We start from the raw sequence: 86,343 nt of genomic DNA, 5'->3' as shown, positions 1-86,343 counted from the left end.
AACTTCTTCGCCAAGCTCAAGCAGTTCCGTGCCATTGCCACCCGCTACGACAAGACCGCACGTAACTTCCTCGGCGCGATCCACCTCGCCGCAGCCTATGTCTGGCTCATCTGAGGACAGGCCCTAGCCGGGCACGGCCGGGGGGTCCATGGCGGAGAGTGGTGCGCGGCGGGTGCCGCGCGCCACGCCCAGGCGCCTCAGCCGCTCAGCGGGTGAAGTTGAACTCCATGATTCCGCAGGTGTTGACGTTCCGCCGCTCCTTGTCCGAGCCGTCCTCGAAGACCACGCGGATGTCGTTGCGGCACTGACCGGCCGGCAGGACGACGTTCAGGCCGCGGCCGGAGGGCAGGGTGTTGTCGCCGAGCCGGTCGCGGCCCCAGTTGTTCACCGCCGAGGAGGAGACATAGACCTCGCTGATGGTCACCCCGGTGTGGTTGTTGAGCCGGAAATCGGGGTTGTTGCTCTGGGCGAGTGCAGTGCCGGAGAGAAGGGTCGCTGCGAGGAGCATCAGCGGCAGGCGGACGCGGGAACGGAGCATTGTTGGTTCTCTGTCGAATCGCAGCCCGGAATGGGCGGCGGCGCGCTTATCCACCGCATTGATGAAAAAAGGACCCGCCCCGGGATCCTTCTTTCTTCGTTATTTCAGGCCGCTTTCAGGAGCAGGGCGGCATGCTCGGCCGGCTTCACCTTGCGCCAGATCGCCTCGACGCTGCCATCGGCACCGACGAGGAAGGTGCTGCGCTCCATGCCCATGTACTTGCGCCCATACATCGACTTCTCGACCCACGCGTCATAGGCGCGGGCGAGGGACTGGTCGGCATCCGAGGCGAGCGGGAAGGTCAGGCCGAACTTCGCGGCAAAGGCGTCCAACTTCTTTACCGGGTCGGGCGAGACGCCGATCACGGTAATACCGGCCTTCTGCAGCGCGGACAGGTTCTCCTGCACGCCCTGGGCCTGGACGGTGCAGCCTGAGGTATCGGCCTTGGGGTAGAAATAGAGGGCGTAGCGCTTTCCCCGCAGCAGGGCTGCGCTGATGCGCTTGCCGCCGGCGCCCGGAAGGTCGAATTCCGGCGCCCTGTCCCCGACAGCGATCATGCGGCCCCCTTCTGCGGCAGCGGACCAAGATGGCGCTCGAAGGATTCGCGCACCCCGGCCGCGATGCCGCGCATCTGCCCGCGGAGGGCAGGAAGGTCAACGGGCGGCTCCTCGCAGGCGGGGGCGAGGCCGCGCAGCAGCGCATGGGCAGAGGCGGGGGGCAGCGCCTCGGTCGTGACGCGGCCGACGGTGAGGCGGAGCAGGGATTGCAGGCTCCGCCAGAAGCGCTCCGCCCGGATCAGCGAATCGGCCTCCGCCTTCCCCAGCAGCCCGGCGCGGGCGAGGTTGGCGAGGGCGTCGCGGGTGGTCGGGGCGACGATCCGCGGATGGCTGGCGGCATGGGCGCATTGCAGGGCTTGGGCGATGAATTCCACCTCCACCAGCCCGCCGGGAATGGCCTTCACGTCCCAGGGCCCGTCGGGGGGAAGGTCCCGCAGCATCCGGACGCGCATCGCCAGGGCGTCGGTGATGGCCTCGGGGCCGGCATGGAGCGCCAGGGCCCGGTGGCAGCATTCCATGATGCGTCGGCGCAGCGCCGCCGGGCCGGCAACGGCGCGGGCGCGAGTGAGCGCCATGCGCTCCCAGGTCCAGGCCTGGCCGCCCTCGCCCGTGCTGGGGCCGTAATAGCGTTCGAAGGCGGCGATGCTGGCGGCGACCGGTCCTTTGTTGCCTGAGGGGCGGAGGCGCATGTCAACCTCATAGGGCTTTCCCTCGGCCCCCCGCGCCGTCAGCGCCGCTACGAACTGTGCGGCCAGCCGGGCGAAATAGGTGGAGACGGCCAGAGGCTTCGGTCCGTCGCTCTCGCTGGCGTCTTCCGCATGATCGTAGATGAGGACGAGGTCGAGGTCGGAGCCGGGCAGCATCTCTCGTCCGCCGAGCTTGCCCATCGCCACCACCGCCATGGCGCCCCCGGCCACCTTGCCGTGGCGGGTGGCGAAGTCCTTCGCGACCTGGGGAAGCAGGCAGGTGATGGCGGCATCGGCCAGCTCGCTGCGGGCGATACCGGCGGCATCCACGTCCAGCGCGCCTTCCAGCGCGGCCACATCCACCTCGAACTTGCCCTCGGTGATCAGGCGGCGGGCGGATTCCAGCGCCTCCTCGTAATGGCGGGCAGCGCCGATCAGGGCGGGGAGGGCCGCGGCGGCCTGGCCGGTGCCGCCGGACAGCAGCCCTTCCAGCGCCGCCGGGTCGCGCGCCAGGTGGTCCGCCAGGGCGGGGGCGGCGCCGAGAACCCCCGCCACCCGGTCCAGCAGGGCCGGGTTGCGCTGGAACAGGCTGAGCACCTGCACCCCTGCCTGCATGCTGTCGAGCAGGCGGTCGAAGCGCGCCAGGGCGGCATCGGGCTCGCGCTGGCGGGCGAAGGCGGTGAGCAGGGTGGGCATCAGCGTGGTGAGCAGCTCCCGCGCCCGCTCGCTGCGGGTGGCGCGGCGGTGGCCGTGATGCCAGGCCCGCACCATGGCCGAGACACCAGCGGCATTGGCGAAGCCCATGCTGGCGAGGGTCTCGAGCGTGGCGGGATCGTTCTCGGGCCCGGTGAAGACGAGATTGCCGCCTTCGAACCCCTCCCCGCCGGGCAGAGAGAGGGAGGGAGCGGCCTCGAACTGGCGCGAATACTGGCTGGCCACCCGGCGGAGATGGGCTGTGAGCGCCGTGGAGAAGGATTCGCTGTCGGGGAAGCCCATGAAGGAGGCGATGCGGGCGAGGCCGTCCGGGTCTTCGGGGAGCCGGTGAGTCTGGCGGTCGGCGATCATCTGGAGGCGGTGCTCGACGTCGCGAAGAAAGACATAGGCATCGGCAAGGTCGGCGGCCGCGCGCCGGTCCATCCGGCCTGCGGAGGCGAGGGCGGCAAGGGCGCCAAGCGTGGTCGGGTCGCGCAGCGCCGGGTCGCGGCCGCCCCAGATCAGCTGCGCGACCTGGGCGGTGAACTCGATTTCGCGAATTCCTCCCCGGCCCAGCTTCACGTCATGCCCGGCCACCGCGATCTCGGCACCGGCGCCGCGACGGGTGCCGTGCACGACGTGGATCTGGCGCTTGATGGAATGGATGTCCGCGATCATCGCGAAATCCAGATGCCGCCGCCAAACGAAGGGGCGGATCTCAGCGAGCAGATGCTCGCCCAGTCCCCGGTCTCCGGCCAGCGGGCGCGCCTTGAGCATGGCCGCACGCTCCCAGTTCTGGCCGAAGCCCTCATAATAGGCGATGGCGGCGGGAATGGAGACGGCCAGCGGAGTCGCGGCCGGGTCGGGGCGGAGGCGAAGATCGGTCCGGAAGACGTAGCCCTCTGCCGTGCGTTCCTCCAGAAGCCGGACGAGATCGCGCGCGAGGCGCACGAAGGTGGATTGCGCGCGGTCGGGATGGGTCGCGGCGGCCGGATCGAAGAGGACCATCAGATCCACATCGGAGGAATAGTTCAGCTCGCGCCCGCCGAGCTTGCCCATGCCGAGGACGACCAGGCCGGAGCCCTTGCTCGCGGCCTTCGGGTCGCGCTTCGCGGCATTGGGCAGGTTGATCTCCCCGCGCGCCGCCGCCTCCCGCAGGAGATGCGCGCAGCCGAGGTCGATGCAGGTTTCGGCCAGGGTCGAGAGGGCGCCGGTCACCTGGTCCAGGCCCCATTCGCCGGTCAGGTCGGCGGCCGCGACGATGAGGGCGGCCTGGCGCCGGGCCTGGCGCAGCGCGGCGCCGAGTTGAGAGAAGCTGGCGCCGGGATCGGCACGGCCAAGCGGGTCCAGCGCCTGGGCGAAGGCGGCGTCGGCGCCGCGTTCGCCCAGGCGGAGCAGGGTGGTCGCCTCGCGCAGGGCGAGATCCGCCAGGAACGGCGAATGGCCACCCAGCGCGGCGAGCAGGGCGCCGCCGGCCGGCGAGGCGGCATAGGCGGCCTCAGCGGCGCCGCGGGCGGCGAAATCCTCGGTCAGCCGTCCGGCCGCGCCCGTGTCGAACGGGGCGGGTGGGCGGCGGCGGTCGGGCTGGGTTTCGGACATGCGGGGGAAGGCAAGGCGTGACGCGGCTTCCCGGTCAAGTGGGTCGGCTCGCGGCGAAGGGGGTTTCGTTCCTCCTGCGGGTAACGATGCTGCTCCTGATCACGGTCGGCGTCGGGCTGGCGGCGCTCGGTTGGCGTCTCGCGCAGGGGCCGATGCCCATCCCTTCCATCCGGGTCGTGAACGAGGAGGTGGCGAAGCGGCTGACTGGCATGACGCCCGGGCTGCGCATCGCGTTCGGCCAGGCCTGGGTGGCCTGGGACGGGTGGAAGGACGGCAGGCCAGAGCCGCTTTTCCTACGGCTGGACGGTTTGCGCGCGGTGGATGGGGCGGGGGCGACCCGCGCCTCGCTCACCTCGGTAGAGGTGTCGCTGGCCTTGCCGTCGTTGCTGCGCGGGGTGGTGGCGCCGGTGCATGTGCTTCTGCGCGATCCGGTGGCGCTGCTGCGGCGGGACCAGCAGGGAGAGCTCTCGATCGATCTCGGCATCTCGCCCGGGCCCGGGGTCGCGCCCAGCGCGGATGGCGCCACGGAACCGGCGCTGGGCGACGCCGGCCCCGAGGCGGAGAAGGAGACGCTGGCGCGGTTGCTTGGGCCACCCCATCCCGATTCGCCCCTGGCCGCGCTGCGCGAGGCGCGGATCGAAGGCGGGATGGTGCAGGTGCGGGACGAGCCGCTGCAACTCGCCTGGGCGATGCATCGCGTCGCGCTTTCCATCAACCGGGCGGAGGATGGCCCGCTGGTGACGGCGGGCTCGGGCAACCTGCATCTGGCGGGTCAGGCGATCCCGGTGCGGATCGCCGGCCGTGCGGCCGGAGAGCCGCCGGTGGCGGAGATGTCAGTCGAGATCGATGACGTCAGCCCGCCGGCCCTTGCCACGGCACTGCCCTTGCTGCGGCCCCTCGCGGCGCTCGACGCCCGGCTCGGGGCGCGGTTCAGCGCTCATTACGACTTCGGGAACGGGGACTTCGGCGGGCGGGCGGAGCTGCGCTCCTCCTCCGGGCAGATCGCGGCCGCGGACCGGCGCACGCCGTTCGAGGCGGCGAATATCGTTGTGACCGGGGATGGGCGGCGGATCGAGGTGGAGCGCTTCGAGTTGAACCTGGCGCCGGGCCGCCCGGGCGAGCCGGGGCCGAGGGTCACGGCATCGGCCCGGGCCGACCGGCAGGAGGACATGTGGCGCGGTCGGCTGGAGCTTGGAATCGACGCGATAGCCGTGGCGGATTTCGGCCTCTACTGGCCTCCCAATGTCGCCCGGGGTGGGAGGGAATGGGTGATGCAGAACCTGACCGCCGGCGTCGCGCGCGATGGGCGCTGGTTCGTGGAAGGGGAGGCGTCGGCGGATTTATCCACCGGGCGGGTGACGGATGCGGGCGGCAGCGTCCGGGCCGAGGGGGTGATGGTGCATTGGCTGCGGCCCATCCCGCCGCTGGAGGGGGCGGACGGGCTGGTCACCTTTTCCAGGCAGGACATCGTGATCCAGGCCACTGCAAGACGGCAGTCGGGCGGGGCGCTGACGGTGCCGGAGGCGCGGGTGCGGCTCTACGACCTTGCCGGGCCGGGGGTGGAGAAGGCGGAGATTGATGCCCGCGTGACCGGGCCGCTCAACGACGTGCTGGCCATCGTGCGGCATCCGCGGCTGCACCTGTTCGACAAGCGGCCGCTGGAGCTGGGCCAGGCTGGGGGCAGCGTGGATGCGAGGCTTTCCATCGGCCTGCCGCTGCTGAACGACCTCCCGATCGAGGAGCTGCGGGTCTCGGCGGAGGGGAAGGTCGCCAATGGGCGGATCGCCAATGTGGCGGCCGGCCAGGCGGTGGAGCGGGCGCAGCTCGATGTCTCGCTGACTACGGCGGGAATGCGGATCGGGGGAACGGCACGGCTTGGCCCGATCCCGGCGCAGCTGCAGGTGGAGCTGGATTTCCAGAGTGGCCCGCCGAGCCAGGTGACGGAGCGGGTCCGGCTGGAAGGTCGTGCCGAGGCGGCAGACCTGCGGCGATTCGGAGCGAATGTGGCGCCCTATCTCAGCGGGGCGCTGGGCTATTCGGTGCAGGCGGAGCGGCGGCGCTCGCGGGAGTCACGGGTGGCGGTGAAGACGGACCTGCGGGAGGCGCGGATCACCCTGGCGCCCTTCGGCTACACCAAGCCGGCCGGCGCTGCCGCCTCGGCCGAGGCGGTGGTGCGGCTGCGGGGCGAGGAGTTGACGGCCGTGGAGGGGCTGCGCGTCCAGGGGCCGAACCTGCAGGTGCAGGGCGGTATTTCCTTTGGGCGCGGCAACAACCTCGCGGGGGCAGAGGTGCTGGAGGCGCGGATCGGGACCAGCCGCTTCAACGGCAGCGTGGTTTCGCCTCAGTCGCCCGGCGCGCCCTGGCAGGTGCGGGCGCGCGGGACCGTGCTGGATGCGCGCGGGCTGCTGCAGGATTTTGGCAAGGGCCGCGATGGCGAGCGGTCCGGCGGCTCCACCCCGCTGCGTCTGGATGCCGCCTTCGACCGGGTGCTGCTGGCGGAGGGGCGGGCGCTGGCGCCGGTGCAGGCCGCGCTGTTCGTCGATGCGGCGGGCGTGCTGCGGGAGCTGCGCGCTTCGGGCCGCGGCATGGGCGGCGGCGGCTTCGAGGCCGTGGTGGTGCCGCGCGGCGCCGGGCGGGCGATGGAGGCCAAGGCGGATGCCTTCGGCACGCTGATGCGCGACCTCGGCCTGTTCGATGCGGTGGATGGCGGGGCGCTCCACATGTCCGGGGAATGGTCCGGCAATGCGCCGGACTCTCCTCTGACTGGCATCGCGCAGCTTCGGGACTTCGGGGTGCGGCCGGCGGCGGCGATCGGAAAGTTCCTGCAGGCGCTTTCGATCTATGGCATTCCCGAGGCCGCACGGGGGCCTGGGCTGCGCTTCACCCTTCTGAATGCGCCTTTCACACTGACCCCGCAGGTGCTGTCGCTGAGCCAGGCCCGGGCTGTCTCGGCCTCGCTTGGCATCACGGCCGAGGGGCGGATCCTGCGGCAGGCGGAGCGGATCGACATGCGTGGGACGGTGGTGCCGTCCTATGCGGTGAACAGCGCGCTGGGACGCATCCCCGGGATCGGCCGGCTGTTCACCTCCGAACATGGCGGCGGGCTGTTCGCTGCCAGTTTCCGGGCCACAGGGAAGCTGGACGATCCGGACTTCCAGCTGAACCCGCTCTCCATTCTGGCGCCGGGGGCGCTGCGGGGGCTGCTGACGCAGCCCGAAGGAGATGGCGCGGGCCGCTGAACCGCGCTTGACCGTCGCGGGGCGTCGCCGCAAACCCGCGGGCAACATCTCCGGAGGGACGCCCGATGAACCTGCCTATCAGCCGACGCCATGTCCTGGCTGCGCCGCTCGCGGCCGCTCTGCCGCTGCCAGCGATGCGCGCCGCCCGGGCGCAGGGCGCCACGGTGATGCGGCTGTCGCACCAGTATCCGCCATCCCACCACATCGCGCAGGTGCTGAACGGCTTCGCGCAGGATGTGAAGACGCGGTCCAACGGAGCGGTGGACGTGCAGGTCTTCCCCGCGGAGCAGCTGGCCCGGGTGGCGGAGAACTTCCCCGGCGTGGCGCGCGGCGCCTTCGAGGCGGCGGTGGCGACGAACTTCACCTGGGGCAACACCATCCCCGAGATGTCCGCCCAGACCATCCCCTATTTCTTCGCCGATCTGGAGAAGAACCGGCGCTTCCCCGCCTCCGAGGCGCGGAAGTTCCTGGACCAGCTGACCTCGCGCCGTGCGGTGCGCTCGGTCGCCTGGCTGTTCACGACCAACCGGGCGATCTTCACCTCCCAGCGCAAGCCGCTGCTGGCGCCGGAGGATTTCCGCGGCGTGAAGATCCGCGGCATCAACAGCCTGATCGACCAGGCGCTGACCGCGGTGGGCGCCGCCCCGGCCGCGACGCCGGCGCCGGAGGTGGTAGGGGCGCTGCAGTCCGGCGTGCTGGATGCGGGGCTGACCGACGTGTCCGCCGCCGTGTCGCGCCGCTTCTACGAGGTGCAGAAGTTCGGCACCGTCTCGCCCTTCTTCAGCGTCTCCACCCAGGTCTATGTGAACCCGCGCTGGTGGGACGGGCTGCGGCCCGAGGCGCGGCAGGCGATCGAGGCGGCGCTGGCCAAGGCCGAAACGGATGCGGTGGAGGCGACCGTCCGCACCGCCGATGCCGCCGTGGGCGAGCTGCGGGCCAAGGGCATGACTGTGCATGAGCAGACGCCGGAGCAGGTGGCGCAGTGGCGGGATGCCATGCAGAAGCCGGTGATGGACGCCTTCCTGAAGCTGACGCCGGAGAACGGGCCGCGGCTTCTGGACCTGTTGCGGGCGGTTTGACGATGCAGCGCGCCGTCGCCCTTCTTTCGCGGATCGCCTGCGGGCTCGCCTCGGTCTCGACCGTGGTCTGCCTTCTGCTGATCGGGGCGTCGGTGGTGGCGCGCTACCTGTTCCATACGCCGCAGCCCTGGATCGACAAGGTGGCCGGCTGGCTGGTGGTGGCGCTGGTGCTGCTCGCCGCGCCGGAGGCACAGCGACGCTTCGAGCATATCGGGGTGGATATCGCGGTGAGCCGGCTGGGGCCGCGGCTGACGCGGGCGGCGCATGTCGTCGGCGCCGCCTCGGTCGCGGTGGTGGCGGCGATCCTGCTCTGGGCAGGCTGGGAGGCGGTGGAGTTCTCCCGGATGGTCGGGCTGATGACCGACATCGAGGGAGTGCCGGAATGGTGGATCCAGGCCTTGCTGCCCATCGGGTCCGCCGTGCTGCTGCTGGTGGCGCTGGCGCAATGCGTGGTGCTGCTGACCGGCGGCACGCCCGAATACCTGCCGACCGGCGACGAGGAGCTGCCGCGCGACACGCTGGCGCGCGGCGAGTAGGAACGCATGTCCTTTCTGATTCTGATGGCCGCGCTGATCGGCCTGCTCTACCTCGGCCTGCCGATGTTCGTGGCGCTGTTCCTGCTGCCGCTCGGCGTGCTGCTCTGGGTCGAGGGCGGCATTCCGGCACTCGGCGAGATCGTCATCGGCAATCTGAATGGCTACCTTCTGGTGGCCATCCCGCTCTTCATGATGATGGCGCATGTGATGGTGCGCGGGCGGGTGGTGGACGACCTGTATGGTGCCGCCTTCGCGCTGCTTCGGAAGGTGCGCGGTGGCGTCGGCATCGCGACGGTGCTCGCCTGCACGGTCTTCGCGGCCATCTCCGGCTCCTCGGTTGCGACTGCGCTCACCATCGGCAAGATCGCGATCCCGCAGATGCTGCGTTATGGCATGTCCCGCAAGGGCGCCTTCGGGGTGGTGGCGGGAGGCGGCACGCTGGGCATCCTCATCCCGCCCTCGGCGCCGATGGTGCTCTATGCCTTCGTGACCGAGACGAGCGTCGGCGCGCTGTTCCTGGCCGGGCTGGTGCCTGGGCTGATGATGGCGCTGGTCTTCGCCCTCTATGTCTATCTCACCGAGGGCCGCGCCGTGGCGCCGGCGGATGATCCGCCGCCCGAGCGGATCGGCACCTTGATGCGCCGCGCCGGCTGGTCGATGACGCTGCCGATCTTCGTGCTCGGCGGGATCTACATGGGCGTGTTCACCGCCACCGAGGCGGCGGGAGCGGGGACGCTTTATGCCGTCCTCATAGCGGGGGCGATCTATCGCACCCTGACCTGGCGGGACCTGTGGGACGGGGTGCAGGACGCGACGCGGACCAGCGCGATGCTGCTGATGATTATCGCGGGCGCCGCCGTCTACGGCTACATGCTGACAAAGATGCACATCCCGCAGGAGCTGGCGGCGCTGGTGACCGAAATGGGCCTGTCGCGCACCGGCTTCCTGGTGGCGATGATGGTGCTGCTCTTCATCCTCGGGCTGGTGCTGGAGAGTTTCAGCATCATCCTGCTGACCATGCCGGCCGTGCTGCCGAGCCTGGCGATGCTGGGCATCGACAAGGTGTGGTACGGGGTGCTGCTGACGCTGTCGCTGGAGATGGCGCTGATCAGCCCGCCAGTGGCGATGAACCTGGTGGTCATCAAGGCGATCACCGGGGCGCCGCTTGCCGAGGTGAACCGCTCGATCATCCCCTACATGCTTATGCTCGCCGGCGGCACCGCGCTGCTGATCGCCTTTCCGGAGATCGTGCTCTGGCTGCCGCGCCAGGCGGGGTACGGCGGCTAGGGACCGACGCTCCCTCCCTGAAACGGCATGGGGCCGCCAGCCTCACGGTGGCGGCCCCACACGGGCGCAGTCCAGGGAGGCGATGACCGCCCTGGGATAGGTCAGGCGGCCTTGGCCAGCGCGTCCTCGCCATCGAGCACGGATGCCACGGCATGCACGACCGCCGCGATGCGGACGGCGGCCTGCACCTGCTCCGCCGTCACGCCATGCTCGCGCACGACCTTCTCATGGCTCTCCATGCACATGCCGCAGCCATTCACCGCGGAGACGGCCAGCGACCACAGCTCGAAATCCACCTTTTCCACGCCCGGCTTGGCCATGACGTTCATCCGGAGCTTGGCGGGCATCTTGGCGTAGTCGCCATGCACCATGTGCGTGAACCGGTAGTAGATGTTGTTCATGCCCATGATGGCGGCGGCGGCCTTGGCGGCGTTCAGCGCCTCGGGCGAGAGCTTCGGGCCGAACTCGGCGATGATCGCGTTCGAAACCTCGGCATTGCGGGAGGCCAGGGCGCTGACGACGAAACAGCCGGCGCGCTGCTGCTCGGACAGGACCGGCTCGGTCGAGAGGCTGCCGAGGTTCAGGCGCAGGTCGCGGGCATATTCGGGCAGCCGATCGCGCAGGGCGTCGAGGGACATCATCGTCTCCGGATTATGGGGGAAAGCGGTGGGCGGGATCGGCCCGCGAGGCCCCGGGGGCCGGTCCGGCTCACCGCTCCCGCGTGGTCAGGCCACGCGGGAGGGCAGGCGGGACCATCCCCGGGGGGAGGGCGGTCCCGGAGTCGGGCCGCATCTCCGGGGGAGGAGAGCGCGGCCCGTTAGACGCGCTTCAGGCGGCCTTGAGGACGTCCTCGCCCTTCTGCCAGTTGCACGGGCAGAGCTCGTCGGTCTGCAGCGCGTCGAGGATGCGCAGCACCTCCTGCGGGTTGCGGCCGACGGAGAGGTCGTTCACGCCGACATAGCGGATGATGCCCTCGGGATCGACGAGGAAGGTGGCGCGCAGGGCAACACCCTCGTTCTTGTCGAGGACGCCGCACTGGGAGGCTAGCTCGCGCTTGATGTCGGCGAGCATGGCGAAGGGCAGGTCCTTCAGGTCGGCATGGTTGAGGCGCCAGTTCATGTGCACGAACTCGCTGTCGATCGAGACGCCGTACACGACGGTGTCACGGTCCTCAAACTCGCGGTTCAGCTTGCCGAACGCCACGATCTCCGTCGGGCAGACGAAGGTGAAGTCCTTCGGCCAGAAGAAGACGAGCTTCCACTTCCCGGCCTCATCGGCCTCGGTGACGGTGGTGAAGGCGGTGTTCAGGTCCAGGCCCTTGGCGCCGCCCTGGACGCCGGTCAGCTTGAAGGAGGGGAAGCGATCGCCGACTGTCAGCATGCTGGTAGTTCTCCTGGAGTGGGTGCGCGCCGGCCCGTGCACAGGCCGGGGGACGGGGCGCCGCGAGGCGCCTCGCTGCACTGCACTATCCTACGGGGCGGCTGGGGTTCCAATGAATTGTTTTCGAGTGGATGATCGGCCACATCGATGACAGCCCTCCCCAGCCCCCAACAACTCCGCTACCTCGTTGCCCTGGCCGAGCAGGGGCATTTCGGCCGCGCGGCCGCGGCCTGCGCGGTGACGCAGAGCACCCTTTCGGCCGGTGTGATCGCGCTGGAGCGGCAGCTGAACGCCGCGATCCTGGAGCGCGGGCCCTCCAAGCGCCCGGCTTTCACCCCCGTGGGGCTGGAACTGGTGACGCGGGCGCGGGAGGCGCTTTCGGCCCTTGCCGCGGTTTCCGAGGCGGCGCAGGCGGCACGGGAGCCGCTGACCGGGCCTTTGCGCATGGGGGTGATCCCGACCATCGGGCCCTTCCTGCTGCCCCGTCTCATGCCGGCGCTGCGGAAGACGCATCCGCGGCTGCAACTCTGGCTGCGGGAGGACCTGACCGGACGGCTGGGCGACGAGTTGGAGGCGGGGCGGCTGGACCTGTTGCTTCTGGCGCTGCCGGCCGGACTGTCCGGGGTCGAGAGCATGGTGGTGGCGGAGGACCCGTTCCTCGTCGCCATGCCCGAGTCGCACCGGCTGGCGGAGCGTTCCGCCGTGCCCATGGCGGCGCTTGCCACCGAGCGGCTGCTGCTGCTGGAGGACGGGCATTGCCTGCGCGAGCATGCGCTGGCCGCCTGCCGCCTTCCTGCGGCGCGGGCAGGGGAGGGATTCTCGGCGACCTCCCTGCACACGCTGGTGCAGATGGTGGCCGGAGGGCTGGGCGTGACGCTGCTGCCGCGGCTGGCTGTGGAGGGCGGGGTGCTGACTGGGGCGAACCTGGCGCTGCGGCCATTGCAGGAGTCGGCCGCGCGCAGCCTCGGCTTGGCCTGGCGCAGCCGGTCGCCGCGGGCGGCGGAGTTCCGGGGGCTGGCGGAGGTGGTGCGGGGGGCGATCGCGGGCGACGGATAGCGCCCGTTCAGGCGCGAAAGCGCTCCACGCCGCCCACATGAGTGGAAAGGACCCTCGTGGTGGCGATGGCGGCGGGGTCGCCCTCGAGGATGTCGGTGTCGAGGATAGCGAAATCGGCAAGGAGGCCGGGGGCGATGCGGCCTTTCTCATGCTCTTCGCGCTGCGCCCAGGCGGCGAGGGTGGTGTAGGCGGCCAGGGCCTCGCGAGGGGTGACGGCTTGGCGGGCGTCGAGGTCGGCGCCGGTGGTGGTGCGACGGGTAACCATTGCGGCGAGGGCGGTGAAGGGATTCACGCGGCAGACGGCGAAGTCGGAATGGCCCGGGGCCGGGACGCCCGCATCGATGAGGGCGCGGTGCGGCCACATGTGGCGCATCTCCTCCTGGCCGCGATTGGCGACATAGGCCTCGCCCAGCTCGTCCATGAAGCCGGTGGCAGAACTGTCGACGAAGCCTCCGCGCTTCAGGCGGGCAAGGATCTCCGGCGTGACGTTGCAGCAGTGCTCGACGCGCATGCGGTGGTCCTCCACCGGATGAGCGGCGAGGGCGGCCTCCATCACGTCGAGGGCGAAGTCGATGCCACGGTCGCCGACGCCTTCGATCATGACCTGCAGCCCGGCCTTGTGGGCGGCGGTGGCGCGGCGGGTGAGGTCGTCCTTCTCATAGAGGAGCATGCCGGTATTCGGCACCGGTTCGCCGGGAATGGGGGTGCCGCGATAGGGTGCATGATAGGCGGCGGTGCGGCCGGAGGTGGAGCAGTCCGGGCACCATTCCACGCCGATCAGGCGCAGGGTGTCATCGCCGAAGCCGGATTGGATGCCGGCGGCGATGAGCGCCTCGATCAGCCCGTCCTCGCGGCCAGAGGCGATGATGCCCAGGCGGAGGCGCCAGCGGTTCTCCCGCTTCATCTGCTGGTAGGCGCGGATGGCCTTGGAGGGGCAGAGGGAATTCGCGATGGAGGTGATGCCATGGGAGAGACACTGGTCCTGGACCAACTCCATGCCCTCGGCGATGTCCTCCTCCGTGTCCTGCCCATGGACGGCGTTGAGGAAAACATGGGCGGCGGTTTCGCGCACCAGCCCGGTGAAGCGGCCCTCGGTGCGGTCGAAGCGGCCGAAGGGCGGATCGGGCGTCTCCTGGGTGATGCCGCAGGCGGCGAAAGCCGCTGTGTTGGCGAGGCCGAGATGGCCATCCGTGCGGAGGATGAAGAGCGGGCGGCCGCCTGTGGCATCGTCGAGTTCCGCCAGGCTCGGATAACCGCCGCTGGCGCGCTCGTTGAGGCGGTAGCCGGCGAACCAGCGGCCCGGCGGCAGGGTGGCGCAGCGGGCGCGGATGATGTCCAGCAACTCGGCGCGCGTGCGGACGCGGTCGGGCGATAGGAGTGTCCAGCTACGCAGGCGGACGGCATAGGCGTCAGGATGGTTGTGCCCGTCGACGATGCCGGGAATGACCCGGCGCCCTCCGGCATCGAGCAGGCGCGTGCCCGGTCCCGCCAGGGAGCGGATGGCGGCGTCGCCGCCGGTGGCGAGAAACCTGCCGCCGAGCACGGCGAAGGCGGTGCAGTCGCCGCCCTCATCCATGGTGGCGACGCGGCCATTGGTCAGGATCAGGTCGGGTGCTGGCATCAGGCGGCAATCCGCTCGAGGCGGTCGCGCAGCCGGTACCAGCCGCCGACCAGCGGCAGGAACCAGGGGCGGCCGCGATAGGTCGGGGCGGTGGGGAAGGGCAGGTCGGCGAGGGCGAAGGTCTCGTTCTCGGCTCCTGCGATGCGCAGCCCGGCGCGGTGGCCGAGGAAGCTGGCCATGGCTACGCCGGAGCCCTGGCAGCCGGCGGCATAGTGGATGCCGTCCTGTGTGCCGAGATGCGGCAGGAAATCGAAGGTGAAGGCGACGTTGCCGGTCCAGGCATGGGTGATGCGGAGCGACTTTAGCTCCGGAAAGACTGCGGTCATGAAGCCGTGCAGCACCGGCGCCGCCGCCTCGGGCGTGGTCGGGCCGAAAGAGGCGCGGCCACCCCAGAGGATGCGCGTGCCGTCCGGCGAAGGGCGGAAGTAGTTCAGCACGCGCTTCGTGTCGCTGATCATGCGACGGCCGGGAAAGAGGCGGTCGATCGTCCCGGTCGGCAGTGTTTCCGTGGCGATGATGTAGGAGCCGACGGGGATCAGGCGGCGCGCGAGCCAAGGCATGGGTGTCCCGCCCCGGGCGCCGAGGGTGTAGCCGTTGGTGGTGACGAGGACGGCATCGGCGTGCAGCCTGCCGCGCTGAGTTTGCAGCAGAAAGCCGCTGCCGTTCCGCGCGATGCCTCCAACCTGCGTGGAATCCACCAAGGTGGCACCGGCGGATGCGGCGGCTTCGGCGAGGCCGCGTGCATATTTGCCGGGATGCAGGCTGCCGGTGGCCGCGGCCAGCAGGCCGCCATGGTAGTGGTCGCTGCCCAGCGCCTCGCGCTGGCGATCGCGCGGCAGCATGGAGGCGGGAAGGCCGGTGGCCTGCTCGATCGAGGCCGCCCTCTGCGCCTGGGCGCGGTAATGCGCGGGCGTCCAGGCGGCGGCAAAGCGGCCGCAGCGGGTGTAGTCGCAATCGATGCGCTCGCGCGCGATCAGCTCCTCAATGAAGGGGAAGGAGGCGGCGGCATCCCGCGCGATAGCGGCGGCGCGTTCCGCGCCATGCGCCTTCGCCAACTCGGCCGAGGCGAGCTTCAGCCCGCCGGAAACCATGCCGCCGTTGCGCGAGGAGGCGCCCCAGCCGATGCGCCCTGCATCCAGCACCACAGGCCGGTGGCCGAGGCGGGCGAGGGTGAGCGCGGCGGAGAGGCCCGCATACCCGCCGCCGATGACCGCGACCTGGACATGGTCGGGCAGCTCGGCAGGGCGCGCGGCGGGCTCCGCGGCCTCCCACCACCAGGGCCTGGTTCTGAAGCCTTCGGCGAAGAGAGGGTGGCTCATTGCGTCCGGGACCCGGCTGGTATCAAACTTGCTGAGCTCATGCTCACGGGCGGTCAGGGTTGCGCCGCGGCGCGACCGGCACAAGGGGGACGACAGCGATGTCGCAGAGCTTCCATGAGGATTGCATCGATCTGGCCAGGCGGGCGCTGCAGCGCGGCACGGTCGATCGGCGAGGTGCGCTGCGGGCTCTGGGCGCGTTGGGATTGCTGCCACTCGCGGCACCAGGGAAGGCCTCCGCGCAGGGTGCGCGGGAGCTGGTGATCGTCAACTGGGGCGGCATCGCCAATGAAGGCTTCGGGCGCTTCTACGGTGCGCCCTTCGAGGCTGCCAATCCGGGCTTCAAGGTGGCGATGAACAGCACCGGGCCGTCGGCCGGGCGCATCAAGGGTATGGTCGAAAGTGGTTCTGTCACCTGGGATCTCTGCGACAGCTCGGCTTCCTCGGCGCGCGTGCTGGGCAAGCAGAACCTCGTCGCGAAGATCGACTATAGCATCGTGAAGAAGAGCGACGCGATCTCCGAGGCCTTCACGCTGGAATACGGGGCCGCGCCCTACTCCTTCTCCTCCGTACTTGCCTATGACAGCGCCAAGTTCCCCAATGGGCCGCCGCAGAACTGGGCGGATTTCTGGAACCTGCAGAAGTTCCCCGGCACGCGGCTGCTGCGGCGCGATGCTCTGGCGGTGCTGGATGCGGCGCAGATGGCACTGGGGAAGGATCCGGCCAATCTGTATCCGCTGGACACGCGCGCCTGCCTCGCGAAGCTGCGGGAAATCCGGCGCAACGCGGTGTTCTGGGCGAATGGCTCCGAGAGCGAGCAGTTCCTGCGCACGGGGGAGGCGGTGATGGGCCAGATCTGGCACACCCGCGCGAAGGTGCTGGAGCAGGAGACGAACGGGCGCATCAAGTTCATCTGGAACCAGGGGCTGCTACAGGCGGGTATTTTCGTGATCCCACGCGGGTCGCCGGGCGGGGTGAACACGCAGCGCCTGCTGGCGAGCATGCTGGCCAATCCGGAGCCGCAGGTGGAATTGCTGAAGTTCCTCGGCAACGGCCCGACCAACCCGCGCGCCGCCCCGCTGGTGCCCGCGGATTTTCGCCGCTTCAACCCGACAGATCCCGAGAATGCAAAGCTGCAGGTCACGTTGAATGGCGATTGGTGGGGTGACAACTACACCCAGCTGAACCAAGACGTGGTCGACATCATCACGGGCTGAACCATGCTTGTCGTAAAGGCCGATGGCGCGAAGACGCGCCAGAAATGGTGCGAGTTGCTTTCCGAGATGCGGCCCGGCCTGGTGGCGAAGCCCTTCGACGCGCCGGACCTCCGGGCGGAGGAGGCCACCTATGTGCTGACCTGGGAGCCGGATCCGGGCTGGCTCGCCAGCCTGCCGAATCTGCGGGCGATCTTCTCGCTCGGTGCGGGGGTGGACCACATCACGCGTGATCCGAGCTGGCCGCGCGCGGTGCCTCTCGTGCGGATGGGCGGGGAGGAAGTCGGGCAGCGCATGGGCGAATACATTGCCTGGGCCTGCCTGACGCTGCTGCGAAACGGCCGGGACTTCGCTGTCGCCCAGTCGGAGAAGCGCTGGACCTACAAGGTGGGCGATGACACGGCGCGGGACCTCACCGTGGGGATCATGGGGCTCGGCGCGCTCGGTGCGGCCGCCGTGCCGATGCTGCGCGGGTTAGGCTACCGCGTGGCTGGATGGTCGCGCTCCCGCAAGGAGGTGGAGGAGGCCGAGAGCTTCGCGGGCGAGGCGGAGTTGGACGCCTTCCTGGCGCGCAGCAACGTGCTGGTCTGCCTGCTGCCCGCCACCGTCGAAACGGCCGGGATCGTGAATGCCGGGCTGCTGGCGAAGCTGCCGCCCGGCGCCGGCTTCGTGAATGCAGCGCGCGGGGCACATGTGGTGATGCCGGACCTGGTTGCGGCGATCGAATCCGGGCAGGTCTCGGGCGCGGTGCTGGATGTGTTCGATCCGGAGCCCCTGCCCGTGGACAGCCCGCTCTGGTCGCATCCGAAAATCACCATCACGCCGCATGTCGCCAGTGTCGCGCGGCGGCGGGCGCGGGCACGTTATGTGGCCGACGCCATCGAGGCCTTCGAGGCCGGCGGAACCTTGCCGAACCTCTATGATCCCGTGCGGGGTTACTGACATGCCGCTTCCCCCGCCGCCCGTCCGGCCCGACCCGGCGCATGTGCCGACCGAAATGGAGCTTCGGCGCGACCTGGCGGCCGCCTACCGGCTGATCGCGCATTTCGGGATGACGGACCTGGTGTTCACTCATCTCTCGGTGCGCGTGCCGGGTGAGGGGCATCGCTTCCTGGTCAACCCCTGTGGGCTGCTGTTCGAGGAGATTACCGCCTCCTCGCTTGTGCTGGTGGATGCGGAGGGAGAGCCGGCGCAGGAGACGAACTGGCCGGTGAACCCGGCGGGCTTCGTCATTCATTCCGCGCTGCATCTCGGCGCACCGAACGCACAGTGCGTGATGCATACGCATACGCTTGCAGGCATGGCGGTGGCCGCGCAGCAGGGCGGGCTGCTGCCGCTGAACCAGATCAGCACGGAGTTCCACGACCGGGTGGCGCTGCACGACTACGAGGGGATCGCCGCCGACGACAACCTGGGTGAGCGCGAGCGGCTGGTGCGGGACATGGGCGACAAGCCCTGCATGATCCTGCGTCATCACGGGCTGCTGACGGTGGGCCGCACCGTCGCCGAGGCCTTCTACTGGATGTATTATCTGGAGCAGTCCTGCCGCATCCAGATCGCGGCGCAGTCCAGCGGCGTGCCACTTTCCATTCCTCCGGAGGATGTGGTGCGGCGCGCGCGCGACCAGATGGGGAACAGCCCGGTGAAGGGCTGGCTGCCCTGGCAGGCGCTGCGCCGGAAGATGGATCGCGAGCAGCCGGACTACGCGACGTGAGTGCAGTGGCGGGGCATGCGCTGTCGCTGCAGCGCGTCTCCAAGCGTTATGGCGACTTCGTCGCGGTGCAGGACGCTTCGCTGGAGGTGGCGAGCGGGCAGTTCCTCACGCTGCTCGGCCCCTCGGGATCGGGAAAGACCACGATCCTGATGATGATCGCGGGCTTTGTGGAGCCAACCGAGGGCCGCGTGCTGCTGGATGGGCGCGACATCACCGCCCTGCCGCCGGAGCGGCGGGACTTCGGCATGGTGTTCCAGGGCTATGCGCTCTTCCCGCATATGACCGTGGCGGAGAATGTCGCCTTCCCATTGCGCGTTCGGAAGCTGGGACGAGCGGAGCGGGATGCCAAGGTGCGCGCGGCGCTCGACCTGGTGCAGCTGGATCGCTTCGCGGAACGCAAGCCGTCTCAGCTTTCGGGCGGGCAGCAGCAGCGCGTGGCGCTGGCGCGCGCCCTGGTGTTCGATCCGGCGCTGCTGTTGCTGGACGAGCCGCTTTCCGCGCTGGACAAGAAGCTGCGCGCCGAGTTGCAGGAGGAGCTGAAGGCGCTTCACCGGCGCGTGGGGCGCACCTTTATCAACGTGACGCATGACCAGGAGGAGGCGCTGAGCCTCTCCGACGAGATCGCCATCCTCAACCATGGGCATCTGATCCAGGTGGGCGCGCCCGAGACGCTGTATGAGCGGCCGGCAACGCGCTTCGTGGCCGATTTCCTCGGCAAGTCGAACTTCATCGAGGGCGAGGCGGAGGCGGATGCTGGTGGCTTTGTCTTGCGGCGCGGTGCGGCGCGGGTGGTGGCGAGCGGCGCGCCACGGGCTGGCCGCACGCTGCTGTCGCTGCGGCCGGAGAAGATCGCGCTGCTGCCGGAAGGCGCCACCGAGGACAATGTGGTGGAGGGACGGATCGCATCCTGGTCCTATGTGGGCACCGGCTATGCGTTGACGGTGATGACGCCGGATCTGGGCAATATCCGCGTGCATCTCCCGGCCTGGCGAATTCCCGTATCTCCGGCGGAGGGGCTGCCGGTGCGGCTGGGTTGGGCGCGGGACGCGGCGGTGGCCGTGGCGGAGGATCCGGGCTCGCCCGTTCCAGGCGGCGTCGCGTGACGCCGAAGGGCCGGCATGCGGCGGGATGGTGGGCGCTGATCATACCCGCCCTGCTGCTGATGACAGCCTTTTATATCGCGCCAATCCTGCAGGTGCTGGCGATCAGCGTCACGGAGCCGCAGCCGGGTCTCGGAAATTACGAGCGGCTGTTTACCAGCGAGAGTGTACAGCGGGTGATCGGGACCACGCTGCGCATCGGTGTCATCACCACGGCGATCGCGCTGCTGCTCGGCTATGTGCTCGCCTATCGCATCGCCATGTCGGGCCCGAAGGCGCAGCGCTGGTGGCTGCTGGCGGTGCTGGTGCCGCTCTGGATCAGCGTGCTGGTGCGGGCCTTTGCCTGGGTCACGCTGCTGCGGCGGCAGGGGCTGGTGAACCAGGGACTGCTTGCCACCGGCGTGATCGACCAGCCGCTGGCGCTGGTGTGGAACGAGTTGGGGATCGTCATCGGCATGGTGCACTACATGGTGCCCTATGCGGTACTGCCGATGCTCTCCTCCATGCGGGAGATCGACCCACGCGTGTTGACGGCGGCGCGTGGGCTGGGAGCCGGGCGGATCCGGACCTTCCTGCGGGTCTTCCTGCCGCTGTCGCTGCCAGGGTTGATCGCGGCAGGCGTGCTGGTCTTCATCTTCTCTCTCGGCTTCTACATCACGCCTGCGCTGCTCGGCGGCGGCAAGACGCTGATGGTGGCGGAATGGATCAAGCTGCAGATCCTTGATCTCATCCGCTGGGGGCTTGGGGCGATGATGGCGACCGTGCTGGTGGTCGCGATCCTGGCGACGCTTGCGGTCCTCTCGCGTCTGGTGAATCTGCGGCGACTGTTCGGGGCGGGGAGCTAGGCGCATGGGCGGGCACCGGCCGGGATGGCTGAACGGAACGCTCGCCTGGGCGACGGTGATCTACCTGATCCTCCCGATCACCATCATCCTGCCGGTCTCGCTGACCGACCAGCGCTTCCTCTCGCTGCCCTATGAGCGCCTTTCGGCGCAGCACTACGTCACCCTGCTGACGACGCCGGCCTGGACCAACGCCATCCTGCAATCGGCCTGGATTGCCACCGCCTCCACCCTGCTGGCAGTGGTGCTGGGCACGCTTTGCGCCATCGGATGCTGGCGGCTCTCCCGGCGCAGCACAGATCTCGTGCGCGCGCTGATGCTGCTGCCGATCATCATCCCCACCATCACCTATGCGGTCGGGCTTTACCGGTACTTCGCGCGGCTCGGGCTGCTGGACAGCTTCACGGGGGTGGTGATCGCGCATGGGGTCACCGGCATTCCCTATGTGGTGATCACCGTCTCCACCGCGCTTGCTGCCTTCGATCCGCGGCTGGAGAGCGCGGCGCGGGGGATGGGCGCTTCGCTCGGCCAGACGCTCCGCTGGGTGATCCTGCCGCGGATCATGCCGGGCATTGTCTCGGGTGCCATCTTCGCCTTCATCCATTCTTGGGACGAGCTGGTGGTGGTGCTGTTCATCGCCTCCCGCCGTGTCTTCACCCTGCCGCGCAAGATCTGGGACGGGATCAACGAGAACCTGGACCCGGCTATGGCGGCGGTGGCGGTGCTGCTGGTGGGAATGACAGTGCTGCTGCTGTTGATGGACTTGGCGCTCCGGCGCCGGCGCACTGGATAATGCAACCTGCCGGATCCTGATTTCCTTCCGCCATAGCACACCACTCCGGCTGCCCCTTGACGGAGCAGTAACGGCGGCGGCCACTTCGGCGAGCGCGCCTTTCCGGGCGCGGGTCCTTGGAGGGGGTCTTGCGGCATGACGGAGAAGCGCAGCGCCACGGGCGACAAGGGCATGGTGGTGACGAACCACCCGCTCGCCTCCGCCGCCGGGGCGGAGATGCTGCTGGCGGGTGGCAATGCCGTCGATGCCGCGATTGCCGCGCTGTTCACCTTAACGGTGGTGGAGCCGATGATGGTGGGCATCCTCGGCGGCGGCCTCGCGCATCTGCGCCTGCCGGATGGGCGCCATGTGGTCGTGGATGGCTTGTCCACCGCTCCCGCGGCGGCGCGGCCGGACATGTACCGCACGGTTTCCGACAGCTTGCCGGATTATCTGGACACCGAGGGTGCCGAGAACCGCGTGGGGCCGCTCGCGATGGCGGTGCCGGGCGCGCTGCGCGCCTGGTGCCAGACGCTGGAGCGATACGGCACGCTGCCGCTCGCCGATGTGCTGGAGCCGGCGATCCGCCATGCCGCGCGCGGCTGGCGTGCCACGCCCTATCTTTCCGACTGCATCGGCGATTGTGCGGCGGAGATGATCAGCGATCCCGAGCTGTCCGCAATCTTTCTTCCGGGCGGCGCAGCCCTGCGGCCGGGCGACCGGGTGGTGCGCGGGGATTATGCCGAAGCGTTGCGGCTGATTGCCCGTGCAGGGCCGAAGGCGCTGCATGGAGGCGAGCTGGGTTCGGCGGTCGCGGAGCATATGCGGCGCAGCGGCGGGCTGGTCTCGCTGGAGGACCTGCGCGCCGCGGCGCCGTTCGAGCGCGAACCGGTGCGCAGCCCCTATCGGGGTTACGAGATCGTCGGTCCGCCGCCGCCCTCCTCCTCCGGAGTGCATATCGCGCAGATGCTGAACGTGCTGGAAGGCTTCGACCTCCGCGCCGCCGGCTTCGGCACGCCGGACGGGCTGCATCTACTGGCCGAGGTGTTGAAGCTGGCCTTCGCCGACCGCTCTGTCGCCACCGCCGATCCCGCCTTCGTCGATGTGCCGGTCGCGCGGCTGATCTCGAAGGACTATGCGGCGGCGCGGCGCGCGGAACTGCGGATGGACCGGGCGCAAAGCTGGCGTGCCGGGGCGATGCTGCGGGAATCCGCGAACACCACCCATGTGACGGTGGCGGATGCGGGCGGCACCGTCATCTCCTCCACCCAGACCATCAACAACTTGTTCGGCGCGCGCTTCGCCATTCCCGGCACGGGGATGATCGCGAACAACTACATGTACAACTTCGATCCGCATCCGGGCCAGGCGCTGTCCATCGCGCCGGGCAAGCGCGTCTTCACCTCCATGGCGCCGATGATGGTGCTGCGGGACGGGGTACCGCTCTACGCGCTGGGCCTGCCGGGCGGGCTGAAAATCTTCGGCTCGGCCATGCAGGCCATTGTGAACCTGCTGGACCATGGCATGGGACTGCAGGAGGCGGTGGAGGCGCCGCGGATCTGGACCCAGGGGCATACGCTGCATCTGGAGCCGGGGATCGTTGCCGCGGCGGCCGACGCGCTGGAGGTGCGCGGCCATGTGCTGGAGCGGGTGAGCACCGTCGGCGGCGGCATGAACGCTATCGCCTTCGCGCCAGACGGAATGATGACCGGTGCCGCCTGTTGGCGGGCGGATGGCACGCCGGTCGGCGTAGCGGGCGGGCTGGCGCGGCCGGGGGTGCGCTTCATCCTGGAAACGGGGCGGCGTTAGGCGCGGGCGCGGCGGGAAAAGAGCGGCCCCGCCGCGGGGGATGTGCCGGGCCAGCGTGGCCCGGCACTCCTCCTAGGCTGCGTCGGCCGGCAACTCGAAGGCCTCCGGATAGCCGAAGAGGCCGACGGCGCCACCGGTATGGATGAAGACGACGTTTTCTTCCGGCTTGAACTGCCCCTTGCCGATCAGGTCGATCAGCCCGGCCATGCCCTTTCCGGAATAGACGGGGTCGAGGAGGATGCCCTCCTTCTCCGCCACCATCTTCACGGCCTCCACCATGCTCTGAGTGGGGATGCCGTAGCCCTGGCCGACATAGTCGCAATTCGCACGCACATGCTCGGCCTGCACCGTGCCGGCGGGCAGGCCGAGATGGTCCGCCGTGCGCTGGGCCAGCGCCAGGACATTGGCCTCCTGCTTCTCGCGCGGCGCGCGGACGCCGATGCCGAGCACGGGGATTCCGCTGTTCAGGCCCACGAGGCCCGCGACCAGCCCGGCCTGGGTCCCGGCGCTGCCCGTGGCATGCACGACATGGTCGATCCGCAGGTCCATGGCGGCGGCCTGGGCCACCAGCTCCAGCGCCGCGCCGACATAGCCGAGAGCGCCCACCGGATTGGAGCCGCCGCCCGGAATGACATAGGGGCGCTTGCCGGATTTCCGCAGCTCCGCGGCAAGTGCCTCCATCTCCGCCTGCATGTCCGCGCCGCCCGGGCGGCGGAAGACAATGGCGCCGTGCAGCTTGTCCATCATCACATTGGCGGATTGCGTATAGGCGGGGTCGGTGTAGCCCGTCCGGTCCTCGAGCAGGATGTGGCAGGCGAAGCCCAGCTTCGCGGCGGCGGCCGCGGTCTGGCGGGCATGGTTGGACTGGGTGGCGCCCTGGGTGATGATCGTGTCAGCCCCTTGCGCGCGGGCCTCGGCCATCAGGTATTCCAGCTTACGGGTCTTGTTGCCCCCTGTGGAAAGCCCGGTGCAGTCGTCCCGCTTGATCCAGAGTTTTGGTCCGCCGAGGTGCTTCGACAGGTTCTCCATCGGCTCCAGCGGCGTTGGGAGATGACCCAGGCGGATGCGCGGAAAGCGGGCGAGATTCATCGTATTGGCCTTGCTTGGACGTCGAGCGGCGGAGGCTAGAGCATTTTGGCGATACGCATAGCGGGCTTGCGCGGTCCGATGGCAGATGGGCACCGGCCCTAGCCGGTCAGCAGCGGGGCCACTGCCTCCCGCAGTGCCCGGGGCAGAGGGGTGGGGCGGGTCTGCGTATCGCGGTCCACATAGACATGGATGAAGTGGCCCTCGGCGCTCGCCTGCTCCTCCCTGTTTCGAAAGATGCCAATTTCGTAGCGAATGGAGGTGTTGCCGATCCGGGTCACCCTTAGCCCAGCGGTCACCAGATCGGGGTAGGAGACCGGGGCGAAGTAGCGGCAGCCCGTCTCGACCACCACACCGATCACCTCTGAGGTCCGGAGGTCAATGGCGCCGGATTCAAGTAGGAAACGGGACACCACCGTGTCGAAGAAGGAATAATACACGGTGTTGTTGATATGGACGTAGGCGTCGTTGTCGCCCCACCGGGTGGGAATCTCCAGGAAGTGGCGGTAATCGGCCCGGCCGGGGCGTTTCCTTTCGCTCATCGGTACTCCTCTGCTCTCGCGCCCCGTGAGGCTGCCCCGTGAGGCTGGCTCTGTGGCCCCTGGCTCTGTGGCCCTGGAGCGGCACTGGAGGGTTCCCGCACGCCGCTGAACGCGCAAGGCTTCGCCTCCGAGGCAGTTCCCTGTAATGAGGGGGGAACCCCCGCCAACAGGACCCTGCACGCCCGAATGTCATCTCCCGCGTCTGAAGCCCGATTGGAGCCGTTCCGGCTGCGCGGGGCCAATTTCAACCTGCTGGTGCTGCGCCTGCTGGATCCCCGGGTGGAGGTGATTGTCCCCGCCCTGGCGGATCAGTTCCGCCGCGCCCCGGGCTTCCTTCGGAATGCGCCCATCGTGCTGGGGCTGGATGACCTCGATCCGGCGGCGGCACCCGATTTCGCCCATCTGACGGCCCAGCTGCGCCAGGTGCAGATCGCGCCCATCGGTACCACTGGCGGTGCGCCGGAGCTGCGTTCGGCCGCCCAGGCCGCCGGCCTGCCGCCGTTGCGGGCCGCCGGCGGGGACGCATCGCAGCCGGAGGCGATGCCCATGCCCGCCCCGGCCGCCGTCTCCGCCCCGCCGCCCATTCCCGAGCCACCACCGCCCTCCGGCTGGCAGCCGACCATGGTGGTGGACCAGGCGGTGCGCGCCGGGCAGCGGATCTGGGCCCAGGGCTGCGACCTGATCGTGAGGGGCACGGTGAATCCGGGCGCCGAGGTGATCGCGGATGGCAATGTTCACGTCTATGGCACTCTGAAGGGCCGGGCGATTGCGGGCGGGGCTGACAACCTGTCCGCCCGCATCTTTGCCCTGAACTTCGAGCCCGAGTTGGTTTCGATCGCTGGCTACTATGCCGTGCGGGACGGGTTGGGGGATGCGCCGCTGGGCCGGACCGTGCAGGTCTGCCTGATCGGCGAGAGCATGCGGTTCGACAAGCTGGGTTAGCGCAGCGCCGACCCCGGAATACCCCTTTGCGGGACCGGTGCCGGGCATGCGATGGAGTGGAATGTTTCGCCCCGCCGCCCAATGAGGGGCGGGCGGCGGGATGAGGGGGCTGGAGGTCTGCGCATGGCGCAAGTGATCGTGGTAACTTCGGGCAAGGGGGGCGTGGGCAAGACCACTTCTTCTGCAGCCTTTGCGACCGGGCTGGCACAGTCCGGCAAGAAGACCGTGGTGATCGACTTCGACGTCGGGCTGCGGAACCTGGACCTGATCATGGGGGTCGAGCGCCGGGTTGTCTTCGACATCGTCAACGTGATCAGCGGCGAGGCGAAGCTCAACCAGGCGTTGATCCGGGACAAGCGGGTGGAGACGCTCTCCATCCTCCCTGCCAGCCAGACGCGGGACAAGGACGCTCTGACCAAGGAGGGCGTGCAGACCATCATTGAGGAGCTGTCGAAGGACTTCGACTACATCCTCTGCGACAGCCCGGCCGGCATCGAGAAGGGCGCGATGCTCGCCCTCTACTTCGCCGACCAGGCGATCGTGGTGACCAATCCCGAGGTCTCCTCCGTCCGCGACAGCGACCGCATCCTGGGCGTGCTCCAGTCCAAGTCGAAGCGGGCCGAGGAGAAGCGGGACCCAGTCAAGGAGCACCTGCTGGTCACCCGCTACGATCCGGTGCGCGTCGAGCGGGGCGAGATGCTGAAGCTGGAGGACATCCAGGAAATCCTGCGCATCCCCCTGCTGGGCGTGGTGCCCGAAAGCGAGAGCGTCCTGAAGGCGTCCAACACCGGCAACCCGGTGATCCTGGACGGTGAATCCCAGGCGGGCCATGCCTACAAGGACGCGGTGGCCCGCTTTCTGGGCGAGGACCGGCCGATGCGCTTCGTCGAAGCCGAGAAGAAGGGCTTCCTTTCGCGCCTGTTCGGCGGGAGGGCTGCATGAGCTGGCTGAAATTCTTCCGGGGTAAGCAGGAAGAAGCGCCACAGACCGCATCCCAGGCGAAGGAGCGGCTGCAGATCGTGCTTGCCCATGAGCGCATCTCCCGCAAGGGTGAGGACTTCCTGCCCAAGCTACAGAAGGAAATCGTGGAGCTGGTGGCGCGCCATGTCGCCATCGATGCGGGCCGGGTGAATGTCTCGCTCGAGCGCGGCGGGGATCTTTCGACCCTGGCCATCGCCGTCGAACTTCCGGGGCCGGAGCCGGCGCGCCGCGCCTCCTGAGGAGGAGGCGCTTCTTTCTCGTCATGCGGCGCGCCCTGGGCGGCGCGCCGTGCCGGCCTCCAGGACGCTTAACCCGGCTTGCTTAACCCTCGGTCAAGGCCGGCGCCTCCATAATCCCACCCCTGACGGCGGGGGGACGGGTGGATGGCGCGGCAATTCTCACCCCGGCAGGCTCTGCGGTCGCGGCTGATCCTTCTTTCGGCTGCGCCATCGCTCGTCTGCCTGCTGGTGACGGCGCTCACGATCACCTGGCTCGTCGGTGACCTGCAGCGGGATCTCGCGGAGCGCGTGCTGCGGAATACGGGCACCGGGCTGGAGCAACGGATCGCCGAGCTTGGCGGGAGGATGCAGGGGCTGGCGGGGCTTCTCGGCCGCGATCCCCGACTGGTCCAAGCGCTGGATGCCGATGCCCCTCCGGACCAGGAGGTGCTGAAGCGCATGGTGAGGAAACTGCGGCGCGCCGAACCCTCGATCTGGGCGATTCACCTTGAGATTCGGCGGCCGGAACAACCTGTCCGGCGCTGGGGCTATGTGGAAGGCTGCGATGCCCCGCCGGATGCTCCCTGTGACCTGCCAGAACTGCCGGCGGTAAAGGGGGAGGCCGTGCTCGAACTCCCTGGACAGGCACGGGCGGTGATCCAGCTCAGCGCCTTCCTTGACCAGACCGCGGCGGAGCGGCTGGCGGCCGCCTATGCCGGGGCGGTGGTGGTGATCGCGGCTGGGGAGGTCCGGATCAGCACGATCGAGGTACCAGGAGGGGAGCTCGGCGACTGGGCGCCGCCCTGGTTGCGTGAAGCGCTGGCGGCAGAGCGGCTCGCAACCGGGCGGCTGAGGATCGAGGACCGGGACTGGCTGGCCCGCAGCACCCCGGTCGCCGGCCATGGCGGCGGGCCAAGGTCGGCGGTGCTGCTGCTTCTGCCGATGAAGGCCGGCACCGTTCCGGTCGATGAGACCTTGGCGATGATCGTGCCGGTGGTCACGGTCATCCTGGCTCTGGCCATGCTCTGCGCTGCCTGGGCCGCGCGCCGGCTGGCGGGCATGCTCGCGGATCTGGCTGAGGCCTTGCGGGGGCTTGGCCGGGGGGACCTGTCGGTTCCCATTCCAGCGGCGCCGCGGGATGCGCCGCGCGAGGTGGTCGAGCTGACGGATGCCTGCATCCTGTTTTGGGATGCCTCGGCGGAACGCAGCCGTCTGTTGGAGCGCCTGCGCTGCCTGGCAAATTTCTACGGGCTGACCGGCCTGCCCAACCGGGCCCTGCTAGGGGACCGGCTGGAGCTGGCGGTCGCCGCGGCCCAGCGGGACAGGACCGGGCTGGCCGTGCTCGCGATGGATCTCGACCACTTCAAGGAGGTGAACGACACCCTCGGCCATGCCGCGGGGGACGAGGTGCTGCGCATCGTGGCCGGGCGGCTCCGGGGCTGCCTGCGCGGAACGGATACGCTGGCCCGGATCGGCGGGGACGAGTTCGTGCTGGTGGCGCCGGGGCTGGAGGGGCCGGAGCAGCTCTCGGCCTTTGCCGCGCGACTGCTCGCCGCCATGAAGGAGTCGGTCGAAGTGGCGGCCGACCACCGCTTCATTGGCCTGTCCATCGGCGCCGCCGTCTTGACGCCCGGCCAGCCCGATGCCCGGCCTGAGGCGTTGATGCAGGATGCCGACCTGGCCCTTTACCAGGCGAAGGCAGAGGGCGGGTCCTGTCTGCGTGTCTTCGAGCCGAAGATGGATGAGCGCCTGCGCACACGGCGGGCGCTGGTCGCGGATCTGCGCAATGCCATGGCGCGGCAGGAGCTGACCATCCTGTTCCAGCCGCAGGTCTCGACGGCGACGCGGCGGATCAAGGGGGCCGAGGCCCTGCTGCGCTGGTACCACCCGCAGCGTGGCATGATCGGGCCCGATACCTTCATCCCGCTGGCGGAGGAGACCGGGCTGATCGTGCCGATTGGCGCCTGGGTGCTGGCGGAGGCCTGCCATGTCGCCTTCGGCTGGGGCGGCCTCAACTTGGCGGTGAATGTCTCGGCCATGCAGGTGCGGCAGGCGAGCTTCGTGGCAACGCTGGAGGGCGCGCTCGCGCGGTCCGGCCTGCCGCCCGAATGCCTGGAGCTGGAGATCACCGAGGCGGCGATGCTGGCCAATACGGCGGATACGCTCGGCATCCTCTCGCGGCTCCGCAGCCTTGGCGTGCGTCTGGCAATGGATGACTTCGGGACCGGCTATTCGTCGCTCGCGACGCTCCAGCGCTTCCGCTTCGACAAGATCAAGGTGGATCGCTCCTTCGTCCGCCATCTGGCGAGCGATGCGAGGGCGGTCGCGCTGCTGCGTGCCGTGATCGCGCTCGGCAGCGCGCTGGATGTCACGACCAATGCCGAGGGGGTGGAGGACGAGGGGCAGCTCTCGCTGCTGCGCGCCGAAGGCTGCGAGGAGGCGCAGGGTTACCTGTTCGGTCGCCCGATGTCGGCGGCGGACTTCCGGGGACAGGTGATGATGCAGGACGTGCACGCCGCCTGAGCGGCGGTACCCGCGGGCGGCTCCGGCCGTACGTGATCAGTCAGCGGCGGAAGCGCAGGTCCATGCCGGAGGCTTTCCAGGCAGCCTCGACAGCCTCCATGTCCACTTGGCCGGAAGGGTTCGCCTTGCTCGGCTGCCGGTCCAGGAAGGGGGCGCGGTCGCGCCGCCAGATGGCGAGCAGGCGCGTCAGCTCCTCGAGAGGGGCGGTGTGGTCGTCCACACGGATGTCGAGATCCGGAAAGTCCTCGCTCGTCACGATCTTCATCGCGGCGGATTGCCGGCCGCGCCGGTCGCCGCCGGCGGCTTCCCCGGCGTCCAGGGCCAGGGCCAGGCGCTCGGGCAGGGGGCGGTCGCCATGGGCTGCGAAGGCGGCGACCGTGTCATGCAGCACGGCAGGGCCCGCAAGCATGTTGCCGGCGACGGAGAAGCCGCATGAGGCGCGGTCCCCCGCCCATTCCACACAGTTCTCGCCGGTGAAGGCAGCGCTACGGCTGAAGCGATCGACCGCATGGATCTGTCGGAGGTGCCGGTTCTCGTCTCCGGCCAGCGCGCCCTCGATGGCGGCGGCGGGGGCGAGGCCGCGTGCGAGCCCGTCCAGCACGGCCGGGCCCAGATAGCGGTTGGTGAAGGATTGGGTGGAGACCGCGCCAACCCCCGCCCTGACATGGGGGCAAGAGGCGCCCACCGCGAAATTGCAGGTCGTCACGGCCACGGCGAAGGCGCCGCTCGCGGGGTCATGGGCCACGATGGACCAGGTCATGCGCCTGACGGCTCCTTCGATTCCGCCCCCAGATTATACGCAGCCGGCCGCGCCGCCAGCCGGGGTGGAGGGTTCAGGGCCTCCGGGCGAGGCAGAGGAGCCATGCGGCGTGGCGGGGACCGGCGGCCTCTCCCGCTTCCTCGAGCAGGGCGGAGGCGGCGTCATCCGCGGCGAGGCCGGCAGGCGGGGCGTCGGCCGTCGCGCGCCATGTGTCCAGCGAATGGCCTTCCAGCCGCAGGGGCAGGAGCTCCGCCGCGTGCAGCGCGCCGCGAAGGGCGGCGGCGGAGATGCCGGTGCGCGGTGCGGGACGCCCAAAGGGCGGCGGCGAGGCGGCGGCCCAGGGAGTCAGCATTCTCCACCACTGCCAGGACTTGGGCGCCAGGCCGGAGCAGGCGCGCGGCGCGGGCGGCGTCGGCCGCGAGACTGCCGTCAGCGGTGAGGATCGCGACGTCGAAGCAGGCCTCCGGAAGATCCTGGGCGGCGTCCGAGACGAGGGCGGATGCAGCCAGGGAGGCAGCGGCCAGGCCGGTTCCGCCGAAGGCCGCGACCCGCCGGCCGGCACAATCGCCCAGCAGTTCCGCGATGCGTGCGGGCAGGCCGCCCCAGGCGGTTGCGGCCGTGGGGCGCGGTGCCGCCGGAAGCGGGGGCGTTGCAATGCCGGGCTCCGACGCGGCGGACGGGCGGGGTGTCGAGACGGCGATCCAGGGCGGGAGACTGGAGGGAAGCGCTGGGCGTTGCACTGGCGATGCCGCAGGCGCGGCCGGCGGGATGCGAAGTCCCAATCCCTCCGGTGGACGGCTGGAGGGCGGCGCGGGGGGCTGGTCGGGCATGGCTGCCGGCGCGACCGGTGGGACGCGGAGGGCGAGGGCCTCCGGCGGCAGGCTGGCTGGCGAGGCGGGGCGGTCCTCGGCCGGCAGGACGCGGAGCGCCAGTGGCTCCGGCGGCAGGCCGGCGGGAAGCGTCGGCGCTTGGCCGGGTGCGGGCGGGATGCGGAGCGACAGCGCTTCGGGCGGCATGCTGGCGCGCGGGATGTCGGGCGCGGCAGGCGGTGCGAGAGGCCCCATGGTGGCCTCGGGTGTCTGCGTGGCCTTCGGGATGCTCGCTTACGATCAGCGTGGGGGCCGGGGGCTGCTCCAGCCCGGTGGCGCGTTCGGCAAGGGCGCGCACGGGCGCGGAGCTACGCATATCGGCGAGGCCGAAGGTTGGCCGGCGGGAGAAGACCACGAAGCCGTCATTGGCGAAGACGGGCGTGGTGCGGGCGAGCAGCAGGCGCAGCAGGGCGGGTGGCGTCTCCGCAACGCGCAGCGCCACCACCGCCCAGTCCGGCACGGTGGCGGGGTCGGGCTCGGCGAGCGGGCCGAGCACCGGGGCGAAGCTGGCTGGGGCGATGACGCGCAGACCGGGTGGCACGCGCCCTTCCAGGAAGTGGGCGGCGGCGGCCCAGGACGGGTCGGAAGCGTCTTCGGCAGGGGCGGTTTGCGACATGGCGCCAAGGTCGCGGCCTTCGGCGCCGGGATCAAGCGGGTGGGGTAGGCGGAATTCTCTGGCACGCCGCGGCCGAAGCTGCCACTGGCGCGTCGCCCTCGCTCCGACGGCGTATTCGCCTTTGCAGCGGGGCACCGGCGGCGCTATGCCTCCGGCATGCGAAGACGTGACGCCTTCTCCGGCCTCCTCGCGGGGCTGCTTCCGGCGCTTGGCCATGGCCAGTCCCCAGCTTCGTCCCTGGATCCGACCGCGGATGCGGTGCCGATCCAGCCAGCAGGGCCCGGCCCGCGGAGTTGGGACTCTGTCTTCCGCCTCGCGGCTCGGCTGCGGAAGCTCAACCATGACGGGCTGGACATCGCCGCTTATGCGATCCCGCCGGACGCCATGGGCTCCAGCGAGCCGGCGGCCTTCCATGCGGCGGTCTATCACGCGGCGAATGCGGCGCTCGGCGATCTGGTGCTCGGTCGGCTTCGCCAGCCGAGCGGGCGTGGTGACATCCTGCGCGATCCGGCTGCGGCCGACTTCCCGCGTTGGCAGGCGGAGCTGGTCGGCGCGCCCGAGCCGGCGCAGCTGTTCGACCGTGCCGTGGACCTGCCCGAAGGCGCGGCGGTGCTTCGCACGGAGCTGGCCAAGGCGGGCGGCATGGTGGCCAGCGGTGGCTGGCAGCCCATTCCGCCCGGCGTCGCGACGTTGGAGCCCGGCACGGTGGATGCCGCGCGCATCCCGGCGCTGCGGGCGCGGCTGAAGGCAGAGGATCCGGTGCTGGCGGCGGCGCGGGACGGCGGGGCCACCTATGACGCGCCGCTGGAGGCGGCCGTGCGGCGCTGGCAGGCGGCGAACGGGCTCGAAGTCGATGGGCGCGTCGGCGCGATCAGCCAGGCCGTGCTGAATCGCCCCGCCTCCGCCCGCGTGGCGCAGATCCGCGCGGCGCTGGACATGCGGCGCAACGCCCTGCGGCCGGGCGATGAGCGCCGGATCGAGGTGAACATCCCCGAATACCTGCTGACGGTGCAGGAGGGGTCGCGTGTGCTGCTGCAGATGAACGTGATCGTCGGCAAGCCCGCCCGCGCCACGCCGACCATGCGCGCCCGCATGACCACCGTGCAGTTCAACCCGGCCTGGGGCGTGCCCGAGCGCAATGCGCGCGAGGACCTGCTGCCCCGCTTCCGCCGCGACGCGGCGGGAATGACCGCGAAGGGCTTCCGCCTCTACAGCGTGGTGGGCGGCGAGCGCGTGCAGGTCGATCCCACCACCGTGGACTGGTCCGCCGTGCGGACGGACCGTTTTCCCTATCTCATCCGACAGGACGCCGGCGACGACAACGCGCTCGGACGAATCAAGTTCATCATGCCCAATTCCGAAGACATCTATCTGCATGACACACCGGACCGCGCCTTGTTCCGGCGGCCGGACCGCGCCTTCTCCTCCGGTTGCATCCGGTTGGAGCGGCCGAACGATCTGCTGAACCTCGTATTCGAAGGCATGGGCTGGGACGCGGCACGGGTGCAGCGCGCCTATGACAGCCGCCAGACCCAGTCGGTCGGGCTGCGGCGCAGCCTGCCGGTGCGGCTGCATTACAGCACCGTCGTCGTGGAGGGGTCGCGCGTGCGGATCCGGCCCGACATCTACGGGCTGGACACCGCCTATGTCCGCGAGATGGACCGCGGCGGGGTGCGCGTCGCGGCAGCCGGGGGGAATGCACGGTGATCCGCGTGCTGCAGGGTAATCGCCCCCATGAGCCGGAATGCCCCTGCTGCGCCGATGCGCGGCTGGGGCGGCGGTCGCTGATCGGCGCCGGGCTGGGGCTGCTCGCCTGCACCGTACCCGGCGGGGCCGAGGCGCAGGTGGCGCGCGGCACGCGGCGCGTTTCCGTCCAGCGCGCCTATACGAGCGATTCCTTTTCGGGCGTCTATTTTGCCGATGGGCGCTATGTCACCGAGGCGCTGCGGAAGCTGGACTGGGTGTTCCGCGACCTCTCGCGGGAGGAGGTGACGCCGATGGATCCGCGCCTTTTCGACGTGATGAATGCCGTGGCGGCACGGATGGAGGCGAACGAGGCCTTCCAGGTGATCAGCGGCTACCGCTCGCCCGAGACGAATGCCGCGACTGCGCGCCGCTCCGGCCGTGTCTCGACCGTGTCGCTGCACATGTCGGGCATGGCCGGCGACATGCGGATACCGGGGCGGGATTCCTATGCCATGGCGCGGCTGGCGGCGACCATGGGGCTGGGGGGTGTCGGCCTCTACCGGCGCGACGGCTTCGTGCATCTCGATTGCGGCCAGTCGCGCCGCTGGTGATCGCGGAGGCGGCGGGCTGGGCCCGCCGCACTCCTTTCCTGAGCTTTCCCGTGATCCGGCGCCCGCGCGACTTTAGGACGTCGCGCGGAGGGGATTGGCCATGAGCAGCCCGGCACGGCGCATCATCAGGGCGACCGTCAGGGCAGGGCCGATCGCCGCATAGGCCGGGGCCGGCGGCGCGAGCTGCAGGAAGGCGGCGAGCGCCTCGCGCCGGGTGGCGCGCTGGGCGAGGCCAAGCCCGATCAGCAGCGTCCCCTCCGCCGGGGTGACACGCGGGCAGAGGCGGCATCCCATCGAACCCGGGCAGGCCAGGGCGCGCAGCACCGCGTCCAGTGGACCGGCGGCCTCGGCGATTCCCTCCGTGACCAGGGGCAGGCGCAGCGCGACGAGCGGGGCACTGCCGGTCCGCGTCGCCTCGACCCAGGCGCGGCAGGCATCCAGCAGCACGGCCTCGGCGGGCGGAAGCTCTTCGGGTGCGGTGCCGCTCCAGGGCCAGGTGGGAATGCCGCGAGTGGCCATGGCTTGAATCTCCGTACTGGGCGTGCCGGAGGTTGCCTGGAATGATAATCGTTCGCAAGTTCAATGTGGCTGCTGACGCGATGCATGGCGCCCCGGCGATGAAGGGGGCTTCTCAGATGCCTCGCTGCGGCGCAGCAAGAGACCGCCCCGCCCCCGAGGATCCCCATGCCGTCCTGGCTTCCGCTGCTGCTCGGTTTCCTGACAGCTATCGGCCCCGTCTCGACGGACATGTACCTGCCGGCGTTTCCCAACATGGAGGCGGAGTTCGGCACCGGCCCCGGCAGCGCCCAGCTGACCCTGGCCTCCTGGTTTATCGGCCTGGCGGTGGGGCAGGTGACCCAGGGCACGCTGTCCGACCGCTTCGGCCGGCGCGGGCCGCTGATGGTGGGAACAGTGGTCTACACCCTTGCCTCGGTGGGCTGCGCACTCGCGCCGGACATAGGCTGGCTTGCCGCCTTCCGTTGCCTAGCGGCCTTCGGTGGCTCGGCGAGTTCCGTGATCCCGCGCGCCGTGGTGCGCGATATCGCGACGGGGCTTGAGGCGGCGCGGCTGATGTCGCGGCTGATCCTGGTAATGGGGGCTGCGCCGATCCTGGCGCCTTCGCTGGGCGGGCTGCTGCTCGGCCTGGCGGGGTGGCGCTCTATCTTCTGGGTGATGGCCGCCTATGGCGCCCTGTCCTGCCTGCTGGTCTGGCGGTTCCTGCCGGACACGCTGCCGGTGGAGAAGCGGCAGCGGCTCGGCCCGGCGGCGATGCTGCGCGGCTACTGGCGGGTGGTGTCCGAGCCGGTCTTCCTGACCCACGCGCTGCTGGGCTCGGCGGTGATGTTCGGGATGTTTGCGTATATCAGCGGGGCGCCAGCCATATTCATCGAGCATTTCGGGATCACGCCCGGGCAGTTCGCGGTGATCTTCGGCTGCTCGGCCTTCGGCTTTGTCGGGGGGGCACAGCTTAACCCCGGGCTGGTGGGGCGCCTTGGCTCGGGCCGGGTGCTGACCATCGCCTCATCGGCCATGCTGGGGGCCTCGCTGCTGCTCGCGGTACTGAGCTGGACCGGATGGGGCGGTCTCTGGGGATTTTTCCCGCCGATCGTGCTTCTGATGGCGGCGAGCAGCATGGTGCTGCCGAATTCAGCCGTGGGAGCGCTCGGGCGGCACGGACAGCGGGCGGGGACGGCATCCGCCCTGCTGGGGACCATGCAATTCGCCGTCGCCGCGATTGGCAGCACGGCAGTCGGCATTTTCGCCGATGGCACCCCTGGCCCGGTGGCGGCGGTGATCCTGTTCGGGGCGGTGATGACGGTGCTGCTGAATCAGCTTCGGCGCCGTTACGGGTGACGCGCGTGTTGCACCGCGCGCGTAACCTCGCCAGATAACGCCCATGGATCAGATCACCCCAGTTGAGGCCCTGTCGGAGGTGCCGGCGGGTGCCACCGTCGTGGCACGGGAAGCCGCGCGGCGCCGTGCCTTCGCCATCATCGCCCACCCAGATGCCGGCAAGACCACCCTGACGGAGAAGCTGCTGCTGCGCGGCGGCGCCATCCAGCTGGCCGGCCAGGTGCGCGCCAAGGGCGACCGGCGTCGCACCCGCTCCGACTGGATGAAGATCGAGCAGGACCGCGGCATTTCGGTCGCGACCTCGGTGATGACCTTCGAGCGGGACGGGGTGGTGTTCAACCTGCTCGACACACCGGGCCACGAGGACTTCTCGGAAGACACCTACCGGACGCTGACCGCGGTGGACGCGGCGGTGATGGTGATCGATGCCGCCAAGGGCATCGAGGCGCAGACCCGCAAGCTGTTCGAGGTTTGCCGGTTGCGCGACATCCCGATCATCACCTTCATCAACAAGATGGACCGCGAGAGCCGGGACGTCTTCGAGCTGTTGGACGAGATCGAGAAGACCCTGGCGCTGGACGTGACCCCGGCCGCATGGCCGGTGGGTTCCGGCCGCGGCTTCCTCGGCACCTACGACATGTTGGAGCCGGCGCTGCACCTGATGGCCGATGGGGCCGGCCCTGTTAAGCTCTCCGGGCTGGACGACCCGAAGCTGGATGAGCTGGTGCCGGCGGCGGAGGCCGAGGTGCTGCGCGAGGGGGCGGAGCTGGCGGGGGCCTTCCCGGCCTTCGACCTGGAGGCCTTTCGCCAGGGGACGATGACGCCGGTCTATTTCGGCTCGGCCCTGCGCGACTTCGGGATCGGGCATCTGCTGGAGGGGCTGTCGCGCTTCGCGCCGCAGCCGGGTGCGCGGCCGGCGGATACCCGCCGCGTGCAGCCGGAGGAGCCGGCGCTCACCGGCTTCGTCTTCAAAATCCAGGCGAATATGGATCCGAACCACCGGGACCGCGTGGCCTTCCTCCGCATCTGCTCCGGCCGGCTGGAGAAGGGGATGCGGCTGCGCCAGACCCGCACGGGCAAGCAGGTGCCGGTGAACGCGCCGCTGTTCTTCTTCGCCCAGGACCGGCAGGTGGCCCAGGAGGCCTGGCCGGGCGATGTGGTGGGCATCGCCAACCACGGCATCCTGCGGATCGGCGACACGCTGACCGAGGGCGAGGCGCTGAACTTCCGCGGCGTGCCGAGCTTCGCGCCCGAGATCCTGCGCCGGGTGATGATCGAGGATGCGATGGTGGGGAAGAAGCTCCGCACCGCTCTCGAGCAGCTGGCCGAGGAAGGGGTGGTGCAGCTGTTCCGCCCGCTGGACGGCACGCCGCCGGTGGTGGGCGTGGTCGGCGCGCTGCAGCTGGACGTGCTGGCCGAGCGGTTGAAGGCCGAATACTCCGTGCCGAGCCGCTATGAGGCGACGCCTTGGGCGATGATGCGCTGGGTCGTCTCGGACGACAAAGTGGCAATGGAGAAGTTCCGGCAGTCCGCGCCGCATGACACGGCGGAGGACCATGACGGGGCGCTGGTGGCCTTCTTCACCAGCGACTGGCGCCGCAACCGGGCGGAGGAGGAGTGGCCGACCCTGAAGTTCCTGAAGCTTCGGGAACAGCACGCGGCAACGTGAAGCTCTTCCTCGACCTGGACGGCGTGCTGGCGGATTTCGACCGCGGGGTCACGACTGTCACCGGCAGGCGGCCGGAGCAGCTGAAGCTGAAGACCATGTGGGGGGCGCTGGCCAAGGCGCCCGCCTTCTTCGACACGCTGGAGTTCATGCATGACGCGGAGGTGCTGTGGCGCTTCTGCGAGCCGCACCACCCCAACATTCTCACCGGCCTGCCGCTGGGAAGCTGGGCGCCCGAGCAGAAGAAGCGCTGGGTGGCCCGGATGCTGGGTGCGCATGTGCCGGTGATTACCTGCATGAGCCGCGAGAAGCCGCGTTGGTCCGGACCGGGCCATGTGCTGGTGGATGACCGCGCCTCTGCCCGCGAAGGCTGGGAGGCGAAGGGCGGCACCTTCATCCACCATGTTTCCGCGGAACGCTCCATCGCCGCGCTCCGGAAGCTGGGCTTCGAGGGCGCCGCCGAAGGCTGACCGGCCGCTTCAGCGCTGGGAGCCGAAGACGGCAGGGCGGAGGGCGATATGTTGCGGTTCGGGCAGGGGGGACCAGCCCCGCTCCCGGATCACGTCGTTGCTCTCGACTGGATCGCGGCCCGGTCCGAGCGACCAGGTGATATGGTAGGTGGAGCCGTCGGGGCGGTCCGTTGTGCCGCCGATCTCCACCACCAGGGCCTGCACACCCTTTTCATCATCGGCGAGGCCGACCACGCGGCCCTCGGTCTGGCGGGGCAGGGCGTGGTCCCGCTGGACCCCGGGTTTAAGCGTGACGTGATGCGCCATCACCCGAGGGTAGCGGGGTGGAATGAGGGCGAGAAGCGGATCGCGCTCCGCCACGGGCAGCAGCCAACCGAGGACCAGCTTGGACATTCCGTTCTCCCGTTGCTCCGGCTTCGGCGAGGGCCGGGCAGGAAGAACGCGCCGGATCAGCCTGGGGCGGCGACGGGGGTGACGGTGATGACCGAGCCCGGGATCAGATCGCGGAGATCGGCGGCGATGGCATCGGCCACGCGCTGGATGTCACCGATCTGCCGCTCCGGCGCGAAGCCGAGGGCGATGTCGACCTGGGCCTGCTTCCCGGCAATGCGCGACTTCACGCCGAGCAGCGCATCGTATTCCGTGAAATGGCTGGCCAGGGCCCGGTTGATCGAGGCTTGGCGGGCCTCGTCCAGGCTGCGGTCCAGCAGATGCGGCACGGATTCCCGCCAGAGGTTGACGGCGAGCTGGACCATCACCAGCCCGACGAATCCGGTGCCGAGGGCCTCGGCCAGGGGGCTGAGCCAGGGCGGGGCATCGCCCATCACCTCGCCGGCCGCGTTCACGCCGATGGCGACGGCGACGAGCGCCGAGGAGATGAGCTTCACCACCCGGCCGCGGATCTGCACCGTCATGATGGCCGAGGTGCCGTCCTTCCCCGCCAGCCAGAGGCCGCGCAGGGCAGCGGCGTTGAGCCCCAGATTGGCGACGGACAGCAGGGCGGCGAAGACCAGCCCCAGCCCCGCCTGTTCAGGTGGTGACCACCAGCGGGTGACGGCCGAGAAGAGCAGCCAGATGCCGCAGGCCCCCGTGGTCACGCCGATGGCGAGATTGGCGAATTGCTCCAGCTTGCCGACGCCGTAGTCATATTCGGTTGTGCGCCCGCGATGGATACGGCGCAGCACGGCGAGCAGCACCAGCTCGAGCGCGGCCATCAGAACGCCGCGTATCGTCTCCGCCACCATGGTGAGGGAGTTCGCGAGCAGGCCCACCACGGCATAGGGCACGAGGATCGAGCAATCGAGGAGGCAGGCGACGAGGATGGATCGCTCTCGCCGGCGCGCGGCATCGTCGAGCACGGGACGGGTGGGAAGGGACGTTGTCACGCGCCACAGAATGCCCGGCCATCTCCCCCGTGGCGAGGGTGAACGGCGCCCCTAATCCTGGGTGTTGAGCGCCGCCTGGACGGCGGAGCGGAACTCCCGCCGGTGCAGCTCGGAGACCACCCAGAGGGAAGCAAGGACGAAGGCGACCGGATGGACCATCCAGGCCAGCACCGCTAGGCCGAAGTAATAGGCGCGCAGCCCGGTGTTGAAGTGGCGGGCTGCGCGGTTGACGACCTCGGCCGCGATCTCGGCGGCGGGGACCGCGGCTGGTGTGCGGCCGAGGCCGCCGATGAGGATGGAGCCGTAGTTGAACTGGCGCAGCGCCCAGGTCAGCTCGAAGAAGGCCCGGACGAAGATGAGCAGGAGCAGGAGGACCCGCGCCTCCCAGCCGCCATCGGTGAGCGACGCCTCGGCGAAAGGCATGGCGCTCAGCACGTGGCGGCCGATCTCGGGTGAGGCGAGAAGAGCCATGGCGCCGCCGATGATGAAGATGCAGGTGTTGGCGAGGAAGGAGGTGGAGGACATCAGGTTCCCCACAATCCCCACATCCGCGATGCGGTTCTCCCTCGGGATCGCGGCGAGCAGCCAGCGGCGGCGGTGCTGGTCCATGGCGTGGATGACGCTGCGGCGGCGGATGGAGGGCACCCGGTCCACCAGCCAGGCATAGCCGAACCAGCAGGCGGCGAAGACCGCGAGGGCGAGGAGGTCGAGCGGGGTGAGAAAGCTGGGCATGTTGGTTCCGGAACGGCGAAGGGGCGGGGCCTTCCGGCGCCCGCCCCCTCACGATGCTAGCAACCCGCCTGCCACAAGGCAGGCGGCGCGGCTCAGGCGCGCGCCTTCTGCAGGTTCTCGTCCAACTTGTTGAGGAAGGCCTGGGTGTTGAGCCAGGGCTGGTCCTTGCCGATCAGGATGGCGAGGTCCTTGGTCATATGGCCGGCCTCCACCGTCTCGACGCAGACCTTCTCCAGCGCATTGGCGAAGTCCACCACATCCGGCGTGTTGTCGAACTTGCCGCGATAGGCGAGGCCGCGCGTCCAGGCGAAGATCGAGGCGATCGGGTTGGTGCTGGTCTCGCGGCCCTTCTGGTGCTCGCGGTAGTGGCGCGTCACCGTACCGTGCGCGGCCTCGGATTCCACCGTGTTGCCATCCGGGGAGAGCAGCACGGAGGTCATCAGGCCGAGGCTGCCGAAGCCCTGCGCCACGATGTCGGACTGCACGTCGCCATCGTAGTTCTTGCAGGCCCAGATATAGCCGCCTTCCCACTTCAGGGCGGACGCCACCATGTCGTCGATCAGCCGGTCCTCATAGGTCAGGCCGCGCTTCTCGAACTCCGCCTTGAACTCGGCGTCGTAGATGCCGCGGAAGATGTCTTTGAAGTTGCCGTCATAGGCCTTGAGGATCGTGTTCTTGTGGCTGAAGTAGACCGAGAAGTTGCGGGCCAGGCCGTAGTTGAAGCTGGCACGCGCGAAGCCCTCGATCGAGGCGTTCAGGTTGTGCTGCATCATGGCGGCGCCGCCCGCCTTGAAGGCGAACTCGCCGATCTCCTGCGGCTGCCCGCCCTCGGGAATGTAGGTCATCTTCACCGTGCCGGCGCCGGGGACCTTCATCTCAACCGCGCGGTAGATGTCGCCATACGCATGGCGGCCAACGACGATCGGCTTGGACCAATGCGGCACCAGGCGAGGAACGTTCTGGCAGATGATCGGCTCGCGGAAGATCGTGCCGTCGAGGATGTTGCGGATGGTCCCGTTGGGGGAGCGCCACATCTTCTTGAGGTTGAACTCCTTCACCCGCGCCTCGTCCGGGGTAATGGTCGCGCACTTGATGCCGACGCCATACTGCTTGGTGGCATTGGCGGCATCGATCGTGACCTGGTCGTCGGTCTGGTCGCGGTACTCGATGCCGAGGTCGTAATACTTCAGGTCGATGTCGAGATAGGGAAGGATCAGCTTCTCCTTGATGAAGCCCCAGATGATCCGGGTCATCTCATCCCCGTCCATCTCGACGACTGGGGTCTTCACCTTGATCTTGGCCATTCCGATCCTCGTGCGCTGCTCAAACGGGTGATGGGGCGGGTTGGTCCCCCGCCGGCATATCCAGGCCGGGCGGACCCCGGCGCGGCCGGACATTCGCACCGGGGCCCGGACCGTTCAAGGCGGGGGCATGCCGTTTCGGCTTCCCCTGCGCATCCATCCGCCCCTTTCCCTGCGCATCCATCCGCCCCTTTCCCTGCCGGGAAGCAGTCCCAGCTATGGCCTGCCAGGGGAGCGCCCGCGATGGAGACAGTCCGTGAATGCCCGCATTGCGGGGAGCCGACGGTGCCGAACCGGCTGGCCGATGGTAGCGTGGTCTGCTCCTGTGCTGCCGCGCGGCCGTTGCCGGGACCGGTTCAGTCGGGGATGATGGCGGTGGCCTCGATCTCCAGCCGCGCCTCGGGCTCCGCCAGTGCGACGACGCCGACAAGGGCCATGGCCGGGAAGTTGCGGCCCATCACGGCGCGGTAGGCGCGGCCCAGCTCGGGCAGGCAGGCGCGGTATTCGTCCATGTCCACGACGTACCAGGTGAGGCGGCCGATATGCTCCGGGCCGCCGCCAGCCTCCGCCAGCACGGCGAGGATGTTGCGCAGCGCCTGCTCGGTCTGCGCGACGAAGCCCTGGGCGATGCGCCCCGTCTCGTCCCAGCCGATCTGGCCCCCCACCAGCACCGTGCGGCCCCGTCCGGCCATGCCATTGGAATAGCCCCGCGGGGCGGGCCAGCCTGGAGGCTGGAGAATATCGAGGGGGCCGCTCATGCGGGGGTCTCCTGGAGGCCCGGGGCGCCGCATTCCGACTGGTAGCGCAGCAGGGCGGCGCGGAGGTCGGGGGGCACCGGAATGCTGCCCCGGCTGGCGAGGCTGGTGGTGGCGGTGACGAGGTCGAGCCTGGCCAGCTCCTCCTCGCCGCGATGGATGTGCAGGTCGTAGTCGTAGGAGGCGCTGCCGACGCGGCGAATCAGCGGGGTGAGGGTGACGTCATCCCCCATCATCCCTGGACGCATGAAGGTGGCGCCGGCATGGACGAAGCCGGTGCCGATACCGCGTTCGGCATGCATCGCGTGATAGTCGATGCCCAGGCGCTGGCGGAACAGGTCCTCAATGGCGGCATTGGCGAGAACGAACCAATTGGGGAAGAAGACGATCCCGGCCGGATCACAATCGCCGAAGCGGACCCGTGCCGCCGCGCGAAAGGCGGCGGCGGGCAGGGCGGAGGCGGCGATTGGGCTCGGGCGCGTCACTGGCACGCCATCTTGCGCAGGGCGAAGCGCTGCAGCTTGCCGGATTCGGTGCGGGGCAGGGCTTCGAGAAATTCGATCTCGCGTGGGGCCTTATAGGGCGCAATTTCGGCCTTCACATGATCCTGCAGCGCCTTCACCAATACGTCGCTCGCCAGGTAATCGCCCTTGAGCGCGACATAGGCTTTCACCAGCATGCCGCCCTTGCCGTCGGGTGCGCCGACCACGCCGCATTCGCGCACGGCGGGGTGGGTGAGCAGCGCGCCCTCCACCTCTGGGCCTGCGATGTTGTAGCCGGCAGCCACGATCATGTCGTCGCCGCGGCCCTGATAGCGGAAGAAGCCGTCCTCATCCTGGATGTAGACATCGCCTGGGATGTTCCAGCCGTGGCGGACATAGCTGGCCTGGCGCGGATCGGCGAGGTAGCGGCAGCCGATAGGGCCGCGGATGGCCAGCCAGCCGGGCGTGCCACGCGGGACCTCCTGGCCGTCGTCGTCAACGACCTTGGCCTGGTAGCCGGGCACGGCGAGGCCGGTGCAGCCGGGGCGGAGCGTTTCCTCCGGTGCCGCAACGAAGATGTGCAGCATCTCCGTGCCGCCGATGCCGTCCATCAGCCGCAGGCCGGTGGCCTTCTCCCAGGCATCGAAGATGGCCTTGGGCAGGGTTTCGCCCGCCGAGACGCATTTGCGGAGGGAGGAGATGTCGAACTGCCCCACCTTCTGCGCCATCACGCGATAGGCGGTGGGGGCGGTGAAGCAAATGGTGGCGCGGTGCTTCTCGATGGCGGGAAGGAGCTCGTCCGGCCCGGCCTTCTCCAGCAGGATGCCGGTGGCCCCGATGCGGAAGGGAAAGAGCACGAGGCCGCCCAGGCCGAAGGTGAAGGCGAGCGGAGCGGAGCCGATGAACCGGTCCTCCGGCGCCGGTCGAAGGACGTGGCGGGAATAGCCGTCGCAGATAGCAAGCATGTCCCGGTGGAAATGCATGGTGCCCTTGGGCAGGCCCGTGGTGCCGGAGGTGAAGCCGATGAGGCACACATCGTCAGCGGCGGTGTCGCAGGCGGCGAAGCCTTCCGGCTGCGCGGCGCAGCGGGCTTCGAGATCGCCGTTGCCCCAGTAGACGAGGTGCTTCAGCAGCGGTGCCTTGGCGGCGGCCAGCTCCATCTCCTCGCGCAGCTTCACGTCGCAGAGGGCGTGGCTGATGCGGGCCTTCTCCAGCATCTGCCCCAGCTCCTTCGCTCGGAGCAGCGGCATGGTGGCGACGACGACGCCGCCTGCCTTCAGCACGGCCAGATAAGTGGCGGTCATCCAGGCGTTGTTGGCACTGCGCAGCATGACGCGGTTGCCGGGCACCATGCCGAGATCGCGCGTCAGCACGTTGCAGATGCGGTCCACCCGGTTCTGCAGCTGGCGGTAGGTGAGGGTTTCCTCAGGCGTGATGAGGGCAGGGTGGTCGCCGCGACCCGTCTCGACATTGCGGTCGAGAAATTCGACGGCGCAGTTCAGGCGGGTGGGATAGTGGTAATCCTCGAGGTCGAAGAGGAGTTCGGGCCACTGGTCGCGCGGCGGCAGGTTGTCGCGCGGGAAGGTGTCGACATGCGCGCTGGGCGCGAAATCCGGCGTGGCGCCGGACCATTCGGCCGTCATGGTGTCGGTCTGCATTGTGCCGCCTCCTCGGCCCGCGCGCGCTCGGCGCGGGCGATGATGATCCGCTGCACTTCGCTGGCGCCCTCATAGACGCGCAGCGCGCGAACCTCCCGGTAGAGTTTTTCTGCAGGGTGGTCGCGGACGACGCCGTGCCCCCCGTGGATCTGCACGCAGCGATCCACCACGCGCTGCGCGGCTTCCGTCGCGTGGAGCTTGGCCATGGACGCCTCACGCGAAACGCGGGGCGCGCCGGAATCCTTGAGCCAGGCGGCGCGGTAGACGAGCAGCGCCGAGGTCTCCACCTCCACAGCGCTTTCAGCGATGGCGGCCTGGGTCATCTGCTGGTCGAAAAGCGGGCCGCCGAAAAGGTGGCGGTTGGAGGCGCGTTCCACCGTCAGATCGAGTGCGTGGCGGGCAAAGCCGAGGGCGGCCGCGCCGACGGTGGCGCGGAAAACATCCAGCGTCGCCATGGCCACCTTGAACCCATCGCCGGGCTTGCCGAGGCGGTAGGCATCCGGGATGCGTAGCCCGTCAAAGCGGAGCATCGCGAGGGGATGCGGGGCCGATACCTCGATCCGCTCCTCAATGGTCAGGCCAGGCGTGTCGGCGGGGACAAGGAAGGCGGAGAGGCCCCTGGCACCCAGCGCCTCGCCGCTGCGGGCAAAGACGACATAGGTGCCGGCGATGCCGCCATTGCTGATCCAGGTCTTGCTGCCGTCCAGCCGCCAATGCGCGTTGCCGTCACGTGTGGCGATGGTGGAGAGGGCGGCAACGTCCGAGCCGGCTTCGGGCTCGCTGAGGGCGAAGGCGGCCAGGGCAGTGCCGGCGCGGGCGGTGGGGAGGAAGGCGTCCTTCAGCCCGGCGTCACCGAAGAGAGTGATCGCGCCGGTGCCAAGGCCGGCCATGGCGAAGGCGAAATCCGCCAGCCCGGAATGGCGGGCCAGGACCTCGCGCGCGATGCAGAGGGAGCGGACGTCGAGCCTGCCATCCGCGGGCACAGCGGCGCGCAGGAGTCCGGCCTCGCCCATGGCGCGGGTAAGATTGCGGACGGCGTCATCCGTGTCGCCCTGCGACAGGCGCCCTGCATGAGCGGAAGCCCAGGCTTCCACCTCATCCGCCCAGTCCCGGTGCCGGGGTTCGAGGAAAGGCCAGGAGAGGAAGTCGCGATCGGGCATCAATCGCCCTCGAAGACAGGACGGCGCTTGGCGGCGAATGCCTCGTAGGCGCGGCGGAAGTCCTTCGTCGTCATGCAGAGGGCCTGGGCGACGGCCTCGGCCTCGATGGCCTGCTCCACGGACATGGACCATTCCATGGCGAGCATCCGCTTCGTCATGGCATTGGCGAAGCCCGGCCCCTCGGTGATCTGGCGGGCGAGGTCCGTGGCGGTCTGCATCAGCGCCTCGGGCTCGACGGAGCGGGAGAAGAAGCCCCAGTCCAGCCCTTCCTGCACCGACATGGAGCGGCCGGTGTAGAGAAGTTCCGAGGCGCGGCCCTGGCCGATGATGCGCGGCAGGATGGCGCAGGCACCCATGTCGCAGCCGGCGAGGCCGACCCGGTTGAAGAGGAAGGCGACCTTGGCGCGCGGCGTGGCGATTCGGATGTCCGAGGCCATGGCGATGATGGCGCCGGCGCCGGCCGCAATGCCGTCCACCGCCGAGAGGATGGGCTGCGGGCATGCGCGCATGGCCTTCACCAGGTCACCGGTCATGGCGGTGAACTGCATCAGGCCCCTGGTGTCGCGGTCCAGCAGCGGGCCGATGATCTCGTGCACGTCGCCACCGGAGCAGAAGTTGCCGCCGGATCCGGAGATGACGAAGGCGCCCACGGATTCGTCCTGCACGGCGGCGCGGAAGATTGCGACCAGCTCGGCGTAGGATTCGAAGGTGAGCGGGTTCTTTCGCTCGGGGCGGTCCAGCAGGATGGAGGCGGTTTTGCCCTCCACGCTGAGGTGCACATGGCGTGCCTGGAATTCGCTGAGGCTCATGCCTCGCCCTCCGAAATAGCAGCGCGGACGCCGCGGCGCGTGCGGTCCAGCAGGCGCAGCAGCGCGGCGCGGTCGGTGGCGGACAGGCCGCCGAGAAGTTCCGCGATCCAGCCTTCATGGGCGGCGGACTGGCGCGCGAATTCGCGGCGGCCCTGCGCGGTGAGGCGGAGCGTGACCGCGCGGCGGTCCTCGCGCACGGCGCGGCGCTCGATCAGGCCCTCTTCCTCAAGTCTCGTGGCGAGGCCGGTGACATTGCCGCCTGTGACCATCATGCGGCGGCTGATCTCGCCAGGGGTGAGGCCATCGGCTGCGCGTTCGAGCTGCGCGAGAAAGTCGAAGCGGGGTAGGGTTGTGTCGAAGCCCGTGCGCAGACGGCGCCGGATCTCGGCTTCGATCAACCGAGCGCATGAGAGCATGCGCAGCCAGAGGCGCAGGTCGTCCTTATGGCCCGCCGGGGCATGGTCGAGGGCGGTCTCGGCGTCGACATGGGTGTCGGGTGGCGTCACGGGACCTCCCCTCCATCCACGGCAATGGCCCGGCCGTTGATGGCGCTGGCAGCCTCCGAGCAGAGGAAAAGGACGGTGGCGGCCACTTCCGCGGGCTGCACGAGACGGCCCTGTGGGTTGTGTCGGGAGAGTTCGGCGCGCGCCTCCGCCTCGGACCTGCCGGTTTTCCCCATGATCCGGGCGACGCTTTCGGCGACAATGTCAGTTTCGGTGAAGCCGGGGCAAACGGCGTTCACCGTGACGCCTTTGGTGGCCACTTCCAGAGCCAGGGCGCGGGTGAGGCCGAGAAGCCCGTGCTTCGCGGCGGTGTAGGCGGTGACATAGGGGTAGCCGCGCAGCGCGGCGGTGGAGGCAATGTTCACCACCCGGCCCCAGCGGGCTTCCAGCATGGCGGGCAGGGCGGCGCGGGTGGCCGAGGCGGCGCCGAGCAGGTTCACGCGCAGCATCCGGTCCCAGATTTCGTCGCCGGTCTTCAGGAAGGGGGCGCTTTCGGCGGCGCCAGCGGCATTGACCAGGATGGCGGCGGCGCCGCGGCGAGCGAGGGCGGCGGCGAAGGCGCCCTCCTGCGTTACATCGGCCAGTTCGAAACCGGCGGCCTGGCCGGCATCAACGGCGGCGCGCAGCGGGGCTTCGCGGCGGCCGACCGCCGTCACGCGGGCGCCCGCGCGGGTGAGGGCACCCGCCACGGCCAGGCCGATGCCCGTCCCGCCGCCTGTCACGATCGCGTGCCGTCCGGTGATGCCGTCCATGATGCTTGAAGCCTAAAGTGTTTTCCCCGGATGCCGCAAGCGGCAGTTGAAAGCCTGGAAGCTTGAAGCCTAAACTATTTCCGCTTGCGGTATCCAGGAGGCTCCCCCATGCGGATCGCGGTCATCGGCGGCGGCCCGGCCGGGCTCTACTTCGCGGTCCTGATGAAGCGTGACCGCCCCGAGGCGCAGGTCACGGTGGTGGAGCGCAACCAGGCGGACGATACCTTCGGCTTCGGCGTGGTGTTCAGCGACCAGACGCTGGAGACCTTCGAGAAGGCGGACCGAACCAGTTACGAGGCGATCACGGATGCCTTCGCCTATTGGGACGATATCGAAATCCACGCGAAGGATGCGGTGCACCGCATCGGCGGCAACGGCTTCTGCGGCTGCTCGCGCCGCACACTGCTGATGCTGCTGCAGGATCGGGCGCGGGAAGTCGGGGTGGAGCTGGAATTCGGCCGGGACGCCAAGCCGGAGGATTTCCCGGATGCCGACCTGATCGTGGCGGCGGACGGCATCAACAGCGCGGTGCGGCAGCGCGACCTGGAGCATTTCGCGCCGGTGGTAGACCTGCGCCCCAATCGCTTTGCCTGGATGGGCAGCACGCGGCCCTTCGACGCCTTCACCTTCTTCTTCAAGGAGCGTCCCGAGGGCATCTTCATCGCCCATTGCTACCAGTATGAGGCGAATGCCAGCACCTGGGTGCTGGAGACGGATCCCGAGACCTTCGAGCGCGCCGGTCTGGGCGCCATGAACGAGGCGCAAAGCGCCGCCTTCCTGGAGGAGGTCTTCGCGGAGGAATTGCAGGGCCACCGGCTGATCACCAACCGCAGCCTGTGGCGGCAGTTCCCGATGATGCGCTGCGCCCGCTGGTCGAAGGGGAACGTGGTGCTGCTCGGGGATGCCAAGGCGACGGCGCATTTCTCCATTGGCTCCGGCACCAAGCTGGCGATGGAGGATGCCATCGCCCTGCACGCGGCCTTCATGCAGGGCGGCACGGTGGAGGCGGTGCTGGCGCGCTTCGAGGGCGGGCGCCGTGAGGAGGTGGAGAAGACCCAGCACGCGGCGGATGTGTCGCTGGTCTGGTTCGAGCATGTGGACCGCTTCTGGCACATGCCGGCGACGCGCTTCGCCTTCGGTGTGATGACACGCTCCAAGGCGATCACCTGGGACAACCTGGCGCTGCGCGCACCAGAGTTTGTCGAAGAGTCACGAGCGTTGTTCGAGGGCGAGGTGCGGGCGGAGGGCCTGCCCGCGGTGGCCGGCGCGCCGCCCATGTTCCAGCCCTTCCGGCTGCGCGGGATGGAGCTGGCGAACCGCGTGGTCGTCTCGCCCATGTGCCAATATTCGGCGATGCACGGCACGCCGGACGACTGGCACCTGATGCATTACGGCGCCCGCGCCACCGGCGGGGCGGGGCTGATCTTTACCGAGATGACCTGCGTCTCCCCAGAGGCGCGCATCACCCCGGGCTGCACGGGACTGTGGAATGACGAGCAGGAGGTCGCCTGGCGCCGGATCGTGGATTTCGTCCATGCCCATGGCGCCAGCCGCATTGCCCTGCAACTCGGCCATGCCGGGCAGAAGGGGGCGACGAAGCTGATGTGGGAGGGGATGGACCAGCCACTGGAGGAAGGGGCCTGGCCCATCGTCTCCGCCAGCGCCAAGCCCTATTTCCCGAACAGCCAGTTGCCGCGCGAGATCACCCGCGCCGAGATGGACAAGGTGCGCGATGACTTCGTGGCGGCTGCCCGGCGCGGCGCCTGCGCGGGCTTCGACATGCTCGAATTCCATTGCGCCCATGGATACCTGATGGCGAGCTTCCTCTCACCGCTGCTGAACCTGCGAACCGACGCCTATGGCGGTAGCCTGGAGAACCGGCTGCGCTATCCGCTGGAAGTCTATCGCGCCATGCGGGCGGTCTGGCCCTTGGACAAGCCGATGAGTGTGCGCGTCTCCGCAACTGACTGGGCGGATGGCGGGATCACGGATGAGGAGACGCTGGCGATCGCCCGTGCCTTCGCCGATGAGGGTTGCGACCTGCTGGATGTCTCGACCGGCCAGACGGTAGCGGATAGCGCACCGCATTACGGGCGGATGTTCCAGGTGCCTTGGTCGGACATGATCCGCAATGAGGCGAAGGTCGCCACCATGTGCGTCGGCAGCATCACCAGCGCCGACCAGATCAACACCATCCTGGCCGCCGGGCGCGCCGATCTGGTGGCGCTGGCCCGGCCGCATCTGGTGGACCCGGCCTTCACCCTGGCCGCCGCTGCTCGCTACGGAGTGCGGACTGCCTGCCCGCCGCAGTATCGCTGGGGGCAGGAGGCGCTGTTGCGAAGTGCGGCGCGGGAAGAGGCGGACCTGATGGAACTCCGCCGCAAGGCAAGGCCGAAGCGCCACGCGAGGTAACTGCGCCGCTCGCATTCCGCATTGCGAAACCAGCCACGGCCTCGCCCGTTTTCCGAGAGTTCCGCGATGAGGTTGCGATGCCGGGCGAGGTTCCCTCCGAGACCGTGCTCCCCCTCATCGAGGAAGGGTTGAGCCTCGACACCCGCTCGGTGGAGACCGGGCGCGTGCGCGTCTCCCGCACCACCGAGGTGGTGGAGGAGGTGCTGCGCGAGACGCTGCGCAGCAGCCATGCAGAGGTTGAGCGGCGGGCGGTGGGGCAGACCGTCACGGAGGCGCCGCGCGTCCGGTAGGAGGGGAACGTCGTCATCATTCCCGTCGTCGAGGAGGTCCTCGTCGTCGAGAAGCGGCTCGTCCTGCGGGAGGAGATCCACCTCCGCCTGATCGATACGGAAGAGAAGATCGAGCACCCGGCTACGCGCCGCGTGCAACACGCCGCCGTGGAGAGGGTTCCGCCCAATCCCGATGCCGTAGGCTCCTGATCCGGCGCCCCGGTACAGCATTGCTGCGAAGTTCCAATACCATTGGACAAGGCGAGCGGCATGACCCGCACGATCATCGGCCTCTTCGACGACCGCGCCGAGGCGGAGGCTGTCGCCTCCCACCTGCGCAGCCATGATGGAATCGACCCCGACCGCATCACCATCCATGGGCAATCCGCCACCGGTAACGGTGGCGATACCGGGGACCGCGGCTTCTGGGCGTCGCTCCGGGACCTGTTCATCGCCGACGAGGATCGGCAGGCCTATGCGGAAGGCATCCGCCGCGGCGGCTTCGTCGTCTCCGCCGAGGTAGGGGATGCGGTGGTCGACCACGCGATGGAGGTGTTCGAGCAGCACGGCGCGGTCGATTTCGATTCCCGCGAGGCGGAGTGGCGCTCCGCGGGGTGGAGCGGCTACCAACCCGACACGACGGGCATGTCCGGTATGGCCGGAATGGCCGGGACTGCGGGGATGGCCGGAACCGCCGGGATGGGAACCACCACGGATGGCGCCACCATGGGGACGGATGACGCCGAGGGCACGTGTCGGCCGATGAACCACTCCGCCGCCTTGGGCGCGGCGAGCATGGGCGGCACCTCTACCCCGGCGGTCGGCGGAGCCACGCCGATGGCGGGTGCCGGTTCCGGCATGGCCGGTGGCCCGACGCCGAACACCACCACTGGGACCATGGCGGACATTGGCGGTGACATGGGCATGCACAGAACCGACCAGTTGGGCGACATGTCCAATAAGGAGCGGATTCCGATAGCGGAGGAACAGCTCCGCGTCGGAAAGCGCGAGACGGAGCGCGGTCGGGTGCGGGTGCGTTCCTATATCGTTGAGACGCCGGTCAATGAAACCGTCACCCTGCGCGAGGAGCATGTGCATGTGGAGCGGCGGCCGGTCGACCAGCCGCTTTCCGCGGGGGATGACGCCTTCCGCGAGCGCACCATTGAGGCGGTGGAGCATGGCGAGGAGGCGGTGGTTTCCAAGGAAGCGCGGGTGAGGGAGGAACTGGTCATCCGTAAGGATGTGGAGCAGCGCGACGAGGCCATCTCCGACACGGTGCGGCGCACCGAGGTGGAGGTGGATGACGGCCGCACGGATACGGCGGGAACCACGGGCACGAGGCCGTCCAGCCCGACGGGTGTCTGACAAGACCTGAGCGCTGGGCGCGGGAGCGGCTGCGGCCGTCCAGGCACCTGGACGGGGCGGGACGGTGAAATCCGGGCAGGTGACAGCCATACCGGTGCCTGCCCGGAGTCATGGCAACTTCGGATGCCGGCCTGCCGTTCCCTTCCGCAGGGAACGGCAGGAGGACGGCATGAGTCGCATTATCTCAGCTCTGTTCGACAACCGGGACGAGGCGGAAGCTGTCGTCACGCATCTGCGCGTTCATGACCATATCGAGCCCGACCAGATCGAGCTCCATGTCCTGGAGAATGCCCAGCCGGTCGAGGACCATGGCTTCTGGGCTTCCCTGGGTAACCTGCTGATGCCGGATTCGGATCGCCACGCCTATTACGAAGGCATCCGGCGGGGCGGCTCGGTGGTGACCGCGGACGTGGATGAAAGTCTGGCCGATCACGTGATCGCGGTGTTCAACCGCCACGGGGCGGTCGATCTCGAGACGCGCACGGCGGACTGGCGTGAGGAGGGGTGGGAGAGCGATCCCACGGCGGTCTCCGAGGCCGACCTGCCCGCCAACACCTCCTTCGCCGTCGGTGCGGCGCGGATGGGTGGAACGGGCGTGCCGATGGTCGACCCTCAGAACCCGAAGACCGGACCTGGCTCCGGTCTCACTCGCTGAGCATCGCCAGCACTGCGCGGGCGGCAGCCTCGCTTGGGCTGCCGCCGCCGGGTGGTGCCAATTTGGAGAGGACGCGCGCGAAGCCCTCACGCTGTGCCCGGGCCTCCGGCCCGCCGGCCAATAGGGGTTCCAGCGCGGCGGCCAGGAGGTCGGGGCGGCAGTCGCCTTGCAGGTATTCCGGGATAACCGGCGCATCGGCGAGCAGGTTCACGATGCTCGCATATTTCACCTTGATCAGGCGCCGCACGATGGTGGCGGTGATCGGGTTCACCCGGTAGCCGACCACCATCGGCACACCCGCCAGAGCCACCTCCAGCGAGGAAGTCCCGGACTTGATCAGCCCGGCGGAGGCGGCAGCATAGGCGTCGTGCTTTTCCGCCACGTCCCTGATCAGGATAGGCTTTGGGTGCCAGTGCGCGGCCGCTGCGCGAACGGCTTCCTCCACCGGGCCGGCAAGCGGCACCACCGGGCGCAGGCCAGGGCGGTGGGCGGCGAGGAGGCGGAGCGTCTCGCCGAAGACCGGTAGCAGGCGGCTGATCTCGGTGCGGCGGCTGCCAGGCATTACCAGCACGACCTCCTCATGCGCTGCGATGCCATGGACGGCACGGAAGCGCGCGGCGTTACCCTTATCGGCGCCGCTTTCCAGCACCGGGTGGCCGACGAAGGTGACGGGAACGCCGGCCTTCTCGAAGAAGGGCGGCTCGAAGGGCAGCAGGGCGAGGATACGGTCCAGCCGGTGCGCCATTTCCTTCACCCGGCCTTGGCGCCAGGCCCAGACCTGCGGGGCGACGTAATGGATCACCGGGATGCCCAGCGGCTTCACGCGCTTGGCCAGTCGCATGGCGAAGCCGGGGCTGTCGATCGTTACCACCGCGGCGGGGCGGCGGGCGGTGATGTCGGCCACCGTCTGCTCCATACGGCGCGCGAGGCTGCGGATTTTCGGCAGCACCTCCAGCAAGCCCATCAGCGCGAGTTCCCGCATGGGGAAGAGGCTTCCGACGCCCTGCTCGGCCATGCGGTCCCCGCCGATGCCGGCGAAGCGCAGCGCTGGGCGCATGGCGCGCAGGCTCGCGATCAGCCGCGCGCCCAGCACGTCGCCGGAGGATTCACCAGCCACCAGGTAGAGGAGGGTCATGCGAAGCCTGCGACGGGGGCGGGGGGAACGGCGCCCTGCCAGTTCCGGTGGTTGCGCACGGCGCCGTCCTGCCGCACCGCCGCGATCCGCGCGGGGTCGAGATCCACGAACAGCCAACGCGGGTCGTCCAGCGCGCCTTCGGCGATCACGCCATCCTCTGGGAAGCCGCGATCGACGGGGCCGAAGACCGCAGCCTGCCCCCGGTTCACGTCCAGCGCGGCGGACCAGGGGGCCTCGCCCACGGTGGGGGTGACGGCGACGAAACACTGGTTCTCCACCGCGCGGGCGGCGGCGGTCAGGCGCACGCGGTTGAAGCCGTGCAGTGTGTCCGTGCAGGAGGGAGCGAGGATGAGCCAGGCGCCGGCCTCGACCTGGGCGCGGACATGCAGCGGGAACTCCACGTCGTAGCAGATCGAGATGCCGATCCGGCCCCAGGGCGTCTCGAAGACCGAGGGCGGCGCCCCTGAGGAGACACCCCAGCGCTCGCTCTCGAAGCGGGTCATGGCCTGCTTGTCCTGGAAGGCGAGGCGCCCATCCGGGGCGATCAGCGGCGCGCGGTTGCGGATGAGACCATCGGCATCGCGCATCGCCAGGCTGCCGGGAAGCAGCCACAGGCCGGCGCGCCGGGCCGCCTCGCGGATGGCGGCGAGGATTTCGGGGGCGGCATCGACCATGGCGGCCAGTTCCGCGGCCTCGGTTGGCGGCGCCGCGTGACAGAGGGAGGCGCCTAGCTCCACGCTGGCATATTCGGGCAGCACGGCGAGGTTCGCCCCGCTGGCCTTCGCCTCGGCGAGGAGGCGGTCGAGCTTGGCGGCGAAGGCGGGCACCCCGTCCGGGCGCTCCACCGGATAGGGGAGGAGAGCGAGGCGCAGCGGCGTCACGGCAGGTCCCTCGCCCAGAAATCGAGGATATGAGGCATCTCGGCCTCGCTGCCGACCTCGCGCCACATCATATGGGCCGCCATGCCGGGCACGGGGACGTAGCCGCGCTTGCGCCAGAAGGCATCGAGCGGCTCGTGCCCGGCGGGGCGGCGGGGATCGGAGGGGGCGCGGCGGACGGCGCAGAAGGCGGCGCGGCGGAGGCCGAGAGAGCGGGCATGTGCCTCCCGCGCCGCGAAGAAGGCGACACCGATGCCGCGGCCACGCCATTCGGGCAGCAGCACGGATTCACCGAAATAGCAGGTGGTGGCGGGGTCCATGCCGACCTTGGCGGCGGCCTCTAGCACCGCGCGCCCCGCTTCGACCATAGGCTGGCAGGTCGCGGCGCCCACCGGCTCCTCCCCGGCGAGGGCGAGGATCACGGCGGCACCGGGGCTCTCGGCATAGCTGCGGAGATAGCCGGCCTCGTAACCCTCCTGGGCCTCGTAGAGATAGGGCCAGTCGCGGAAGACGATGGCGCGCAATCGCGCGACCGTACCGAGATGCGGCTGCAACGCCCCAGCCGTGACGGTTTCGATCCGGTGTTGGATTTCGGACATGGGCTGATGCATAGGCGTCCGGGCGCGCCCGGGAAAGCCGCGCACCAGGGAAGGGGCCATGGATCCTGTGGAGTGGCTTGGCGTGGCGGCGGGAATCCTCACCACCATCGCCTTCGTGCCCCAGGTGCTGCGGACGCACCGCACGCGCTCGGCGCGTGATTTCTCCGCGCCGATGCTGCTGCTGTTCAACGCCGGGATCGCGCTCTGGCTTGCCTATGGGCTGCTGATCGGCAGCCATGGGCTGATCCTGGCCAATGGCGTCACCCTGCTGCTTTCCGCCTATATCCTGGCGATGAAGCTGCGCTTCGGGTGAGCCCGCTCACATGAGCGGCGTGTAGCGGGCCATCTCGATGAAGATGTCGCGCACGGCATTGCCGAGGGAGCGACTCAGCTCCTCGAGATTGGCCACCTGCTCGATGCGCGGCTCGGCCGATTCCAGCGTCTCACTGCCGAGCAGCAGCGGCAACAGCCCGGCGGCGCGGACGAGGCCGATCAGCAGGCTGTCGCGCGGCTCAGGGATCTCGTCGTCGAAGATCACGGCCATCAGCCGCGCCTTCACCTCGCGCTCCTCCTTGTCGGAGACCACCGGGTAGCGGCGCTCGGGGAAGATCCAGAGGAAGCGGCCCTTCTCCTCCCGCAGAATGCCCTGGGCGACCAGGCGGGCGAAGATGGCGTCACGGAAGCTATCGGCATCACGGCCCAGCGTCTCGATCCACCAGCGGCTGCCATGGGGAAGGTCCGGCTCGCCGGGCTCCATGCCGGGATCGGCGGCGATCCGGGCGAGCACGGGGTCGAGCAGCGTGTCGCCGGTCGGGGTGGGATCGGCGACGAAGAGGCGGCTGGGATCCGTATCGATCCGGTTGCGCAGCGCGAGTTCCGCAAGGATGGCGCCGGCGACGGCATAGCCAGAGGCCGGACCCGCCATTTCGTGCAGGCGGCCGGTCTGGTCGTCCAGCATCAGGAGGATCAGTTCCTCCGGCATGGTGAGCGGCATGGGCAACCCGACTCCATCTGAGCTTTGGGTTGGGAGCAAGCGCCAGCGCCGGGGGCAGCGTCAACCGGCGCGGCGCCGCCGCTTCAATGCGCCGTGCCGTAAAGCGCCGCGGGATCGGCGAGGACAGGTTCGAGCGGCTGCACCGCCTCTTCCTTCAGTCCCCAGGAGAAACAGGAGCGGCGGCCGGTGTGGCAGGCGACGCCGTCCTGGTGGACGGTGGCGAGCAGGGCGTCGCCATCGCAGTCCAGCCGGAGGTCGATCAGGTGCTGCACCTGGCCGGAGGTCTCCCCCTTGCGCCAGAGGGCGCGGCGGGAGCGGCTGTAATAGGTGACCCGGCCGGTTGCGAGCGTCTCCTCCACCGCCTCCGGGCTCATCCAGGCCATCATCAGCACCTCGCCCGTGCCATGGGCCTGGGCGATTGCGGCGACGAGTCCGTTGGCATCGGGCCTGAGCGCCGCGAGGAAGCGGGCGCGGGCCTCGGGGGAGGGGGCGTGCCAGGCGGGCAGGCCGGCGGGGCGCTCAGGGAGAGGCTTGGCGGGTAGGTTGGGAGGCGTGGGCATGGGGCCTATATAGGCAGGGCCGGCGCCGGCGTCCTCCGCGCGCCACCTTCGAGGACCGGATGCCCCAAGGCGACCATCAGCACGACCATTCCCAGCCCACCCCGCTGGCCGACCGCGCAACGGCGCTGCGGGAGGCGGAGGAGGGCTGCCTGCGGCGTGGCGCGCAGCTCACCCCGCTGCGGCGGCGCGTGCTGGAAATGGTGCTGGAGGCCGACCAGCCGGTGGGCGCCTATGCGCTGCTGGACCGGCTGCGCGCCGAACGCCCGGGCGCGGCCCCGCCCACCGTCTACCGGGCGCTGGATTTCCTGCTGGCCCAGGGACTGATCCACCGGATCGAGCGGCTGAACGCCTTCATCCCCTGTGTTGAGGCGGGGCATGGGCATGACCACGAGCATCCCCACCAGTTCCTGATTTGCCGTAACTGCGGCCGCACGGCTGAGCTGTCCGACGATTCGGTGGCCGCAGCCGTGGCCGCCGCCGCGCGGGCCGCCGGGTTCAGCCCGATCCGCGCCACGGTGGAGGTGGAGGGGACCTGCGGCGACTGCGCCGCCGCGTGACATTTTCGCCATAAATTGTGGGCAGCCCGTATCGCCCCCCTGTCGGATCGCGCAACATTCCCCATTGAACGTCGAGCCGCCGCCCTGCGCCGCATTCCGCGGCCGGCATGACGCGCGGCGCTTTTCCGGGGAGACGAGATGCACGCCACCCGCAGAACCCTGCTTGCCGGCGTCGGGGCCGGGCTGAGCGCCGCCGCCCTTGCACGGGGGGCCGCCGCGCAACAGGCGGCGCTGATCCGCAAGCCGATCCCCTCCTCCGGCGAGATGATCCCGATCATCGGCCTGGGTTCCGCCAGGCGTTACGAGGAGGCGAAGACGGAGGAGGACATCACGCCGTTGCGCGAGACCTTCCGCCGCTTCCATGCCCTGGGCGGCACGGTTCTGGACACCGCGCCTTCCTACGGCAATGCCGAGGCGATCATGGGCGGGCTGATCGCGGACCTGAACATCCGTCCCGCCCTGTTCATCGCCACCAAGGTGGGCGCCGACAACAAGGAGGACGGCCGGGCACAGATCGAGCAGTCCTTCCGCAACCTGCGGACCGACCGGATCGACCTGTTCGCCGTCCATAACCTGCGTGACATCAGCAACCAGCTCGCGACCCTGCGGGAGCTGAAGGCGGCGGGGCGGATCCGCTATGTCGGCGCCACCACCTCCTTCGACCGGCAATACGAGGCCTTCGAGGCCATGATGCGGCGCGAGACGCTCGATGCGATCCAGATCGACTATGCGCTGGACAACCGCAACGCCGCGGAACGGATCATCCCGCTCGCGAAGGAGCGGGGCATGGCGGTGTTCATCAACCTGCCCTTCGGCCGCGGCAGCGTGTTCCGTGCCACTCAGGGCAAGCCCCTGCCGGAATGGGCGGCGGAGATCGACTGCACCAACTGGGCGCAGTTCATGCTGAAATACATCGTCTCGCATGAGGCGGTGACCTGCGCCGTGCCGGGCATGGCCCAGGCCCGCTATGTCGATGACAACATCAAGGCCGCGCAGGGCCGGCTGCCGGATGCGGCGATGCGGCGGCGGATGGAGCAGTTCATCGATGCGCTCTGACGCGCCCAGGGGCACAACTGCCTCTGGGCCGCGGCCTTTGGAGGATCGCGGCTGGATCGGTCGGGTGCTCGTCGCGGCGCCGGGCGAGCTTCTTCCGGTCCTGGTGGGATTTCTGCTCTTCTTCCTCCTCTTTGCCAGCTATTTCATGCTGCGCCCCGTCCGTGAGACCTTCGGCATCGCCGGTGGCGTCAACAACCTGCAATGGCTGTTCCTTGCCACCTTCCTGGCAACGCTGGTGGTGCTCCCGGTCTATGGCTGGCTCAGCAACCGCGTCCCCCGCCGGCTGCTATTGGCTGTGTGCTACGGCGTTTCGGCGGCTACCCTGATCGGCTTCGGCTTCGTGCTGCTGATTGATCCGGAGGATGTCTGGGCCGGCCGCGTCTTCTACGTCTGGCTGTCCGTGTTCAACCTGTTCGTGATCTCGTTGGCCTGGAGCGTGATGGCGGACGTGTTCGAGCCGGAGCAGGCGAAGCGCCTGTTCGGGCAGATCGCTGCCGGCGCGAGTCTGGGCGGACTGGCCGGGCCGCTGCTCAGCACGGTGCTGGTGGCGCCGATGGGCCTCGCGGGGCTGCTGTTCCTGTCCGCGGCGATGCTGCTGGGCACGCTGCTCTGCGCGGCCTGGCTGTTCCGCTGGCGCGCCCGGCAGGGCTGGAAGGCGATGCCGACCGGCGAGAGCGCGGACCGCGCCATGCGCGGCAGCATCGTTGCGGGGCTCACGCTGGTGCTGCGCTCGCCTTACATGCTGGGCATCGCGCTGTTCGTCATCCTGCTCGCCTCGGTCTCCACCTTCCTCTACTTCGAGCAGGCGCGGCTGGTGCGCGCCACCTTCCCTAGCCGTGTTCAACAGACCCAGGTCTTCGGCACCATCGACGCGGTGGTGCAGACGTTGACCATCCTGATCCAGGTCTTCGTAACAGGCCGGCTGACGCGCAAGCTCGGCGTCGGCATCCTGCTCACGGCGGTCCCGCTCGGCATGGCGGTCGGGTTCGGCGCGCTGGCGCTGGCGCCGACCTTCGGCGTGCTGGTCGTGGTGATGGTCCTGCGCCGCGTCGGCGAATACGCGCTGGTGCGGCCGGGGCGGGAGATGCTGTTCACCACCGTCGATGCCGAGACGAAGTACAAGGCGAAGAACGCCATCGACACGGTGGTCTATCGCGGCGGCGACGCTGTCAGTTCCTGGATCAAGACCGGGATCGACGCGATCTCCAGCAGCCCGTTTGCGGCGATGGTGGTGGGAGCCGGTATCGCCGCGAGCTGGGCTGCCACCGGCTACGTCCTGGGGCGTCAGGCCGAGCGCGAGGAGAAGGCATCACGACCGCTGGAGCGCGCGGCCGCCTGACAGGTGACGCGCGCCGCGCGTCACCTGCGGTGCCCTTCGGCACCGCCCCCTCCGCAACGCCCGGCCTCAGTGCGGAAGACGGTCGAGGGCCTGGGCGAGATCCGCGATCAGGTCCTGCGTGTCCTCCAGCCCGATATGGAGGCGGATGGCCGGTCCGCCGAGCGCCGGGTCCCCCGCGGTGCGGGTGATGGACGGCGCGGTGGGCAGAGCAAGGCTCTCATAGCCGCCCCAGGAGGCGCCGATTCCGAACAGGGCGAGCGCATCCACCACCGCTTCCGCATCCGCCTCGGTGTAGCGCGGCCGCAGAACCACGCCGAAGAGGGAGCAGGGTGCGGCGAAGTCCCGGGTGAAGAGGGCGTGCTGGGGATGGGAGGGCAGGGCCGGGTGCAGCAGGCGCAGCACCTCCGGGCGGGTCTCCAGCCACCGTGCGACGGCGAGGCCGTTCTCCGCCTGCTGCTTCAGCCGGACGGGAAGGGTGCGAAGGCCGCGGAGGCAGAGCCAGCAATCATCGGCGCTGGCGAACTGGCCGAGCTGGTTGGCGGCGTCCTTCACGATCAGCCAGTCCGCCGGCGTGTTCACCGTCACGCTGCCGAGCAGCACATCGGAATGGCCGGCCGCATATTTCGTCAGCGCCTGGATGGAGACATCGACGCCATGGGCGAATGGCTGAAAGTTGTGGAAGCCCCAGGTGTTGTCCATCAGCACCTTGGCGCCGGCCGCATGGGCTGCGCGGGCGATGGCAGGGATATCCTGCACCTCGAAGGTGTGGCTGCCCGGGCTCTCAGTATAGACGACCTTCGTGTTGGCGCGGATCAGGGCGCGCATTCCGGCCTCGTCCACCGCGGGCTCGTAGAAGGTGGTTTCGATGCCCCAGCCCTTCATCAGCCCCTCGGCCAGGTTACGCGCCGGGCCATAGACGCTGTCCGGCATCAGGCAGTGGTCGCCCGCCTTCAGATAGGCGAGCAGCGGGACCATGCAGGCGGCGAGGCCTGTGCCGACGATGACGCAGCGCGTGCCGCCCTCGATCTCGGCGATCATGTCCTCGAGCATGTGGTGGGTGGGGCCGCCGGCGGTGCCGTAGGTGAGCACCTGCTCGTAGCGCTGCTTCGCCGCCGCCTTGCGGGACTCGCAATCAGGAAAGAGGACGGTCGAGCCGCGATGGACGGGCGGGTTGACGAAGCCATGCGCCTTCGCACCCGCGCGCCCGTGATGGGACATGCGGGTGGCGAAGCCGAGGGACTTGTCGTGCTGGTCGGCCATCAGGCGTGGTCCTTGGCGATGTCGGAAGTGGTCTTGGGTGTTTCGGGGCGGAGTGCCCATTCTGTCCAGGAGCCGTCATAGACGGCACCTTCCGGCAGCCCGGCGCGGACCAGGCCGAGGGCCAGCACGCAGGCGGTGACGCCGGAGCCGCAGGAGAGGATGACGGGACGCTCGCCGTCGACGCCGGCCTTCTCGAACTGGGCGCGCAGGGCCTCGGGCGGAAGCATGGTGCCGTCCGGTGCCAGCAGCTCGGTGAAGGGGATGTTGGCGGCGCCGGGCATATGGCCGGCGGGCAGGCCGGCGCGGGGCTCAGGCGCGGTGCCGCCGAAGCGGCCGGCGGAGCGGGCATCGAGGATCAGCGCCTCGCCGCCGCCCTGGCGCACGATCCGCTTTATGTCGCCGATACCGCGCAGCCGGTCCGCGCGGAAATCCGGGGTGAAGGTGGCGACGGGCGGGGCTGGGGGCTCGCCGGATTCGGTGGGACGGCCCTCGCGCTTCCACTTGGGCAGGCCACCATCGAGCACGAAGGCCGCCTCATGCCCCATCAGCCGCATCAGCCACCAGCCGCGCGCGGCGGCGCGCAGCCCGTGGGACTGGTCGTAGAAGACGACACGGCTGTCATTGGAGATGCCTAGCGAGCCCGCGAGCTTGGCGAAGCGCGCGGGGGTCGGGACCATGTGCGGCAGGTCGCTGTCCGGATCGGCGAAGGTGTCGATGTCGAAGTAGCGGGCGCCAGGGATGCGGGCCTCGCTGAAGCCGGCGCGCTTGTCGCCTGGTTCGCCCGGCAGGACGAGGGAGCAGTCCAGCACCACCAGGTCGGGCTTGCCGAGTTCGGCGGCGAGCCATTCGGTCGGGACGAGATCGTTCACTTCGCTTCCTCCGCCAGCACGATGTGGATGCGCCGGTTCTGCTTGCCCTTGCTTTCCATCTTGATCACCTCCACCCGGCCGATCTCCCCGGTTCGGCGGACATGGGTGCCGCCGCAGGGCTGGAGGTCGATGGGCGCGTCCTCCCGGCCGATCCGCACCAGCCGGACCTGGCCGGCGCCGCGCGGGGGCTGGACCGAGAGGGTGCGGACGAGGCCGGGATTGGCGTCCAGCTCCGCGTCGGTGATCCAGCGCTCGCCGAGCGGGTGATCGGCGGAGACTAACTCGTTGAGCTTTTCCGTCACCCATTCCTTGGCGGGGGGCTCGGGCAGGTCGAAGTCCAGGCGGGACTTCTCGGCGCCGATCTGATTGCCGGTCGCGTAGATGCCTGGCATGGCGGCGCAGAGAAGATGCAGGGTGGTGTGCATCCGCATGAGCCGGTGGCGCCGTGTCCAGTCGAGCTTCGCCGTCACCTTGGCGCCGGCGGGTGGGATGGCGGCGCCGGGCGCCGGGACGTGCAGGGCGGAGCCGTCCGGGGATTTCACCGTGTCGGCAACGGGCATTTCGCCGCCCTCCCAGAGAAGGGCGCCGGTGTCGCCCGGCTGGCCGCCGGCGCGGGGATAGAAGACGCTGCGGTCTAGGATCACCCCGGCCTCGGAGGATTCGAGCACGACGGCGGCATTGCCCTCGGCATAGGCGTCTTCGCGGAACAGGGGCGTGGTCTGCATCACTGGGTCCATTCGGCCTTGAGTCGGGCGTGGTTCACCTGCAGCCAGAGCAGGGCGAGCGCTGCTGGGGCGTTGCGGATACGGTTGTCGGCGACCATGGCGAAGGCCTCGGCGGCGTCCACCACGTTGACGATGGTCTCCTCATTCTCGGAGGGAAGGCCGCCGGAGAGCTTGGCGCCTTCTTCGAGCGAGACCTGGGCGAGCTGGAAATGCACCCGCTCGTCGCTCCCGCCCTGCATGAGGAGGAAGATGCCCATGGGGATGATGCGGGTGCAGGCGAGACCGGTTTCCTCCTCCAGCTCGCGGCGGGCGGTCTCTGCCGGGTCCTCGCCCGTCTCGACCAGACCGGCGGGCAGCTCCGTCATGCGCGGCTCCTCGCCGGCGGCCAGGGCAGGGAGGCGGAACTGCTCGATCAGGGCGATGCGGTCGGTCACCGGATCCCAGGGCAGGATCACCGTGCCCTGGCCGCGCCGCAGGATCTCCCAGGTGAGGAGGCCGGAGAGGCTGCCGTCGCGTTTGCGATAGCGGAAGCACACGCGCTGCAGCGGGAAGCGGCCATGCCAGACCACCTCGTCCGACTCCGGGGCGTAGAGGGGGTGGGGCGGGATGGGCGGGGCCATGGCCGGCCGGCTCGTGGAAGGCGGGGGGGCCGCGCCGTTTTGCTCTGTCATGCGGCGCGGAGGCTACAGCGGAAGGCGCAATCTTGAAATCACCGGCTTCGGCCGGGCCCGGCCTTGCAGCGCGCGCGTGGCGACGGAGAATGGCGCGGCCGTCACACGAAGACCTTCCCTTCATGAATGCCCCGTCTTCCCCGGTCCCGCCGGGCCAGCGCGCCGCGCGCATCCGGGCGATCGCCTGCGTCACCGGCTCGGCCGGTTTCTTCGCCCTTTCGGCGGCGGCGGTGAAGGCGCTGGAGGGGGCAATTCCGCTTTCCGAGGTGGTGTTCTTCCGCAATGCCCTGGCCCTGCCGCCGCTGCTGCTGCTGGCGCATTGGACCGCGGGCGGCGGGCTGAAATCGGCGCTGCGCACGCGCCACCCCTGGCGGCACCTGGAGCGGCTGCTGGGCGGGCTGTTGGGGATGTACGGTTCCTTCTACGGCTATGCGCATCTGCCGCTCGCGGCGGTGACGGCGCTGAACTTCACCATGCCGCTCTTCCTGACCGCCCTTTCGGTGCTGATCCTGCGGGAGCGGGTGGGCTGGCGCCGGCTGGCGGTGGTCGTGGTCGGCTTCCTGGGCGTGCTGATGATGCTGCAGCCGGGTGGGTCCGGGACGATGGATCTGGGCGCGGTGGCGGGGGTGCTGCTGGCCGCACTCGGCTGGGCTTATGCCATGATCTCCATCCGCCGGATGGGCGAGGCGGGGGAGGCGGGGATCACCATCGTGCTGTGGTTTGCCATCGGCGCGGCTGTCGTCGCGGGGGTGGCGGCATTGCCCGTCTGGATCTGGCCGACGCCCCTGCAATGGGCGCTGCTGGCGGTGGTGGGCCTGGTTTCGGTGGTGGCGCAGCTGCTGATGACGGCGGCCTACCGGGCGGAGGACACGACGCTGGTCGCCCCCTTCGAATATTCGGCCATTCTCTGGACCACGGCGCTGGGCGTGATGCTCTGGGGCGAGGTGCCGGATGGCTGGGACCTGGCCGGCTTCCTGGTGCTGGTGGGGGCCGGGCTGGCGATCTGGCGGCAGGAGATTTCGAAGGCGCGCTGACCCTGGCGGTCAGGCGCTTTCCTGGCGGATGGCCTCGGCCAGGGCGCGGGCCTCGGCGGCGGCCTGGCCGCGTGGGGCCGCCTCCACCACGCCCAGCCCCTCCGCGAAGGCGGCGGCGAAGGCGGTGCGGTTGCCGAAGGGCGCCGGGAGGAGGGGGAGCTTCCGCGAGACGAGCGTGGCCGCCACCTCTTGCGCCGCGCGGCCCTGGGCCGGGACGCGGTTGAGCATCAGGGCGACCGGGCGCCGCTCGGCCGCCGCCACCTCCAGCGTCGCCTCCATGGCCCAGAGGTCGGGAACGGAGGGCTGGAGAGGTATCAGCACGAGGTCGGCGGCGCGCATGGCGATGCGGCTGTCGGTATCGGCATGGGGCGGCGTGTCGAGGACGATGAAGTCCATCGTCTTCCGGAACCGGTCCACCGCCTGGGGGACCCGCCAGCCGGAGGGGCTTTCGAAGGGAAGCCGTTGCGCCGCTTCGCCGCGCAGCCCGTGCCAGCGGGTGAGCGTCGCCTGCGGGTCGGTGTCCAACAAGGCGGCGCGGGCGCCGGATGCCACCAGCGCCACCGCCAGGTTGGCGGCGACCGTGGATTTCCCCGCCCCGCCCTTCCGCTGCGCCACCGCCACCACGAAGGCCATGCCTGCCTCCCCGCTCGATTCGAGAGGCAGCCTAGACCGGATCAGTTGAGGAAGGGGTTGGCATTACGCGGCGACCGGCGCGGCGGGAAGTGCTGGGCCAGGTAGTCCACCACCAGGGTGCGGATATCGCCCTCCAATGGTGCCATGCCCTGCTTCTCCGTCATCCAATCCATCAGCTCGTCCCAGCGGTCTCGGGAGAAGCCGCTGCGGCGGATGATCGCGGTGCTATGGCAGGCGGTGCAGCGGGCGAAGACCTCCTCCCGCCCATGCCCGGCGGGAAGGATGTCCTCCGTCTCGCCCGGATTCTGCACGGCGGCGAGGCGCTCCGTCTCGGCCTTGGCTGTGGCCTCGCGCTCGCTGCGGGCGCGGTCCGCCTCGGCGCGGGCCGTGGCGGCGCGGGCATCGGCCTCGGCCGTAGCCAGGGCATAGGGGGTGGGCGGCGGCGCCTCCGCCTGGCGCGGGGTACGGCCTGCAGGATAGTCGAAGGCCAGGACGAGGAGGCCCAGGGCGCAAATCGCACCCAGGGCCGTTTTCTCCGTGGTAGACAGACTCATCCGACGAGGATCGCCGTCCGCGCCATGGCATTGGCGGCGTAGCCCTGCGGGTTCCAGTTGGCTGCAGCATGGGGCTGCATCCGGCCGTCGCTATCGGTGGCGCGGGTCCAGAGCTCGAAATAGCCGTCCGTGGGCAGTTCGACCGCGCCCTGCCAGCGCTGCCAGGCATGGCGGTTGGGCGCCTCGTTCACCCTCATCTCGGCCCAGCTTGCACCGAAATCGGTGGAGACATGCACGGCGCGCACCGTCTTGTCCCCGGCCCAGGCATGGCCGCGCAGGTCGAGCCGCCGCGTGCCCGCGGGCATGCGCGTCCCATGGGCGATGTTCGTCAGCAGGCCACGCACGGGCATCGAGGCGATGTCCACGAAATCGGCGCCGTTGTTGCTGCTGCCGGGCACGATGGGCTTCACCGGCACGCGGTATGAAGTGCCGCCCATGCCCGGCCCGTCATGCGGCGTGGGGCGCAGCACGATCCGGTTCAGCCACTTCTGGGAGAGGCTGCCCGGCCAGCCCGGGGTGATCAGGCGCAGGGGATAGCCATGGATCTGTGGGATAGGCTGCCCGTTCAGGCGGAAGGCGATGAGGGTGGTGTCCTCCATGGCCTTGGCGATGGGCATGCCGCGGCTGATGGCGGGGCGAGAAGTATCGCCCGAGAGATGCGGGTCCGCCCCGAAATGGCCAGTGAAGCGGGCGGTGTCCTTCGGGCCGGCGGCGCGGATCACGTCACGCAGGCGAACACCAGTCCATTCGCCATTGGAGATGGCGCCGTTGCCCCATTGGTTGCCCCGGGTTTCGGGCGCGAAGGCGGCGCGTCCATTGCCGCCGCATTCCATCTGGAGGCGGAGGGTCACCACCTCGAAGCGGCTTTCGAGCTCGCCCAAGGTGAGGTCAAGCGGGGTGTTCACCTCGCCCTCGATCTTGACGCGCCATGTCTTCGGATCGGCAGCGAAGCGTTCGGGGATCTGGCCATTGTTGCGGATGAAGAACTTGTCGATAGGGGTGACGTCGTCATCCAGCATTGCTTCCGGGGTCTCGGCCACCAACGGGCGCTCGCCGAGCAGGATGAGCGGGGCCTTGCCGTCCATCCGGAGAGTGGGAGTGCCGCCGGCGGTCTGGGCGAGGGCGGCGGGGAGGAGGCCGCCGGGCATTCGCGCGGCGAAGGGAATGGTGGCGCCGAGGGCGGCGCCCATGGCGGCGAGGGCCGTGCCCTTCAGCGCGCCCCGGCGGCCGAAGGCAAGCGCATCGGCGCGCTCGGGATCCTGGGCATAGAGTTCCTGCAACGAGCGTTCACGTGCCATGACGTCTTCTCCCCCAGGTGGTCTTTGCCGCATCCCTTGGCCGCGAGAAGCATGGATGCGATTCCCGCGCTGCGGCGAGGCTAGCATTTCCCCCATGGATGAAAACGCCACGCGGCACCGGTGGCCGCTCGATCTTCTCTCCCCCGCTGCCATGGCCCGGGCCGATGTGGCCTCCAGCGTGCCGGTCCCGGTCCTGATGGAGGCGGCGGGGCGGGCGGTGGCACGGGCGGCGGTGGCCCGCTTCCGTCCCTGCCGGACCCTCGTGCTGGCCGGGCCGGGCAATAATGGCGGGGACGGCTATGTGGCGGCGCGGCTGCTGCAGCAGGCGGGCTGGCCGGTCGCCGTGGCGGTGATGGCACCGCCCCGGCCGGGCGGACCGGCCGCGGAGGCGGCGGCGCGGTGGCGGGGGCCGGTGCTGCCCTTCGCACCCGAGGAAGCGGCGCGGGCGGGGCTGGTGATCGACGCGCTGCTGGGCGCGGCGCCCATGCGGCCGCTATCCGTGGAGGCGCTGTCCATGCTGCGGGCGGCGGGCGGGCCGGTTCTGGCTGTGGACGTGCCGAGCGGGCTGGACGGTGCGAACGGGCAGCCTCTGGGGGAGGTGGTTCCCGCCAAGCTCACTGTCACCTTCGCGCGGTTGAAGCCGGGGCATCTGCTTTTGCCGGGCCGGCTGCTCTGCGGTGCCCTGGTGCTGGCCGATATCGGGCTGCCGGCGGCGGCACTCGATGCCGCGCTGGCCGGCGAGGGGGAGCGGAGCTTCCGGAACGCGCCGGGACTGTGGCGCCTGCCGCAGCCGGGGGCGGAGAGCCACAAATACAAGCGTGGGCATGTGGTGGTGGCGGGAGGCGCCATGCCGGGCGCGGCGCGGCTTGCGGCGGCGGCTGCGCGCCGTGCGGGGGCCGGGCTGGTGACCCTGGCGGCCGCATCGGAGACGGCGGCCGCCGCCTTCCGGACTGGTGAGCCGGGCGCAATCGTTGCCGGGCCGCCGGTGGCGCCGCTGCTGGAGGATGCGCGGCGGGGACACTGGGTGATCGGCCCGGGGCTCCCGCCGGACAGGGAAACGCGGGGGCTGCTGGCCGGCGCCCTGGCGGCGGGGCGGGCGGTGGTGGCCGATGCCGGGGCCCTGGGGGCCTGCGCCGGGGAGCCGGACGCGCTGCGGGGCGCCGCGATCGTCACCCCCCATTCCGGGGAGTTCGCGCGGCTGTTCGGGGAGGCCGGACCGGACCGGCTGGCGGCGGCGCGGGGGGCCGCCAGGCGGATCGGGGCGGTGGTGGTGTTGAAAGGGCCGGATACAGTTGTGGCCTCGCCGGATGGGCGCGCCGCCATCAACCACAACGCGCCGCCCAGCCTGGCCACCGCAGGCACGGGGGATGTGCTGGCCGGGATCGCGGGCGGGCTGCTCGCCCAGAAGATGCCCCCCTTCGAGGCTGCCTGCGCCGCCGTCTGGCTGCAGGGCGAGGCCGCGCCGCCGGGGCCTGGGACCATTGCGGAGGACGTGCTGGCGGGGCTACCCGGGGCCCTCGCGGCGGGACTCGGCGAGGGCTGATGCGGCCGCCGCTTGGAAAGACGGCTCCGTTGCGCTAAGGCCGCGCACTTCGGCGCCGCGCGAGGCGGGCGTGGTGGAACTGGCAGACACGCTGGATTTAGGTTCCAGTGGCGCAAGCCGTGGGGGTTCAAATCCCTCCGCCCGCACCAAGTGGCCTGGCGCCGTCCTGAATGTCCTGGATGTGGAACTAAGCGAATGCAGGTGACGGAGCTCTCGGCCGAGGGGCTGAAGCGGGCCTTTTCGGTGCTGGTGCCGGCGGCGGAGATCGATGCGACGCGCGACAAGCGGCTCGCCGCCCTCGGCCGCGACCTGCGCATCCCGGGCTTCCGCCCCGGCAAGGTGCCCATGTCGGTGGTGAAGAAGCGCTACGGCACCGCCGTGACCGGCGAGGTGCTGGAGGAGCAGGTGCAGACCGCCACGCGCGAGCTGCTGACCGACCGCGGCCTGCGCCCGGCCCTGCAGCCGAAGGTGGAGCTCGTCGGCGACTTTACCGATGGCAAGGACCTGCAGTTCAACATCGAGATGGAGGTTCTGCCCGAGATCCCGATGCCGGACTTCTCCGGGATCGCCGTGGACCGCCCGCGCGCCGAGCCCTCCGACGAGGAGGTGCAGAAGGCGCTGGACGGCCTCGCCGCCCGCAACGCCAAGCTCGAGGATGTGACCGAGGAGCGGCCGGCGACGAAGGGCGACGTGGTCGTGGCCGATTTCGTCGGCCGGCTGATCGAAGGTGAGGGTGACGAGGCCACCGTCGGCGAGCCCTTCCCGGGTGGCACCGCCAATGACATGCCGATCGAGGTGGGCGGCGAGGGCTTCATCCCCGGCTTCACCGAGGGCCTGGAGGGCATCCGCCCCGGCGAGACCCGCAAGGTGCGGGTGAGCTTCCCCGAGGGCTATGGCTCCGCCGAGCTGGCCGGCAAGCCGGCCGAGTTCGAGATCACGGCCAAGGCGCTGAAGACCCGCGCTGCGGCCCCGGCCGATGACGAGTTCGCCAAGTCCCTGGGCCTGGAGAGCGTCGAAAAGCTCCGCGAGGAGCTGAAGAACTCCATTCAGCGCGAGTATGACGGGCTGACCCGCCTGCGTGTGAAGCGCTCGCTGCTCGACCAACTGTCCGAGCGGGCCGATTTCGCCGTGCCGGAGGGCATGGTGGAGGCCGAGTTCGGGCAGATCTGGGCGCGCGTGGAGGAGGACCGCAAGGCCGGTCGCCTGGACGCCGAGGACGCCGGCAAGGACGAGGAGACGCTGAAGTCCGACTACCGGAAGATCGCCGAGCGGCGCATCCGGCTGGGCCTGCTGCTCTCCGAGATTGGACGGACCAACAACATCCAGGTCGGCCAGGACGAGCTGTTCCAGGCCATGCGGACGGAGGCGAGCCGCTACCCGGGCCAGGAGAAGCAGGTCTTCGAATTCTTCCAGAAGAACCCGCAGGCGCTGGAGAATCTCCGCGCGCCGATCTTCGAGGAAAAGGTCGTGGACTTCATGCTGGAGCTGGCCAAGGTGACGGACACGACCGTGACGCCGGCCGAGCTCCAGGCGGCCTGAGGCCAGCTGGCTCCAGCCTGAACCTGAATCCGGCCCCGCCCCCCTTTCGCGGGGGGGCGGGTTGCCCCATCTTGGGGTTGGAATTTTTGCCGGCGAAGGGGGCCGGGAGGGTGTCGCGGCTTTGCCGGGCACTCATCCGGGCGATGCCAACGGGAGCGCACTTCTCCGCCGGCGGGGAAGGATAAACAATGACACGCTCTGTATTCGTCGACCGCGATCCAGTGGAAGTTTACAATAATTCCCTGGTTCCCATGGTGGTCGAGCAGACCGCCCGTGGGGAACGCGCCTACGACATCTATTCGCGCCTGCTGAAGGAACGGATCATCTTCCTGACCGGGCAGGTCTTTGATCAGGTTTCGTCCCTGATCTGTGCCCAGCTGCTGTTCCTGGAGAGCGAGAACCCCAACAAGGACATCGCCTTCTACATCAACAGCCCGGGCGGCGTGGTTTCGGCCGGCCTCGCGATGTACGACACCATGCAGTATATCCGCAGCCCCGTTTCTACCGTCTGTCTCGGCATGGCGGCTTCCATGGGCTCGCTGCTGCTGACGGCCGGGGAGAAGGGCAAGCGCTTCGCCCTTCCGAACAGCCGGATCATGGTCCACCAGCCCTCCGGCGGTGCCCAGGGCCAGGCGACAGACATCGAGATCCAGGCGCGGGAGATCCTCGACCTCCGGAAGCGCCTGAACCAGATCTATGTCACCCATACTGGCCAGCCGGTTGAGGAGATCGAGCGCAAGCTCGAGCGCGACACCTATATGTCCGCTGAGGAGGCGCAAGCCTTCGGGCTGATCGACCAGGTGGTGGCCAAGCTCCCTGCTGGGGCCGCCGTGGCCGCACCGGCCGTTGAGGGGCCGCGCCCCTGATGGGCATGTGCCGCCCCGGTTGGTTCGTGTTGTGTTCCGGCCGCAGGGGCGGCGCTGCCGTCACATTTATGTCCCATGCTTCCCCCGAGGGGGGAGGGGGGCTATTCTGCCTTCTTGACGCCTCTGGCGCGCCATCCGGGCCGGCCAGAGGCGAGGAGCGCATATGAGCAAGTCCGGCGATTCCAAGAATACCCTCTACTGCTCGTTCTGCGGCAAGTCGCAGCACGAGGTCAGGAAACTCATCGCCGGCCCGACGGTGTTCATCTGCGACGAATGCGTCGAGCTGTGCATGGACATCATCCGCGAGGAGCACAAGACGCACCTCGTGAAGTCCCGCGATGGGGTTCCGACGCCCAAGGAGATCTGCAAGGTCCTCGATGACTACGTCATCGGGCAGGAGCACGCCAAGAGGGTGCTCTCCGTGGCCGTGCACAACCACTACAAGCGGCTGGCGCATGGCGCCAAGACCGGCGAGGTGGAGATCGCCAAGAGCAACATCATGCTCGTGGGCCCCACCGGTTCGGGCAAGACGCTGCTCGCCCAGACCCTGGCCCGCATCCTCGACGTTCCCTTCACCATGGCGGACGCCACGACGCTGACCGAGGCTGGCTATGTCGGGGAGGATGTGGAGAACATCATCCTCAAGCTGCTTCAGTCCGCGGACTACAACGTGGAGCGGGCGCAGCGCGGCATCGTCTATATCGACGAGGTCGATAAGATCAGCCGCAAGTCGGACAACCCCTCGATCACGCGCGACGTGTCGGGAGAGGGCGTCCAGCAGGCGCTGCTGAAGATCATGGAGGGCACGGTGGCCTCCGTGCCGCCCCAGGGTGGCCGGAAGCATCCCCAGCAGGAGTTCCTGCAGGTGGACACCTCGAACATCCTCTTTATCGTGGGCGGCGCCTTCGCTGGGCTCGAGAAGATCATCGCGGCCAAGGGAAAGGGATCGGGCATCGGCTTCGGCGCCGAGGTCCGCGGTCCGGACGAGCGCCGGGCTGGGGCCATCCTCCGCGAGGTGGAACCCGAGGACCTGCTGAAGTTCGGCCTGATCCCCGAGTTCATCGGCCGCCTGCCGGTGATCGCGACGCTCGAGGACCTGGACGAGAAGGCGCTGATCGAAATCCTCACCAAGCCGAAGAACGCGCTGCTGAAGCAGTACCAGCGCCTCTTCGAGATGGAGGGAACGAAGCTGACCTTCACGGAGGATGCGCTAAAGTCGGTGGCCACCCGCGCCATCCAGCGCAAAACCGGCGCGCGCGGCCTGCGTTCCATCATGGAGAGCATCCTGCTTTCCACCATGTTCGACCTTCCCGGTCTGGACGAGGTGGAGGAGGTGGTCGTGAACAAGGAGGTGGCTGAGAACCGGGCCCAGCCGCTGTTCATCTATGGTGAACGGCCCGCGGAGCAGACTAGCGCCTGATCGGGGCGGCCCGCCCCTGATGCCGATGGGCATCAGGGGCACTTTTCTTGCATACCCCCGTTGGTCTGGGTGGATGGTCCCGCCGTTGTGGGAAAGCCTCCTCGACACCAGATAGGGTTCCTACCCGTGGTGACGGGGACGTGCCCAATCGGGGCGTTTCCGCACCGACTGTCCAAGTGAGGTCCCCATGGCGGATTCTGAAGCTGAGCTGGTTCGCGGCGAGGCGCTGCCCGTCCTTCCCCTACGCGACATCGTCGTGTTCCCCCATATGATCGTGCCGCTCTTCGTCGGACGGGAGAAATCCGTCCGCGCGCTGGAGGCGGTGATGCGGGAGGACAAGCAGATCCTTCTGCTCGCCCAGCGCAACGCCGCCCAGGACGATCCCGAAGCCACCGACCTGTTCGATGTGGGCACCGTGTCCACGGTGCTGCAGCTGCTGAAGCTGCCCGACGGCACGGTGAAGGTACTGGTCGAAGGCGGCCGCCGCGCGCGCGTGGTTGGCTGGAAAGAGACCGGCACGCATTTCGAGGCCTTCGCCGAGCCGATCGAGGAGACCTCGCCGGAGCCGCGTGAGGTCGAGGCGCTGAGCCGCTCGGTGGTCGGCCAGTTCGAGGGCTACATCAAGCTCAACAAGAAGATTGCGCCCGAGGTGTTGGTCTCGATCAACCAGATCGAGGAGCCGGCGAAGCTCGCTGATACCGTCGCGGCCCATCTGAACCTCAAGATCGCAGAGAAGCAGGAGCTTCTGGAGACCGTGGGCGTGCCGGAGCGGCTGGAGAGGGTCTTCGCTCATATGGAGAGCGAGATCGGCGTTCTTCAGGTCGAGAAGCGCATCCGGAACCGCGTGAAGCGGCAGATGGAGAAGACCCAGCGCGAGTACTATCTGAATGAGCAGATGAAGGCCATTCAGAAGGAGCTAGGCGAGGGCGAGGAAGGCAAGGACGAGATCGCGGAGCTGGAGGCCAAGATCAAGGCCACCAAGCTCTCGACCGAGGCGCGCGAGAAGGCGATGGGCGAGCTGAAGAAGCTGCGCGGCATGTCGCCGATGTCGGCCGAGGCCACTGTTGTGCGCAACTACCTCGACTGGATGCTCACCATCCCCTGGAAGAAGCGCACCAAGGTGCGCATCGACCTGGAGGCCGCGCAGGCCGTGCTTGATGCCGACCACTATGGCCTGGACAAGGTCAAGGAACGGATCATCGAATACTTGGCGGTGCAGTCGCGCAGCCAGAAGATCCGCGGTCCGATCCTGTGCCTCGTCGGCCCGCCAGGTGTCGGCAAGACCTCGCTCGGCAAGTCAATCGCCAAGGCGGTGAACCGTAACTTCGTGCGCATGTCGCTCGGCGGCGTGCGGGACGAGGCGGAGGTGCGCGGCCACCGGCGGACCTATATCGGCTCCATGCCGGGCAAGGTCATCCAGGGCATGAAGAAGGCGAAGAGCTCCAACCCGCTCTTCCTGCTGGACGAGATCGACAAGCTCGGCGCCGACTGGCGTGGTGACCCGTCCTCGGCCCTGCTGGAGGTGCTGGACCCTGAGCAGAACGCCACCTTTGCCGACCACTACCTGGAGGTCGACTACGACCTGTCGGACGTGATGTTCATCACGACCGCCAACTCGCTGAAGATGCCCCAGCCGTTGCTGGACCGCATGGAGATCATCCGCATCCCTGGCTACACCGAGGATGAGAAGATCGGCATCGCGCGCCGCCACCTGATTGCCAAGGTCTCCGAGGCGAACGGGCTGAAGGCTGGCGAGTGGAGCGTGACGGACGAGGCCGTCCGGGACCTGGTGCGCTACTACACGCGCGAGGCCGGGGTGCGGAACCTTGAGCGCGAGATCGGCGGACTTGCCCGCAAGGCGGTGCGCGAGATCGTTTCCGGCAAGGCCAAGACGGTTGAGATCACTGCCGAGAACCTGGGCAAGTATGCCGGCGTGCGGAAGTTCCGCTACGGCGAGGCCGAGGCCGAGGACATGGTGGGCGCTGTCACCGGCCTCGCCTGGACCGAGGTGGGTGGAGAGATACTGACGATCGAGTCCGTGCTGCTGCCGGGCAAGGGTGCGATCAAGCACACCGGCAAGCTCGGTGACGTGATGCAGGAGAGCGTCTCCGCGGCGGTGTCCTATGTCCGCAGCCGTGCGACGAGCTTCGGCATCAAGCCGACCGTCTTCGAGAAGCGGGATATCCACGTCCACGTGCCTGAGGGTGCCACGCCGAAGGACGGGCCGTCCGCCGGCATCGCGATGGCGACGAGCATTGTCTCCATCCTGACGGGCATCCCGGTTCGCAAGGACGTGGCCATGACCGGCGAGATCACCCTTCGCGGGCGGGTGCTTCCGATCGGCGGGTTGAAGGAGAAGCTGCTGGCGGCCCTGCGGGCCGGCGTCGGCACCGTCTTCATCCCGAAGGAGAACGAGAAGGACTTGGCCGATATTCCCGAAAGCGTGAGCAAGGGGCTGAAGATCATCCCCGTCGCTCATGTGGATGAGGTGATCTCCCAGGCCCTGGTGCGCCGGCCGGAGGCGATCGACTGGATTGAGCCGGAGGAGGTGACACCCACCAAGCCGGCGGCCGGGGATCCAGCCGGGGCCAGCCTGCCCCACTGATTGGGGCACAGGTTGAGAATGATGCGGGGCGCCGGCGGAAGCCGGCGCCCCGTTTCCGTTCCGGTGTGGCCCGGCGACCCGCGTGCCGCAAATAGGTGCCGGCCCGGGGCGCAGAGGGGACACTGGCCGTTGACGCCGTGAAAGCCTGCTGAATAGTGTCCGGCCGCTCAGGGCACGATAAGGCGCGACGGTTCGCGGCCCTCCCTGGACGATCCAGTGGGCGCTTAGCTCAGCGGTAGAGCGCCTCGTTTACACCGAGGATGCCGGGGGTTCGAATCCCTCAGCGCCCATTCCGCCCCACCCGCCGAGGCTTGCCTGGCCGGCCGGAACGTTGCGCTTCCGGAGTCATGATGGATAAATGCCCATCGGGCCGGGCGGGAATCCGGCCGAGACGAGGGGCGTGGTTTCTATGATGTTCCGCAATGGCCTTCTGGCGGCGGTGGCCGCGGTCGCTCTCGGTGGCTGCCTACAGCAGGGTACGGCCAACGGCCCGGTGACCGGCGCCGCAGCAGGCGGAACCAGCGTTGGGGGAGGCGTGGTCCGCTGCCCAGAGACGCTCGGCACCATCGCCATCGACGACGGGCGGCAGGCGGGCTGGTGGGGACCCTTCACGGCCCGCACCCAGATCACGACCATCGAGCCGATGGTCCGGCTGATCGTCCAGCAGTCAAACTGCTTCGTCATCACCGCCATGGGCAATGACCGGCTCGAGAGCCGGATGCGGGGCATGATCGGTGACATGCGGAACAGCGGCGAGTTCCGCGCCGGCTCGAATATGCAGCGTGGCCAGCGCGTGGCGGCGGACTACTTCATGGAGCCCGCCATCCTTTTTGCCAATCAGGACACAAGCGGGCTGGGCGCCGGGGTTGGCGGCTGGGCGGGCTTGGGTCTGGGGCTGGCCGGCGCGGCCATGTCGCAATCCTCCACCCAGGTTACCCTCTCGGTGTTCAGCATCCGCGCTGGGACGCAGATCGCAGCCTCAGAGGGCTCCTCGACGGCCACGAATTTCGCCGCGGTGCTGGCCGGCTTCGGCGGCGGCGTAGGAGGCGCATTGGGCGGCTACCAGCGGACTCCAGCGGGGCAGGCGACGGTCGCGGCCTTCGTCGACGCCTACAACAAGATGGTCGTCGCCCTGCAGAACTACCAAGCGCAGGACGTGCGCGGCGGGATGGGCACCGGCGGCCGGCTACGGGTGAACTGAGGCCGATGCGCCTCCTCCGCTTGGCCGTCCTGGCGGTGGGGATCGGGCTGGCAGCCTGTGCCGGCCGCGGGCAGCCCGGCGAAGGCCACGGGCCGAGTGTGGTGGTCTGCCCGCCGGGCCGCCAGTGCAGCCTGCATCCCACTGCCGCGCGAACCGTGCTGCCGGACGAAGATCCGAAGCGGCCAAGGACGCCTGAGCATAGCGAATCGGCGCGCGGGCTGGTCGCCGCCGCGGAATCGGGCGTGCCGGACGCCCAGTACCGCCTTGCGGCTCTTCTCTTCCGGGGAGGCGAGGGCACGCCGCGTCAGCCCTATGGGGCGCTGCAATGGATGCGCCGGGCGGCCGATGGCGGTGATCTCCGCGCGCAACGGGCGCTCGGACGCCTGTACATGACTGGGCTGGAGGAGATGGGCCAGGATCCGCAGGAGGCCCGCCGCTGGCTCACCCTCGCCGCAGGGCGGGGCGATCGGCAGGCCCGCCGCGACCTGGCGGAGCTGGACCGGGCGGAACGGGAGGACCGGGACTTCCTCCGCGCCCTTGCCCTGAAGCAGGCGGAGACCCGTGCCATCTGGGCCATGTTGTTGCCGGTTGCGGTCTTTCCGTGAGGGCTGCTTGACAGGTTCGGGCGCACCCCATAAACGGCCCCCACGACGCGAGCGGGTGTAGCTCAGTTGGTTAGAGCGCCGGCCTGTCACGCCGGAGGTCGCGGGTTCGAGCCCCGTCACTCGCGCCACCGCGACGTGATCAAAACGCCGCCCTTCGGGGCGGCGTTTTTCGTTAGGGGCTTGCGGCGGAAGGGCGGCTGGCGTTCGCGTAGACGCTGTCATTGTCTTGCGAATGGCTCGCAAGCATTGATTACGCTGGCTTCATTGTGCAAAGCCGCGTCCCGGCCCTATGGCGGAAGACGGGCCTTGCCTATATGTAGCTCGCGTTGCGCTGCGGTATCGCCTCAGCGCCAATTGGCGCATCCGGGACTCGTTCGTGGCCCCGGCTGTCCGGAGAGCTCCGAGGGCAATATGACCCAGCCGTTGCTGGCCAATTACTTTCCGATCCTGGTTTTCCTCGGGATCGCCGCGGCGATCAGCATCGCCATGGTGGGCGGCTCCGTGCTGGCCGCGCGGCAGAAGCCGGACCCGGAAAAGCTGTCGACCTATGAATGCGGCTTCGAACCTTTCGACGACACGCGTCGGCGCTTCGATGTCCGATTCTACTTGGTGGCCATCCTGTTCATCATCTTCGACCTGGAGGTGGCCTTCCTCTTCCCCTGGGCGGTGTCGCTCGGTGGAATCGGCTGGCTGGGCTTCCTCTCGATGATGGGCTTCCTGGGGCTGCTGACGGTCGGCTTCGTGTACGAGTGGCGCAAGGGCGCGCTGGACTGGGAATGAGCCGCGCGGCACTGCGTGGCGAGACGCGCCGGATTCCCTCGGGGGATTCGGCGCGCATAATCATGACGCGCGGCAACGCGCGGAGGACGATGCGATGAGCGGCGTCAACACTGGAACGGATGTCGGGCAGCTGGCCTGGAACAAGCAGGCGCTTCCCCCGGGCACGGAGCAGGATGCTGTCCTGCGCGGCGTGACCGGAGAGGTGGAGGAGAAGGGCTTCGTCGTCGCCAACCTGGACAAGGTGGTGAACTGGGCCCGCACCGGCAGCCTGTGGCCGATGACCTTCGGCCTGGCCTGCTGCGCCGTGCCGATGATCCACGCCTATATGGCGCGCTACGACCTCGACCGCTTCGGCGTGATCCCGCGGGGATCGCCGCGGCAGTCGGACGTGATGATCGTGGCCGGCACCTTGACCAACAAGATGGCTCCCGCGCTGCGCAAGGTCTACGACCAGATGAGCGAGCCGCGTTGGGTGATCTCCATGGGCAGCTGCGCCAATGGCGGTGGCTATTATCACTGGAGCTACAGCGTGGTTCGCGGCTGCGACCGGATCGTGCCGGTGGATGTCTATGTGCCGGGCTGCCCGCCGACGGCCGAGGCGCTGGTTTATGGGATCCTGCAGTTGCAGAAGAAAATCCGGCGGACGGGGACCATCCTTCGTGGCTGACCTTTCCGAACTCGGCGCGCAGGTCGCCGCAAGCCTGCCGCCTGGCGTCGTGCTCGAGGCGAGCGTCGCGCGTGGGGCCGAGCTGGTAATCCGCATCCAGCGCGAAGCGGTGCGCAATGTCATGGCTGTGCTGCGGACCGATCCGCGCTTTGCCTTCGAGCAGTGCATGGACATCTGCGGTGTGGACTGGCCAGACCGCGCCGAGCGCTTCGACGTGGTGTGGAACCTGCTTTCTCTCACCCACAACCATCGCATCCGCGTGATCACCACGACGGATGCGGAGCACCCGGTGCCGAGCGTCGCCGCCATCTGGCCGACCGCTACCTGGTTCGAGCGCGAGGCCTGGGACATGTATGGCATCGCCTTCGAAGGGCTGGAGGATATGCGGCGCCTGCTGACGGATTACGGCTTCCAGGGCCATCCGCTCCGCAAGGACTTCCCGCTGACCGGGCATGTCGAGGTCCGCTACGATCAGGAGCGGCGCGAGGTGGTCTATGAGCCGGTGAAGCTGCAGCAGGACTTCCGCAACTTCGACTTCCTTTCCCCCTGGGAGGGCATCACCACCCTTCCGGGCGACGAGAAGGTGCATCTGAACCGCATCGCGCCGCCGCCCGCATCGCTTCTGGAGAAGCCGGAAGCGGAGAATCAGCCATGAGCCTGACGACCTCCGATTCGATTCCCGTCGGCAACCCGGCGGAGCCCGCCACGCGCCGCGTGGAGGTGGAGAGCCACACGATCAACTTCGGCCCGCAGCACCCAGCGGCCCATGGCGTGCTGCGCCTCATCCTGGAGCTGAAGGGCGAGGTGGTGGAGCGTGCCGATCCGCATATCGGGCTGCTGCATCGCGGCACCGAGAAGCTGATCGAATACAAGACCTACATGCAGGCGATGCCGTATTTCGACCGGCTCGACTATGTCTCGCCGATGTGCATGGAGCATGTCTTCGCGCTGTCGCAGGAGCGGCTGCTGGGCATCGAGGTGCCGCTGCGGGCGCAGTACATCCGCGTGCTCTTCTCCGAGATCACGCGCATCCTGAACCACCTGCTGAACATCACGACCTATGCGCTGGACTGCGGCGCGATCACCCCGCCGCTCTGGGGCTTCGAGCAGCGCGAGATCCTGCTGGAATTCTATGAGCGGGTTTCGGGCAGCCACTACCACGCGAATTATTTCCGCGCGGGCGGCGTGGCGAAGGACATGCCGGCCGGTCTGACGGACGACATCCGCAAGTGGGCGAACCGCTTCCCGAAGTTCATCGACGACCTGGACCGGCTGCTGACGGGTAATCGCATCTTCAAGCAGCGCACCGTCGATGTCGGCGTGATGACGGCCGAGCAGGCAATGGAATGGGGCTTCTCCGGCCCTTGCCTTCGCGCCTCGGGCATGGCCTGGGACCTGCGGCGGCAGCAACCCTATGACGTGTATGACCGGATGGAGTTCGAGATCCCGGTCGGCCGCCATGGCGACTGCTTCGACCGCTATCTCGTCCGCATGGAGGAGATGCGCCAGAGCCTGAAGATCATCCACCAGTGCCTGGACCAGATGCCGGAAGGGCCGGTGAAGGTGCAGGACAACAAGATCACGCCACCACCGCGGAGCGAGATGAAGCGTTCGATGGAAGCACTGATCCATCACTTCAAGCTCTACACGGAAGGCTATCACGTGCCCTCCGGCGAGACCTACACCGCAGTGGAGGCGCCGAAGGGCGAGTTCGGGGTTTACCTCGTGGCCGACGGAACCAACCGCCCCTACCGGTGCAAGATCCGCGCACCTGGCTTCGCGCATCTGCAGGCGATGGAGGTGTTGTCAAAGGGGCATATGCTGGCGGACGCCGTGGCGGTAATCGGCAGCCTCGACATCGTTTTCGGGGAGATCGACCGGTGACCGAAGCAGCTGTCGATCACCTCGATCCGAATTGGCGGAACAGCCGCGCCGAGCCGGAGACCTTCGAGTTCGACGCGGAGAGCGAGGCGCAGATCGCCAAGATCCTCGCGCGCTATCCGGAGGCGAAGAAGGCTTCGGCCGTCATTCCGCTGCTTTATATCGTGCAGAAGCAGATGGGCCGGCAGACGGGCAGCGCCTGGGTACCGCGCGTCGGCATGGACAGGGTGGCCGAGCGTCTCGACATGGCGCCCATCCGCGTCTTCGAGGTCGCGACCTTCTATTTCATGTTCAACACCAAGCCGATCGGGAAGTTCCATCTTCAGGTCTGCGGGACGACGCCCTGCATGCTGCGCGGTTCTGACGACGTGCTGCGTGCCTGCAAGGATGCCGGGCACCTCAAGGGTTACGGCGACACGAGCAATGACGGGCTGTTCACGCTCAGCGAGGTGGAATGCCTCGGCGCCTGCGTGAACGCGCCGATCCTGCAGGTGGACGACGACTACTATGAGGACCTGGATTACGACCGCACCGTTCAGCTCATCGAAGCGCTGAAGCGCGGCGAGCGTCCCGCGCCGGGCAGCACCATCGGGCGGCAAACCAGCGCGCCGGAGGGTGGTCCCCTTACGCTGCTCGACGTGCCCACGCTTGAGGGCCGGGGAGGCAATTGAGATGGCCCTTCAGGACAAGGACCGCATCTTCACCAACCTGTACGGTCTCCAGCACTGGGGACTGCAGGCGGCGCAGAAGCGCGGCAACTGGGACGGTACGGCGGGACTCATCGCCAAGGGCCGTGAGTGGATCATCGAGGAGGTGAAGCAGTCCGGCCTTCGCGGCCGCGGCGGCGCAGGCTTCCCGACGGGCCTGAAGTGGTCCTTCATGCCCAAGCCCGATCCGGAGGGGCGGCCTTCCTATCTCGTCGTGAATTGCGACGAGTCGGAGCCCGGCACCTGCAAGGATCGCGACATCATCCGCCATGATCCGCACACACTGATCGAGGGCTGCCTGCTGGCTGCTGTCGCGATGAATGCGCGGGCGGGCTACATCTATGTGCGCGGCGAGTATTACAACGAGCACCTCATCCTGCAGGCGGCGATCGACGAGGCCTATGCGGTGGGACTGCTCGGGAATAACGCCGCCGGCTCCGGCTATGCCTTCGACCTCTACGTGCATCGCGGTGCCGGCGCCTATATCTGCGGCGAGGAGACGGCCCTCATCGAGTCCCTCGAGGGCAAGAAGGGCATGCCGCGGCTGAAGCCGCCTTTCCCGGCGGCGGTGGGCCTCTATGGCCGGCCGACGACGGTGAACAATGTCGAGACCATTGCGGTGGTGCCGGAGATCCTGCGGCGCGGGGCAAGCTGGTTCGCCGGCTTCGGGCGGCCGAAGAATTCCGGCACCAAGATCTTCTGCATCCAGGGACATGTGAACAAGCCCTGCAATGTGGAGGAGGAGATGAGCATCCCGCTGCGGGAGCTCATCGAACGCCATGCCGGTGGCGTGCGGGGGGGCTGGGACAACCTGCTCTGCGTCATTCCTGGCGGCTCCTCCACGCCGCTGCTGCCGAAGCACATCTGCGACGACGTGCTGATGGATTTCGACGCGCTGCGCGAGCACAAGACTGGCCTTGGCACGGCGGGGGTGATCGTGATGGACAAGTCCACGGACCTGATCCGCGCCATCTCCCGCCTGTCGAAGTTCTACAAGCATGAGAGCTGCGGCCAGTGCACGCCCTGCCGTGAAGGCATGGGCTGGGTCAGCCGCGTGATGGATCGGATGGTCGAGGGCCGCGCGGAGATCGATGAGATCGACGTGCTGGAAGATGTGACGAAGCGCATCGAGGGGCACACGATCTGTGCGCTCGCCGATGGCGGCGTCTGGCCGGTTCAGGGGCTGATCCGGCATTTCCGGCCCATGATGGAAGAACGGATCGCCGCCTATAAGGCGCGCCATGCCGCACCCGCCATGCCCATGGCGGCGGAGTGAATGCCATGAGCGATGTGAAGCTCATCAAGGTCACGGTCGACGGCAAGGAGGTCGAGGTGCCGCTGGGCGCCACGGCTCTCCAGGCCGCCGAGCTGGCCGGCGCGGAGATCCCGCGCTTCTGCTACCATGAGCGCCTGTCGGTCGCCGGCAATTGCCGGATGTGCCTGGTCGAGGTGGAGAAGGCGCCGAAGCCGGTTGCCTCCTGCGCCTTTCCGGTGATGGACGGGATGAAGATCATCACCGACAGCCCCGGCGTGCGGAACGCGCGGCGCGGGGTGATGGAATTCCTGCTGATCAACCACCCGCTGGACTGCCCGATTTGCGACCAGGGCGGCGAGTGCGACCTGCAGGACCAGGCCGTTGCCTATGGCGGCGACCAAAGCCGCTATCGCGAGCACAAGCGCTCGGTCACGGACAAGTACATGGGTCCGTTGATCAAGCCGATCATGACGCGTTGCATCCAGTGCACGCGCTGCGTCCGCTTCGCGACCGAGGTGGCCGGGGTGCCGGAGCTCGGCGCGGTTGGGCGCGGCGAGGCCCTGGAGATCACGACCTATGTGGAGAAGGCGCTCTCCACCGAGTTGTCGGGCAACCTGATCGACATCTGCCCGGTGGGCGCGCTGACCAGCCGGCCCTATGCCTTCATGGCGCGGCCCTGGGAGCTGGCGAAGGTCGACAGCGTGGATGTCCTGGACGCCACCGGCACCAATATCCGCGTGGACAGCCGCGGGCCCGATGTGCTGCGCATCCTGCCGCGCGTGCATGAGGACGTGAACGAGGAGTGGATGGCCGATCGTGGCCGCTTCTCCTTCGATGCGCTGAAGAAGCGCCGGTTGGACCGTCCCTGGCTGCGCCAGGACGGCAAGCTGCGCCCGGCGAGCTGGCCCGAGGCCTTCCAGGCCATTGCCACGAAGCTGAAGGGGCTCCCGGGCGACCGGATCGGCGCCGTAGCTGGTGGGCTGGCCGATGCGGAGAGCATGGTCGCGCTGAAGGACCTGATGGCGGCGCTGGGTTCGACGAACCTGGATTGCCGCGAGGATGGCGCGGCGCTGGATGCGTCTGAGCGCGCCTTCTACCTGTTCAACACGAGCATCGCCGGCATCGAGCAGGCCGATGCGCTGCTCGTGATCGGCAGCAATCCGCGCGTCGAGGCCCCGGTGCTGAACGCGCGCATCCGCAAGCGCGTGATCAACAGCCACATGCCCGTCGGCGTGATCGGCGTGGACGCCAACCTCACCTATCCGACGAAGCATCTGGGCGTTGGTCCCGATGCGCTGCGCGGCGTGATGGATGGCGCCTTCGGCGAGGTGCTGCGGAACGCCAAGCGACCGATGATCCTGCTTGGCCGGGGTGCGCTGGCGCGTCCGGATGGCGCGGCGGTGCTTGCGGCAGCCTGGGCACTGGCGCAGTCGCTGAACGCTGTGACGGCGGAGTGGAATGGCTTCAACCTGCTGCACACGCAGGGTGGCCAGGTGGCGGCGCTCGATCTCGGCTTCCTGCCGGGGCGGGGCGGCAAGGATCTTGGCGCCATGCTCGGTGGCGGGGTGGATGCGCTCTGGCTGCTCGGCGCGGATCAGCTGGATCCGTCTCTGATCGCGCCGGAAACTTTCGTGATCTATCAAGGCCATCATGGCGATCGCGCCGCCGGGCGCGCCGATGTGATCCTTCCGGGTGCGACCTATCTCGAGAAGGACGGCACCTATGTGAGCACGGAGGGCCGGGTGCAGCGGGGCCGCCGTGCGGTCTTCCCGCCCGGCGAGGCGCGAGAGGACTGGCGGATCCTGCGGGCGGCTAGCGAGTTGCTCGGCCATGCGCTGCCATATGACGACCTGGCGGCTATCCGGACGCGGCTGGTGGCCGTGAACCCGTCCTTCGCCCGAGTGGACGAGACGCCCGCACCGGCCGCCCTGACGGCGGCACCGTCCGGCGATGCGGGCAAGCTCGGCACCGCGCCCTTCACCCTGGCTATCACGGATTATTGGCAGGCCGATGTCTTTGCCCGCGCCAGCGATGTGATGGCCGAATGCGCGCGTGCCCATGCGCCGACCCCAGCCATGGCCGCCGAGTGATGGACAGCTTCCTCAACTCCCCCCTCGGCGTGTTGTCGCTGACCGTCGCGCAGGCGCTGGCGCTGCTGGTGCCGCTGCTGATCTTCGTGGCCTATCTCACCTGGGCCGAGCGCAAGATCATGGCGGCGATGCAACTGCGGAAGGGGCCAAACGTCGTTGGCTTCTTCGGCCTGCTGCAGCCCTTCGCCGATGCGGCGAAGATGCTGATGAAGGAAACCATCGTGCCCGCGGGCGCGAGCCGGGTGCTCTTCATCATGGCGCCGATGCTCACCTTTATGTTGGCGATGATCGCCTGGGCGGTGATCCCGGTGAACGAGGGCTGGGCAATCGCCGACATCAATGTCGGCGTGCTCTACCTCTTCGCCATCTCCTCCCTCGGCGTCTACGGCATCATCATCGCCGGCTGGGCCTCGAATTCGAAGTATGCCTTCCTGGGTGCGCTGCGCTCGGCGGCGCAGATGGTCTCCTACGAAGTCTCGATGGGCTTCGTGATCGTCACGGTGCTGCTCTGCGTGGGGTCGCTGAACCTGACGGATGTCGTGCTGGCGCAGAAGGGCCTTTGGTTCTTCATCCCGCTCTTCCCGATGTTCATCATCTTCTTCATCTCCACCCTGGCGGAGACGAACCGGGCGCCCTTCGACTTGCCCGAGGGTGAATCGGAGCTGGTGGCGGGGTTCTTCGTGGAATATTCCGCGATGACCTTCGCCCTCTTCTTCCTGGGTGAGTACGCGAACATGATCCTCATGTCCTCGCTCACCACCATCCTGTTCCTGGGTGGCTGGCTGCCGCCCTTCGATGTGGCGCCCTTCAACTGGGTGCCGGGGCCGATCTGGTTCATCCTGAAGGTCTGCCTCTGTCTTTTCACCTTCGTCTGGGTTCGCGCGACCTTCCCGCGCTACCGCTACGACCAGCTGATGCGGCTGGGCTGGAAGGTCTTCCTACCGATCAGCCTCGTCTGGCTGGTGCTGACGGCGGCGGCGCTGAAGATCTTCGGGTGGCTCCCGGCATGAGTTCGATGATTGGGGGGCACTGCTGCCCCGGAAAGGTCCGCTGAATGGCGACGCTCGACAAGATCGCGCGCAGCCTCCTGCTGACGGAGCTGGTCTCCGGCATGGGGCTGACGCTGAAGGCCTTCTTCAGCCGGAAGGCCACAATTGCCTACCCAGCTGAACGCGCGCCCCTCAGCCCGCGTTTCCGCGGGGAGCATGGGCTGCGCCGTTACCCCAATGGCGAGGAGCGGTGCATCGCCTGCAAGCTCTGCGAGGCGGTCTGCCCGGCGGTGTGCATCACCATCGAGTCCGAACCGCGGGAGGACGCCTCCCGGCGGACCACGCGCTACGACCTCGACATGACCAAGTGCATCTATTGCGGCCTCTGCGAGGAGGCATGCCCGGTGGATGCGATCGTTCTTGGGCCGAATTTGGAATTTGCGACCGAGACCCGCGAGGAGCTCTTCTACGACAAGGAGAAGCTTCTCGATAACGGCGACCGGTGGGAGCCGATCCTGGCCGCGCGCCTCCAGGCGGATGCACCCTATCGATGATCGCCGGACTCGCCTTTTACGCCTTCGCCGGGGTGCTGATCGCCAGCGCCGTGATGGTGGTCACCAGCCGGAACCCGGTGCACAGCGTGCTGTACCTGATCCTGGCGTTCTTCAACGCCGCCGCGCTGTTCCTCATCGCCGGCGCCGAGTTCCTGGCGATGATCCTGGTCATCGTCTATGTTGGCGCCGTTGCAGTGCTATTCCTCTTCGTGGTGATGATGCTGGACATCGACTTCACGCAGCTGCGTGAAGGTTTCCAGCGCTATGCTCCGATCGGTGCGGTGATCGGCGGTATCCTGTTCCTGGAACTGGTCTTCGTACTGGGCGCCTGGCAGTCCAGCGGGCAGTCCGAGGGGCTGCGGCTGCATCCGGTGCAGGAAGGCGTGCAGAACACGGCCGCCATCGGACGGGTGCTCTATACGGACTATATCTTCCTGTTCCAGGGCGCGGGTCTGATCCTGCTCGTGGCGATGATCGGCGCCATCGTGCTCACCCATCGCGACCGGCTGCGCAGCCGGCGGCAGGACATTGGCGTGCAGGTGTCGCGCCGCACCCAGCTCGATATGGCCTCGGTGCCGCTCGGCGCCTCGATCGGGGAATTGGGCATCCTTCGTCCGCTGCCGCCCGAGGAAGAGAAGCCGAAGGCCGTGGCGCATGACGATCACGGCCATGGGGGGCACCACTGATGCTTGAAATCGGCCTGGGCCATTACCTGACGGTCGGCGCGATCCTCTTCGTGCTCGGCATCTTCGGCATCTTCCTGAACCGGAAGAACATCATCGTCATCCTGATGTCGCTGGAACTGATCCTGCTTTCCGTGAACCTCAACCTGGTGGCCTTCTCGGCAAATCTGGGGGACCTCACGGGGCAGATCTTCTCGATGTTCATCCTGACCGTGGCGGCCGCCGAGGCCGCGATCGGGCTGGCCATCGTCGTCATCTACTTCCGCAACCGCGGCACGATCGAGGTGGAAGACGTGTCCACCCTGAAGGGTTAGGGCGCCATGTTCGTCGGTGCCGTCTTCTTCCCCCTGCTGGGCGCGACGCTTGCGGGGTTCTTCGGCCGCTGGCTGGGCGACAAGCTCTCCATGTGGGTCTCGGTCGGCTGCATGGTGCTGGCCGCCATCTGCGGCGTCTCGGCCTTCGTCGAAGTCGGGCTGCACTCGGCGCCCCGTACCGTCACCATCTCCGAATGGATCGATGTCGGCGGGCTGACCGTCGACTGGGCACTCCGCTATGACACGCTAAGCGCGATGATGGTCGGGATGGTGACCTTCATCTCCACCCTCATCCATCTCTACAGCGTCGGCTACATGTCGCATGACGAGACGCCGCCGCGCTTCTTTGCCTATCTCGGTCTCTTCACCTTCGCCATGCTGA

86 protein-coding genes and 3 tRNA genes (1 of these 89 cut by a window edge) are annotated in these 86,343 nt (G+C 69.0%); 54 read left to right on the top strand and 35 right to left on the bottom strand.

Annotated features, from left to right (window positions below; translation table 11 throughout):
* The coding region (locus GSE44_RS09185; protein WP_159348494.1) for a transposase at positions 1–114 on the top strand (114 nt) is incomplete at its 5' end.
* 91 nt (positions 115–205) lie between these two features.
* Here the strand turns inward: GSE44_RS09185 and GSE44_RS09180 are convergent.
* From GSE44_RS09180 to GSE44_RS09170, 3 genes are all read right to left on the bottom strand, one after another.
* Positions 206–538, bottom strand: coding sequence for a hypothetical protein (locus GSE44_RS09180; protein ID WP_159348493.1), 333 nt, complete (start codon positions 536–538; stop codon positions 206–208).
* A gap of 104 nt (positions 539–642) precedes the next feature.
* Positions 643–1,095, bottom strand: coding sequence for a thioredoxin-dependent thiol peroxidase (bcp, locus tag GSE44_RS09175; protein ID WP_159348492.1), 453 nt, complete (start codon positions 1,093–1,095; stop codon positions 643–645).
* Complete coding sequence (locus GSE44_RS09170) at positions 1,092–4,073, bottom strand: bifunctional [glutamine synthetase] adenylyltransferase/[glutamine synthetase]-adenylyl-L-tyrosine phosphorylase (RefSeq protein ID WP_159348491.1); 2,982 nt, start codon at positions 4,071–4,073, stop codon at positions 1,092–1,094. Before GSE44_RS09170 ends, bcp begins: the two co-directional genes overlap by 4 nt.
* 86 nt (positions 4,074–4,159) lie before the next feature.
* Between GSE44_RS09170 and GSE44_RS09165 the strand changes: the two genes are divergently transcribed.
* The 4 genes from GSE44_RS09165 (at position 4,160) to GSE44_RS09150 (ending at position 10,214) form a co-directional block, all read left to right on the top strand.
* Positions 4,160–7,312, top strand: a complete 3,153-nt coding sequence (locus tag GSE44_RS09165; protein ID WP_159348490.1) for a YhdP family protein — start codon at positions 4,160–4,162, stop codon at positions 7,310–7,312.
* Positions 7,313–7,377: 65 nt separating this feature from the next.
* Positions 7,378–8,391 carry a TRAP transporter substrate-binding protein DctP gene (gene dctP, locus GSE44_RS09160; RefSeq protein WP_235924661.1) on the top strand — a complete coding sequence of 338 codons (1,014 nt, stop codon included), beginning with the start codon at positions 7,378–7,380 and terminating at the stop codon, positions 8,389–8,391.
* Between the two features lie 2 nt (positions 8,392–8,393).
* Positions 8,394–8,927 (top strand): TRAP transporter small permease, encoded by a 534-nt coding sequence (locus GSE44_RS09155; RefSeq protein ID WP_159348489.1) that lies wholly within the window; start codon positions 8,394–8,396, stop codon positions 8,925–8,927.
* Between the two features lie 6 nt (positions 8,928–8,933).
* Entirely contained in the window at positions 8,934–10,214 is a 1,281-nt protein-coding gene (locus tag GSE44_RS09150) for a TRAP transporter large permease (RefSeq protein WP_159348488.1), read from the top strand.
* A 101-nt stretch (positions 10,215–10,315) separates the two neighbouring features.
* On the opposite strand, the gene GSE44_RS09145 is transcribed toward GSE44_RS09150, so the two are convergent.
* Entirely contained in the window at positions 10,316–10,852 is a 537-nt protein-coding gene (locus tag GSE44_RS09145; RefSeq protein WP_159348487.1) for a carboxymuconolactone decarboxylase family protein, read from the bottom strand.
* 190 nt (positions 10,853–11,042) lie between these two features.
* A complete protein-coding gene (locus GSE44_RS09140; protein WP_159348486.1) occupies positions 11,043–11,594 on the bottom strand; it encodes a peroxiredoxin in 552 nt (183 codons plus the stop codon).
* A 147-nt stretch (positions 11,595–11,741) separates the two neighbouring features.
* On the opposite strand from GSE44_RS09140, the gene GSE44_RS09135 reads away from it, so the two are divergent.
* Positions 11,742–12,650 carry a hydrogen peroxide-inducible genes activator gene (locus GSE44_RS09135; RefSeq protein WP_159348485.1) on the top strand — a complete coding sequence of 303 codons (909 nt, stop codon included), beginning with the start codon at positions 11,742–11,744 and terminating at the stop codon, positions 12,648–12,650.
* A 7-nt stretch (positions 12,651–12,657) separates the two neighbouring features.
* Here the strand turns inward: GSE44_RS09135 and GSE44_RS09130 are convergent, their stop codons facing one another.
* Positions 12,658–14,271, bottom strand: coding sequence for an amidohydrolase (locus GSE44_RS09130; RefSeq protein WP_159348484.1), 1,614 nt, complete (start codon positions 14,269–14,271; stop codon positions 12,658–12,660).
* The gene (locus GSE44_RS09125) at positions 14,271–15,590 is read right to left on the bottom strand and encodes an NAD(P)/FAD-dependent oxidoreductase (protein ID WP_159348483.1); all 1,320 of its coding nucleotides are present in this window, start codon (positions 15,588–15,590) and stop codon (positions 14,271–14,273) included. The genes GSE44_RS09130 and GSE44_RS09125 overlap by 1 nt, the downstream gene beginning before the upstream one ends.
* 98 nt (positions 15,591–15,688) lie before the next feature.
* Here GSE44_RS09125 and GSE44_RS09120 point away from each other — a divergent pair, with 98 nt between their 5' ends.
* From GSE44_RS09120 to ggt, 7 genes are all read left to right on the top strand, one after another.
* Entirely contained in the window at positions 15,689–16,804 is a 1,116-nt protein-coding gene (locus GSE44_RS09120) for an extracellular solute-binding protein (protein WP_159348482.1), read from the top strand.
* A 3-nt stretch (positions 16,805–16,807) separates the two neighbouring features.
* Entirely contained in the window at positions 16,808–17,743 is a 936-nt protein-coding gene (locus GSE44_RS09115) for a 2-hydroxyacid dehydrogenase (RefSeq protein WP_159348481.1), read from the top strand.
* A gap of 1 nt (position 17,744) precedes the next feature.
* Positions 17,745–18,515: a class II aldolase/adducin family protein gene (locus GSE44_RS09110; protein WP_159348480.1), complete on the top strand. Its 771-nt coding sequence runs from the start codon at positions 17,745–17,747 to the stop codon at positions 18,513–18,515.
* The gene (locus GSE44_RS09105) at positions 18,512–19,618 is read left to right on the top strand and encodes an ABC transporter ATP-binding protein (RefSeq protein WP_159348479.1); all 1,107 of its coding nucleotides are present in this window, start codon (positions 18,512–18,514) and stop codon (positions 19,616–19,618) included. Before GSE44_RS09110 ends, GSE44_RS09105 begins: the two co-directional genes overlap by 4 nt.
* Positions 19,615–20,460: an ABC transporter permease gene (locus GSE44_RS09100; RefSeq protein WP_235924660.1), complete on the top strand. Its 846-nt coding sequence runs from the start codon at positions 19,615–19,617 to the stop codon at positions 20,458–20,460. Before GSE44_RS09105 ends, GSE44_RS09100 begins: the two co-directional genes overlap by 4 nt.
* Before the next feature lie 4 nt (positions 20,461–20,464).
* Entirely contained in the window at positions 20,465–21,250 is a 786-nt protein-coding gene (locus GSE44_RS09095; protein WP_159348478.1) for an ABC transporter permease, read from the top strand.
* A gap of 135 nt (positions 21,251–21,385) precedes the next feature.
* On the top strand, positions 21,386–23,038 hold the full coding sequence (ggt, locus tag GSE44_RS09090; RefSeq protein WP_235924659.1) for a gamma-glutamyltransferase: 1,653 nt from the start codon (positions 21,386–21,388) through the stop codon (positions 23,036–23,038).
* Positions 23,039–23,110: 72 nt separating this feature from the next.
* Here ggt and cuyA read toward each other — a convergent pair whose 3' ends face one another.
* Together cuyA and GSE44_RS09080 are read right to left on the bottom strand one after the other, a co-directional pair.
* Positions 23,111–24,127, bottom strand: a complete 1,017-nt coding sequence (gene cuyA / locus GSE44_RS09085) for a D-cysteate sulfo-lyase (RefSeq protein ID WP_159348477.1) — start codon at positions 24,125–24,127, stop codon at positions 23,111–23,113.
* Between the two features lie 98 nt (positions 24,128–24,225).
* Positions 24,226–24,666, bottom strand: a complete 441-nt coding sequence (locus GSE44_RS09080; RefSeq protein WP_159348476.1) for an acyl-CoA thioesterase — start codon at positions 24,664–24,666, stop codon at positions 24,226–24,228.
* A 213-nt stretch (positions 24,667–24,879) separates the two neighbouring features.
* On the opposite strand from GSE44_RS09080, the gene minC reads away from it, so the two are divergent.
* The 4 genes from minC to GSE44_RS09060 all read left to right on the top strand — a co-directional run bounded on the left by minC (position 24,880) and on the right by GSE44_RS09060 (position 29,330).
* Positions 24,880–25,608: a septum site-determining protein MinC gene (minC, locus tag GSE44_RS09075; RefSeq protein ID WP_235924658.1), complete on the top strand. Its 729-nt coding sequence runs from the start codon at positions 24,880–24,882 to the stop codon at positions 25,606–25,608.
* A 123-nt stretch (positions 25,609–25,731) separates the two neighbouring features.
* Positions 25,732–26,550, top strand: a complete 819-nt coding sequence (minD, locus tag GSE44_RS09070; RefSeq protein WP_159348474.1) for a septum site-determining protein MinD — start codon at positions 25,732–25,734, stop codon at positions 26,548–26,550.
* Complete coding sequence (gene minE, locus GSE44_RS09065; RefSeq protein ID WP_159348473.1) at positions 26,547–26,828, top strand: cell division topological specificity factor MinE; 282 nt, start codon at positions 26,547–26,549, stop codon at positions 26,826–26,828. The genes minD and minE overlap by 4 nt, the downstream gene beginning before the upstream one ends.
* Positions 26,829–26,972: 144 nt before the next feature.
* Positions 26,973–29,330, top strand: coding sequence for a putative bifunctional diguanylate cyclase/phosphodiesterase (locus tag GSE44_RS09060; RefSeq protein ID WP_159348472.1), 2,358 nt, complete (start codon positions 26,973–26,975; stop codon positions 29,328–29,330).
* A 40-nt stretch (positions 29,331–29,370) separates the two neighbouring features.
* On the opposite strand, the gene GSE44_RS09055 is transcribed toward GSE44_RS09060, so the two are convergent.
* Positions 29,371–30,090 (bottom strand): DUF1028 domain-containing protein, encoded by a 720-nt coding sequence (locus tag GSE44_RS09055; RefSeq protein WP_159348471.1) that lies wholly within the window; start codon positions 30,088–30,090, stop codon positions 29,371–29,373.
* A gap of 73 nt (positions 30,091–30,163) precedes the next feature.
* Positions 30,164–30,442, bottom strand: coding sequence for a hypothetical protein (locus GSE44_RS09050; RefSeq protein WP_159348470.1), 279 nt, complete (start codon positions 30,440–30,442; stop codon positions 30,164–30,166).
* A gap of 302 nt (positions 30,443–30,744) precedes the next feature.
* On the opposite strand from GSE44_RS09050, the gene GSE44_RS25615 reads away from it, so the two are divergent.
* From GSE44_RS25615 to GSE44_RS09035, 3 genes are all read left to right on the top strand, one after another.
* Complete coding sequence (locus GSE44_RS25615; RefSeq protein WP_235924657.1) at positions 30,745–31,623, top strand: hypothetical protein; 879 nt, start codon at positions 30,745–30,747, stop codon at positions 31,621–31,623.
* A gap of 108 nt (positions 31,624–31,731) precedes the next feature.
* Complete coding sequence (locus tag GSE44_RS09040) at positions 31,732–33,282, top strand: L,D-transpeptidase family protein (RefSeq protein ID WP_159348468.1); 1,551 nt, start codon at positions 31,732–31,734, stop codon at positions 33,280–33,282.
* Positions 33,279–33,872 carry a YcbK family protein gene (locus GSE44_RS09035; protein WP_235924656.1) on the top strand — a complete coding sequence of 198 codons (594 nt, stop codon included), beginning with the start codon at positions 33,279–33,281 and terminating at the stop codon, positions 33,870–33,872. Before GSE44_RS09040 ends, GSE44_RS09035 begins: the two co-directional genes overlap by 4 nt.
* Positions 33,873–33,944: 72 nt before the next feature.
* Here the strand turns inward: GSE44_RS09035 and GSE44_RS09030 are convergent, their stop codons facing one another.
* Positions 33,945–34,391 carry a hypothetical protein gene (locus tag GSE44_RS09030; protein WP_159348467.1) on the bottom strand — a complete coding sequence of 149 codons (447 nt, stop codon included), beginning with the start codon at positions 34,389–34,391 and terminating at the stop codon, positions 33,945–33,947.
* A gap of 165 nt (positions 34,392–34,556) precedes the next feature.
* Between GSE44_RS09030 and GSE44_RS09025 the strand changes: the two genes are divergently transcribed.
* From GSE44_RS09025 to GSE44_RS09015, 3 genes are read left to right on the top strand one after another with little or no spacing between them, the layout of a single operon-like run.
* Positions 34,557–35,726 carry a multidrug effflux MFS transporter gene (locus tag GSE44_RS09025; RefSeq protein WP_159348466.1) on the top strand — a complete coding sequence of 390 codons (1,170 nt, stop codon included), beginning with the start codon at positions 34,557–34,559 and terminating at the stop codon, positions 35,724–35,726.
* A 43-nt stretch (positions 35,727–35,769) separates the two neighbouring features.
* The gene (locus GSE44_RS09020; RefSeq protein WP_159348465.1) at positions 35,770–37,395 is read left to right on the top strand and encodes a peptide chain release factor 3; all 1,626 of its coding nucleotides are present in this window, start codon (positions 35,770–35,772) and stop codon (positions 37,393–37,395) included.
* On the top strand, positions 37,392–37,862 hold the full coding sequence (locus GSE44_RS09015) for a hypothetical protein (protein ID WP_159348464.1): 471 nt from the start codon (positions 37,392–37,394) through the stop codon (positions 37,860–37,862). Before GSE44_RS09020 ends, GSE44_RS09015 begins: the two co-directional genes overlap by 4 nt.
* Positions 37,863–37,871: 9 nt before the next feature.
* Here the strand turns inward: GSE44_RS09015 and GSE44_RS09010 are convergent, their stop codons facing one another.
* The 11 genes from GSE44_RS09010 to GSE44_RS08960 all read right to left on the bottom strand — a co-directional run bounded on the left by GSE44_RS09010 (position 37,872) and on the right by GSE44_RS08960 (position 47,399).
* Positions 37,872–38,255, bottom strand: a complete 384-nt coding sequence (locus GSE44_RS09010) for a hypothetical protein (RefSeq protein ID WP_159348463.1) — start codon at positions 38,253–38,255, stop codon at positions 37,872–37,874.
* 56 nt (positions 38,256–38,311) lie between these two features.
* A complete protein-coding gene (locus tag GSE44_RS09005) occupies positions 38,312–39,247 on the bottom strand; it encodes a cation diffusion facilitator family transporter (RefSeq protein WP_159348462.1) in 936 nt (311 codons plus the stop codon).
* A 51-nt stretch (positions 39,248–39,298) separates the two neighbouring features.
* On the bottom strand, positions 39,299–39,979 hold the full coding sequence (locus GSE44_RS09000; protein WP_159348461.1) for a DUF599 domain-containing protein: 681 nt from the start codon (positions 39,977–39,979) through the stop codon (positions 39,299–39,301).
* A 92-nt stretch (positions 39,980–40,071) separates the two neighbouring features.
* Positions 40,072–41,283, bottom strand: coding sequence for an NADP-dependent isocitrate dehydrogenase (locus GSE44_RS08995; RefSeq protein WP_159348460.1), 1,212 nt, complete (start codon positions 41,281–41,283; stop codon positions 40,072–40,074).
* Positions 41,284–41,636: 353 nt separating this feature from the next.
* A complete protein-coding gene (locus GSE44_RS08990; protein ID WP_159348459.1) occupies positions 41,637–42,038 on the bottom strand; it encodes a RidA family protein in 402 nt (133 codons plus the stop codon).
* Positions 42,035–42,520 carry an acyl-CoA thioesterase gene (locus tag GSE44_RS08985; RefSeq protein ID WP_159348458.1) on the bottom strand — a complete coding sequence of 162 codons (486 nt, stop codon included), beginning with the start codon at positions 42,518–42,520 and terminating at the stop codon, positions 42,035–42,037. Before GSE44_RS08985 ends, GSE44_RS08990 begins: the two co-directional genes overlap by 4 nt.
* Positions 42,517–44,175 carry an AMP-binding protein gene (locus tag GSE44_RS08980; RefSeq protein ID WP_235924655.1) on the bottom strand — a complete coding sequence of 553 codons (1,659 nt, stop codon included), beginning with the start codon at positions 44,173–44,175 and terminating at the stop codon, positions 42,517–42,519. Before GSE44_RS08980 ends, GSE44_RS08985 begins: the two co-directional genes overlap by 4 nt.
* The gene (locus GSE44_RS08975) at positions 44,157–45,335 is read right to left on the bottom strand and encodes an acyl-CoA dehydrogenase family protein (RefSeq protein WP_159348457.1); all 1,179 of its coding nucleotides are present in this window, start codon (positions 45,333–45,335) and stop codon (positions 44,157–44,159) included. The genes GSE44_RS08980 and GSE44_RS08975 overlap by 19 nt, the downstream gene beginning before the upstream one ends.
* Positions 45,335–46,144, bottom strand: a complete 810-nt coding sequence (locus GSE44_RS08970) for an enoyl-CoA hydratase family protein (RefSeq protein ID WP_159348456.1) — start codon at positions 46,142–46,144, stop codon at positions 45,335–45,337. The genes GSE44_RS08975 and GSE44_RS08970 overlap by 1 nt, the downstream gene beginning before the upstream one ends.
* Positions 46,141–46,650, bottom strand: coding sequence for a MarR family winged helix-turn-helix transcriptional regulator (locus GSE44_RS08965; RefSeq protein WP_235924654.1), 510 nt, complete (start codon positions 46,648–46,650; stop codon positions 46,141–46,143). The genes GSE44_RS08970 and GSE44_RS08965 overlap by 4 nt, the downstream gene beginning before the upstream one ends.
* Positions 46,647–47,399, bottom strand: a complete 753-nt coding sequence (locus GSE44_RS08960; RefSeq protein WP_159348455.1) for an SDR family NAD(P)-dependent oxidoreductase — start codon at positions 47,397–47,399, stop codon at positions 46,647–46,649. Before GSE44_RS08960 ends, GSE44_RS08965 begins: the two co-directional genes overlap by 4 nt.
* Before the next feature lie 108 nt (positions 47,400–47,507).
* Here GSE44_RS08960 and GSE44_RS08955 point away from each other — a divergent pair, with 108 nt between their 5' ends.
* The 4 genes from GSE44_RS08955 (at position 47,508) to GSE44_RS08940 (ending at position 52,100) form a co-directional block, all read left to right on the top strand.
* Positions 47,508–49,811: a bifunctional salicylyl-CoA 5-hydroxylase/oxidoreductase gene (locus GSE44_RS08955; protein WP_159348454.1), complete on the top strand. Its 2,304-nt coding sequence runs from the start codon at positions 47,508–47,510 to the stop codon at positions 49,809–49,811.
* A 77-nt stretch (positions 49,812–49,888) separates the two neighbouring features.
* Positions 49,889–50,101, top strand: a complete 213-nt coding sequence (locus tag GSE44_RS26395) for a DUF2382 domain-containing protein (RefSeq protein ID WP_201305992.1) — start codon at positions 49,889–49,891, stop codon at positions 50,099–50,101.
* A gap of 249 nt (positions 50,102–50,350) precedes the next feature.
* Positions 50,351–51,445 (top strand): YsnF/AvaK domain-containing protein, encoded by a 1,095-nt coding sequence (locus GSE44_RS25605; RefSeq protein WP_235924653.1) that lies wholly within the window; start codon positions 50,351–50,353, stop codon positions 51,443–51,445.
* A 169-nt stretch (positions 51,446–51,614) separates the two neighbouring features.
* Positions 51,615–52,100: a hypothetical protein gene (locus GSE44_RS08940; protein ID WP_159348453.1), complete on the top strand. Its 486-nt coding sequence runs from the start codon at positions 51,615–51,617 to the stop codon at positions 52,098–52,100.
* Here the strand turns inward: GSE44_RS08940 and lpxB are convergent.
* Genes lpxB through GSE44_RS08925 form a run of 3 tightly spaced genes read right to left on the bottom strand, consistent with a single transcriptional unit; the run spans position 52,090 to position 54,712 of the window.
* Positions 52,090–53,235: a lipid-A-disaccharide synthase gene (gene lpxB / locus GSE44_RS08935; RefSeq protein WP_159348452.1), complete on the bottom strand. Its 1,146-nt coding sequence runs from the start codon at positions 53,233–53,235 to the stop codon at positions 52,090–52,092. The two genes, GSE44_RS08940 and lpxB, sit on opposite strands and share 11 nt — an antisense overlap.
* Entirely contained in the window at positions 53,232–54,116 is an 885-nt protein-coding gene (locus GSE44_RS08930) for a carbon-nitrogen hydrolase family protein (RefSeq protein WP_159348451.1), read from the bottom strand. Before GSE44_RS08930 ends, lpxB begins: the two co-directional genes overlap by 4 nt.
* Complete coding sequence (locus tag GSE44_RS08925) at positions 54,113–54,712, bottom strand: GNAT family N-acetyltransferase (RefSeq protein ID WP_201305991.1); 600 nt, start codon at positions 54,710–54,712, stop codon at positions 54,113–54,115. The genes GSE44_RS08930 and GSE44_RS08925 overlap by 4 nt, the downstream gene beginning before the upstream one ends.
* 58 nt (positions 54,713–54,770) lie before the next feature.
* Here GSE44_RS08925 and GSE44_RS08920 point away from each other — a divergent pair, with 58 nt between their 5' ends.
* Positions 54,771–55,025 (top strand): SemiSWEET family sugar transporter, encoded by a 255-nt coding sequence (locus tag GSE44_RS08920; protein ID WP_159348449.1) that lies wholly within the window; start codon positions 54,771–54,773, stop codon positions 55,023–55,025.
* Between the two features lie 6 nt (positions 55,026–55,031).
* Here the strand turns inward: GSE44_RS08920 and GSE44_RS08915 are convergent, their stop codons facing one another.
* Both GSE44_RS08915 and hisI read right to left on the bottom strand, forming a co-directional pair.
* On the bottom strand, positions 55,032–55,706 hold the full coding sequence (locus GSE44_RS08915; protein WP_159348448.1) for a GOLPH3/VPS74 family protein: 675 nt from the start codon (positions 55,704–55,706) through the stop codon (positions 55,032–55,034).
* Between the two features lie 83 nt (positions 55,707–55,789).
* Positions 55,790–56,266: a phosphoribosyl-AMP cyclohydrolase gene (hisI, locus tag GSE44_RS08910; protein ID WP_159348447.1), complete on the bottom strand. Its 477-nt coding sequence runs from the start codon at positions 56,264–56,266 to the stop codon at positions 55,790–55,792.
* 59 nt (positions 56,267–56,325) lie between these two features.
* Here hisI and GSE44_RS08905 point away from each other — a divergent pair, with 59 nt between their 5' ends.
* The 3 genes from GSE44_RS08905 (at position 56,326) to GSE44_RS08895 (ending at position 59,218) form a co-directional block, all read left to right on the top strand.
* Complete coding sequence (locus tag GSE44_RS08905) at positions 56,326–56,823, top strand: Fur family transcriptional regulator (RefSeq protein WP_159348446.1); 498 nt, start codon at positions 56,326–56,328, stop codon at positions 56,821–56,823.
* Between the two features lie 138 nt (positions 56,824–56,961).
* Positions 56,962–57,879: an aldo/keto reductase gene (locus tag GSE44_RS08900; protein ID WP_159348445.1), complete on the top strand. Its 918-nt coding sequence runs from the start codon at positions 56,962–56,964 to the stop codon at positions 57,877–57,879.
* Positions 57,880–57,943: 64 nt separating this feature from the next.
* Positions 57,944–59,218, top strand: a complete 1,275-nt coding sequence (locus GSE44_RS08895) for an NTP/NDP exchange transporter (RefSeq protein ID WP_201305990.1) — start codon at positions 57,944–57,946, stop codon at positions 59,216–59,218.
* Positions 59,219–59,284: 66 nt separating this feature from the next.
* Here the strand turns inward: GSE44_RS08895 and metC are convergent, their stop codons facing one another.
* The 4 genes from metC to GSE44_RS08875 are packed head-to-tail and all read right to left on the bottom strand — an operon-like array spanning position 59,285 to position 62,692.
* Positions 59,285–60,478: a cystathionine beta-lyase gene (gene metC / locus GSE44_RS08890; RefSeq protein ID WP_159348443.1), complete on the bottom strand. Its 1,194-nt coding sequence runs from the start codon at positions 60,476–60,478 to the stop codon at positions 59,285–59,287.
* The gene (locus GSE44_RS08885) at positions 60,478–61,347 is read right to left on the bottom strand and encodes a sulfurtransferase (RefSeq protein WP_159348442.1); all 870 of its coding nucleotides are present in this window, start codon (positions 61,345–61,347) and stop codon (positions 60,478–60,480) included. Before GSE44_RS08885 ends, metC begins: the two co-directional genes overlap by 1 nt.
* On the bottom strand, positions 61,344–62,072 hold the full coding sequence (locus GSE44_RS08880; protein WP_235924652.1) for an alanyl-tRNA editing protein: 729 nt from the start codon (positions 62,070–62,072) through the stop codon (positions 61,344–61,346). Before GSE44_RS08880 ends, GSE44_RS08885 begins: the two co-directional genes overlap by 4 nt.
* The gene (locus tag GSE44_RS08875; RefSeq protein WP_235924651.1) at positions 62,072–62,692 is read right to left on the bottom strand and encodes an NUDIX domain-containing protein; all 621 of its coding nucleotides are present in this window, start codon (positions 62,690–62,692) and stop codon (positions 62,072–62,074) included. The genes GSE44_RS08880 and GSE44_RS08875 overlap by 1 nt, the downstream gene beginning before the upstream one ends.
* Positions 62,693–62,865: 173 nt before the next feature.
* On the opposite strand from GSE44_RS08875, the gene GSE44_RS08870 reads away from it, so the two are divergent.
* On the top strand, positions 62,866–63,777 hold the full coding sequence (locus GSE44_RS08870; RefSeq protein WP_159348439.1) for a DMT family transporter: 912 nt from the start codon (positions 62,866–62,868) through the stop codon (positions 63,775–63,777).
* A gap of 9 nt (positions 63,778–63,786) precedes the next feature.
* On the opposite strand, the gene parA is transcribed toward GSE44_RS08870, so the two are convergent.
* Genes parA through GSE44_RS08855 form a run of 3 tightly spaced genes read right to left on the bottom strand, consistent with a single transcriptional unit; the run spans position 63,787 to position 66,262 of the window.
* Positions 63,787–64,410: a ParA family partition ATPase gene (gene parA / locus GSE44_RS08865; protein ID WP_159348438.1), complete on the bottom strand. Its 624-nt coding sequence runs from the start codon at positions 64,408–64,410 to the stop codon at positions 63,787–63,789.
* Between the two features lie 41 nt (positions 64,411–64,451).
* Entirely contained in the window at positions 64,452–64,964 is a 513-nt protein-coding gene (locus tag GSE44_RS08860; RefSeq protein ID WP_159348437.1) for a hypothetical protein, read from the bottom strand.
* On the bottom strand, positions 64,961–66,262 hold the full coding sequence (locus GSE44_RS08855; protein WP_159348436.1) for a sulfite oxidase: 1,302 nt from the start codon (positions 66,260–66,262) through the stop codon (positions 64,961–64,963). Before GSE44_RS08855 ends, GSE44_RS08860 begins: the two co-directional genes overlap by 4 nt.
* 94 nt (positions 66,263–66,356) lie before the next feature.
* On the opposite strand from GSE44_RS08855, the gene GSE44_RS08850 reads away from it, so the two are divergent.
* The 22 genes from GSE44_RS08850 to nuoL all read left to right on the top strand — a co-directional run.
* Entirely contained in the window at positions 66,357–67,805 is a 1,449-nt protein-coding gene (locus GSE44_RS08850; RefSeq protein WP_201305988.1) for an NAD(P)H-hydrate dehydratase, read from the top strand.
* Positions 67,806–67,869: 64 nt separating this feature from the next.
* A tRNA-Leu gene (locus GSE44_RS08845) sits at positions 67,870–67,954 on the top strand.
* A gap of 46 nt (positions 67,955–68,000) precedes the next feature.
* The gene (gene tig, locus GSE44_RS08840) at positions 68,001–69,344 is read left to right on the top strand and encodes a trigger factor (protein ID WP_159348435.1); all 1,344 of its coding nucleotides are present in this window, start codon (positions 68,001–68,003) and stop codon (positions 69,342–69,344) included.
* 188 nt (positions 69,345–69,532) lie between these two features.
* Positions 69,533–70,210, top strand: coding sequence for an ATP-dependent Clp endopeptidase proteolytic subunit ClpP (clpP, locus tag GSE44_RS08835; RefSeq protein WP_159348434.1), 678 nt, complete (start codon positions 69,533–69,535; stop codon positions 70,208–70,210).
* 163 nt (positions 70,211–70,373) lie between these two features.
* Positions 70,374–71,630, top strand: coding sequence for an ATP-dependent Clp protease ATP-binding subunit ClpX (gene clpX / locus GSE44_RS08830; protein ID WP_159348433.1), 1,257 nt, complete (start codon positions 70,374–70,376; stop codon positions 71,628–71,630).
* Between the two features lie 187 nt (positions 71,631–71,817).
* Complete coding sequence (gene lon / locus GSE44_RS08825; RefSeq protein ID WP_159348432.1) at positions 71,818–74,235, top strand: endopeptidase La; 2,418 nt, start codon at positions 71,818–71,820, stop codon at positions 74,233–74,235.
* Between the two features lie 218 nt (positions 74,236–74,453).
* A tRNA-Val gene (locus GSE44_RS08820) sits at positions 74,454–74,525 on the top strand.
* Positions 74,526–74,593: 68 nt separating this feature from the next.
* Positions 74,594–75,436, top strand: coding sequence for a hypothetical protein (locus GSE44_RS08815; RefSeq protein ID WP_235924650.1), 843 nt, complete (start codon positions 74,594–74,596; stop codon positions 75,434–75,436).
* A gap of 5 nt (positions 75,437–75,441) precedes the next feature.
* Positions 75,442–76,041: a tetratricopeptide repeat protein gene (locus GSE44_RS08810; protein WP_159348431.1), complete on the top strand. Its 600-nt coding sequence runs from the start codon at positions 75,442–75,444 to the stop codon at positions 76,039–76,041.
* Positions 76,042–76,092: 51 nt separating this feature from the next.
* Positions 76,093–76,169: transfer RNA gene (locus GSE44_RS08805), tRNA-Asp, on the top strand.
* A 283-nt stretch (positions 76,170–76,452) separates the two neighbouring features.
* Positions 76,453–76,821 carry an NADH-quinone oxidoreductase subunit A gene (locus GSE44_RS08800; RefSeq protein ID WP_159348430.1) on the top strand — a complete coding sequence of 123 codons (369 nt, stop codon included), beginning with the start codon at positions 76,453–76,455 and terminating at the stop codon, positions 76,819–76,821.
* Between the two features lie 94 nt (positions 76,822–76,915).
* A complete protein-coding gene (locus tag GSE44_RS08795; protein WP_159348429.1) occupies positions 76,916–77,488 on the top strand; it encodes a NuoB/complex I 20 kDa subunit family protein in 573 nt (190 codons plus the stop codon).
* Positions 77,481–78,143, top strand: coding sequence for an NADH-quinone oxidoreductase subunit C (locus GSE44_RS08790; protein WP_235924649.1), 663 nt, complete (start codon positions 77,481–77,483; stop codon positions 78,141–78,143). Before GSE44_RS08795 ends, GSE44_RS08790 begins: the two co-directional genes overlap by 8 nt.
* The gene (locus tag GSE44_RS08785; protein ID WP_159348427.1) at positions 78,140–79,372 is read left to right on the top strand and encodes an NADH-quinone oxidoreductase subunit D; all 1,233 of its coding nucleotides are present in this window, start codon (positions 78,140–78,142) and stop codon (positions 79,370–79,372) included. Before GSE44_RS08790 ends, GSE44_RS08785 begins: the two co-directional genes overlap by 4 nt.
* On the top strand, positions 79,369–80,040 hold the full coding sequence (locus GSE44_RS08780; protein WP_159348426.1) for a complex I 24 kDa subunit family protein: 672 nt from the start codon (positions 79,369–79,371) through the stop codon (positions 80,038–80,040). Before GSE44_RS08785 ends, GSE44_RS08780 begins: the two co-directional genes overlap by 4 nt.
* Before the next feature lies 1 nt (position 80,041).
* A complete protein-coding gene (nuoF, locus tag GSE44_RS08775; RefSeq protein ID WP_159348425.1) occupies positions 80,042–81,352 on the top strand; it encodes an NADH-quinone oxidoreductase subunit NuoF in 1,311 nt (436 codons plus the stop codon).
* Positions 81,353–81,357: 5 nt separating this feature from the next.
* The gene (gene nuoG, locus GSE44_RS08770; protein ID WP_159348424.1) at positions 81,358–83,421 is read left to right on the top strand and encodes an NADH-quinone oxidoreductase subunit NuoG; all 2,064 of its coding nucleotides are present in this window, start codon (positions 81,358–81,360) and stop codon (positions 83,419–83,421) included.
* Positions 83,421–84,431, top strand: a complete 1,011-nt coding sequence (gene nuoH, locus GSE44_RS08765) for an NADH-quinone oxidoreductase subunit NuoH (RefSeq protein WP_201305987.1) — start codon at positions 83,421–83,423, stop codon at positions 84,429–84,431. Before nuoG ends, nuoH begins: the two co-directional genes overlap by 1 nt.
* A 44-nt stretch (positions 84,432–84,475) precedes the next feature.
* Positions 84,476–84,964, top strand: coding sequence for an NADH-quinone oxidoreductase subunit NuoI (gene nuoI, locus GSE44_RS08760; protein WP_159348422.1), 489 nt, complete (start codon positions 84,476–84,478; stop codon positions 84,962–84,964).
* Complete coding sequence (locus tag GSE44_RS08755; protein WP_159348421.1) at positions 84,961–85,650, top strand: NADH-quinone oxidoreductase subunit J; 690 nt, start codon at positions 84,961–84,963, stop codon at positions 85,648–85,650. Before nuoI ends, GSE44_RS08755 begins: the two co-directional genes overlap by 4 nt.
* Positions 85,650–85,961 carry an NADH-quinone oxidoreductase subunit NuoK gene (gene nuoK, locus GSE44_RS08750; protein WP_159348420.1) on the top strand — a complete coding sequence of 104 codons (312 nt, stop codon included), beginning with the start codon at positions 85,650–85,652 and terminating at the stop codon, positions 85,959–85,961. Before GSE44_RS08755 ends, nuoK begins: the two co-directional genes overlap by 1 nt.
* Before the next feature lie 6 nt (positions 85,962–85,967).
* A protein-coding gene (gene nuoL, locus GSE44_RS08745) for an NADH-quinone oxidoreductase subunit L (RefSeq protein ID WP_159348419.1) crosses the window boundary here: on the top strand, positions 85,968–86,343 show its 5' end (the start). The gene runs 1,541 nt beyond the window's last position; 376 of the gene's 1,917 nt are visible here — the first part of the coding sequence; the start codon lies at positions 85,968–85,970; its stop codon lies beyond the right edge, outside the window.

The organism is Muricoccus harenae (assembly GCF_009848505.1).
Lineage (GTDB): Bacteria > Pseudomonadota > Alphaproteobacteria > Acetobacterales > Acetobacteraceae > Roseomonas > Roseomonas harenae.
Note: the sequence above shows the minus strand (reverse complement) of the source record. Positions and strands in the feature narration are given on the sequence as shown.

What these genes read in the sequence shown, in the direction of transcription:
- GSE44_RS09050 (WP_159348470.1), bottom strand. Translation starts at nt 30,442, where the DNA reads ATGCTGACTCCCTGGGCCGCCGCCTCGCCGCCGCCCTTTGGGCGTCCC.
- GSE44_RS09180 (WP_159348493.1), bottom strand. Translation starts at nt 538, where the DNA reads ATGCTCCGTTCCCGCGTCCGCCTGCCGCTGATGCTCCTCGCAGCGACC.
- bcp (WP_159348492.1), bottom strand. Translation starts at nt 1,095, where the DNA reads ATGATCGCTGTCGGGGACAGGGCGCCGGAATTCGACCTTCCGGGCGCC.
- GSE44_RS09150 (WP_159348488.1), top strand. Translation starts at nt 8,934, where the DNA reads ATGTCCTTTCTGATTCTGATGGCCGCGCTGATCGGCCTGCTCTACCTC.
- GSE44_RS09155 (WP_159348489.1), top strand. Translation starts at nt 8,394, where the DNA reads ATGCAGCGCGCCGTCGCCCTTCTTTCGCGGATCGCCTGCGGGCTCGCC.
- GSE44_RS09140 (WP_159348486.1), bottom strand. Translation starts at nt 11,594, where the DNA reads ATGCTGACAGTCGGCGATCGCTTCCCCTCCTTCAAGCTGACCGGCGTC.
- tig (WP_159348435.1), top strand. Translation starts at nt 68,001, where the DNA reads ATGCAGGTGACGGAGCTCTCGGCCGAGGGGCTGAAGCGGGCCTTTTCG.
- GSE44_RS25605 (WP_235924653.1), top strand. Translation starts at nt 50,351, where the DNA reads ATGACCCGCACGATCATCGGCCTCTTCGACGACCGCGCCGAGGCGGAG.
- GSE44_RS08815 (WP_235924650.1), top strand. Translation starts at nt 74,594, where the DNA reads ATGCCCATCGGGCCGGGCGGGAATCCGGCCGAGACGAGGGGCGTGGTT.
- GSE44_RS08995 (WP_159348460.1), bottom strand. Translation starts at nt 41,283, where the DNA reads ATGGCCAAGATCAAGGTGAAGACCCCAGTCGTCGAGATGGACGGGGAT.
- GSE44_RS25615 (WP_235924657.1), top strand. Translation starts at nt 30,745, where the DNA reads ATGCCGGGCTCCGACGCGGCGGACGGGCGGGGTGTCGAGACGGCGATC.
- GSE44_RS08955 (WP_159348454.1), top strand. Translation starts at nt 47,508, where the DNA reads ATGCGGATCGCGGTCATCGGCGGCGGCCCGGCCGGGCTCTACTTCGCG.
- minE (WP_159348473.1), top strand. Translation starts at nt 26,547, where the DNA reads ATGAGCTGGCTGAAATTCTTCCGGGGTAAGCAGGAAGAAGCGCCACAG.
- GSE44_RS08900 (WP_159348445.1), top strand. Translation starts at nt 56,962, where the DNA reads ATGCACGCCACCCGCAGAACCCTGCTTGCCGGCGTCGGGGCCGGGCTG.
- GSE44_RS09040 (WP_159348468.1), top strand. Translation starts at nt 31,732, where the DNA reads ATGCGAAGACGTGACGCCTTCTCCGGCCTCCTCGCGGGGCTGCTTCCG.
- GSE44_RS08925 (WP_201305991.1), bottom strand. Translation starts at nt 54,712, where the DNA reads ATGTCCGAAATCCAACACCGGATCGAAACCGTCACGGCTGGGGCGTTG.
- cuyA (WP_159348477.1), bottom strand. Translation starts at nt 24,127, where the DNA reads ATGAATCTCGCCCGCTTTCCGCGCATCCGCCTGGGTCATCTCCCAACG.
- GSE44_RS09145 (WP_159348487.1), bottom strand. Translation starts at nt 10,852, where the DNA reads ATGTCCCTCGACGCCCTGCGCGATCGGCTGCCCGAATATGCCCGCGAC.
- nuoI (WP_159348422.1), top strand. Translation starts at nt 84,476, where the DNA reads ATGGCGACGCTCGACAAGATCGCGCGCAGCCTCCTGCTGACGGAGCTG.
- GSE44_RS08920 (WP_159348449.1), top strand. Translation starts at nt 54,771, where the DNA reads ATGGATCCTGTGGAGTGGCTTGGCGTGGCGGCGGGAATCCTCACCACC.
- GSE44_RS09165 (WP_159348490.1), top strand. Translation starts at nt 4,160, where the DNA reads ATGCTGCTCCTGATCACGGTCGGCGTCGGGCTGGCGGCGCTCGGTTGG.
- GSE44_RS08880 (WP_235924652.1), bottom strand. Translation starts at nt 62,072, where the DNA reads ATGCAGACCACGCCCCTGTTCCGCGAAGACGCCTATGCCGAGGGCAAT.
- GSE44_RS08990 (WP_159348459.1), bottom strand. Translation starts at nt 42,038, where the DNA reads ATGAGCGGCCCCCTCGATATTCTCCAGCCTCCAGGCTGGCCCGCCCCG.
- GSE44_RS09030 (WP_159348467.1), bottom strand. Translation starts at nt 34,391, where the DNA reads ATGGCCACTCGCGGCATTCCCACCTGGCCCTGGAGCGGCACCGCACCC.
- clpP (WP_159348434.1), top strand. Translation starts at nt 69,533, where the DNA reads ATGACACGCTCTGTATTCGTCGACCGCGATCCAGTGGAAGTTTACAAT.
- GSE44_RS09130 (WP_159348484.1), bottom strand. Translation starts at nt 14,271, where the DNA reads ATGCCAGCACCCGACCTGATCCTGACCAATGGCCGCGTCGCCACCATG.
- GSE44_RS08870 (WP_159348439.1), top strand. Translation starts at nt 62,866, where the DNA reads ATGAATGCCCCGTCTTCCCCGGTCCCGCCGGGCCAGCGCGCCGCGCGC.
- GSE44_RS09125 (WP_159348483.1), bottom strand. Translation starts at nt 15,590, where the DNA reads ATGAGCCACCCTCTCTTCGCCGAAGGCTTCAGAACCAGGCCCTGGTGG.
- GSE44_RS09170 (WP_159348491.1), bottom strand. Translation starts at nt 4,073, where the DNA reads ATGTCCGAAACCCAGCCCGACCGCCGCCGCCCACCCGCCCCGTTCGAC.
- GSE44_RS08855 (WP_159348436.1), bottom strand. Translation starts at nt 66,262, where the DNA reads ATGGCACGTGAACGCTCGTTGCAGGAACTCTATGCCCAGGATCCCGAG.
- GSE44_RS09120 (WP_159348482.1), top strand. Translation starts at nt 15,689, where the DNA reads ATGTCGCAGAGCTTCCATGAGGATTGCATCGATCTGGCCAGGCGGGCG.
- GSE44_RS09010 (WP_159348463.1), bottom strand. Translation starts at nt 38,255, where the DNA reads ATGTCCAAGCTGGTCCTCGGTTGGCTGCTGCCCGTGGCGGAGCGCGAT.
- GSE44_RS09020 (WP_159348465.1), top strand. Translation starts at nt 35,770, where the DNA reads ATGGATCAGATCACCCCAGTTGAGGCCCTGTCGGAGGTGCCGGCGGGT.
- GSE44_RS08960 (WP_159348455.1), bottom strand. Translation starts at nt 47,399, where the DNA reads ATGGACGGCATCACCGGACGGCACGCGATCGTGACAGGCGGCGGGACG.
- nuoG (WP_159348424.1), top strand. Translation starts at nt 81,358, where the DNA reads ATGAGCGATGTGAAGCTCATCAAGGTCACGGTCGACGGCAAGGAGGTC.
- GSE44_RS08810 (WP_159348431.1), top strand. Translation starts at nt 75,442, where the DNA reads ATGCGCCTCCTCCGCTTGGCCGTCCTGGCGGTGGGGATCGGGCTGGCA.
- GSE44_RS08970 (WP_159348456.1), bottom strand. Translation starts at nt 46,144, where the DNA reads ATGAGCCTCAGCGAATTCCAGGCACGCCATGTGCACCTCAGCGTGGAG.
- ggt (WP_235924659.1), top strand. Translation starts at nt 21,386, where the DNA reads ATGACGGAGAAGCGCAGCGCCACGGGCGACAAGGGCATGGTGGTGACG.
- GSE44_RS08980 (WP_235924655.1), bottom strand. Translation starts at nt 44,175, where the DNA reads ATGCAGACCGACACCATGACGGCCGAATGGTCCGGCGCCACGCCGGAT.
- clpX (WP_159348433.1), top strand. Translation starts at nt 70,374, where the DNA reads ATGAGCAAGTCCGGCGATTCCAAGAATACCCTCTACTGCTCGTTCTGC.
- GSE44_RS08940 (WP_159348453.1), top strand. Translation starts at nt 51,615, where the DNA reads ATGAGTCGCATTATCTCAGCTCTGTTCGACAACCGGGACGAGGCGGAA.
- nuoK (WP_159348420.1), top strand. Translation starts at nt 85,650, where the DNA reads ATGCTTGAAATCGGCCTGGGCCATTACCTGACGGTCGGCGCGATCCTC.
- GSE44_RS08785 (WP_159348427.1), top strand. Translation starts at nt 78,140, where the DNA reads ATGAGCCTGACGACCTCCGATTCGATTCCCGTCGGCAACCCGGCGGAG.
- GSE44_RS09060 (WP_159348472.1), top strand. Translation starts at nt 26,973, where the DNA reads ATGGCGCGGCAATTCTCACCCCGGCAGGCTCTGCGGTCGCGGCTGATC.
- GSE44_RS09115 (WP_159348481.1), top strand. Translation starts at nt 16,808, where the DNA reads ATGCTTGTCGTAAAGGCCGATGGCGCGAAGACGCGCCAGAAATGGTGC.
- GSE44_RS08850 (WP_201305988.1), top strand. Translation starts at nt 66,357, where the DNA reads ATGGATGAAAACGCCACGCGGCACCGGTGGCCGCTCGATCTTCTCTCC.
- nuoH (WP_201305987.1), top strand. Translation starts at nt 83,421, where the DNA reads ATGGACAGCTTCCTCAACTCCCCCCTCGGCGTGTTGTCGCTGACCGTC.
- GSE44_RS08795 (WP_159348429.1), top strand. Translation starts at nt 76,916, where the DNA reads ATGAGCGGCGTCAACACTGGAACGGATGTCGGGCAGCTGGCCTGGAAC.
- lpxB (WP_159348452.1), bottom strand. Translation starts at nt 53,235, where the DNA reads ATGACCCTCCTCTACCTGGTGGCTGGTGAATCCTCCGGCGACGTGCTG.
- parA (WP_159348438.1), bottom strand. Translation starts at nt 64,410, where the DNA reads ATGGCCTTCGTGGTGGCGGTGGCGCAGCGGAAGGGCGGGGCGGGGAAA.
- GSE44_RS09135 (WP_159348485.1), top strand. Translation starts at nt 11,742, where the DNA reads ATGACAGCCCTCCCCAGCCCCCAACAACTCCGCTACCTCGTTGCCCTG.
- minD (WP_159348474.1), top strand. Translation starts at nt 25,732, where the DNA reads ATGGCGCAAGTGATCGTGGTAACTTCGGGCAAGGGGGGCGTGGGCAAG.
- GSE44_RS26395 (WP_201305992.1), top strand. Translation starts at nt 49,889, where the DNA reads ATGCCGGGCGAGGTTCCCTCCGAGACCGTGCTCCCCCTCATCGAGGAA.
- GSE44_RS09080 (WP_159348476.1), bottom strand. Translation starts at nt 24,666, where the DNA reads ATGAGCGAAAGGAAACGCCCCGGCCGGGCCGATTACCGCCACTTCCTG.
- GSE44_RS08875 (WP_235924651.1), bottom strand. Translation starts at nt 62,692, where the DNA reads ATGGCCCCGCCCATCCCGCCCCACCCCCTCTACGCCCCGGAGTCGGAC.
- dctP (WP_235924661.1), top strand. Translation starts at nt 7,378, where the DNA reads ATGAACCTGCCTATCAGCCGACGCCATGTCCTGGCTGCGCCGCTCGCG.
- GSE44_RS09110 (WP_159348480.1), top strand. Translation starts at nt 17,745, where the DNA reads ATGCCGCTTCCCCCGCCGCCCGTCCGGCCCGACCCGGCGCATGTGCCG.
- metC (WP_159348443.1), bottom strand. Translation starts at nt 60,478, where the DNA reads ATGGCCGACCAGCACGACAAGTCCCTCGGCTTCGCCACCCGCATGTCC.
- GSE44_RS08905 (WP_159348446.1), top strand. Translation starts at nt 56,326, where the DNA reads ATGCCCCAAGGCGACCATCAGCACGACCATTCCCAGCCCACCCCGCTG.
- hisI (WP_159348447.1), bottom strand. Translation starts at nt 56,266, where the DNA reads ATGCCCACGCCTCCCAACCTACCCGCCAAGCCTCTCCCTGAGCGCCCC.
- lon (WP_159348432.1), top strand. Translation starts at nt 71,818, where the DNA reads ATGGCGGATTCTGAAGCTGAGCTGGTTCGCGGCGAGGCGCTGCCCGTC.
- GSE44_RS09055 (WP_159348471.1), bottom strand. Translation starts at nt 30,090, where the DNA reads ATGACCTGGTCCATCGTGGCCCATGACCCCGCGAGCGGCGCCTTCGCC.
- GSE44_RS09025 (WP_159348466.1), top strand. Translation starts at nt 34,557, where the DNA reads ATGCCGTCCTGGCTTCCGCTGCTGCTCGGTTTCCTGACAGCTATCGGC.
- GSE44_RS08860 (WP_159348437.1), bottom strand. Translation starts at nt 64,964, where the DNA reads ATGAGTCTGTCTACCACGGAGAAAACGGCCCTGGGTGCGATTTGCGCC.
- GSE44_RS08755 (WP_159348421.1), top strand. Translation starts at nt 84,961, where the DNA reads ATGATCGCCGGACTCGCCTTTTACGCCTTCGCCGGGGTGCTGATCGCC.
- nuoF (WP_159348425.1), top strand. Translation starts at nt 80,042, where the DNA reads ATGGCCCTTCAGGACAAGGACCGCATCTTCACCAACCTGTACGGTCTC.
- GSE44_RS08915 (WP_159348448.1), bottom strand. Translation starts at nt 55,706, where the DNA reads ATGCCGCTCACCATGCCGGAGGAACTGATCCTCCTGATGCTGGACGAC.
- GSE44_RS09095 (WP_159348478.1), top strand. Translation starts at nt 20,465, where the DNA reads ATGGGCGGGCACCGGCCGGGATGGCTGAACGGAACGCTCGCCTGGGCG.
- GSE44_RS08975 (WP_159348457.1), bottom strand. Translation starts at nt 45,335, where the DNA reads ATGCCCGATCGCGACTTCCTCTCCTGGCCTTTCCTCGAACCCCGGCAC.
- GSE44_RS09000 (WP_159348461.1), bottom strand. Translation starts at nt 39,979, where the DNA reads ATGCCCAGCTTTCTCACCCCGCTCGACCTCCTCGCCCTCGCGGTCTTC.
- GSE44_RS08800 (WP_159348430.1), top strand. Translation starts at nt 76,453, where the DNA reads ATGACCCAGCCGTTGCTGGCCAATTACTTTCCGATCCTGGTTTTCCTC.